The organism is Streptomyces sp. LARHCF249 (assembly GCF_052871255.1).
The window spans coordinates 1-115,096 of record NZ_JBIXJQ010000013.1 but is presented as its reverse complement, the minus strand read 5'-3'; the positions used below and the strand labels follow the sequence as shown (position 1 = coordinate 115,096).

Annotated in this window: 96 protein-coding genes, 1 tRNA gene and 1 pseudogene (1 of these 98 cut by a window edge); 50 read left to right on the top strand and 48 right to left on the bottom strand. The window is 71.6% G+C overall.

What is annotated here, in order from left to right:
- Window positions 1-483 carry the end of a hypothetical protein gene (locus tag ACIPUC_RS30995; RefSeq protein ID WP_446593702.1) on the top strand. The gene continues 651 nt to the left of window position 1, outside the view, so 483 of the gene's 1,134 nt are visible here — the last part of the coding sequence; the start codon falls outside the window, past its left edge; the stop codon is at window positions 481-483.
- A 4-nt stretch (window positions 484-487) separates the two neighbouring features.
- The gene (locus ACIPUC_RS30990) at window positions 488-1,477 is read left to right on the top strand and encodes a COX15/CtaA family protein (RefSeq protein ID WP_446593701.1); all 990 of its coding nucleotides are present in this window, start codon (window positions 488-490) and stop codon (window positions 1,475-1,477) included.
- Window positions 1,478-1,487: 10 nt separating this feature from the next.
- Here ACIPUC_RS30990 and ACIPUC_RS30985 read toward each other — a convergent pair whose 3' ends face one another.
- The 3 genes from ACIPUC_RS30985 to ACIPUC_RS30975 all read right to left on the bottom strand — a co-directional run bounded on the left by ACIPUC_RS30985 (window position 1,488) and on the right by ACIPUC_RS30975 (window position 4,007).
- The gene (locus ACIPUC_RS30985; protein WP_446593700.1) at window positions 1,488-2,582 is read right to left on the bottom strand and encodes an amidohydrolase family protein; all 1,095 of its coding nucleotides are present in this window, start codon (window positions 2,580-2,582) and stop codon (window positions 1,488-1,490) included.
- A 106-nt stretch (window positions 2,583-2,688) separates the two neighbouring features.
- Window positions 2,689-3,042 carry a hypothetical protein gene (locus ACIPUC_RS30980; RefSeq protein ID WP_446593699.1) on the bottom strand — a complete coding sequence of 118 codons (354 nt, stop codon included), beginning with the start codon at window positions 3,040-3,042 and terminating at the stop codon, window positions 2,689-2,691.
- Window positions 3,043-3,065: 23 nt separating this feature from the next.
- Window positions 3,066-4,007: a heme o synthase gene (locus ACIPUC_RS30975; RefSeq protein ID WP_446593698.1), complete on the bottom strand. Its 942-nt coding sequence runs from the start codon at window positions 4,005-4,007 to the stop codon at window positions 3,066-3,068.
- 257 nt (window positions 4,008-4,264) lie between these two features.
- On the opposite strand from ACIPUC_RS30975, the gene tkt reads away from it, so the two are divergent.
- The 5 genes from tkt (at window position 4,265) to pgl (ending at window position 10,962) form a co-directional block, all read left to right on the top strand.
- Entirely contained in the window at window positions 4,265-6,352 is a 2,088-nt protein-coding gene (gene tkt / locus ACIPUC_RS30970; protein WP_446593697.1) for a transketolase, read from the top strand.
- A 34-nt stretch (window positions 6,353-6,386) separates the two neighbouring features.
- Entirely contained in the window at window positions 6,387-7,505 is a 1,119-nt protein-coding gene (gene tal, locus ACIPUC_RS30965) for a transaldolase (protein WP_446593696.1), read from the top strand.
- A gap of 5 nt (window positions 7,506-7,510) precedes the next feature.
- The gene (gene zwf / locus ACIPUC_RS30960) at window positions 7,511-9,037 is read left to right on the top strand and encodes a glucose-6-phosphate dehydrogenase (RefSeq protein ID WP_446593695.1); all 1,527 of its coding nucleotides are present in this window, start codon (window positions 7,511-7,513) and stop codon (window positions 9,035-9,037) included.
- Window positions 9,034-10,050 carry a glucose-6-phosphate dehydrogenase assembly protein OpcA gene (gene opcA / locus ACIPUC_RS30955; protein ID WP_446593694.1) on the top strand — a complete coding sequence of 339 codons (1,017 nt, stop codon included), beginning with the start codon at window positions 9,034-9,036 and terminating at the stop codon, window positions 10,048-10,050. The genes zwf and opcA overlap by 4 nt, the downstream gene beginning before the upstream one ends.
- Before the next feature lie 129 nt (window positions 10,051-10,179).
- Window positions 10,180-10,962 carry a 6-phosphogluconolactonase gene (gene pgl, locus ACIPUC_RS30950; protein ID WP_446593693.1) on the top strand — a complete coding sequence of 261 codons (783 nt, stop codon included), beginning with the start codon at window positions 10,180-10,182 and terminating at the stop codon, window positions 10,960-10,962.
- Between the two features lie 86 nt (window positions 10,963-11,048).
- On the opposite strand, the gene pgi is transcribed toward pgl, so the two are convergent.
- The 13 genes from pgi to ACIPUC_RS30885 form a co-directional block, all read right to left on the bottom strand.
- On the bottom strand, window positions 11,049-12,704 hold the full coding sequence (pgi, locus tag ACIPUC_RS30945; RefSeq protein WP_446593795.1) for a glucose-6-phosphate isomerase: 1,656 nt from the start codon (window positions 12,702-12,704) through the stop codon (window positions 11,049-11,051).
- 151 nt (window positions 12,705-12,855) lie between these two features.
- Entirely contained in the window at window positions 12,856-13,191 is a 336-nt protein-coding gene (locus ACIPUC_RS30940; RefSeq protein WP_007263454.1) for an RNA polymerase-binding protein RbpA, read from the bottom strand.
- A 183-nt stretch (window positions 13,192-13,374) separates the two neighbouring features.
- Window positions 13,375-13,605, bottom strand: a complete 231-nt coding sequence (gene secG / locus ACIPUC_RS30935) for a preprotein translocase subunit SecG (protein WP_374778246.1) — start codon at window positions 13,603-13,605, stop codon at window positions 13,375-13,377.
- Window positions 13,606-13,743: 138 nt separating this feature from the next.
- A complete protein-coding gene (tpiA, locus tag ACIPUC_RS30930) occupies window positions 13,744-14,532 on the bottom strand; it encodes a triose-phosphate isomerase (protein WP_446593692.1) in 789 nt (262 codons plus the stop codon).
- A gap of 6 nt (window positions 14,533-14,538) precedes the next feature.
- The gene (locus tag ACIPUC_RS30925; RefSeq protein ID WP_446593691.1) at window positions 14,539-15,750 is read right to left on the bottom strand and encodes a phosphoglycerate kinase; all 1,212 of its coding nucleotides are present in this window, start codon (window positions 15,748-15,750) and stop codon (window positions 14,539-14,541) included.
- A gap of 139 nt (window positions 15,751-15,889) precedes the next feature.
- A complete protein-coding gene (gene gap, locus ACIPUC_RS30920; protein ID WP_446593690.1) occupies window positions 15,890-16,894 on the bottom strand; it encodes a type I glyceraldehyde-3-phosphate dehydrogenase in 1,005 nt (334 codons plus the stop codon).
- Window positions 16,895-17,102: 208 nt separating this feature from the next.
- Window positions 17,103-20,072 carry a M14 family zinc carboxypeptidase gene (locus tag ACIPUC_RS30915; RefSeq protein ID WP_446593689.1) on the bottom strand — a complete coding sequence of 990 codons (2,970 nt, stop codon included), beginning with the start codon at window positions 20,070-20,072 and terminating at the stop codon, window positions 17,103-17,105.
- 157 nt (window positions 20,073-20,229) lie between these two features.
- Window positions 20,230-21,225: a DNA-binding protein WhiA gene (gene whiA, locus ACIPUC_RS30910; protein WP_030009075.1), complete on the bottom strand. Its 996-nt coding sequence runs from the start codon at window positions 21,223-21,225 to the stop codon at window positions 20,230-20,232.
- Window positions 21,216-22,271 (bottom strand): gluconeogenesis factor YvcK family protein, encoded by a 1,056-nt coding sequence (locus tag ACIPUC_RS30905; protein ID WP_446593688.1) that lies wholly within the window; start codon window positions 22,269-22,271, stop codon window positions 21,216-21,218. The genes whiA and ACIPUC_RS30905 overlap by 10 nt, the downstream gene beginning before the upstream one ends.
- On the bottom strand, window positions 22,268-23,215 hold the full coding sequence (gene rapZ, locus ACIPUC_RS30900; protein ID WP_446593687.1) for an RNase adapter RapZ: 948 nt from the start codon (window positions 23,213-23,215) through the stop codon (window positions 22,268-22,270). The genes ACIPUC_RS30905 and rapZ overlap by 4 nt, the downstream gene beginning before the upstream one ends.
- On the bottom strand, window positions 23,212-25,251 hold the full coding sequence (gene uvrC, locus ACIPUC_RS30895) for an excinuclease ABC subunit UvrC (RefSeq protein WP_446593686.1): 2,040 nt from the start codon (window positions 25,249-25,251) through the stop codon (window positions 23,212-23,214). Before uvrC ends, rapZ begins: the two co-directional genes overlap by 4 nt.
- A 217-nt stretch (window positions 25,252-25,468) precedes the next feature.
- A complete protein-coding gene (locus tag ACIPUC_RS30890) occupies window positions 25,469-26,248 on the bottom strand; it encodes a hypothetical protein (protein WP_446593794.1) in 780 nt (259 codons plus the stop codon).
- Window positions 26,249-26,253: 5 nt separating this feature from the next.
- Complete coding sequence (locus ACIPUC_RS30885) at window positions 26,254-26,859, bottom strand: papain-like cysteine protease family protein (protein WP_446593685.1); 606 nt, start codon at window positions 26,857-26,859, stop codon at window positions 26,254-26,256.
- Between the two features lie 228 nt (window positions 26,860-27,087).
- Here ACIPUC_RS30885 and ACIPUC_RS30880 point away from each other — a divergent pair, with 228 nt between their 5' ends.
- Window positions 27,088-28,029 carry a hypothetical protein gene (locus tag ACIPUC_RS30880; RefSeq protein WP_446593684.1) on the top strand — a complete coding sequence of 314 codons (942 nt, stop codon included), beginning with the start codon at window positions 27,088-27,090 and terminating at the stop codon, window positions 28,027-28,029.
- 22 nt (window positions 28,030-28,051) lie between these two features.
- Here the strand turns inward: ACIPUC_RS30880 and ACIPUC_RS30875 are convergent, their stop codons facing one another.
- Window positions 28,052-28,483 carry a Rieske (2Fe-2S) protein gene (locus tag ACIPUC_RS30875; protein WP_446593683.1) on the bottom strand — a complete coding sequence of 144 codons (432 nt, stop codon included), beginning with the start codon at window positions 28,481-28,483 and terminating at the stop codon, window positions 28,052-28,054.
- A 75-nt stretch (window positions 28,484-28,558) separates the two neighbouring features.
- Between ACIPUC_RS30875 and ACIPUC_RS30870 the strand changes: the two genes are divergently transcribed.
- Window positions 28,559-29,440, top strand: coding sequence for a carbohydrate kinase family protein (locus tag ACIPUC_RS30870; protein ID WP_446593682.1), 882 nt, complete (start codon window positions 28,559-28,561; stop codon window positions 29,438-29,440).
- A gap of 93 nt (window positions 29,441-29,533) precedes the next feature.
- On the opposite strand, the gene uvrA is transcribed toward ACIPUC_RS30870, so the two are convergent.
- Window positions 29,534-32,512 (bottom strand): excinuclease ABC subunit UvrA, encoded by a 2,979-nt coding sequence (gene uvrA, locus ACIPUC_RS30865; RefSeq protein ID WP_446593681.1) that lies wholly within the window; start codon window positions 32,510-32,512, stop codon window positions 29,534-29,536.
- Between the two features lie 184 nt (window positions 32,513-32,696).
- On the opposite strand from uvrA, the gene ACIPUC_RS30860 reads away from it, so the two are divergent.
- The 3 genes from ACIPUC_RS30860 (at window position 32,697) to ACIPUC_RS30850 (ending at window position 35,551) form a co-directional block, all read left to right on the top strand.
- Window positions 32,697-33,389, top strand: coding sequence for a maleylpyruvate isomerase family mycothiol-dependent enzyme (locus tag ACIPUC_RS30860; protein ID WP_446593680.1), 693 nt, complete (start codon window positions 32,697-32,699; stop codon window positions 33,387-33,389).
- 27 nt (window positions 33,390-33,416) lie between these two features.
- Window positions 33,417-34,073 carry an MBL fold metallo-hydrolase gene (locus ACIPUC_RS30855; protein ID WP_446593679.1) on the top strand — a complete coding sequence of 219 codons (657 nt, stop codon included), beginning with the start codon at window positions 33,417-33,419 and terminating at the stop codon, window positions 34,071-34,073.
- 155 nt (window positions 34,074-34,228) lie between these two features.
- Window positions 34,229-35,551 (top strand): MFS transporter, encoded by a 1,323-nt coding sequence (locus tag ACIPUC_RS30850; protein WP_446593793.1) that lies wholly within the window; start codon window positions 34,229-34,231, stop codon window positions 35,549-35,551.
- A gap of 14 nt (window positions 35,552-35,565) precedes the next feature.
- Here the strand turns inward: ACIPUC_RS30850 and ACIPUC_RS30845 are convergent, their stop codons facing one another.
- The 4 genes from ACIPUC_RS30845 to uvrB form a co-directional block, all read right to left on the bottom strand.
- Window positions 35,566-36,549: a TerC family protein gene (locus ACIPUC_RS30845; RefSeq protein ID WP_446593678.1), complete on the bottom strand. Its 984-nt coding sequence runs from the start codon at window positions 36,547-36,549 to the stop codon at window positions 35,566-35,568.
- 269 nt (window positions 36,550-36,818) lie between these two features.
- On the bottom strand, window positions 36,819-38,735 hold the full coding sequence (locus tag ACIPUC_RS30840; RefSeq protein WP_446593677.1) for a TerD family protein: 1,917 nt from the start codon (window positions 38,733-38,735) through the stop codon (window positions 36,819-36,821).
- Between the two features lie 28 nt (window positions 38,736-38,763).
- Window positions 38,764-39,342 carry a TerD family protein gene (locus tag ACIPUC_RS30835; RefSeq protein WP_446593676.1) on the bottom strand — a complete coding sequence of 193 codons (579 nt, stop codon included), beginning with the start codon at window positions 39,340-39,342 and terminating at the stop codon, window positions 38,764-38,766.
- Window positions 39,343-39,430: 88 nt separating this feature from the next.
- On the bottom strand, window positions 39,431-41,575 hold the full coding sequence (gene uvrB / locus ACIPUC_RS30830; RefSeq protein ID WP_446593675.1) for an excinuclease ABC subunit UvrB: 2,145 nt from the start codon (window positions 41,573-41,575) through the stop codon (window positions 39,431-39,433).
- Between the two features lie 234 nt (window positions 41,576-41,809).
- On the opposite strand from uvrB, the gene ACIPUC_RS30825 reads away from it, so the two are divergent.
- From ACIPUC_RS30825 to ACIPUC_RS30815, 3 genes are all read left to right on the top strand, one after another.
- Complete coding sequence (locus ACIPUC_RS30825; RefSeq protein WP_446593674.1) at window positions 41,810-42,715, top strand: glycerophosphodiester phosphodiesterase; 906 nt, start codon at window positions 41,810-41,812, stop codon at window positions 42,713-42,715.
- Window positions 42,716-42,765: 50 nt separating this feature from the next.
- Entirely contained in the window at window positions 42,766-43,329 is a 564-nt protein-coding gene (locus ACIPUC_RS30820; RefSeq protein WP_446593673.1) for a methylated-DNA--[protein]-cysteine S-methyltransferase, read from the top strand.
- Window positions 43,330-43,462: 133 nt separating this feature from the next.
- Window positions 43,463-44,770, top strand: coding sequence for an MFS transporter (locus ACIPUC_RS30815; RefSeq protein WP_446593672.1), 1,308 nt, complete (start codon window positions 43,463-43,465; stop codon window positions 44,768-44,770).
- Here ACIPUC_RS30815 and ACIPUC_RS30810 read toward each other — a convergent pair.
- On the bottom strand, window positions 44,760-45,134 hold the full coding sequence (locus ACIPUC_RS30810) for a cupin domain-containing protein (RefSeq protein WP_446593671.1): 375 nt from the start codon (window positions 45,132-45,134) through the stop codon (window positions 44,760-44,762). The two genes, ACIPUC_RS30815 and ACIPUC_RS30810, sit on opposite strands and share 11 nt — an antisense overlap.
- Before the next feature lie 197 nt (window positions 45,135-45,331).
- Here ACIPUC_RS30810 and ACIPUC_RS30805 point away from each other — a divergent pair, with 197 nt between their 5' ends.
- Window positions 45,332-46,276, top strand: coding sequence for a pseudouridine-5'-phosphate glycosidase (locus ACIPUC_RS30805; RefSeq protein ID WP_446593670.1), 945 nt, complete (start codon window positions 45,332-45,334; stop codon window positions 46,274-46,276).
- Window positions 46,273-47,187: a carbohydrate kinase family protein gene (locus tag ACIPUC_RS30800; protein ID WP_446593669.1), complete on the top strand. Its 915-nt coding sequence runs from the start codon at window positions 46,273-46,275 to the stop codon at window positions 47,185-47,187. The genes ACIPUC_RS30805 and ACIPUC_RS30800 overlap by 4 nt, the downstream gene beginning before the upstream one ends.
- Before the next feature lie 22 nt (window positions 47,188-47,209).
- Here ACIPUC_RS30800 and ACIPUC_RS30795 read toward each other — a convergent pair whose 3' ends face one another.
- The gene (locus tag ACIPUC_RS30795) at window positions 47,210-47,869 is read right to left on the bottom strand and encodes a uridine kinase (protein WP_446593668.1); all 660 of its coding nucleotides are present in this window, start codon (window positions 47,867-47,869) and stop codon (window positions 47,210-47,212) included.
- A 93-nt stretch (window positions 47,870-47,962) separates the two neighbouring features.
- Between ACIPUC_RS30795 and ACIPUC_RS30790 the strand changes: the two genes are divergently transcribed.
- Window positions 47,963-49,408, top strand: coding sequence for a WGR domain-containing protein (locus ACIPUC_RS30790; RefSeq protein WP_446593667.1), 1,446 nt, complete (start codon window positions 47,963-47,965; stop codon window positions 49,406-49,408).
- 22 nt (window positions 49,409-49,430) lie between these two features.
- Here ACIPUC_RS30790 and ACIPUC_RS30785 read toward each other — a convergent pair whose 3' ends face one another.
- Window positions 49,431-49,799 carry a cupin domain-containing protein gene (locus ACIPUC_RS30785; protein ID WP_446593666.1) on the bottom strand — a complete coding sequence of 123 codons (369 nt, stop codon included), beginning with the start codon at window positions 49,797-49,799 and terminating at the stop codon, window positions 49,431-49,433.
- 138 nt (window positions 49,800-49,937) lie between these two features.
- Between ACIPUC_RS30785 and ACIPUC_RS30780 the strand changes: the two genes are divergently transcribed.
- Window positions 49,938-50,600, top strand: coding sequence for a DUF2293 domain-containing protein (locus ACIPUC_RS30780; protein WP_446593665.1), 663 nt, complete (start codon window positions 49,938-49,940; stop codon window positions 50,598-50,600).
- Here the strand turns inward: ACIPUC_RS30780 and ACIPUC_RS30775 are convergent.
- Window positions 50,597-51,214 carry a chaplin gene (locus tag ACIPUC_RS30775; protein WP_446593664.1) on the bottom strand — a complete coding sequence of 206 codons (618 nt, stop codon included), beginning with the start codon at window positions 51,212-51,214 and terminating at the stop codon, window positions 50,597-50,599. The genes ACIPUC_RS30780 and ACIPUC_RS30775 overlap by 4 nt on opposite strands.
- A 163-nt stretch (window positions 51,215-51,377) precedes the next feature.
- On the opposite strand from ACIPUC_RS30775, the gene ACIPUC_RS30770 reads away from it, so the two are divergent.
- A complete protein-coding gene (locus ACIPUC_RS30770) occupies window positions 51,378-51,917 on the top strand; it encodes a hypothetical protein (protein WP_446593663.1) in 540 nt (179 codons plus the stop codon).
- Here the strand turns inward: ACIPUC_RS30770 and ACIPUC_RS30765 are convergent.
- From ACIPUC_RS30765 to ACIPUC_RS30745, 5 genes are all read right to left on the bottom strand, one after another.
- Window positions 51,886-52,335, bottom strand: coding sequence for a DUF3320 domain-containing protein (locus tag ACIPUC_RS30765; RefSeq protein ID WP_446593662.1), 450 nt, complete (start codon window positions 52,333-52,335; stop codon window positions 51,886-51,888). The two genes, ACIPUC_RS30770 and ACIPUC_RS30765, sit on opposite strands and share 32 nt — an antisense overlap.
- On the bottom strand, window positions 52,289-56,764 hold the full coding sequence (locus ACIPUC_RS30760; protein ID WP_446593661.1) for a DUF4011 domain-containing protein: 4,476 nt from the start codon (window positions 56,762-56,764) through the stop codon (window positions 52,289-52,291). Before ACIPUC_RS30760 ends, ACIPUC_RS30765 begins: the two co-directional genes overlap by 47 nt.
- A 155-nt stretch (window positions 56,765-56,919) precedes the next feature.
- The gene (locus ACIPUC_RS30755; RefSeq protein ID WP_446593660.1) at window positions 56,920-58,134 is read right to left on the bottom strand and encodes an SWIM zinc finger family protein; all 1,215 of its coding nucleotides are present in this window, start codon (window positions 58,132-58,134) and stop codon (window positions 56,920-56,922) included.
- Entirely contained in the window at window positions 58,131-60,938 is a 2,808-nt protein-coding gene (locus ACIPUC_RS30750) for an SNF2-related protein (protein WP_446593659.1), read from the bottom strand. Before ACIPUC_RS30750 ends, ACIPUC_RS30755 begins: the two co-directional genes overlap by 4 nt.
- Window positions 60,939-61,037: 99 nt before the next feature.
- The gene (locus tag ACIPUC_RS30745) at window positions 61,038-62,237 is read right to left on the bottom strand and encodes a helix-turn-helix domain-containing protein (RefSeq protein WP_446593658.1); all 1,200 of its coding nucleotides are present in this window, start codon (window positions 62,235-62,237) and stop codon (window positions 61,038-61,040) included.
- Window positions 62,238-62,434: 197 nt separating this feature from the next.
- Here ACIPUC_RS30745 and ACIPUC_RS30740 point away from each other — a divergent pair, with 197 nt between their 5' ends.
- Both ACIPUC_RS30740 and ACIPUC_RS30735 read left to right on the top strand, forming a co-directional pair.
- A complete protein-coding gene (locus tag ACIPUC_RS30740; RefSeq protein ID WP_446593657.1) occupies window positions 62,435-63,046 on the top strand; it encodes a hypothetical protein in 612 nt (203 codons plus the stop codon).
- A gap of 61 nt (window positions 63,047-63,107) precedes the next feature.
- Window positions 63,108-63,371, top strand: a complete 264-nt coding sequence (locus ACIPUC_RS30735; protein ID WP_446593792.1) for a DUF6343 family protein — start codon at window positions 63,108-63,110, stop codon at window positions 63,369-63,371.
- Window positions 63,372-63,383: 12 nt separating this feature from the next.
- Here ACIPUC_RS30735 and ACIPUC_RS30730 read toward each other — a convergent pair whose 3' ends face one another.
- The 4 genes from ACIPUC_RS30730 to rpsA all read right to left on the bottom strand — a co-directional run bounded on the left by ACIPUC_RS30730 (window position 63,384) and on the right by rpsA (window position 67,155).
- On the bottom strand, window positions 63,384-63,785 hold the full coding sequence (locus tag ACIPUC_RS30730) for a tetratricopeptide repeat protein (RefSeq protein ID WP_446593656.1): 402 nt from the start codon (window positions 63,783-63,785) through the stop codon (window positions 63,384-63,386).
- A 50-nt stretch (window positions 63,786-63,835) separates the two neighbouring features.
- On the bottom strand, window positions 63,836-64,453 hold the full coding sequence (coaE, locus tag ACIPUC_RS30725) for a dephospho-CoA kinase (protein ID WP_446593655.1): 618 nt from the start codon (window positions 64,451-64,453) through the stop codon (window positions 63,836-63,838).
- 38 nt (window positions 64,454-64,491) lie between these two features.
- Window positions 64,492-65,430: a PAC2 family protein gene (locus tag ACIPUC_RS30720; protein WP_446593654.1), complete on the bottom strand. Its 939-nt coding sequence runs from the start codon at window positions 65,428-65,430 to the stop codon at window positions 64,492-64,494.
- A 216-nt stretch (window positions 65,431-65,646) separates the two neighbouring features.
- The gene (gene rpsA / locus ACIPUC_RS30715; RefSeq protein WP_030707101.1) at window positions 65,647-67,155 is read right to left on the bottom strand and encodes a 30S ribosomal protein S1; all 1,509 of its coding nucleotides are present in this window, start codon (window positions 67,153-67,155) and stop codon (window positions 65,647-65,649) included.
- Window positions 67,156-67,572: 417 nt separating this feature from the next.
- On the opposite strand from rpsA, the gene ACIPUC_RS30710 reads away from it, so the two are divergent.
- Together ACIPUC_RS30710 and ACIPUC_RS30705 are read left to right on the top strand one after the other, a co-directional pair.
- Window positions 67,573-68,430 (top strand): class I SAM-dependent methyltransferase, encoded by an 858-nt coding sequence (locus tag ACIPUC_RS30710; protein ID WP_446593653.1) that lies wholly within the window; start codon window positions 67,573-67,575, stop codon window positions 68,428-68,430.
- A 5-nt stretch (window positions 68,431-68,435) separates the two neighbouring features.
- The gene (locus ACIPUC_RS30705; protein ID WP_446593652.1) at window positions 68,436-71,075 is read left to right on the top strand and encodes an ATP-dependent RNA helicase; all 2,640 of its coding nucleotides are present in this window, start codon (window positions 68,436-68,438) and stop codon (window positions 71,073-71,075) included.
- On the opposite strand, the gene ACIPUC_RS30700 is transcribed toward ACIPUC_RS30705, so the two are convergent.
- The 3 genes from ACIPUC_RS30700 to ACIPUC_RS30690 all read right to left on the bottom strand — a co-directional run bounded on the left by ACIPUC_RS30700 (window position 71,065) and on the right by ACIPUC_RS30690 (window position 73,492).
- A complete protein-coding gene (locus tag ACIPUC_RS30700) occupies window positions 71,065-72,039 on the bottom strand; it encodes a DUF3068 domain-containing protein (RefSeq protein WP_446593651.1) in 975 nt (324 codons plus the stop codon). The genes ACIPUC_RS30705 and ACIPUC_RS30700 overlap by 11 nt on opposite strands.
- Before the next feature lie 14 nt (window positions 72,040-72,053).
- Window positions 72,054-72,194, bottom strand: a complete 141-nt coding sequence (locus tag ACIPUC_RS30695) for an SPW_0924 family protein (protein ID WP_215149930.1) — start codon at window positions 72,192-72,194, stop codon at window positions 72,054-72,056.
- A gap of 77 nt (window positions 72,195-72,271) precedes the next feature.
- Entirely contained in the window at window positions 72,272-73,492 is a 1,221-nt protein-coding gene (locus ACIPUC_RS30690) for a lytic murein transglycosylase (protein WP_446593650.1), read from the bottom strand.
- A 147-nt stretch (window positions 73,493-73,639) separates the two neighbouring features.
- Here ACIPUC_RS30690 and ACIPUC_RS30685 point away from each other — a divergent pair, with 147 nt between their 5' ends.
- Window positions 73,640-74,491: a DUF4184 family protein gene (locus ACIPUC_RS30685; protein WP_446593649.1), complete on the top strand. Its 852-nt coding sequence runs from the start codon at window positions 73,640-73,642 to the stop codon at window positions 74,489-74,491.
- A gap of 37 nt (window positions 74,492-74,528) precedes the next feature.
- Here the strand turns inward: ACIPUC_RS30685 and polA are convergent, their stop codons facing one another.
- On the bottom strand, window positions 74,529-77,252 hold the full coding sequence (gene polA, locus ACIPUC_RS30680) for a DNA polymerase I (protein WP_446593648.1): 2,724 nt from the start codon (window positions 77,250-77,252) through the stop codon (window positions 74,529-74,531).
- Window positions 77,253-77,395: 143 nt separating this feature from the next.
- Between polA and ACIPUC_RS30675 the strand changes: the two genes are divergently transcribed.
- From ACIPUC_RS30675 to ACIPUC_RS30640, 8 genes are all read left to right on the top strand, one after another.
- The gene (locus ACIPUC_RS30675; RefSeq protein ID WP_446593647.1) at window positions 77,396-79,666 is read left to right on the top strand and encodes an FdhF/YdeP family oxidoreductase; all 2,271 of its coding nucleotides are present in this window, start codon (window positions 77,396-77,398) and stop codon (window positions 79,664-79,666) included.
- A gap of 54 nt (window positions 79,667-79,720) precedes the next feature.
- Window positions 79,721-80,206: a PaaI family thioesterase gene (locus ACIPUC_RS30670; RefSeq protein WP_446593646.1), complete on the top strand. Its 486-nt coding sequence runs from the start codon at window positions 79,721-79,723 to the stop codon at window positions 80,204-80,206.
- 253 nt (window positions 80,207-80,459) lie between these two features.
- Window positions 80,460-80,873, top strand: a complete 414-nt coding sequence (locus tag ACIPUC_RS30665; RefSeq protein WP_446593645.1) for a hypothetical protein — start codon at window positions 80,460-80,462, stop codon at window positions 80,871-80,873.
- Between the two features lie 541 nt (window positions 80,874-81,414).
- Window positions 81,415-82,647 carry a branched-chain amino acid ABC transporter substrate-binding protein gene (locus ACIPUC_RS30660; protein WP_446593644.1) on the top strand — a complete coding sequence of 411 codons (1,233 nt, stop codon included), beginning with the start codon at window positions 81,415-81,417 and terminating at the stop codon, window positions 82,645-82,647.
- A gap of 139 nt (window positions 82,648-82,786) precedes the next feature.
- Window positions 82,787-83,719 carry a branched-chain amino acid ABC transporter permease gene (locus tag ACIPUC_RS30655; RefSeq protein ID WP_362583512.1) on the top strand — a complete coding sequence of 311 codons (933 nt, stop codon included), beginning with the start codon at window positions 82,787-82,789 and terminating at the stop codon, window positions 83,717-83,719.
- Window positions 83,720-83,724: 5 nt separating this feature from the next.
- Window positions 83,725-85,446 carry a branched-chain amino acid ABC transporter permease gene (locus ACIPUC_RS30650; RefSeq protein WP_446593791.1) on the top strand — a complete coding sequence of 574 codons (1,722 nt, stop codon included), beginning with the start codon at window positions 83,725-83,727 and terminating at the stop codon, window positions 85,444-85,446.
- Window positions 85,447-85,451: 5 nt separating this feature from the next.
- A complete protein-coding gene (locus tag ACIPUC_RS30645) occupies window positions 85,452-86,429 on the top strand; it encodes an ABC transporter ATP-binding protein (RefSeq protein WP_446593643.1) in 978 nt (325 codons plus the stop codon).
- The gene (locus tag ACIPUC_RS30640; protein ID WP_446593642.1) at window positions 86,426-87,142 is read left to right on the top strand and encodes an ABC transporter ATP-binding protein; all 717 of its coding nucleotides are present in this window, start codon (window positions 86,426-86,428) and stop codon (window positions 87,140-87,142) included. The genes ACIPUC_RS30645 and ACIPUC_RS30640 overlap by 4 nt, the downstream gene beginning before the upstream one ends.
- Before the next feature lie 59 nt (window positions 87,143-87,201).
- On the opposite strand, the gene ACIPUC_RS30635 is transcribed toward ACIPUC_RS30640, so the two are convergent.
- Complete coding sequence (locus tag ACIPUC_RS30635; protein ID WP_446593641.1) at window positions 87,202-88,374, bottom strand: GDSL-type esterase/lipase family protein; 1,173 nt, start codon at window positions 88,372-88,374, stop codon at window positions 87,202-87,204.
- 52 nt (window positions 88,375-88,426) lie between these two features.
- Complete coding sequence (locus ACIPUC_RS30630; RefSeq protein ID WP_446593640.1) at window positions 88,427-89,083, bottom strand: ANTAR domain-containing response regulator; 657 nt, start codon at window positions 89,081-89,083, stop codon at window positions 88,427-88,429.
- Between the two features lie 101 nt (window positions 89,084-89,184).
- Here ACIPUC_RS30630 and ACIPUC_RS30625 point away from each other — a divergent pair.
- Both ACIPUC_RS30625 and ACIPUC_RS30620 read left to right on the top strand, forming a co-directional pair.
- A tRNA-Leu gene (locus tag ACIPUC_RS30625) sits at window positions 89,185-89,257 on the top strand.
- A 153-nt stretch (window positions 89,258-89,410) separates the two neighbouring features.
- Window positions 89,411-90,145: a helix-turn-helix domain-containing protein gene (locus ACIPUC_RS30620; RefSeq protein ID WP_446593639.1), complete on the top strand. Its 735-nt coding sequence runs from the start codon at window positions 89,411-89,413 to the stop codon at window positions 90,143-90,145.
- A gap of 39 nt (window positions 90,146-90,184) precedes the next feature.
- Here the strand turns inward: ACIPUC_RS30620 and ACIPUC_RS30615 are convergent, their stop codons facing one another.
- The 3 genes from ACIPUC_RS30615 to ACIPUC_RS30605 form a co-directional block, all read right to left on the bottom strand.
- Window positions 90,185-92,476, bottom strand: a complete 2,292-nt coding sequence (locus tag ACIPUC_RS30615) for a WD40 repeat domain-containing protein (RefSeq protein ID WP_446593638.1) — start codon at window positions 92,474-92,476, stop codon at window positions 90,185-90,187.
- A 214-nt stretch (window positions 92,477-92,690) separates the two neighbouring features.
- Entirely contained in the window at window positions 92,691-93,209 is a 519-nt protein-coding gene (locus ACIPUC_RS30610; RefSeq protein ID WP_446593637.1) for an anthrone oxygenase family protein, read from the bottom strand.
- Window positions 93,210-93,268: 59 nt separating this feature from the next.
- Window positions 93,269-93,679, bottom strand: coding sequence for a nuclear transport factor 2 family protein (locus ACIPUC_RS30605; protein ID WP_446593636.1), 411 nt, complete (start codon window positions 93,677-93,679; stop codon window positions 93,269-93,271).
- A gap of 115 nt (window positions 93,680-93,794) precedes the next feature.
- Here ACIPUC_RS30605 and ACIPUC_RS30600 point away from each other — a divergent pair, with 115 nt between their 5' ends.
- Together ACIPUC_RS30600 and ACIPUC_RS30595 are read left to right on the top strand one after the other, a co-directional pair.
- The gene (locus ACIPUC_RS30600; RefSeq protein ID WP_446593635.1) at window positions 93,795-94,439 is read left to right on the top strand and encodes a TetR/AcrR family transcriptional regulator; all 645 of its coding nucleotides are present in this window, start codon (window positions 93,795-93,797) and stop codon (window positions 94,437-94,439) included.
- A 29-nt stretch (window positions 94,440-94,468) separates the two neighbouring features.
- Window positions 94,469-94,720: an EF-hand domain-containing protein gene (locus tag ACIPUC_RS30595; RefSeq protein WP_446593634.1), complete on the top strand. Its 252-nt coding sequence runs from the start codon at window positions 94,469-94,471 to the stop codon at window positions 94,718-94,720.
- A gap of 99 nt (window positions 94,721-94,819) precedes the next feature.
- Here the strand turns inward: ACIPUC_RS30595 and pyk are convergent, their stop codons facing one another.
- Window positions 94,820-96,247 carry a pyruvate kinase gene (gene pyk / locus ACIPUC_RS30590; protein WP_446593633.1) on the bottom strand — a complete coding sequence of 476 codons (1,428 nt, stop codon included), beginning with the start codon at window positions 96,245-96,247 and terminating at the stop codon, window positions 94,820-94,822.
- A gap of 147 nt (window positions 96,248-96,394) precedes the next feature.
- Complete coding sequence (locus ACIPUC_RS30585; RefSeq protein ID WP_446593632.1) at window positions 96,395-97,105, bottom strand: SIMPL domain-containing protein; 711 nt, start codon at window positions 97,103-97,105, stop codon at window positions 96,395-96,397.
- 65 nt (window positions 97,106-97,170) lie between these two features.
- On the opposite strand from ACIPUC_RS30585, the gene ACIPUC_RS30580 reads away from it, so the two are divergent.
- Both ACIPUC_RS30580 and ACIPUC_RS30575 read left to right on the top strand, forming a co-directional pair.
- Window positions 97,171-98,982, top strand: a complete 1,812-nt coding sequence (locus ACIPUC_RS30580; RefSeq protein ID WP_446593631.1) for a bifunctional metallophosphatase/5'-nucleotidase — start codon at window positions 97,171-97,173, stop codon at window positions 98,980-98,982.
- Between the two features lie 815 nt (window positions 98,983-99,797).
- Window positions 99,798-100,412, top strand: a complete 615-nt coding sequence (locus tag ACIPUC_RS30575; RefSeq protein ID WP_446593630.1) for a hypothetical protein — start codon at window positions 99,798-99,800, stop codon at window positions 100,410-100,412.
- A 28-nt stretch (window positions 100,413-100,440) separates the two neighbouring features.
- Here ACIPUC_RS30575 and ACIPUC_RS30570 read toward each other — a convergent pair whose 3' ends face one another.
- A complete protein-coding gene (locus tag ACIPUC_RS30570) occupies window positions 100,441-101,058 on the bottom strand; it encodes a helix-turn-helix transcriptional regulator (RefSeq protein ID WP_446593802.1) in 618 nt (205 codons plus the stop codon).
- 63 nt (window positions 101,059-101,121) lie between these two features.
- Window positions 101,122-101,304: pseudogene (locus ACIPUC_RS30565) on the bottom strand (helix-turn-helix domain-containing protein); the annotation flags it as partial.
- A 693-nt stretch (window positions 101,305-101,997) separates the two neighbouring features.
- Between ACIPUC_RS30565 and ACIPUC_RS30560 the strand changes: the two are divergent.
- From ACIPUC_RS30560 to metF, 11 genes are all read left to right on the top strand, one after another.
- On the top strand, window positions 101,998-102,777 hold the full coding sequence (locus ACIPUC_RS30560; RefSeq protein WP_446593629.1) for an alpha/beta fold hydrolase: 780 nt from the start codon (window positions 101,998-102,000) through the stop codon (window positions 102,775-102,777).
- A 136-nt stretch (window positions 102,778-102,913) separates the two neighbouring features.
- A complete protein-coding gene (locus tag ACIPUC_RS30555) occupies window positions 102,914-103,606 on the top strand; it encodes a type 1 glutamine amidotransferase domain-containing protein (protein ID WP_446593628.1) in 693 nt (230 codons plus the stop codon).
- An 88-nt stretch (window positions 103,607-103,694) separates the two neighbouring features.
- The gene (locus ACIPUC_RS30550) at window positions 103,695-104,396 is read left to right on the top strand and encodes a phosphoribosylanthranilate isomerase (protein ID WP_446593627.1); all 702 of its coding nucleotides are present in this window, start codon (window positions 103,695-103,697) and stop codon (window positions 104,394-104,396) included.
- Window positions 104,396-105,067, top strand: a complete 672-nt coding sequence (gene upp, locus ACIPUC_RS30545; RefSeq protein WP_446593626.1) for a uracil phosphoribosyltransferase — start codon at window positions 104,396-104,398, stop codon at window positions 105,065-105,067. Before ACIPUC_RS30550 ends, upp begins: the two co-directional genes overlap by 1 nt.
- Window positions 105,068-105,155: 88 nt before the next feature.
- Entirely contained in the window at window positions 105,156-105,839 is a 684-nt protein-coding gene (locus ACIPUC_RS30540) for an NAD(P)H-dependent oxidoreductase (protein ID WP_446593625.1), read from the top strand.
- Between the two features lie 133 nt (window positions 105,840-105,972).
- Window positions 105,973-110,052 (top strand): amino acid adenylation domain-containing protein, encoded by a 4,080-nt coding sequence (locus ACIPUC_RS30535; RefSeq protein WP_446593624.1) that lies wholly within the window; start codon window positions 105,973-105,975, stop codon window positions 110,050-110,052.
- A 19-nt stretch (window positions 110,053-110,071) separates the two neighbouring features.
- Window positions 110,072-111,022 carry a pseudouridine-5'-phosphate glycosidase gene (locus ACIPUC_RS30530; RefSeq protein WP_446593790.1) on the top strand — a complete coding sequence of 317 codons (951 nt, stop codon included), beginning with the start codon at window positions 110,072-110,074 and terminating at the stop codon, window positions 111,020-111,022.
- A gap of 70 nt (window positions 111,023-111,092) precedes the next feature.
- Window positions 111,093-111,815: a HemK2/MTQ2 family protein methyltransferase gene (locus tag ACIPUC_RS30525; protein ID WP_446593623.1), complete on the top strand. Its 723-nt coding sequence runs from the start codon at window positions 111,093-111,095 to the stop codon at window positions 111,813-111,815.
- A 104-nt stretch (window positions 111,816-111,919) separates the two neighbouring features.
- Window positions 111,920-113,143: a methionine adenosyltransferase gene (gene metK, locus ACIPUC_RS30520; protein ID WP_446593622.1), complete on the top strand. Its 1,224-nt coding sequence runs from the start codon at window positions 111,920-111,922 to the stop codon at window positions 113,141-113,143.
- Between the two features lie 2 nt (window positions 113,144-113,145).
- Entirely contained in the window at window positions 113,146-114,129 is a 984-nt protein-coding gene (locus ACIPUC_RS30515) for a carbohydrate kinase family protein (RefSeq protein WP_446593621.1), read from the top strand.
- A complete protein-coding gene (gene metF, locus ACIPUC_RS30510; RefSeq protein ID WP_446593789.1) occupies window positions 114,126-115,028 on the top strand; it encodes a methylenetetrahydrofolate reductase [NAD(P)H] in 903 nt (300 codons plus the stop codon). The genes ACIPUC_RS30515 and metF overlap by 4 nt, the downstream gene beginning before the upstream one ends.
- Window positions 115,029-115,096 lie beyond the last annotated feature (68 nt).

Genomic DNA, 115,096 nt, shown 5'->3' with positions numbered 1-115,096 from the left:
GCCCTCGACCACATCGGCCGCCAGCTGGAACTGCGCCTGCGCTTCCTGGCCTTCGACTCCCTGGCCGGTCTGCGCGCGAAGGGGCTGCTGCCCGAACGGCTGCTGCCCCAGGCCGTGGTGGCCGCCCGCGTCCAGGGGGTGGCCGAGCCCGAGATCGCGGCCCGGCTGGGTCTGGGCGCCGAACAGGTCCGCACGATGCTGGAGGTCACGCCCTGGCTCGCGGTGTGGCGCGTCGAGGTGCGCGGTCCTGACGGACTGTGGAACGCACTCGACCATCCTTGGCACAGCGCCACGGAAGTGCGAAACCGGACGGCTGGGGACATAGGGGCCGAACTGGTACGGGGATTCACGGCGTCGGCGGACCACCCCGGTGACGGCGTCCCCTGGCGGGTCCACGTGTGGTGGCACGAGGAGGGCGACCCGGCGGGCGCCCGATACCGGCTGGTCGCCGGTCCCGAGGCACCACCGGCCACCCCCTCGTGAAACTTTGCACAAGGCTCCGCCTACGATAGGGGCCGTGTTGAACCCATTCGCCTTCATCGCCGGCCGCTGGACTCCGTCGCCCCGGATCGTCCGGCGCGCCGCGCTCGCCGCGCTCGTCATGAGCGTGGCCATCGTCGTCACCGGCGGCGCGGTGCGGCTCACCGGCTCCGGTCTCGGCTGCGACACCTGGCCCAAGTGCACGGACGACAGCCTGATCGCGACGCAGGAGCAGGGCTTCCACGGCGCCATCGAGTTCGGCAACCGGATGCTCACGTACGTGCTCTCCGCGGCCGTCGGCTGGTACATCCTCGCGGCCCGCTCGGCCAAGCCGTGGCGGCGCTCGCTGACCAAGCTCGGCTGGATCCAGTTCGTCATCGTGATGGCCAACGCCGTACTCGGCGGGATCACCGTCAGGACGGGCCTCAACCCGTACAGCGTCGCCGGGCACTTCCTGCTCGCCACCGCGCTGATCGCGGTGACCACCGTCAGCCTGCAGCGCACCGGCGAGGGCGACACCGCCTCCCGCCCGCGCGTGCCCGGCCCGGTGCGCAAGCTGTCGTGGGTGCTGACCGCGACGACCTTCGTACTGATCGCGGCGGGCACGATCGTCACGGGTTCCGGACCGCACGCGGGCGACAGCAGCGAGATCCGGCGGATGCCGTTCGACTGGGCGGCCACCGCCCATGTGCACGCCGTCGCCGCCTGGCTGGTGTGCGCGCTGGCCGTGGCGATGTGGCTGGTGCTGCGCGTGGTCGACGCCCCCGCGGACACCCGGGCACGCGCCCGGGACCTGCTGATCGTGCTCCTGGCGCAGGGCGGCATCGGCTACGTGCAGTTCTTCTCCGAGCTGCCCGAGCTGCTCGTCGCCGCCCACATGCTCGGCTCCTGCCTGGTGTGGATCGCGGTGCTCCGGGTCGCGCTGAGCCTGCGCGAACGCCCGGTGGCGCAGGTGGAGATCCCGGCCCAGGGCGACCCCCAGCTCTCCTCCGTCTGAACGGGGCGGCTCACCCCCGCTCGTCCAGCCGGTAGACGCGGCGGGCATTGCCCGCCGCGACCATGGCGGCGACCCTCCCCGCGTCCTTCCAGGACCAGGACCCGTCCGCGACCCAGCCGCCCAGCACCCGGCCCAGCGCCTCCCGGAACACCAGGGCGCCCACCGCGTGCAGCTCGGGCAGGTGCCGCCCGCCGCTGGAGAACAGCAGCTTCCCGAAGGGAGCGAGCTCCAACAGCTCGGCCAGGACCGCCGCGGCCCGCGCCCCGGTCTGCCCGAGCGCCGCGCCGGCGTCGGCGTAGACGTGCGGGTGGGCCGCGGCCAGCTGCGCCGTCTGCCGGTGGTACGGGTATCCGCCGAGCAGGACCAGTCGCGTACCGAGCCCCGCGGTGGCCCGTACGAACCCGGTCAGCGGCGCCGGGTCCCCCGGCCCGGTGTGCAGCTGCAGCGGCAGCCCGGACGCGACCGCGCTCCACACCAGGTGCCGCAGCAGTACGGGGTCGCGCACGGCCCCGCCCCTGGTCCGCCGGTCCAGCCACCGCCCGGCCGCCCCGCGCACCTCGCCGGGATCGGGCGGCTCGGGCGCCGCGGCCAGGAGGGACGCGTGGTCGACGACGGCGCCGCAGGTGAAGGCCACGGCCCCGGTGGCGGCGTGGTGCACGGCCTCGGCGAGATTGGCGAGGAAGGCGGCCACGGTCCCGGAGGTGTCGGCGACCTGCTCGGCCAGCAGTTCCAGCCGGACCGTCTCGAAGGCCTCGGCGTCCCCGGCGAGGGCCAGCTCCTTGGGGCCGGTCAGGTCCCCGGCCACGCCGGTGTCGACCACGTGGGCGGCGATCCCGGAGCCCCGCAGCAGCAGCCGCGCGGTCTCGGCCGCGCCGAGCTCGCGCCGGCGGGCCAGATAGCGGGCGGGGGCGGCGTACGGCTCCAGCCCGATCAGCGGCGGGCACCAGCGGCGCACCGCGAAACCGGTCTGCGTGTCGAAGAAGGTGGTGCCCGCGGCGGGCGGGCCGGCGGAGCGGATCAGCTGGGCCTCGAAGGTGCCCAGGCCCAGCTCCGTACGGAGTACTCCGTGGCAGTACTGGTCCACCAGGGGCGGCGTTTCGATCATCCGGGCATCCCGTTGCGGACGTGAGGAAGGGGCTTCCACACGTCCTAACGGGTGCGCGGGGTGTGAGGTGTTGCTCGCGCTGTTGACCGAGCGGCCACCGTCGGCTTCAGGCCGCCGGGTTCGCGGGTCCGCCGAGCTGGATGCCGGCCATCCGCGACCACTCGTACGGGCCGGTGCGCACGCTCGCGGCGAACTCCCCGTCGAACTCCTCGTGGAGGGTCAGCTCGGCCTTCTCGGCGGCCAGCCGGGCCACCGCGAAGGCGGGGGCCACCAGGTCGCCCCACTCGCCGTCCTTGCCGACGAGCACGATCCGGGTGCCGGCCTGGCCGATGTGGGCGAGGTGGCCCTCGGCGCCGCCGTGCTGCTTGGCGAACGCGCCGATCTGCTTGGCGAGCTTCGCCGCCGTACGGTCCTGCTTCTTGTCCGCGGTCGCTGCGGTGGTGTCTGCGGTGTCTGCCATAAGGGCATGCTACCGGTGAGTAATCAGCGGAGGAAGGGATCCACGGCCACCGCCACGAACAGCAGCGACACGTAGGTGATCGACCAGTGGAACAGGCGCATCTCCTTGAGCTTCGCGCCCGTCACCCCGGCCTTGGCCCGCGCGTGCAGCGCGTGCGCCTCCCACAGCCACCAGCCGCCCGCCACCAGCGCGACCGCCGTGTAGAACCACCCGGTGTACCCCAGCGGGGTCAGCAGCAGCGAGACCGCCACCATCACCCAGCTGTAGAGGACGATCTGCCGCGCGACGGCCTTGTTGCCCGCCACGACGGGCAGCATCGGCACGCCGACGCGCGCGTAGTCGTCCTTCACCTTCATCGACAGCGGCCAGTAGTGCGGCGGCGTCCAGAAGAAGATGACGAGGAAGAGGATGACCGCGGCCCAGGAGACCTCGTTCTTGACGGCGGACCAGCCGATGAGCACCGGCATGCAGCCCGCGATGCCGCCCCAGACGATGTTCTGGGCGGTGCGCCGCTTCAGCAGCATCGTGTAGACCACGACGTAGAAGAGGAGCGCGCCGAGCGCGAGGGCGGCCGACAGCCAGTTGACCAGCAGGCCGAAGAACAGCGTGGAGACCACTGCGAGGCTGATGCCGAAGACCAGGCACTCGCGCGGGCTGACCATGCCGGTCACCAGCGGGCGCTGCGAAGTGCGGTCCATCAGCGCGTCGATGTCGCGGTCGATGTACATGTTCAGCGCGTTGGCGCCGCCCGCGGACAGATAGCCGCCGAAGCAGGTCGCGAGGACCAGCCACAGCGAGGGCACGCCCTGCTCGGCGAGGAACATGACCGGCACTGTGGTGATCAGCAGAAGTTCGATGATCCGCGGCTTGGTCAATGCCACGAAAGCCATGGCCCGGGCCCCGAACGGCCGGTGACCGGCGCTCGTCGCGAGCACCCCCGCTGGACGGGATTCGACGGCCGTCACGCACACCCCTGAGAGAGAAACCAGCAAGCACCACAAGGGCTTGCACGTACCACGCCACTGTAGACGTTGGTCATACGTCGCCCCGCGCGGGGGTCGCGTCGTGTTGGTCCGATCGGAGCTGACATCCCGGTGACGGCACGGTGACCGTCTGCGGACACTCGAATAGCTGCACGCCGTTGCGGGGGTAGGCTCGGAATCGCGCCGGTGCGACCGTCCGTCACCGGGAACAGACATGTGGAGAGGAGCCCTGACCCACGGTGAGCACCAAGCCGACCACCACAGAGCTCGAGTGGACCGAACTGGACCAGCGGGCCGTCGACACCGCCCGCGTTCTGGCCGCTGACGCGGTCCAGAAGGTCGGAAACGGCCACCCCGGTACGGCGATGAGCCTGGCCCCCGCCGCCTACACCCTCTTCCAGAAGGTGATGCGGCACGACCCGGCGGACCCCGAGTGGGTGGGCCGCGACCGCTTCGTGCTCTCCGCGGGGCACTCGTCCCTCACCCTGTACACGCAGCTGTACCTGGGCGGCTTCGGCCTGGAGCTGGACGACCTCAAGGCGTTCCGCACCTGGGGCTCCAAGACCCCGGGCCACCCGGAGTACGGCCACACGGCCGGCGTGGAGACCACCACCGGCCCGCTGGGCCAGGGCATCGCCAACGCGGTGGGCATGGCCATGGCCGCCCGCTACGAGCGCGGCCTGTTCGACCCGGAGGCCGCCCAGGGCGCCTCCCCGTTCGACCACATGATCTACGCGATCGCGGGCGACGGCTGCCTCCAGGAGGGCATCTCCCACGAGGCGTCCGCGCTGGCCGGCCACCAGAAGCTCGGCAACCTGGTGCTGCTGTGGGACGACAACCACATCTCCATCGAGGGCGACACGGAGACGGCCGTCTCCGAGGACACCCTCAAGCGTTACGAGGCGTACGGCTGGCACGTCCAGCGCGTCGCGCAGCAGGAGAACGGCGACCTCGACCCGAAGGCGCTGTACGCGGCGCTGCAGGCGGCCAAGGCCGAGACCGGGCGCCCGTCCTTCATCGCGGCCCGCTCCATCATCGCCTGGCCCGCCCCGCACGCCCAGAACACCGAGGCCGCGCACGGCTCGGCCCTCGGCGACGACGAGGTCGCGGCCACCAAGCGCGTCCTCGGCTTCGACCCGGAGCAGACCTTCGAGGTCTCCGACGAGGTCATCGCGCACACCCGCAAGGCGCTGGACCGCGGCCGCGAGGCCAAGGCCGCGTGGGAGAAGGACTTCTCCGCCTGGCGCACGGCCAACCCGGAGCGCGCCGCCGAGTTCGACCGCATCAACGCCAACGAGCTGCCCGCGGGCTGGGAGGACGAGATCCCGTCCTTCGAGGCCGGCAAGGGTGTCGCCACCCGCGCCGCCTCCGGCAAGGTGCTCCAGGCCCTCGGCGCGGTCATCCCGGAGCTGTGGGGCGGCTCGGCCGACCTGGCCGGCTCCAACAACACCACCATCGACAAGGAATCCTCGTTCCTGCCGGTGGGCAACCCGCTGCCGGAGGCCGACCCGTACGGCCGCACCATCCACTTCGGCATCCGCGAGCACGCCATGGCCGCGGCCATGAACGGCATCGCCCTGCACGGCCACACCCGCATCTACGGCGGCACCTTCCTGGTGTTCTCCGACTACATGCGCAACGCCGTCCGCCTCTCCGCGCTGATGCACGTGCCGGTCACCTACGTGTGGACGCACGACTCCGTCGGTCTCGGCGAGGACGGCCCGACCCACCAGCCGGTCGAGCACCTCGCCTCGCTGCGCGCCATCCCGGGCCTGAACGTCGTCCGCCCGGCCGACGCCAACGAGACCGCGATCGCCTGGCGCGAGATCCTGAGGCGCCACACCAAGGTGTTCGGCAAGGGCGCCCCGCACGGCCTGGCGCTCACCCGCCAGGGCGTGCCGACCTACGAGCGCAACGAGGACGCCGCCAAGGGCGGTTACGTGATGTTCGAGGCCGAGGGCGGTCCGGCCGAGGTCGTCCTCATCGGCACCGGCTCCGAGGTGCACCTGGCCGTCGAGGCCCGCGAGCAGCTCCAGGCCGAGGGCATCCCCGCCCGGGTCGTCTCGATGCCGTCCGTCGAGTGGTTCGAGGAGCAGGACCAGGCGTACAAGGACAGCGTCCTGCCGCCCTCCGTCACGGCGCGCGTCGCGGTCGAGGCGGGCATCGGCCTGACCTGGCACCGCTACGTCGGCGACGCGGGCCGGATCGTGTCCCTGGAGCACTTCGGTGCCTCGGCCGACGCGAAGGTGCTCTTCCGCGAGTTCGGCTTCACCCCCGAGGCCGTGACCGCCGCCGCCAAGGCCTCCCTCGCCGCCGCCGCGCGCTGACGACCGTACAAGACCAGTAGGAGATGCAATTCCCATGACAGACGCACTCAAGCGCCTCTCCGACGAAGGCGTGGCGATCTGGCTGGACGACCTGTCCCGCAAGCGCATCACGTCCGGCAACCTGGCCGAGCTCATCGACGAGTCGCACGTGGTCGGTGTCACCACCAACCCGGCGATCTTCCAGAAGGCCATCAGCGGCGGCGAGGGCTACGAGCAGCAGCTCACCGACCTCGCGACCCGCAAGGTCACCGTCGACGAGGCCCTGCGCATGATCACGACGGCGGACGTCCGCGACGCCGCCGACATCCTGCGCCCGGTCTACGACCGCACCGACGGCCAGGACGGCCGCGTGTCCATCGAGGTCGACCCCCGTCTGGCCCACCAGACCGAGGCGACCATCGCCGAGGCCAAGCAGCTCGCCTGGCTGGTGGACCGCCCCAACACGCTCATCAAGATCCCGGCGACCAAGGCCGGCCTGCCGGCGATCACCGAGGTCATCGGCAGGGGCATCAGCGTCAACGTCACGCTGATCTTCTCGCTGGAGCGCTACCGCGAGGTCATGGACGCGTACCTGGCGGGTCTGGAGAAGGCGAAGGCCGCGGGCCTGGACCTCTCCCTGATCCACTCGGTCGCCTCCTTCTTCGTGTCCCGCGTGGACAGCGAGATCGACAAGCGCCTGGACGCCATCGGCACCGACGAGGCCAAGGCCCTGAAGGGCAAGGCGGCGCTCGCCAACGCCCGTCTGGCCTACGAGGCCTACGAGGAGGTCTTCTCCTCGGACCGCTGGACCGCCCTGGAGCGGGTCGGCGCCAACAAGCAGCGCGCGCTGTGGGCCTCTACGGGCGTCAAGGACCCGGCGTACAAGGACACCCTGTACGTGGACGACCTGGTCGCCCCGAACACGGTGAACACCATGCCGGAGGCCACCCTGGAGGCCACCGCCGACCACGGTCGGATCACCGGTGACACCGTGCGCGGCAGCTACGCGCAGGCCCGCGCCGAGCTCGACGCGGTCGCGAAGCTGGGCATCTCGTACGACGATGTGGTGCAGCTGCTCGAGGACGAGGGCGTCGAGAAGTTCGAGGCGTCCTGGAACGACCTGCTGAAGTCGACCGAGGCGGAGCTTGAGCGCCTCGCCCCCACGGAGGCCTGAACACCTTGTCTGTGAACGGAGCGAACCCGCTTCGTGACGCACAGGACCGGCGGCTCCCGCGCATCGCGGGGCCGTCCGGCCTGGTCATTTTCGGCGTTACGGGTGACCTGTCGCGCAAGAAGCTGATGCCTGCCGTCTACGACCTGGCCAACCGCGGCCTGCTCCCGCCGGGCTTCTCGCTGATCGGCTTCGCCCGCCGCGAGTGGGAGCACGAGGACTTCGCCACGGAGGTGTACGAGGCCGTCAAGCAGCACGCGCGCACGCCCTTCCGCGAGGAGGTCTGGCAGCAGCTGGTGCAGGGCTGCCGGTTCGTGCAGGGCGACTTCGACGACGACGCTGCCTTCGAGACCCTGAAGGCGACGATCGAGGACCTCGACAAGGCGCAGGGCACGGGCGGCAACTTCGCCTTCTACCTGTCCGTCCCGCCGAAGTTCTTCCCCAAGGTGGTCCAGCAGCTCAAGGACCACGGGCTGGCGCAGAAGGAGGGCTCCTGGCGGCGTGCCGTCATCGAGAAGCCCTTCGGACACAACCTGAAGAGCGCCGAGGAACTCAACAAGGTCGTCCACGAGGTCTTCCCGCGCGACGAGGTCTTCCGGATCGACCACTACCTCGGCAAGGAGACCGTCCAGAACATCCTGGCGCTCCGCTTCGCCAACACCATGTTCGAGCCGATCTGGAACCGGTCGTACGTCGACCACGTCCAGATCACCATGGCCGAGGACATCGGCATCGGCGGCCGTGCCGGGTACTACGACGGCATCGGCGCGGCCCGTGACGTCATCCAGAACCACCTGCTCCAGCTGCTCGCGCTGACCGCGATGGAGGAGCCCGGCTCCTTCCACCCCAAGGCGCTGGTGGCGGAGAAGCTCAAGGTCCTCACCGCGGTGCAGCTGCCCGAGGACCTCGGCAAGCACACCGTGCGCGGCCAGTACGCGGCCGCCTGGCAGGGCGGCGAGAAGGTCGTCGGGTACCTCGAAGAGGACGGCATCGACCCGAAGTCGAAGACCGACACCTACGCGGCCATCCGCCTGGAGATCAACAACCGCCGCTGGGCGGGCGTCCCGTTCTACCTGCGGACCGGCAAGCGCCTGGGCCGCCGGGTGACCGAGATCGCGGTGGTCTTCAAGCGGGCCCCGTACCTGCCGTTCGAATCGGGCGCGACCGAGGAGCTGGGGCAGAACGCCCTGGTCATCCGGGTCCAGCCGGACGAGGGCGTGACGGTCCGGTTCGGCTCCAAGGTCCCGGGCACCTCCATGGAGGTCCGGGACGTCACGATGGACTTCGCGTACGGCGAGTCCTTCACGGAGTCGAGCCCCGAGGCCTACGAGCGGCTCATCCTGGACGTCCTGCTGGGCGACGCGAACCTCTTCCCGCGTCACCAGGAGGTCGAACTGTCCTGGAACATCCTCGACCCGATCGAGGAGTACTGGGACAAGCACGGCAAGCCCGCGCAGTACCCGGCGGGCACCTGGGGGCCGGTCGAGGCGGACGAGATGCTCGCACGAGACGGACGGAGCTGGCGCCGGCCATGAAGATCGACCTCACGGAGACCAACTCCAGCAAGATCAACGCCGCACTGGTGAAGGCGCGCCGGGACATCGGCACGCCGGCCATCGGCATGGTCCTCACGCTGGTGATCGTGACCGACGAGGAGAACGCGTACGACGCGCTCAAGTCGGCGAACGACGCGTCCCACGAACACCCCTCGCGGATCGTCGTCGTCATCCGGCGGGTCAGCCGCTCCCCGCGCAGCCGCCAGGGCGCCCGTCTCGACGCGGAAGTCCGTGTCGGGGCGGACTCCGGCACCGGTGAGACGGTCGTGCTCCGCCTTCACGGCGAACTGGTCGACCACGCCCAGTCGGTGGTTCTCCCCCTTCTGCTGCCGGACGCCCCCGTGGTCGTCTGGTGGCCGGACGGTGCTCCCTCGGACCTGGCGGGCGACCCGCTGGGTGCGCTGGGCCAGCGCCGGATCACGGACACGTACTCCTGCGAGGACCCGATCGGGGCGCTCGCCGCCCGGGCCGCGGCCTACGCACCCGGGGACACGGACCTCTCGTGGACCCGGATCACCCCGTGGCGCTCGATGCTGGCGGCAGCGCTGGACCAGCAGATCCTGTCGGTCTCCTCGGCGACCGTCGAGGGCGAGTCGGAGAACCCGAGCTGCGAGCTGCTGGCCATGTGGCTGGCGGACCGGCTCCAGGTCCCCGTCCGGCGTACGTCGTCGGCGGGTCCGGGCCTGACGGCCGTACGTCTGGAGACCAAGGACGGCGCGATCGTCCTGGACCGGGCGGACGGGTCGCTGGCCACGCTGTGCATGCCGGGGCAGCCGGACCGTGCGGTGGCGCTGAAGCGCCGCGACACGGCCGAGCTCCTGGCGGAGGAGCTCCGCCGCCTGGACCCGGACAACACGTACGAGGCCTCGCTGAAGTTCGGCGTGGCGAAGCTGCAGTCGTCGGCGCCGGCCGAACCCGAGGTTCCCGCCAAGGCGGAAGCTCCGGCTCCGAAGCCGGCGGCCAAGCCGGCGAAGAAGCCCGCAGCCAAGTAACCCCAGACTCCGCGCCCCAAACGCCGGCGAGGCTGAATCCTTCAGCCCGTCCGGCGTTTGGGGCCCGGGTCCGGGGCTGAGCCCCGGGAAACGGACCCGCACTACCAAGAAGGCGGCAGCATCATGGGTATGACGACTCCCCAGGTCGTCGTCCACCGGGACAAGGAGCTGATGGCGCAGGCCACGGCCGCCCGGCTCATCACGAAGATCGTGGACGCGCAGACGGCCCGCGGCACCGCGTCCGTGGTCCTCACCGGCGGCCGCAACGGCAACGGCCTCCTCGCGGCCCTGTCCGCCGCCCCGGCCAAGGACGCCGTCGACTGGTCCCGGCTCGACCTGTGGTGGGGCGACGAGCGCTACGTCCCCGCCGACGACCCCGAGCGCAACCACACCCAGGCCCGCGAGGCCCTGCTGGACTCCGTACCGGTGGACCCCGCCCGCGTGCACGTCATGCCCGCCTCGGACGGCCCGTACGGGACCGACGTGGACGCGGCGGCCGCCTCGTACGCGGCCGAGCTGGCGAAGGCGGCCGGCCCGGAGGACCACGGTCCGGTCCCCCGCTTCGACGTGCTGATGCTGGGCGTCGGCCCGGACACCCACGTGGCCTCGCTCTTCCCGGAGCACCCGGCGACCCGCGAGACCGAGCGCACCGTGGTCGGCGTGCACGGCGCCCCGAAGCCCCCGCCCACCCGGATCTCGCTCACCCTCCCGGCGATCCGGGCGGCCCGCGAGGTCTGGCTCCTGGCTGCGGGCGAGGACAAGGCCGGCGCGGTGTCCATCGCCCTCGGCGGCGCGGGCGGGGTCCAGGCCCCGGCAGCGGCGGCCTACGGCCTCTTCCGCACCCTGTGGCTCCTGGACCGGGCGGCCGCCGCCAAGCTCCCGAGCGGGATGTACCCCCCGGCCGCCTCCTGACTCCGCGCCTCCCGGCACCCCGAAGGGCCCGCCCTCCCCAGGAGAGCGGGCCCTTCGTGCGGAGCGACGAGTGACGAGCGCCGAGGTCAGCCGCGGCCGCGCAGCTCCCGGTACGTGGCCACCAGCGCCTTCGTCGACGCGTCCAGCCCCGGTACGTCCGCGCCCTGGGACAGCGCGGGCTCGACCCGCTTCGCGAGGACCTTGCCGAGCTCCACGCCCCACTGGTCGAAGGAGTCGATGTTCCACACCGCGCCCTGGACGAACACCTTGTGCTCGTACAGGGCGATCAGCTGCCCCAGCACCGCCGGGGTGAGCTCGGGGGCCAGGATGGTGGTCGTCGGGTGGTTCCCCCGGAACGTCTTGTGCGGGACCAGCGATGCGGGCGTGCCCTCCGCCCGCACCTCCTGCGCCGTCTTGCCGAAGGCCAGCGCCTGGGTCTGCGCGAAGAAGTTCGCCATCAGCAGGTCGTGCTGGGCCGCGAACGAGGGCTCCAGCTCGGCCACCGGGCGCGCGAAGCCGATGAAGTCCGCGGGGATCACCTTCGTCCCCTGGTGGATCAGCTGGTAGTAGGCGTGCTGCCCGTTGGTTCCGGGGGTGCCCCACACCACCGGACCCGTCTGCCACTCCACCGGATTGCCCTCGCGGTCCACCGACTTGCCGTTGGACTCCATGTCCAGCTGCTGCAGGTAGGCGGTGAACCGGGAGAGGTAGTGGCTGTACGGGAGGACCGCGTGCGCCTGTGCGTCGAAGAAGGCTCCGTACCAGATGCCCAACAGGCCGAGCAGCAGCGGGGCGTTCTCCTCCGGCGGCGCGGTGCGGAAGTGCCGGTCCATGGTGTGGAAGCCGCCCAGCATCTCCCGGAAGGCGTCCGGGCCGATCGCGATCATCAGCGAGAGCCCGATGGCCGAGTCGAAGGAGTAGCGGCCGCCGACCCAGTCCCAGAACTCGAACATGTTGGCCGGATCGATGCCGAAGTCGGTGACCTTCTCGGCGTTGGTGGACAGCGCCACGAAGTGCCGTGCGACGGCCGCCCGGTCACCGCCCAGCCCCGCGAGCAGCCACTCGCGCGCCGACGTGGCGTTGGTGATGGTCTCGATGGTGGTGAAGGTCTTGGAGGCGATGATGAACAGCGTCTCGGCGGGGTCGAGGTCGCGCACGGCCTCGTGCAGGTCGGCGCCGTCCACGTTGGACACGAAACGCACCGTCAGTGCGCGGTCGGTGAAGGCCCGCAGGGCCTCGTAGGCCATCGCGGGACCCAGGTCGGAGCCGCCGATACCGATGTTGACGACGTTCCTGATGCGCTTGCCGGTGGAGCCGGTCCACTCCCCCGACCTGACGCGGCCGGAGAAGGACGCCATCTTGTCCAGGACGGCGTGCACCGCGGGGACGACGTCCTCCCCGTCGACCTCGACGACGGCGTCCGCGGGCGCGCGCAGGGCGGTGTGCAGCACCGCGCGGCCCTCGGTCGTGTTGATCTTCTCGCCGCGGAACATCGCCTCGCGCAGCTCGGCCACGCCCGCCGCCGCGGCCAGTTCGCGCAGCAGCGTCAGCGTCTCGTCGGTCACGAGGTGCTTCGAGTAGTCGATGTGCAGGTCCCCGACCCGCAGGGTATAGCCGGCGCCCCGGCCCGGATTCTCCTCGAACAGCTCCCGCAGATGCGTCTGGCCGAACTCTTCCCGGTGCTTGCCGAGTGCCAGCCACTCCGGCATCCGGTTGAGCTTCGTACGGCTGTCTGCGTTCATCTCGGACATCAACCCACTTCTTCCGTCCTGTCGTGCCCCGCCGATCACCAACTTAAGGGATCCGATGCGGACCAACGCACACAAAGAGGCCCGGTCCGTCGGAGATGTCTCCAACGGGACCGGGCCTCAGGGCACATGACTTCGAAGTCGTTCAGATCTCGCCGCGGAGCTTGGCGAGGGCCTCGGCGAGGATCGCCTCGCCGTCGGCGTCCGTGCGCCGCTCCCGTACGTACGCCAGGTGCGTCTTGTACGGCTCCGTACGCGGCGGCGCGGGCGGGTTGTCCCGGTCCTGGCCGGCCGGGAACCCGCAGCGCGGGCAGTCCCAGGTGTCCGGCACCTGCGCGTCGCTGGCGAAGCTCGGCTGCGTCTCGTGCCCGTTCGAGCACCAGAAGGAGATGCGCAGGCGGGGCGCGGACTCGCCGCGCTCGGCCTCGCCCATCGGCCCCGCTCCGACCCGGCTACCACGGATCGCGTTGCCACTTGCCACGGTCGTAACTCCCTGCGTGATGGTGCCGCGGAGCGTGAGTGGAATTTCCGCCGCGGGCGCCCAAGTCTACGTAAGGCCCAACGCACGTCCAGTGACCGGAGTTACTGATTCCAGATCCCTGGACGCCGGAGGCTCAATGATAGGCCGGGCGGAGCCGACCGGACTGCCGGATGGCCAGAACGGTCAGCTGCTCGACTTCATCAGGAGGCCGAGCGCGAGGATGCAGGCGAACCACAGCAGACCGACCACGACGGTGATGCGGTCCAGGTTCCGCTCCGCGACGGAAGAACCGCCGACGGACGACTGCATGCCGCCGCCGAACATGTCGGAAAGGCCGCCGCCCTTGCCCTTGTGCATCAGCACGAGCAGCATCAGCAGGGCGCTGAAGACGATCAGGGCGATCGAGAACCCCATAATCACGGCTGATTCCTACTTTCTGGCTTTTCTGGGCTTTCCGGCTTTGCTGGGATGTGCGCGGGGGCCAGTGGCTGCTGTCCAGCCTCCTGGCCCCCGCAAGGGTACGACGGATCCGCCCTACCGCATACTCGCCGTCTACTGGTCGCGGAAGCGGACGATCTTGACGAACTCGTCCGCGTCCAGCGCCGCGCCGCCGATCAGGGCGCCGTCGACGTCGGGCTGGGCCATGATCGCCGCGATGTTCCCGGACTTCACCGAGCCGCCGTACTGGATGCGGACCTTGTCGGCCAGCTCCTGCGAGTACAGCTCCGCGAGACGGCCGCGGATCGCCCCGCAGACCTCCTGGGCGTCCTCGGGGGTGGCGACCTCGCCGGTACCGATGGCCCAGACGGGCTCGTACGCGATCACGATGGACTCGACCTGCTCGGCGGGGACGTCCTTGAGGCCGCCGTCGACCTGCTTCAGCGTGTACTGGACCTGCTGGCCGGCCTTGCGGATGTCCAGGCCCTCGCCGACGCACAGGATCGGGGTGAGCCCGTGCCGGTAGGCGGCCTTGACCTTGGCGTTGCAGAGCTCGTCGCTCTCCTCGTGGTACTGACGGCGCTCGCTGTGGCCGACGGCCACGTACGTGCACTTCAGCTTCGCCAGCATCGAGCCGGAGATCTCGCCGGTGTAGGCGCCGGCGTCCTGCGCGGAGATGTCCTGGGCGCCGTACTTGATCTTCAGCTTGTCGCCGTCGACCAGGGTCTGGACCGAGCGGAGGTCGACGAAGGGCGGCAGGACCGCGACCTCGACGGCGTCGTAGTCCTTGTCGGTGAGGGCGAAGGCGAGCTTCTGGACGTGGGCGATGGCCTCGAGGTGGTTGAGGTTCATCTTCCAGTTGCCCGCCATCAGCGGGGTGCGGCCGTTTTCAACTGCGGTCATTACGGGTCAGCCCTCCAGGGCGGCGAGGCCGGGGAGCGTCTTGCCCTCGAGGTATTCGAGGGAGGCGCCGCCACCGGTGGAAATGTGGCCGAAAGCCTTCTCGTCGAAGCCCAGCGTACGCACGGCCGCGGCCGAGTCGCCGCCGCCGACGACGGTGAAGGCGTTGCTGTCGACCAGGGCCTGCGCGATGGCGGTGGTGCCGCCCGCGTAGTCCGGGTGCTCGAAGACGCCGACCGGGCCGTTCCAGAACACGGTCTCGGCATCGGCGATCTTGGACGCGTAGAGCTCGCGCGTCTTGGGGCCGATGTCCAGGCCCTCCTTGTCGGACGGGATGCCGTCCGCGTCGACCGTCTCGAAGACGGCCGGGGTCTTGCCCTTGAGGTCGGGGAAGTCCGCCGAGACGAGCACGTCGACCGGGAGGACCAGCTCGACGCCGGTGTCCTTCGCGCGCTGCATGTACTCGGTCACCTTCGGGATCTGGTCCTCCTGGAGGAGGGAGATGCCGACCTCGTGGCCCAGGGCCTTGAGGAAGGTGTACGCCATGCCGCCGCCGATGAGGATGCGGTCGGCCTTGCCGAGCAGCTGGTCGATGACGGCGAGCTTGTCGGAGACCTTGGCGCCGCCGAGGACGACCACGTAGGGGCGCTTGACCTCGTCGGTCAGCTTCTTCAGGACGCCGACCTCGGTGGCGATGAGGTAGCCGGCCGCGTGCGGGAGGCGGGCGGGGAGGTCGAACACCGAGGCGTGCTTGCGGTGGACGGCGCCGAAGCCGTCGCCGACGTAGACGTCGGCGAGCTCCGCGAGCTGGTCGGCGAAGGCGCCGCGCTCGGCGTCGTCCTTCGCCGTCTCACCGGGGTTGAAGCGCAGGTTCTCGATGACGGCCACCTGGCCGTCGGTGAGGGCCTCGACGGTCTCCTTGGCGGAGGCGCCGACGGTGTCGGTGGCGAACGCGACGTCCGCACCGAGCAGTTCGCCGAGGCGCTTGGCGGCCGGGGCGAGCGAGAAGGCCGGGTCCGGGGCACCCTTGGGGCGGCCCAGGTGCGAGGCCACGATGACGCGGGCGCCGGAGGCGGCGAGCTTCGCGATCGTGGGCTGGACGGCGCGGATGCGGCCGTCGTCGGTGATGCTGCCCTGGGCCAGCGGGACGTTGAGGTCGGCGCGGACGAAGACCCGCTTGCCCTTGACGCCCTCGGCGAGCAGTTCGTCGATCGTCTTCATGTGTTTCTACTCCTTTGAACCCTTCTCGCGAAGGGCGAGGAAGGGAGAACGAGACAAGCGACAGGGCCCGTGCGGCGCTTCGTCGCGCAGCCCGGACCCTGTACTCACATCGTGGTGCCTACCTTAGAACCAGGTGACCTTAGAGCTGGCCACCGACGAAGACCGTGAGGTCCACGAGACGGTTGGAGTAGCCCCACTCGTTGTCGTACCAGCCGACGATCTTGACGCTCTTGCCCTGGACCATGGTCAGGGAGGAGTCGAAGGTGCAGGACGCGGGCCAGTTCACGATGTCGGAAGAGACGATCGCGTCCTCGGTGTAGTCGAGGATGCCCTTCAGCTGGCCCTCGGCGGCCTTCTGGAACGCGGAGTTGACCTCGTCCTTGGTCACCTCGCGCTCCAGCTCGATGACCAGGTCGGTCACGGAGCCGGTGGGGACCGGGACGCGCATCGCGATGCCGTCGAGCTTGCCCGCCAGCTCCGGGATCACCAGCGCGGTGGCCTTGGCGGCACCGGTGGTGGTCGGGATGATGTTCTCGGCGGCGGCGCGGGCGCGGCGCAGGTCCGAGTGCGGGAAGTCCAGGATGCGCTGGTCGTTCGTGTAGGCGTGGACCGTCGTCATCATGCCCTTGACGATGCCGAAGTTCTCCAGGAGGACCTTGGCCATCGGCGCCACGCAGTTGGTGGTGCAGGAGGCGTTGGAGATGACGTGGTGGTTGGCCGCGTCGTACTTGTCCTGGTTGACGCCCATCACGATCGTGATGTCCTCGTCCTTGGCCGGAGCCGAGATGAGGACCTTCTTCGCGCCGGCGGCGATGTGCTTGGCGGCGTCGGCCTTCTTCGTGAAGATGCCGGTCGACTCGATGACGATGTCGGCGCCCAGCTCACCCCAGGGGAGGTTCGCGGGGTCGCGCTCGGCGAAGGTCTTGAAGGTGTTGCCGCCGACGGTGATGGTGTCGTCGGTGTGGGAGACCTCGGCCTTGAGGCGGCCCAGGATGGTGTCGTACTTGAGCAGGTGCACCAGGGTGGCGTTGTCAGTCAGGTCGTTGACACCGACGATCTCGATGTCCGCTCCCTGCTCAAGGAGCGCCCGGAAGTAGTTGCGGCCAATTCGGCCAAAACCGTTGATGCCTACGCGGATCGTCACGAACCGATCTCCTCGTTGGTGCGCCGGTAAGTGCGCCGGCGAGCTGTATGGGATGTCCCCGACCGCTTACGACCCTACCTCTCCGTGAGCTTTTGAGTGACATCGGCCGGAGCCTGACACGCCCCGAGGCCCCCTGCCGATTGCTCGGCACGGGACCTCGGGGGACTTTCTCCCCGTCACTCAGGGTGAGCCCGGTGAGGGCCCCTGATCAGCGGTTCAGCGCCCGAAGCGCCTTACCGACGAGTACGGCACGGTCAGCCGCCGCCGGCACGTGCTCCAGGCCGAAGCCCAGCAGGACGGTGTCACGCGTAGTCACCGCCGCATAGGACTTGAACAACTCCCCTGAGCGGGACCAGTCGCCCGGAACTTCGGGGCTTCCGGCGGGTGCGCCCTGGGCGGTCCAGTCGCCGAGCGAGGTCTCGAACCCCTCGACGGGCTGGTCGGTGCCGCCCACGTTCAGGCGTGCCTCGTCCGCGAAGACGCCGCGGCCGCCCGAGCCCCCGTCGGTGATGTAGGAGAGCGAGACCTCGACGGTCTTGCCCGCGTACGCGCTCAGGTCGAAGGAGACCTGCTTCCAGCCGCCCGAGGACGCCGTGAAGCTGTTCCACGCCCCGCTGGTGCCCTTCGGGGCGCAGGCGCCGGCCTCGAGGGTGAGGTAGCGGCGCAGGAACGGGTGGCCGTTCACGAAGAACCCCGCCCCGCAGTCCTGGGGAACGGCGGTGCTGCTCAGGCCGCCCGCGTCGGGCAGGGTGGTCCAGTCGTCGCCGCCGGCGGTACGCGCCTCCAGCGCGGCGTGGTCGTAGCCCTCCTCGACGTTCCAGCTCAGCGCGAGCTTCAACTGCGGCTTGTCCGCGGCGGAGACCTTGGTGAGGTCGATCGTGCGGGTCAGCCGCTTCCAGTCGTCGTCCTCGTGGAGGGCGGAGGCCATCTGGCTGCCGGCGTAGGGGGCGTACGGGTTGACGACCCCGCCGAACTGGCCGGCCTGCGCGCTCTTGAACTGCGGGAACTGCGCGGGGGCCAGGGTCTCGGAGGTCACCGTGTACGAGCCGGGGGCGTCGAGCGGGTTGCCCGCGGCGTCGCCGAGGCCGCCCTTGGCCCCGTTCAGGAACCCGGCGCCGGTGAAGCCGGTGGCGCCGCTGACGCTCGTACGGCCGTAGGCGCCGAGCCAGTACTGGCTGAAGTCGTCGGTCACGGCGCGGCCGACCTGGGCGTTGCCGCCCGCCAGCTCACCGGCCTCGATCAGCTTGCCGCCCTCGTTGAGGAAGTCGCGGACCGCCAGCTGGGTGTCTCCGCCCGGGGTGACGGCCCCGGTGTAGTGGAGGGCCGTGCGGAAGTGGGAGAGCACCCCGAGGTGGTGCGGCGCCCCCTGGGTGGCGACGTCCCAGACCGCCGCCGACCTGCCGTTGGCGCGCAGAGCGTCGACGTAGCTCTGCGCGTGCTGCGCCTTGGCGCCCTCCTCCGCGATCACCAGCACCTCCGCGCGCGGCCGCTCGGCCACCGTGTACGTGAAGTGCTCGCTGGAGACCTGCTTGCCGGAGCCGTCGCGGCCGGTGAACCAGACCTCGACCTTGTCGCCGGGCTTCGCGCCGTCCACCTCGGCCCGGTACTCGTCGAACCAGTTGTTGTCCTCGCCGCCGTAGACGTCGCCGCCCTTCCAGGCCTTGAGGTCCTCGTCGTGCGTACGGCCGCCGTTGATCCGGAAGTTCAGCTCCTTGTCCTTCAGCGCCTTGCGCGCCGTGACGGAGACCTTCTGGTCCTCGCCGCGGGCCGCGTAGGAGGTGGTGAAGGGGTCCAGGGTGAAGTCGGCGGCGCTCAGGCCGACGACGGACGCCGGACGGTCCGGGTGCGCGGCGCTCTCGCCGACGGACAGGGCGAAGGGGACGTTCTTGGCGAACTCCGCCTGGATGAGCTTCTCGTCGTCAGGGAAGTTGAAGCCGGAGGCGCAGTCCTCGGGCTTCCACCGGTCGTTCGGGTCGATCTCGGAGGCCGTCTGGCAGGTGGTCATCTCCGGCGTGAACATCATGATGCCGTTGACGTTGGAGGCGTGGCCGTCGGCCTCGCCGTTGGTGGTGTAGAGCTCGGAGGACACCTGCGGGTAGTAGCCCGGGACGGCGGGGTTCTCCGGGGTGCCCGCGAGCGCCTTGTAGGCGACGTCGTCCGGCGTGTCGGTGGCCACCTGCCAGCCCACGCCGTAGAGCAGCAGCTCGGCGGCGGAGTGGTAGTTGATGGCGTACGCGAAGCCGATGCGCTTCTGGAAGGCGTCGAGGGCGGCGGTCTCGGGCTCGGAGCCGGCCTTGGGGCCGCGGTAGGTCTCGCTCGCCTGGCTGGGCGAGGAACCCTCGTTGTCGTAGCCCCACTTGTAGGCGAAGTTGCGGTTGAGGTCGACGCCGTCGACGGCGGTGTGCTTGCCGTCGCCGTTGTTGTCGCGCATGTTCTTGCGCCACAGCCGCTCGCCGTCGGGGGCGTGCGTGAAGTCGTACCCGTCGGGGTTGGCCGTGAGCAGGAACCACAGCTCGGTGGAGTCCACCAGCTTGGTGATCTGCGGGTCCTTGCCGTAGTTGTCGACGGTGTGGTGCATCAGCCGCCGGGTCATCTCCGGGGTGATCCACTCGCGGGCGTGCTGGTTGGACATGTAGAGCACGGCCGGCTTGTCGCCGTCCTTGGTCTTCCTGGCGTTCTTGGTGACCTTGAGGGCGAGGATGTCCTTGCCCTGGACGGTCTTGCCGATGGAGACGACCTTGGTGAGCGCCGGGTTCTGCCGGGCGGTCCGCAGGATCTCCTCCTGGAGTCCGCCCTTGCCGCTGTACGGGCGGAACACCCCGTCCCCGGCGGCCTTGGCACGGGCGAGTCCCTCGCCGGGGACCTCGCGTTCGGCGAGCTTGACGCCCTGCGCGGCGAGCTTCTCGGCCTGGTCGCCGGTGAGGAAGAGCTCGACCTTGGCGGTACCGCTCTCCGGCGCGCGTTCGCTCAGCTCGTGAGCGTCCTGGCCGGCGGCGAGGACCAGCGGGACCTGCTCCTTGGTGATGTCGGCGTCGTAGACGCGCACTTCGGCATCGGATGCGGCGCCGGGTGCGGCGCCGGAGCCGGGCTGGGCCTGCGCTGCCACGGGCAGCGCGGCGAGTGCGGTGCCGAAGACCAGTGCGCTTGCGGCGAGGATCGATCTCGCTCGGTGCCTCATATGCCCCCCTGGGCGTCGTCTGCCACGAAAGTGTCCGGACGAAAGGCTCACGACCAGTCCATGCCCATGTCAATGGGGCCTGGTGCGGGAAGGGGGCCCGCACGAGTGATCGTGCAGACCCCCTCCAGCGCGGGTACGGCCAGGTCAGCGGACCCGGTCAGCCGGCCATGTTGTCGGCCATCTCCTCGCTGAGATCGAGGTTCGACTCGGTGCCCGGGATTCCGAGGTCTTGGGCCCGCTTGTCGGCCATCGCCAGCAGACGGCGGATCCGGCCCGCGACCGCGTCCTTGGTGAGCGGCGGGTCGGCGAGCGCGCCGAGCTCCTCGAGGGAGGCCTGCTTGTGCTCCATGCGCAGCCGGCCCGCCGCGGCGAGGTGCTCGGGGACCTCCTCGCCGAGGATCTCCAGCGCGCGCTGCACCCGGGCACCGGCGGCCACGGCGGCCCGCGCCGAGCGGCGCAGGTTGGCGTCGTCGAAGTTGGCCAGGCGGTTGGCGGTGGCGCGCACCTCGCGCCGCATCCGCCGCTCCTCCCAGGCCAGCACCGACTCATGGGCGCCGAGACGGGTCAGCAGGGCGCCGATCGCGTCGCCGTCGCGGACCACGACCCGGTCGACCCCGCGCACCTCGCGCGCCTTGGCGGCGATCGAGAGCCTGCGGGCGGCGCCCACCAGGGCCAGGGCGGCCTCCGGACCGGGGCAGGTGACCTCCAGGGAGGAGGACCGGCCCGGCTCGGTGAGCGAGCCGTGGGCCAGGAAGGCGCCGCGCCAGGCCGCCTCCGCGTCGCAGGTGGCCCCGGAGACGACCTGCGGGGGCAGACCCCGGATCGGGCGGCCGCGGCCGTCCACGAGGCCGGTCTGGCGTGCCAGCTGGTCTCCCCCGGCCACGACCCGGACCACGTAGCGGCTGCCGCGGCGCAGACCGCCGGGAGCCATGACCACCAGGTCCGAGGAGTGGCCGAAGATCTCGAGGATGTCCTTGCGCAGCCGTCTGGCCGCGATCCCGGTGTCGAGCTCCGCCTCGATGACGATGCGGCCGCTCACCAGGTGGAGGCCGCCCGCGAACCGAAGGATCGCCGAGACCTCCGCCTTCCTGCAGCAGGTCCGGGTGACCGGGAGGCGGGAGATCTCATCCTTCACCGCGGGCGTCATCGCCATGGGCCGATCCTTCCATGCATCCGAAAAATACGGTCGTACGCGGCGGCGAGCAGCTCCGGATCGTGCTTCGGAGACCCGTCTTCCCTGGCCACGGGCGCCAGCTCGACCGCGGCACCGAACCGTTTTGCGGCATCGGCGAGGGACTCGCGGTCGGGCACGGCGGCCTCGTCGGCCAGCACCACGTCCAGGGCGAGTTTAGGGGCGTGTCGGGCCAAAACCTCCAAATGACGCTGCGGAGAGAAGCCCTCTGTTTCGCCGGGCTGCGGCGCGAGGTTCAGCGAGAGCACCCGGCGGGCCTTCGTCTCGACCAGCGCGTCCAGCAGTTCCGGCACCAGCAGGTGCGGGATGACGGAGGAGAACCAGGACCCCGGACCGAGCACCACCCAGTCGGCGTCCAGGACCGCCGCGACGGCCTCCGGCACGGCCGGCGGGTCGGCGGGCACGACCTGTACGGAGTGCACCTCGCCCGGCGTCAGGGCCACGGTGGCCTGTCCGCGGACGGTGTCCACCTCCTCGGGCCGGGCCGGATCGTGCCCCTTGACCAGGGCCTGGAGCTCCAGCGGCACCGCCGACATCGGCAGCACCCGGCCTTGGGCGCCGAGCAGCCTGCCCACCAGGTCGAGGGCCTGGACGGGGTCGCCGAGCTGTTCCCACAGGGCGACGATCAGCAGGTTGCCGACGGCGTGCCCGTGCAGGTCGCCCTGGGACTGGAAGCGGTGCTGGATGACCCGGGCCCAGGTCTGGCCCCAGTCGTCGTCTCCGCACAGCGCGGCCAGCGCCTTGCGCAGGTCGCCGGGCGGCAGCACGCCGAGCTCCTCGCGGAGCCGGCCGCTGGAGCCGCCGTCGTCGGCGACTGTGACCACGGCGGTGAGGTCACCGGTGATGCGGCGCAGGGCGGCGAGGGAGGCCGACAGGCCCTGGCCGCCGCCGAGTGCGACCACCTTGGGCGTGGCGCCGCGCCGGCGGCCGGAGCGGCCCGCGCCGTCCTCGCCCCGTCCCGGGGTGAGGCGGCGCAGGCGGCTCAGCCGCGGGGTCCGTGCGATCACTCGCGCCCCATGTCCCGGTGGACGACGACGGTCTCGACTCCCTCGGAGGCGAGGCGGGCGGCGAGCTTCTCGGACACGGCCACGCTGCGGTGCTTGCCGCCCGTGCAGCCGACCGCGATGGTCACGTACCGCTTGCCCTCGCGGCGGTAGCCGGTGGCGATGAGCTGGAGCAGCTCGGTGTAGCGGTCGAGGAACTCCTTCACGCCCGGCTGGCTGAAGACGTACCCCGACACCTCCTCGTTGAGCCCGGTGAAGGGGCGCAGCTCCGGCACCCAGTGCGGGTTGGGGATGAAGCGGCAGTCGACGACGAGGTCGGCGTCGACGGGCAGGCCGTACTTGTAGCCGAAGGACATGACGGTGGCCCGCAGCTCGGGCTCCTCGTCCCCGGCGAACTGGGCGTCCATCTTGGCGCGCAGCTCGTGCACGTTCAGGCTGGAGGTGTCGATCACCAGGTCGGCGTCGCCGCGCAGCTCGCGCAGCAGGTCGCGCTCGGCGGCGATGCCGTCGGTGATGCGCCCGTCGCCCTGGAGCGGGTGCGGGCGGCGGACCGACTCGAAGCGGCGGACCAGCGCGTCGTCGGAGGACTCCAGGAAGACGATGCGGCGGGTGACGCCACGGCTGTCGAGGTCGGCGAGGGACTCGCGCAGGGCGTCGAAGAACTGGCGGCCGCGGACGTCGACGACGACGGCGATGCGCGCCACGTTGCCCTGGGAGCGGGCGCCGAGCTCCACCATGGTGGGGATCAGCGCCGGGGGCAGGTTGTCGACGACGAACCAGCCGAGGTCCTCCAGACACTTGGCCGCCGTGCTGCGGCCGGCCCCGGACATCCCGGAGATGATCACCAGCTCGGGGATGGCCGCCTCGGCGGTCTCGCCGGGCTCCGCTGTCGTGCCCGTACTCACCTGTGCTCCGTCTCGGTCGTGCGCGGTCTCGTGCTCGGTCATTGCTCGGTCCCCCGTTCGGACGATGTCTCCCAGCCACCGCTGGGAGGTGCCCCCACCCGCTGGGCGGGGTTCTCATCCTCAATGATCTCTCCTGTGGCCGTGTTGACGGCAGGACCGGCGGGAACCGACCGGGCGAGGGCCACGGCCACGGCCTCGGCCGTCTTGCGGCCTATGCCCGGGACCTCGCAGATCTGGTCGATTGTCGCCTGTCGGAGCTTCTTCACCGAACCGAAGTGCTTGACCAGGGCCTGCCTGCGACTCTCGCCGAGGCCGGGCACCTCGTCCAGCGCGCCCGCCTTCAGGCGCTTTCCGCGCTTGTTGCGCTGGTACCGGATGGCGAAGCGGTGGGCTTCGTCACGCACCCGCTGGAGCAGGTAGAGGCCCTCGCTGGTCCGGGGCAGCACGACCGGGTCGTCCTCTCCCGGCAGCCAGACCTCCTCCAGCCTCTTGGCCAGACCGCACACGGCCACGTCGTCGACCCCGAGCTCCTCCAGGGCCCGTTTGGCGGCGGCGACCTGCGGCTGCCCGCCGTCGACGACGACGAGCTGCGGCGGGTAGGCGAAGCGCTTGGCCCGCCCGTCGTCCTCGGGCGCCTCGGGTGCCTCGCCCTCCTGCGCCTCCCACTCTCCGGTCTTCAGCTTCTCCTGGAGGTAGCGGCGGAAGCGGCGGGAGACCACCTCGTGCATGGAGCGGACATCGTCCTGCCCCTCGAAGGTCTTGATCTGGAAGCGCCGGTACTCGCTCTTGCGGGCGAGCCCGTCCTCGAAGACGACCATGGAGGCCACCACGTCGTCGCCCTGCAGGTGCGAGATGTCGAAGCACTCGATGCGCAGCGGGGCGCTGTCCAGCTCCAGGGCCTCGGCGATCTCCTCCAGGGCCCGGGAGCGGGTGGTGAGGTCGCTGGCGCGCTTGGTCTTGTGCAGGGCGAGGGACTGCTGCGCGTTGCGGTGGACGGTCTCCATGAGGGCCTTCTTGTCGCCGCGCTGCGGGATGCGCAGGCTGACGCCCGACCCCCGGCGCTCGGCGAGCCACTGGCTCAGCGCGGGCGTGTCCTCGGGCAGCGCGGGGACCAGCACCTCCTTGGGGACGGACTCGCCGGTCTCCTCCCCGTAGAGCTGCTGGAGGGCGTGCTCGACCAGCCCGGCGGTGTCGACGGCCTCGACCTTGTCGGTGACCCAGCCGCGCTGGCCTCGGACCCGGCCGCCGCGCACGTGGAAGATCTGCACTGCGGCCTCGAGCTCGTCCTCGGCGACGGCGACGAGGTCGGCGTCGGTGGCGTCGGCGAGCACCACGGCGTTCTTCTCCATGGCCCGGCGCAGCGCCCCGATGTCGTCGCGCAGCCGGGCGGCCTTCTCGTACTCCATCTCCTCGGCCGCCTCGTGCATCTCCTTCTCCAGCCGGGAGAGGTAGGTGCCGGTGCGGCCGGCCATGAAGTCGCAGAAGTCCTCGGCCAGTTCGCGGTGCTCCTCGGGGGTGACCCGGCCGACGCAGGGCGCGGAGCACTTGCCGATGTAGCCGAGCAGGCAGGGCCGGCCGATCTGCGCGGACCGCTTGAACACCCCGGCGGAGCAGGTGCGCACGGGGAAGACCCGCAGCATCAGGTCGACGGTCTCGCGGATGGCCCAGGCGTGCCCGTACGGGCCGAAGTAGCGCACGCCCTTCTTCTTGGGCCCGCGCATGACCTGGACGCGCGGATACTGCTCGTTCATCGTCACGGCGAGGGAGGGGTAGCTCTTGTCGTCGCGGTACTTGACGTTGAACCGCGGGTCGTACTCCTTGATCCAGGTGTACTCGAGCTGGAGCGCCTCGACCTCGGTGGACACCACGGTCCACTCGACGGAGGCGGCCGTCGTCACCATGGTGGCGGTACGGGGATGCAGGCCGGCGATGTCCTGGAAGTAGCTCGCCAGGCGCTGGCGCAGGCTCTTGGCCTTCCCGACGTAGATCACCCGACGGTGCTCGTCGCGGAACCTGTACACCCCCGGGGAGTCGGGGACCTGTCCCGGCTTGGGTCGGTAACTGGAAGGGTCGGCCATGCCAACCACCCTACTGGCGCGCACCGACAACGGAGCGTGCCGTCAGCGCCCCGCCCGTCCCGCCTCACACGCCGGCGGGGCCGGATGTGGCCGAGCCGGCCGTCTGCCTGCCTGCCGAAATCCAGCCCGCCGCGTGTGGGGCGCGGGGTCTGGGGCGGAGCGCCAGGGGCGGGCCGCAGGGCCCGGCCCGGCGGAGCCGGGCCGGGCCCTGCGGTGGTCAGGCCTCGGCGGATCGGCGGGCCCGGCGTACGCCCAGGACGCCGAGCGCCCCGAGAGCAACCGCACCGGCCCCGCCGACCACCGCCGTCACCGGGGCATCACGCTCGGAGGCGCCCTCCGCGTACCCCCCGGCCACCCCGCCCTTGGCATAGGCAGAGCCGGGGAGCTTGTCCCCGTAGGCCTTCGTGACCCGCGCACGGTACGCGCCCAGCGTCGTCCCCCCGGCGCCCACGGCAGCAACGGCGTCCTCGTCCAGCGGCAGCACCCGTCCCCCCTCGGCCACGTACCACGCGTCGATCTGCGGCTCCCGGAACACGGTGCCGCCCGGCAGCTTCGCGGCGCCCAGCCGCGCGTAGCGGAATTCGTCGTCGCCGGTGGCGATGTTCACGACCTGCCAGCCGGCCTCGGTTTGCGCGGTCCACAGCGCGGCCCGCTGCCCGTCGGAGGAGACGGCCTCACTCGCGAGGAACTCCAGTCGCGCGACGGGCGCGCCCGCCTTGCCCGCGACGAAGTCCGGGGAGAGGTAGTGCACCGCGACGGCCTCCCCCGCTATGCGGGGCTGAGCGGCCGTGACCGAGACCTTCCCCTCCCGGGCGAAGAACCGCGAGACCGTGGCCAGGGTCTCCGGCGCGGCGGCCGTCCGCGCGGCGGCGGCCCGGGTCTCGGCGGTGGCGGCCTGCGGCTGCGGCACGGGCGCCGCGACGGCCTGCGGGGCGAGTGCGAGGAGGGCGGCGGAGGCGGCGAGGACCGCGGCGGCGGCAGTGGCGCGCAGGGTCATGGCGGTCACGCCCCGATCCGGTAGAGGGAGTGGGTCCAGGAGAAGGTGTTGTTGTCCACGTACCAGGCGTGCGAGGCCCAGTTGTAGCGGTCGCTGGAGGGCCACGGGTCGCCCCAGTAGACCCAGCTGTTGGCGGTGTCGTAGCCGTAGACGACGTGCATGTGGCCGCCGCCGTTGGACCACTGGATCCGGGTCTCGATCGGGCGGTTGGCGTTGATCTCGGTCTGGACGGTGGAGTACTGGAGCCAGCCGTTCACGTACGAGCCGGCGTTGATGCCCGCCCAGCGCAGGCCGGTCTGGACGTTGCCGAGGGTGGCCTGGTTGTTCGGGCAGTCGTAACCCTGCTGGCGGTTGAAGGCGGCGTTGCAGAACTGGTTCTGGGTGTGGTTCCGGCCGAACCAGGCGGCGATGGTGTTGCCGCCGGCGGCCCAGCACCAGTTGGTCTTCTGCTGTGCCTGCATGGTGATGTTCAGGCGCTTGGAGGCCAGGGCTGTGCTGTCGGTGTCCGAGCCGGTCCCGGCGGCGGTGGCGGTACCGGCGCCGAGGGGCAGGGCCAGGAGCAGGGCGGTGACGAGGGCGGCCGGGGAATGCCGCCCGTTTCTGTTGCGCATCGCGTTCCTCCCGCAGTGGGGATGTGGGGGTGGAGGAGCGCGTCCGGACGCTGTGGAGGAGCATCGGGGAGTTGTCGCGATCAGGTCAACACGCTTCAATACGCGGTGACATTGCAGTGTGAACGGTGGGACTGCGGTGTGAACAGCGACTGTCGTGTCACCTGCTCCCCCCGCACCACCGGCCCGGCCCCCACGCCGGCGTGCGTGAATGTTCACAGAGGAGTCGCGATGCGGCGGACCGGGAACACGGCGGACACGGCAGAACTCGGCCGCTTACTGCGCGGCGGCCCCTTCCACCTCGCCCTGCGCGCCGCCCTCGCCGCCCGCGGACTGCCCCTGCACCGGGTGCAGCACCGGCTCGCGGCACGCGGCATCAAGGTCGGAGTCACCAGCCTCAGCTACTGGCAGCAGGGCGCCCGGCGGCCGAGGCACCCGGAGTCCCTGCGAGCCGTCACCGCGCTGGAACAGATCCTGGACCTGCCGGACGGCGCCCTGCTCCGCCTGCTGTCCTCCCCTGAACCGGACCCCGGGCCGGCCCGCCCGGCCGCCCGCTCCTACCGGGCCCTGTTCAGCGGGGGCGACACCGTGGAGAGGCTGCTGGACGGGATGGAGCTCCCGTCCGACGGCGGGCTGCACTCGCTCGGACACCACGAGCGGGTCCGCATAGGGCCGGCGGGCGAGATGCGGGCCCGCGAGTCGCAGCAGATCGTCCGGGCACACCGCGACGGCGTCGACCGCTACCTGGCCATCCACCACGGCGACCCGGGCTGCGACGTGTCCCGGATGCGCGTGACGGCGTACGAGAACTGCCGCACGGGCCGGGTGCGCTGCCACCCGGAGGCCGGGGTGGTGGTCGCGGAGCTGCTCTTCGACGCCCGGCTCCGGCGCGGGGACACGTACGTCTTCGGCTACGGCATCGAGGACGGTACGGGCGCGCGCAGCGGCGAGTACGTGCGCGGGTTCAGCTACGCGGGCGGCCAGTACATGCTCCAGGTCCGCTTCGACGAGGCGGCCCTGCCGGTGCGCTGCCGCCGCTTCGCCCGTACCGGGCCGCAGGCCCCGCGCACCGGCCTCGCGGACCTCACGCCGAGCGGCCGCCACCGGGCGGTGCACCTGGTGGAGCAGTCGGTGCGGCGCGGGATCCTCGGGATCGCCTGGGACTGGGACTGAGCCCGGCGGGGCCCGGCGCGGGTCAGCCCGCGATGAGCTTGCCGTTCTCCGCCCTGACGGGGACGGCCGGCAGCGGGTCGGTGGCCGGGCCCTTCAGGACCTTGCCGGTGGACACGTCGAAGCGGCTGCCGTGGCAGGGGCAGTTGCCCTCGCCCTCGACGATCTTGTCCAGTACGCAGCCGGCGTGCGTGCACTGGGCGCTGAACGCCTTGTACTCGCCCGCCGCCGGGCAGCTGACGACCAGCTTCCGCTCCCGGTACAGCTTGGCCCCGCCCACCGGCACCTCGGCCGCGGCCCCCAGCTCCACCGGGGCGGTGGGGGTCGCCGGGGTGTTCCCGCCGCTGTTGGTCTCGGTCGAGCAGGCCGCGAGAGCCGCGCCCGCGCCGGCTGCCCCCGCGAGCGCGGCGGCGCCCCTGAGCACGGTTCGGCGGGCGGGGGACGGCGACGCGGACATGGAACTCTCCTGGTGGAACGGGCGGGGCACGGTGCACCCGACGATACCGCCGCCCGATGGGGTAGCTTCCCCCGCGTGATCGTCGTCGGCGGAGAAGCCCTCATCGACCTGGTCCCCGTCGCGCGGCCGCCGGGCGCGCTGCTGCCCCGGCCGGGCGGCGGACCGTACAACACCGCGCTCGCGCTCGGGCGCCTGGGCGCCGAGGCGGCCTTCTGCTCGCGGGTCTCGGCGGACGGCTTCGGCGAGAGCCTGCTGGCCGGGCTCCGCGCGGCCGGGGTGAACCTGTCGCTGGTGCAGCGCGGTCCTGAGCCGACCACCCTCGCCGTGCCCGCGCTGGCCCCGGACGGCTCGGCCTCGTACGGCTTCTACGTCGAGGGCACGGCCGATCGCCTGTTCACCCTGCCACCCGCCTTCCCCCGGTCCGTACGGGCCCTCGCGCTCGGGACCTGCTCGCTGGTCCTGGAACCGGGTGCGAGCGCGTACGAGGCCCTGCTGCGCCGGGAGTCGCGGCGCGGGCTGCTGACCCTGCTGGACCCCAACATCCGGCCGGCGCTGATCGCGGACCCGGCGGCCTACCGCGCCCGGTTCCTGACGCGGCTGCTGCCGTACGCCTCCGTCCTCAAGCTGTCGGAGGAGGACGCGGCGTGGTTGGGCGGCCGGGTCGGCGACTGGCTCGCGGCAGGGCCGTCGGCGGTGGTGCTGACCCGGGGTGCGGCGGGGCTGACGGTCTGGACCCGGGAGGGCGCGGAGCACTCGGTGGCGGCCCGCGCGGTCGCCGTGGCGGACACCATCGGGGCGGGTGACACCGTCAACGCCGCCCTGCTGCACCGGCTCTCGGGCGTGCGGGACGGCCCGGTGGACTGGCCCGACGTGCTGGGGTACGCGGCGCACGCGGCGGCCCTGACCTGCACCCGGGCGGGCGCGGAGCCGCCGTACGCGGCGGAGCTCAGCGGATAGCCGCCTGGTGAGGAGGGAGCAGGGCCCCCGAAACGGCGGAGGGGCCCGGCCACCCGGCCGGGCCCCTCCTGCCCTGCTGCGCTCAGCGCAGCGCTAGGCCTTGCGCGCCCGCGCCGTCGCCTTCTTGGCCGGAGCCGCCTTCTTGGCGGCAGCGGCGGCCACGGCCTTCTTGGCGGCCGGAGCCTTCTTCGCCGCGACCCGCGCCGGAGGCGACCCGGCGTCGGAGATCCGGTCCGCGCCCAGGATGTCCCGCAGGAACTTGCCCGTGTGGCTCGCCCCCACCGACGCGACCTCCTCCGGCGTGCCCTCGGCCACCACCAGGCCGCCGCCGTAGCCGCCCTCGGGACCCATGTCGATGACCCAGTCCGCGGTCTTGATGACGTCCAGGTTGTGCTCGATGACGATCACCGAGTTCCCCTTGTCCACCAGCCCCGACAGGACCTTGATCAACTTCGAGATGTCCTCGAAGTGCAGACCCGTCGTCGGCTCGTCCAGCACGTACACCGTCCGCCCCGTCGACCGCTTCTGCAGCTCCGACGCCAGCTTCACGCGCTGCGCCTCACCGCCCGACAGCGTCGGCGCGGACTGGCCGAGCCGGACGTAGCCCAGCCCCACCTCGTTCAGCGTCCGCAGGTGCCGCGCGATCGTCGGCACCGCCTCGAAGAAGTCCAGCGCCTCCTCGATCGGCATGTTCAGGACTTCCGCGATGGACTTGCCCTTGTAGTGGACCTCCAGCGTCTCCCGGTTGTACCGGTCGCCGTGGCAGACCTCGCACGGGACGTAGACGTCCGGCAGGAAGTTCATCTCGATCTTGATCGTGCCGTCGCCGGAGCAGTTCTCGCAGCGGCCGCCCTTCACGTTGAAGGAGAAGCGGCCCGGCAGGTAGCCGCGCACCTTCGCCTCCATGGTCTCCGCGAACAGCTTGCGCACGTGGTCGAAGACACCGGTGTACGTGGCCGGGTTCGACCTCGGGGTCCGGCCGATCGGCGACTGGTCGACATGCACGACCTTGTCGACGAGGTCGTCGCCGGCCACCCGGGTGTGCCGCCCCGGCACCGAGCGGGCGCCGTTCAGCTCGCGCGCCAGGTGCGTGTAGAGGATGTCGTTGACCAGCGTCGACTTGCCGGAACCGGACACACCGGTCACAGCCGTGAGCACGCCCAGCGGGAAGGCGACGTCGATGTCCCGGAGGTTGTTCTCCTTGGCGCCGTGGACGGTCAGCTTCCGCTCGCCGTTCACGGGCCGCCGTACGTCCGGGATCGCGATGGACCGCTTGCCCGACAGGTACTGGCCGGTCATCGACTCGGAGTTCTTCAGCAGCTCCTTCAGCGAACCGCTGTGCACCACCTTGCCGCCGTGCTCGCCCGCACCGGGGCCGATGTCCACGACCCAGTCGGCCACCTTGATGGTGTCCTCGTCGTGCTCGACCACGATCAGCGTGTTGCCCATGTCCCGCAGCCGCACCAGCGTCTCGATGAGGCGGTGGTTGTCCCGCTGGTGCAGGCCGATGGAGGGCTCGTCCAGTACGTACAGCACGCCGACGAGGCCGGAACCGATCTGCGTGGCGAGACGGATGCGCTGGGCCTCGCCGCCCGACAGGGTACCGGCGGCGCGGTTCAGCGAGAGGTAGTCCAGGCCGACGTCGACGAGGAAGCGGAGCCGCTCGTTGACCTCCTTGAGGACGCGCTCGGCGATCTTCTTGTCGCGGGCGTCGAGCCGCATCCGGCCGAGGAAGTCCGCGCACTCGCTGATCGACATGGCGGCGACCTCGGCGATGGACTTCTCCATCACCGTCACCGCGAGCACGATCGGCTTGAGGCGGGTGCCCTCGCAGGTCGGGCACGGCACCTCGCGCATGTAGCCCTCGAAGCGCTCGCGGCTGGCGTCGCTCTCGGACTCCGCGTGCCGCCGCTTGACGAAGGGCACCGCGCCCTCGAAGGCCGTGGTGTACGCCCGCTCCCGCCCGTAGCGGTTGCGGTAGCGGACCTCGATCTGCGTCTTGTGACCGTACAGCAGGGCCTTCTTCGCGCGCTGCGGCAGCCCGGCCCACGGGATGTCGGTGCGGAAGCCCAGCTCCCCGGCCAGGGCGCCGATCAGCCGCTGGAAGTAGTCCTTGGTGTGACCGAGCGACCACGGCGAGACCGCACCCTCGTCCAGGGACTTCTCCTCGTCCGGAATGATCAGATCCGGGTCCACCTCCATGCGCGTGCCGATGCCCGTGCACTCCGGGCAGGCGCCGAACGGCGAGTTGAAGGAGAAGGAGCGCGGCTCCAGCTCCTCGAAGGAGAGGTCGTCGTACGGGCAGTAGAGGTGCTCGGAGAACATCCGCTCACGCTCGGGGTCGTCCTCGGCGAGGTCGACGAAGTCCAGGATGACCATGCCGCCGGAGAGGCCGAGGGCGGTCTCCACCGAGTCGGTGAGCCGGCGCTTGGCGCTGTCCTTGACGGTGAGGCGGTCGATGACCACCTCGATGGTGTGCTTCTCCTGCTTCTTCAGGGTGGGCGGCTCGGAGAGCTGGATCGTCTCCCCGTCCACCCGCGCCCGGCTGTAGCCCTTGGTCTGCAGGTCGGCGAAGAGGTCGACGAACTCGCCCTTGCGCTCGCGCACCAGCGGCGAGAGCACCTGGAAGCGGCTGCCCTCGGGGAGCGCGAGCACCTTGTCGACGATCGCCTGCGGCGACTGGCGCGAGATGGGGCGCCGGCACTCGGGACAGTGCGGCTTGCCGATGCGGGCGAACAGGAGGCGGAGGTAGTCGTAGACCTCGGTGATGGTGCCCACGGTCGAGCGCGGATTGCGCGAGGTCGACTTCTGGTCGATCGAGACGGCCGGCGAGAGCCCCTCGATGAAGTCGACGTCGGGCTTGTCCATCTGCCCGAGGAACTGGCGGGCGTACGACGAGAGCGACTCGACGTAGCGGCGCTGGCCCTCGGCGAAGATCGTGTCGAAGGCCAGGGAGGACTTGCCCGACCCGGAGAGTCCGGTGAAGACGATGAGTGAGTCGCGGGGCAGGTCGAGCGAGACGTTCTTGAGGTTGTGCTCGCGAGCGCCACGAACGATGAGACGGTCGGTCACGCCGGTCCGCACCTTTCTTGAGAGAGCGGGGGCACGGGGCCCCGTCCCAGGGTATGGGGGGCGCCTCTGCGGTGGAGTGGAGTCTGACTTCCGAGCGTATAGCACGCGCATTCGATTTACGGCACTGCGCAGACCGCTTCACCCGATCGTGTGCCCGGGGGGCGGAGAGCACTAGGCTCGCCTCATGACTGATCATGTGCACGACCTGCGATCTGTACGTGAAGCGACGGACCGACTGCTGACCGCGGTCGCGAAGCTGGACAACGCCGCGCTCGCCGAGGAGTCACACCTCCCCGGCTGGAGCAGGGGCCACATCCTGGCCCACCTCGCGCGCAACGCCGACGCCCTCGTCAACGTCTTCGAGGGGCGCCCCATGTACGCGAGCGCCGAAGCGCGCGACGCGGACATCGAACGCGACGCCGGCCGGCCTCTGGAAGAACACCTGGCGGACCTCCGTGATTCCGGGGCCCGCTTCCTGGCCACCGCCGAGCGCGACCAGGACTGGTCCCGGACCGTCGAGCTGCGGGGCGGCGTCACGGACCTCGCCGCCAACGTGCCCTTCCGCCGCTGGGTCGAGGTCGCGCTGCACCACGTCGACCTGAACATCGGCTACGAGCTCTCCGACCTCCCGGAGGAGTTCACCGACCGCGAGATCGCCTTCCTCGCCGACCGCTGGTCCGGGCGTCCGGAGGTTCCCCCGGTCACGCTGCGCGCCCTGCCCGGCGAGGTGTGGCACACCGGCGGCACCGAAGGCACCCCGGTGGTCCTCGAGGGCCCCAAGGACGAGCTGCTCGGCTGGCTGGCCGGACGCGGTCTGCGGGGCGCCCGCCTCGCCGTCACGGCCGGCGACGGCCTCCCCGAACTCCCGCCGCTCTAGGATCGAAACACCTCTAGGATCAAAAACATGACGTACACCGGAGAGGTCAAGGTCGGCGGTCCGGCCGACGTGCACGAACTCGCGGACCTGATGATTTCCAAGGTCGCGGTGGGCTCGATGAACAACAACGCCTACCTGCTGCGCTGCCGGGCGACGGACGAGCAGCTGCTGATCGACGCGGCCGCGGACGCGGACACGCTGCTGAGCCTGATCGGGGACGACGGCATCGCGTCCGTCGTCACCACCCACCAGCACGGCGACCACTGGGGCGCGCTCCAGGCCGTGGTCGAGGCCACGGGGGCGACCACGTACGCCGGCGCCTACGACGCCGAGGGCATCCCGGTGGCGACCGACGTCCCGGTGGCGGACGGGGACACCGTCCGCGTCGGACGGGTCGAGCTCACCGCGCGCCACCTGGTCGGACACACTCCCGGTTCGATCGCCCTGATCTACGACGACCCGCACGGGCACCCGCACGTATTCACCGGCGACTGCCTCTTCCCGGGCGGCGTCGGGAACACGTGGGGCGACCCCGAGGCCTTCGCGAGCCTGATCGACGACGTCCAGCACAAGATCTTCGACCGGCTGCCGGACGAGACCTGGATCTACCCCGGCCACGGCAACGACACCACGCTGGGCGCCGAGCGGCCGCACCTGACCGAGTGGCGCGAACGCGGCTGGTAGGTCCGCAACCCGTCAACTTCGCAGTGCGGGGGACTCCTTCCGGTCGATGATGGCCGAACGCACGTCCTGAGGGCCGGGGAGGGGGTATCTGCTGCACCATGCACCAAGAGCCCTCCCCGTCGCCCTCACCCGCCGCGTCCCGACCCGCCCCCTCGATGCTGCGCCTGGCCTCGGCCTCCCTCGCCGGAACCGCCATCGAGTTCTACGACTTCTTCGTGTACGGAACGGCCGCCGCCCTCGTGCTCGGCCCGCTCTTCTTCCCCTCCTTCTCCCCGCTCGCCGGCACCCTCGCCGCGTTCGGCACCTTCGGCGTCGGCTTCCTCGCCCGCCCGCTCGGCTCGGCGGTCTTCGGCCACATCGGCGACCGCTACGGGCGGCGCCCGGTGCTCCTGGCCTCCCTGCTGCTCACCGGGCTCGCCACCGTCGCCGTCGGCTGCGTGCCGACGTACGACTCGATCGGCGTGGCCGCACCGGCGCTGCTGCTCCTGCTGCGCTTCCTGCAGGGCCTCGGGCTCGGCGGCGAATGGGGCGGCGCGGTCCTGCTGACCGCGGAGCACGCCCCCGAGCGGCAGCGCGGCCTGTGGTCGAGCTTCCCCCAGATCGGTCCGCCGGTGGGCTTCCTGCTGGCCAACGGCATCGTCCTCGCCCTGTCGGCGACCCTGACGAACGCCCAGTTCACCTCCTGGGGCTGGCGGGTCCCGTTCTGGGCGGCCGGGCTGCTGGCCCTGGCGGGGCTGTGGCTGCGCCGCTCGGTGGAGGAGACCCCGCAGTTCAAGGCGCTGGCCGAGAGCGGCCGCCGGGCGGACGCGCCGCTGGCCGAGGTGGTCCGCGGCCACTGGCGGCTGCTCCTGCTGACCGGCGGGGCGCTGGCCGTGGGGTACGCCGTCTTCTACGCGGTCACCACCTGGTCCCTCGCGTACGCGACCGAGCGGCTGGGCCTGGGCCGCACGACGGTGCTGGCGTGCATCATGGGCGCCGTCGCGCTGATGGGCCTGATGACCCCGCCGGTCGCGGTGCTCGGCGACCGGTACGGCCGCCGGCCGCTGTGCCTGGCCGGGTCGGCGGCCTGTGTGCTGTGGATGTTCCCGCTGGTGGCCCTGCTGGGCACGGCCGATCCGCTGCTGATGACGCTGGGCTTCGTCGGGGCGCTGCTGGGCATGGTGACGATGTTCGCGGTGGTGGGCGCGTACCTGCCGGAGCTGTACGCCCCGCGGATCCGCTGCACGGGCGCGGCCGTGGGCTACAACCTGGGCGGCGTACTGGGCGGGGCGCTGACCCCGATCGTGGCGACGGCGCTGGCGGACGGCTCCGGTCCGCCGTGGGGTGTGGCCGTGTACCTGAGCGCGATCGCCCTGGTCAGCCTGGCCTGCTTCGCGCTGCTGCCGGAGACCGGCCCGGCCGTCGTACGGCCGCGGCCGGGCGCCGGGGCGGCCGCGGGCACGGAAACGGGGGCGGCCGAAGCGGCCGCCCCCGCGTAGTCCCGCGGGACCGGTCAGGCGTCGATGCTCTCCGGGCGGGCGGCGGCCTCGGCCGCGGCCTGCTTCTTCGAGGCCATCAGGCTGGTGATCGTGGTGATGACCAGGACACCGCAGATGACGCCCAGGGAGACCGGGATCGAGATGACCGGGACGTGCACCCCGGACTCGTGGAGGGCGTGCAGTACCAGCTTGACGCCGATGAAGCCGAGGATGACCGACAGGCCGTAGCTGAGGTGGACCAGCTTCTTGAGCAGGCCGCCGATGAGGAAGTACAGCTGGCGCAGACCCATCAGGGCGAAGGCGTTGGCCGTGAAGACGATGTACGGGTCCTGGGTGAGGCCGAAGATCGCCGGGATGGAGTCCAGGGCGAACAGCACGTCGGTGGTGCCGATGGCGAGCATGACCACCATCAGCGGGGTCAGGACGCGCTTGCCGTTGTTCTGGATGAAGAGCTTGGTGCCGTGGTAGCGGTCGGCGACGCCGAACTTCTTCTCGACGGACTTGAGCAGGCGGTTCTCCTCGAACTCGTCCTCCTCCTCGTCCTTGCGGGCTTCCTGGATCAGCTTCCACGCGGTGTAGATCAGGAACGCGCCGAAGATGTAGAAGACCCAGGAGAAGCTGGCGATGATCGCCGCGCCGGCCGCGATGAAGATCGCGCGGAGCACCAGGGCGATCAGCACGCCCACGAGCAGGACGCGCTGCTGGAGGTGCGAGGGCACCGCGAACTTCGCCATGATCAGGACGAAGACGAAGAGGTTGTCCACGCTCAGGGACTTCTCGGTGATGAAGCCCGCGAAGAACTCCTGGGAGGCCTGGCCGTTCCCGAAGAACCACAGGCCGAGGCCGAAGAGTGCGGCGAGGACGATCCAGACGACCGTCCAGGTGCCCGCTTCCTTGATCGATACGTCGTGGGGTTTGCGGCCGATGAAGAAATCGGCGCCGATGAGGAGGGACAGACCGAGAATGGTCAGGGCCCACAGGGTCCAGGAAACTTCCACGTGAAACACGCCTCCGGCGGATGGCTCAGCACTTCGTCAGCGTCATCGCTGCCGGAGGTCTCTTCCACCCGGGCGGCCTGGAGGCCGTGGGCCGACGCCCCGGGACGACTGCGCACATATGGCCGCAGTGGTCCGTATTGACGGGTACGCCGTAGCAGGAAAGCAGGAATACTCCCCTCCGCGCTCACCAGGGTACCCGCCGCAACCCGCAAAGGTAAAGGGAATCCCAAGAGGTGGTCAGCGGCAGGTCATCGACCTGCCGCCGCCCGTCACGGGCGGGCGCGCCGCCGGGCCTCCGCCACCCGGTCCAGTGCCTGGTCGAGGACCTGGCTGCCCTGCGGGGGCAGGTCCGGTTCGAAGGTCCAGGCGTGGTGCACCCACGGGTCGGCGAGATGGTTGTCCGGTACCGGCGACAGCCGCATGAGCGAGCGCCACAGCGGGTCCAGCAGCGGCCCGTAGGCCGAAGCCTCGTCACGGTCCGCGACCATCAGCAGGTGCACGCCGACCGCCGGACCCTCGTCGGCGAGGTACCGCAGCTGGGTGACGGCCCGGTCGTCGAAGCCGTGCGGGAAGTCGTGTACGAGGACGAGCTGGTCGGCCGTGTCCACGTCCGGCGGCAGGTCCTCGGGGGCGCCGGCCCGCAGCGCCATCTGTACGAGGTCCACCCGCTTGGTCAGCCGCGCCAGCGTCTGCGTGACCCCGGCGGCCCCGGCGGCGGGCGGTCCGGCCAGCACCCCGGCACGTACGAGGGGCGCCAGGGAGGCCGCTCCGGCGCCGGCGGCGTCGATGACGTGGACGGAGAACCGGTCGGCGGGGTGGACGGCCAGCAGCCGCACCGCGTGGGCGACGGCCATGTCCATGGCGGCGCGGCGCAGCCGGTCGGTGTCCATGGCCATCGCGGCCTCGGACCCGGTGCGGCCGTTGTCGATCCAGATGCCGCGCTCCAGCGGGAGCCTCATCAGCATGGGGACCCGCAGGTCGGGGCGCTCGGGCAGGTACAGGTCGCCCAGGCGCAGGGCCAGCGGGTTCTCCTCGGGCAGCTCTGCGGACCGGCCGCCGTGCCAGACCGGGTTGTCCCAGCGGGCGTACGCGGCCGGCAGTGCGGGCTCGACCACCTCCGCTTCGGCGATCAGCTGGGCGAGGTCCCGGTCGAGGACGGCCTGGGCCTGGGCGACGAGCTCCTCCCGGCGCGCCCGGGCGGTGTCGCGGGCGGCGTTTCCGGAGCCCCCGAGGCGGTGGCGCGGGTCCGACAGGGCCTCGTCGAGCTCGCGGTCCATGCGGGAGTCGGCGAACTCGACGGCGCTGCGGTAGGCGGCGACCGTGCGGGCCAGGTCCTCGAACATGCCCCAGACCTGGTTGTAGAGCCGCTCCTCCATGGACCAGCCGCCGGCGTCCCCGGCGACGGGCCGCGGGGGCTGTCCGGGCTCCTGCGCCGGCGCGGTGCGCGGCGCGGGCTCGGGCGGCTCGGTGGCGGCGGGACGGCGCCGCGGGTGGGAGTAGCTGATCGTGCTGTCGCCCGAGGACGAGGGCGAGGGCGTCGGCGCGGGCGTCGGCGCGGGGCCGGGCGTGCCCGCGTACGGGCTTCCGGACACCGGGACCACCGGGTCGGGCGCGACGGGGACCGGGTCGGGCGCCACCGGCGCCGCGACACCGGCGTGCACGCGTGCGGCCAGCTCGGCGGCCGCGGGGGCGCTGAGCCCCTGGTCGGCGAACAGGTCGGCGAGCCCGCCGGCGTAGCCCTGGCCGACGGCGCGGACCTTCCAGGCCCCCTGGCGGCGGTAGAGCTCCAGGGCGACGACGGCGGTCTCGGCCTCGAGCCCGGTCAGGGTGTACTCGGCCAGCCCGGTGCCGTCCATGTCCGTGACGGCGATGTGCGAGGCCGCGACGGCACCGAAGCGGGCCGGGCCGCCCGGGGGCAGGGAGAGCAGGACGCCGACGCGGTGCACCTCGGCGGCCACCGCGTCGAGGTCGACGGCGAACCGGTGCCGGTCCGCGGACCCGCCCGGTGCCTCGACCCCCGGAAGGTCGCCCGCACCGGGGTGCGCGATCCCTTCCGGGCCGGTCACGGCGCCCCGCTCGTCTCCGAGCGAGGCCAGGGCGAGCACCGGTGTGCCCGCCGAGACCGTGATCCGCACCCGGTGTTCGGACAGGGCATGGTTCTGCCCCCGGACCAGTTCGGCCGCCATCGTCCCGTCTCCCCCCGTTCTTCTTCGCTTACAGGTGCGGCAGGATCGCCGGCATCAGGTCCTGGAACGTACGGCCGTTGGCCGGGTTGCCGATGGCCGTCATCTGCCAGCCCGCACCCGACCGGGACACCTTCGCCATGATCTGCGCGGTGTACTGGCCGCCGCCGTCGAGGGTGTAGCGGGCCAGCTCCTGGCCGTTTGTCTCGTCGACGATGCGGCAGAACGCGTTCTGCACCTCCTGGAACGTCTGGCCGGTGAAGGAGTTCACCGTGAAGACGATCTGGTCGATGTGCACCGGCACGCGCTGCAGGTCGACGAGGATGGCCTCGTCGTCCCCGCCCTGGCCGACGCCGCCGACCAGGTTGTCACCGGTGTGCCGGACCGAGCCGTCGTCGCTCTGCAGGTGCCGGAAGAAAACGACGTCCACCGGCTGCTTGTCGGCGAAGAGCACCGCCGACGCGTCCAGGTCGATCTCCCGGGTCCGCGAGCCGAAGAGCCCGCGGCGCTTGGCCGCCTGCCAGCCGAGGCCCATCCGGACCGCGGTCAGGGTGCCCCCGTCCGCCTTCTGCAGACTGATGGCCTGACCCTTGGTCATGTTGACCGTCACGCGCTGTCCCCTCTCCATAGCCCGCCCCAACAACGGGAGCGCAGCGTGTACCTGCGGCTGAGACCCAACCCTACTGACAGGCCCCGGGTCAGGCGAGGCCCGCTTCCTTCATCTGTCGCAGCTCCTTCTTCAGCTCGCCCACCTCGTCCCGGATCCGGGCCGCGACCTCGAACTGCAGCTCGGCGGCCGCCGCCCGCATGCGATCGGTCATCTCCTCGATGATCCCGGCCAGTTCGGCGGCCGGCCGGTCGGTGACCACCGCGCCCGCCTTGGCCCCCTTCGCGCCCTTGCCGGCCTTGGCCGGGGCCGCCCTGCCGCCCAGCGCGGGGACCGGCGCCTTGGCGCCCTTGCCGTCCTTCGCCTGCCGGTACCCGGTGCCGAGGAGCTCCTCGGTGTCCAGTTCCTCACGGGCGATGGTGGCGACGATATCGTTGATCTTCTTGCGCAGCGGCTGCGGGTCGATGCCGTTGGCCGTGTTGTAGGCGACCTGCTTCTCCCGGCGGCGGTTCGTCTCGTCGATCGCCTGCGCCATGGCCGGGGTGATGCTGTCCGCGTACATGTGGACCTGGCCGGAGACGTTGCGCGCCGCGCGGCCGATGGTCTGGATCAGCGAGGTGCCGGAGCGCAGGAAGCCCTGCTTGTCGGCGTCGAGGATCGCCACGAGCGACACCTCGGGCAGGTCGAGCCCCTCGCGCAGCAGGTTGATGCCGACCAGGACGTCGAACTCGCCGGAGCGCAGTTCGCGCAGCAGCTCGATGCGGCGCAGGGTGTCCACGTCGCTGTGCAGGTAGCGGACCTGGATGCCGAGCTCCAGGAAGTAGTCCGTGAGGTCCTCGGCCATCTTCTTGGTGAGGGTGGTGACCAGGACCCGCTCGTCCTTCTCGACCCGCTGACGGATCTCGTGCACCAGGTCGTCGATCTGGCCCTCGGTGGGCTTGACCACGACCTCGGGGTCGATGAGGCCGGTGGGGCGGATGATCTGCTCGACGAAGCCGTCGCCGCGCGAGAGCTCGTACTTGCCGGGGGTGGCCGACAGGTAGACCGTCTGGCCGATCCGCTCCTGGAACTCCTCCCACTTCAGCGGCCGGTTGTCGAGGGCCGACGGCAGCCGGAAGCCGTGGTCGACCAGGGTCCGCTTGCGCGAGGCGTCGCCCTCGTACATGGCGCCGATCTGCGGCACGGTGACGTGCGACTCGTCGATGACCAGGAGGAAGTCCTCCGGGAAGTAGTCGATGAGGGTGTTGGGCGCGGAGCCGGGCTCGCGGTCGTCCATGTGCAGCGAGTAGTTCTCGATGCCGGAGCAGGACCCGATCTGCCGCATCATCTCCAGGTCGTACGTGGTGCGCATGCGCAGCCGCTGCGCCTCCAGCATCTTGTTCTGCTTCTCCAGCTCGGCGAGGCGCGTGGCCAGCTCGGCCTCGATGCCGCGGACCGCCTTCTCCATGCGCTCGGGGCCCGCGACGTAGTGGCTGGCGGGGAAGACGTACAGCTCGCGGTCCTCGCTGATGACCTCGCCGGTCAGCGGGTGCAGGGTGGAGAGGGCCTCGATCTCGTCGCCGAACATCTCGATGCGGACGGCCAGTTCCTCGTACACCGGGAAGATCTCGATGGTGTCGCCGCGGACCCGGAAGGTGCCGCGGGTGAAGGCCACGTCGTTGCGCGTGTACTGGATGTCGACGAAGCGGCGCAGCAGCTGGTCCCGGTCGATCTCCTCGCCCACCTTGAGGGAGACCATCCGGTCGACGTACTCCTGCGGGGTACCGAGGCCGTAGATGCAGGACACGGACGCGACGACGATGACGTCGCGCCGGGTCAGCAGCGAGTTGGTCGCGGAGTGGCGCAGCCGCTCCACCTCCTCGTTGATCGAGGAGTCCTTCTCGATGTACGTGTCCGACTGCGGAACGTAGGCCTCGGGCTGGTAGTAGTCGTAGTACGAGACGAAGTACTCGACGGCGTTGTTCGGCAGGAGCTCGCGGAACTCGTTCGCCAGCTGGGCGGCGAGGGTCTTGTTCGGCGCCATCACCAGGGTGGGGCGCTGGAGCCTTTCGATCATCCACGCGGTGGTCGCCGACTTGCCGGTGCCGGTCGCGCCCAGCAGGACGACATCCTTCTCACCTGCACGGATGCGCTTCTCCAGCTCGGCGATGGCCGTCGGCTGGTCGCCGCTGGGCTGGTAGGAGCTGACGACCTCGAAAGGCGCCACCGTGCGTTCGATCTTCGATACGGGCCGCATGAGTCAACCGTACGACCCCCCACTGACACTCACGTATCCGCGCGCGGCAGCGCGGCGCGCCCGGCCGGGCCGGCCTCACACGTTCTGGTCCGTTTGTCGTAGTTCGGTGGCGGCTCGGTGATCTTCAACCGCATGATCGCGTGAAGGCCCCGCCGTGAAGTGCACCGCCACAACGTCTGCCGCTCCGCACCCGTCTGACGCAGGAACAGGGCTCACGACCCGAGGAGAACGCACATGTACGTCCGACCCGCCGCCGCGGCAGCCGCCGCGTTCCTGGGCTTCACCCTCACCCTGCTGGGCGGGACGGCCTCGTACGCCGCCACCGGCCCCGGCCCAGCCCCCGGACCGGCCGGGCTGCTGGGGAACCCCGTCGTGTACGCCCACCGGGGGGCTTCGGCGTACGCCCCGGAGAACACCCTGGACGCGATCGACCTGGCCATGCGGCTGGGCTTCGACTGGGTGGAGAACGACGTGCAGCGCACCAAGGACGGCGAGCTGGTGGTCGTCCACGACGACACCCTGTCCCGGACCACGGACGTCGAGCAGCTGTTCCCGGACCGCAAGCCGTGGAGGGTCAAGGACTTCACGGCGGCGGAGATCGCCCTGCTCGACGCGGGCAGCTGGTTCGGCCAGGAGTACACCGGCGCCCGGGTGCCCACCCTGCGGGAATACCTCGACCGGGTGCAGCGCAACCAGCAGCGGCTGCTCCTGGAGATCAAGAAGCCCGAGCTCTACCCCGGGATCGAGCAGCAGACCCTGAAGGTGCTGGAGGAGGCGGGCTGGCTCGACGAGCGCCACGTGGAGCAGCGCCTGGTGGTGCAGAGCTTCAGCTCCGACTGCGTACGCATCGTGCACGAGCTGCGCCCGGACCTCGTGACGGCCTTCCTGGGCACCCCGCCGGTGGCGGACCTGCCGCGGTACGCGCAGTTCACCGACCGGATCAACCCGTGGCACACCACGATCTCGGCCGAGTGGGTCGCGGCGGTGCACGGGCTGCTCGGAGCCCACGGCACGGCCATGGAGGTGGACACCTGGATCGTGGACGACGCCACGACCGCCCGGAAGGTCCGGGCCATGGGCGTGGACGGCATCATCACCAACGCCCCGGACGTCGTACGGGAGGCCGTCGGCGGCTTCTGACGCCGGCCTGAAACGCGGTCGCTGTCAGCGGTGCGCCGTACCGTGGACGCGTGGACAGCACCGAGCGGCCCCGCGGGCCGCACCTCGAATGGACCGTCGTCGCGAGCGGCGTCGGCCCCCTGCTCCTGGCCGCGACCCCGGAGGGTCTGGTCCGGGTCGAGTTCCATGCCGGGCCCGACCGGGTCGACGCGATGATCGGCACGCTCGTCTCCCGGCTCGGCGCCGACGCCTGGCGGCCCGCGCCGGGCGGGGAAGTGCTGCTGGCCGAGCCCATACGCCAGCTGGCCGCGTACTTCTCCGGCGCGCTGCGGCGCTTCGAGCTGCCGCTGGACTGGCGCCTCAGCTCCGGTTTCAACCGGCAGGTGCTCCAGGAACTGGACCGTTCCGTGCCGTACGGAGCGGTCGTCGGGTACGGGGAGCTGGCGGCCCGCGCCGGGCAGCCGGGGGCCGCCCAGGCCGTGGGCAACGCGATGGGGTCGAACCCGCTGCCGCTGGTGGTGGCCTGCCACCGGGTGGTGGAGAACGACGGGGGCATCGGCGGCTTCGGCGGCGGGGTCGAGACCAAGCGCCGGCTGCTCGCACTGGAGGGCGTCCTCCCGGAGCCGCTGTTCTGAACGGGACGGATGCCGTGTTCCGCCCGCACGGTAAGGGGTGGCACACTGCCGCGGTGACTACTCGAGCCGCCGCACCCGGCCGCAGCGCGTCCTGCCGCGCCCCGCACCCCCACCCGGGCGGGGGGTCCCGGGCATGACCGCCTCCCCCGGCACGGACCGGCCCACCGCGACGGCCGGCCTCCCGGATGCGGCCCGGCTGCGGCGGCGCACCACCGGGGTGCTCATCGCGAGCCAGATGCTCGGCGGGCTCGGCGTGCCCATCAGCATCGCCCTGGCCCCCGTACTCGCCAGCGAGGTCAGCGGCACCGAGGCCCTGTCCGGCCTCGCCTCCACCGCCGCCGTGATCGGCACCGCCCTGGTCTCCCTGCCGCTCGCCGCCCTGATGACCGCGCGCGGCCGCCGCCCCGGGCTGGTCCTGGCCTACCTCATCGGCGCCGCCGGTGCGGGCCTCGTGGTCCTCGCCGCGACGATCGAGAGCTTCCCGCTGCTGATGCTCGGCATGGCCGCCTTCGGCGCCGCCTCCTCGGCCAACCTCCAGGCCCGGTTCGCCGCCGCCGACCTCGCCGCACCGGACCGCCGGGCCCGCTCGATCTCCGTCGTCGTGTGGGCGTCCACCATCGGCGCGGTGCTCGGCCCCAACCTGTCCGCCCCCGCCAGCCGCAGCTTCGCCGGGACCTCCATACCCGAGACGGCGGGGCCCTTCGTGTGGGCCGCCGCCGTCTTCCTCCTCACCGCCGCGCTGATCGGGATACTCCTGCGCCCGGATCCGCTGCTGACGGCCCGGGCGCTGGCCGCACCCGAGGAGCAGACCCGCGAGGGCCGCTCGCTGCGCGCCGGGTTCGCCGCCGTCAAGGCCTCCCCGCGGGCCCGGCTCGCGCTGGTCACCGTGGCCGTGTCGCACACCACCATGGTCTCGATCATGGTGATGACCCCGATGGACCTGGGCCACCACGGCGCGGGCCTGGAGCTCATCGGGCTGGTGATCAGCGGTCACATCGCCGGCATGTTCGCCTTCTCGCCCCTGATGGGCTGGCTCGCGGACCGCCTCGGCCGGCTGTCCGGGATCGGCCTGGCGGCCGGGCTGCTGTCGGTCGCCGCGCTGCTCGCCGGCACGGCCGGGCCGCACCACGGCCAGAGCGCGGCGGGCCTCTTCCTGCTCGGCCTCGGCTGGTCCGCCGGGATGGTGTCCGGATCGGCGCTGCTGACCGACTCGGTGCCGCAGCCCGCGCGGGCCGCCGTACAGGGGCTGAGCGACCTGACGATGAACACGGCCGCGGGCGTGGGCGGCGCGGCCGCCGGGTTGGTCATGGCCCAGGCGGGCTACGGCTGGCTGAACGCCGTCGGTGCCTGCCTGCTGCTGCCGATGGCGGCGCTCGCGCTGTTCACCGCGCGCCGCCACCCCGCTTCCGCGACGTCCGCGAAGGGCGGCGTCAGCAGCTGATGTGGTAGGCCTTGCGGAGCGTCTCGTGCACGGTCCAGGTCGTCCGGTCGCCCTCCCGGAGCACGCAGGCGGAACCGGGGCCCACCTCCAGGGTCGCGCCGCCCTCCACCTCGATGGTGGCCCGGCCGCCGACCACGACGAACAGCTCGTCGGCCTCGGTGTCGGTGACGACGCCCGGGGTGATCTGCCAGATCCCGCGCACCTGCCGGCCGTCGGGCGACTCCCAGAGCACCTTGCCGCTCACCACCGGCTCGCCGGAGACGATCTGCCCGGGGTCGAGGGCCTCGGCCTCCAGTTCGGAGTCCGGGACGTCCGGAACGCAGACGGCGAAGGAGGCGGGGGCACGGTGCTCACTGCTGCTCATGGCCCGCGAGCCTAATCCCGCCGGGCGGCCCCGCGGGGTGACCAGAGCGTCCAGCGGGGGCGGGGCCGACGAGTCACCCTGTCCAGCGGCCGGCGGCGCTGCCGGCGCCGTCCGCGCAGGAGCGTTACTCGGACAGGTTGTGACGGGTGGGGCGGGAGCGCGTTTGGGGGCGCGAATCCGGTGCCATGGATGGGGACATGTCACAGCACACAGCAACTGCAGCCCTGTCCGGCGGACCCGTCCTGTCGGAAGAGGTACGCGAGGCGCTCGCCCGGCACAGGCCCGTCGTGGCGCTGGAGTCGACGATCCTCGCCCACGGGCTGCCGCGGCCCCGCAATCTGGCGGTGGGTCTCGAACTGGAGGCGCTGGTCCGCTCGGAAGGCGCGGTTCCGGCGACGATCGCCGTCATCGACGGCGTGGCCCGCGCGGGTCTGGACAAGGCCCAGCTGGAGCGGATCGCCGGCGGCGAGGGGGTGCGCAAGCTCGGCCACCGGGATCTGGCGCCCGCGCTGGCGGCGGGGGCCACCGGGGCGACGACGGTGTCCGGTACGGCCTTCCTGGCCGCGCGGGCGGGCCTGCGGGTGTTCGCCACGGGCGGGCTGGGCGGCGTACACCGCGAGTGGGCGCGGGCGCAGGACGAGTCGGCGGACCTGTCGCTGCTGGCCCGGACGCGGATCACGGTGGTGTGCGCGGGGGTGAAGTCGATCCTGGACGTGCCGGCCACGCTGCAGCGGCTGGAGACGCTGGGAGTGGGGGTGCTCGGGTACCGGACGCAGCGGTTCCCCGGCTTCTACCTGGCCGATTCCGGCGAACCGGTCGACTGGACGGTGGACGGGCCGGAGGAGGTCGCCGCGGTGATGGCCGCGCAGGACGCCCTGGGCGGCCCGGAGGCGGGCCTGCTGGTGGCCAATCCGGTGGCGGAGGCGGAGCAGCTGGATCCGCAGCTGCACGACCGGGTGCTGGCCGAGGCGCTCGCCGAGTGCCGTGAGCGGGGGATCACGGGGCAGGCGGTGACACCGTTCCTGCTGGGGTTCCTGGTACGGGCGACGGGCGGGGCCTCGCTGGAGGCGAACCTGGCGGCGGTACGGGGCAACGTGCGGCTCGGCGCCAGGATCGCGGGGGCTTGGGCGGCCCGGGCATGACACGGGCGGAACCGGCAGGTCCGGGGGCGCTGCTGGTGGTCGGGGACGTGGTCACCGATGTGGTGGCGGTCCATCCGGAGCCGCTCGCTCCGGCCACCGACACGGCCGCCCGGATCCGGACCCTGCCGGGCGGCGCCGGGGCCAACGCGGCCTGCTGGGCGGCCCGTACGGGGGCCGCGGAGGTACGGCTCCTCGCGCGGGTGGGTACCGAGTCGGCGCGGTGGCACGAGCGGGCGCTGCTGGACGCGGGGGTGCTGCCGCGGCTGGTGGTCGACCGGGAGGAGCCGACCGGGACGGTGGTCGCGCTGGTCGGCAAGGACGCGGAGCGGACCTTCCTGACCGACAGCGGGGCCGCGCTGCGGCTGTGCCCCGCCGACTGGACGCCGTCCCTGCTGGACGGGGTGGCCCATCTCCACCTGTCCGGGTACCTGTTCTTCGCCGACAGCAGCCGGGAGCTGGCCCTGGTCGCGCTGCGGGCGGCCCGGGCCCGGGGTGTGCCGGTGAGCGTGGACCCCGCCTCGGCCGGGTTCCTGGCCGTGCTGGGCCCGCAGCGGTTCCTCGATGCCGTGGCGGGGGCGGGGGTGCTGCTGCCCAACGAGGACGAGGCCCGGCTGCTGGCCGGCCTGCCGGAGCCGGCCGGAGTGGCCCGGGCGGCGGCGCGGCTGAGCCGCCGGATACCGCTGGTGGTGGTGACCCGGGGCGCGGCCGGGGCGCTGGTGGCCGAGGGGGGCCGGATCACCGCCGAGGTCACGGCGGAGCCGGCCCGGGCGGTGGACTCCACGGGCGCGGGGGACGCCTTCACCGGCGGTTTCCTCGCGGCCCGGCTGGCCGGCGCGGACCCTGCGGAAGCCGCCCGGGCGGGCTGCCGGGCGGCCGCGCTGGCGGTGACCCGGCTGGGCGGCCGGCCCTGAGGCCCTTGCGGCTCCCGCGCTCCTACCGCGCACGGATGCCCGTCCAGGCGGGATGGCGGGGGTCGTCGGCCCGGACCACCGCGTCGGCGGCCGAGGCCGGGTCCGTGTCGGCCTCGTAGCGCGCGAAGGCCGGCAGCGTCCAGCGCGCGGACTCCTCGGTGCGGCGGGCGAGCGCGCCCGGGGAGAGCCGGATGTGGACGCTCAGGTCGAAGGGGAACCAGTGGCCCAGCAGCAGCGGGCCGTGCACGATCAGCACACCGCCGGGCGGGAGTTCGGCGTACGGGCTGCGGGTCGCCCGGTCGCTCACCGGGTCCCAGAGGTCCGGCAGCACCCGGCCGGTGCCGCCCGGGTCGGTCGGGCCGAAGACCTCCCGCCAGAGCGCGGCCGTGTCGTACCAGCCGCCGAGGTAGGAGTCCACGTCCTGGCGGCCGAACTCGAAGCGCAGGGAGGCCGGCCGCAGGAAGCCCTCGGCCGCCACCACCAGGACCGGCCGTCCGCGCAGGCGCAGCGCGTCGGCGAGGTGCCCGGCCAGGACACCGGTCTCGGCGGCCGGGGCTCCGTCGATGCCCACGCGCTGCCGACCGGCCTGTCCGGAGGGCGTGTCGGGGACGGCGTCGGGGTCGTCGAGGTGGCCGGCGAGCCGCTCGGCCATCCGCTGCCACGTGATCGCTTCCAGCTGCACCAGCCCATTGTCAGTGGTGGGCCGTAGCGTTTTTGACGAGGGATCACCGGCGGAGAAGAAGCCGGTGGCCCGGCTTTCGGGGAGGGGTCTGTCATGGCTCGGGAGACGACGTATCTGGAGCTGTCGCAGGAAGACGGCGCTGCGCACAAGTTCTACGAGGTCACGGTGGACGGCACCGCCGTCACCGTGCGGTACGGGCGCATCGGCGCGGACGGCCAGCTGCAGAGCTCCTCGTTCCCGACGGCGGACAAGGCCCGGGCGGCGGCCGCCAAGAAGATCGGGGAGAAGGTCCGCAAGGGGTACGCGCCGGCGGTGCGCGGACAGCGCGCCGCCCGGTCGGTGACCCGCCGCCAGGTCACGTCGGCGCCGTCGACGGCGCGGGCCGTGGCCCCGGTGCTGTGGCGGTTCCGCACGGGCTCCTCGGCCTTCGGGATCCACGTGGACGAGGACCGCTGCTGGGTCGGCAACCAGGCGGGGGACGTCTACACCCTGAGCCACGGCGGGGAGGTGCTGGCCCGCTACTCCCTGCCGGACGGGGTGAAGTGCCTGGTGGCGGACGAGTTCTGGATCTACGCGGGCTGTGACGACGGCACGGTGTACGACCTGTCGTCGAAGGTGCCGTTCGGGGCCTACGACATAGCCGCCGATGTGGACATCTTCTGGCTCGACATCCGGGAGGGCGTGCTGAACGTGTCCGACCGCGCCGGCGGGCTGACGGTCATCGACCACGAGGACGAGTTCCAGTGGTCGCGGCGCTCGGACGGCTCCAACGCCTGGATGGTCCGGGCGGACGCGGACGCGGTCTACCACGGGCACAGCACGGGGGTCACCGCGTACGCCCCGGACGGGGGGCGGCAGTTGTGGCACACCGCCACGAACGGCTCGGTGCTGTTCGGCTGGCAGGAGGACCACGCGGTGTATGCGGGCACCGGGCGCAACACCGTGCAGCGGCTGTCGAAGGCGACCGGCGCGGTGGAGGCCTCCTACCCGTGCGACGCGGCGGTGTACTCGTGCGCGACCTCCCCCGACGGCAAGCACGTCTTCGCCGGCGACCTGGCCTCCTCGGTGTACTGCTTCGACGCCGACGGACGGCGGCTGTGGAAGCTGGGCACGGGCAGCGGGTCCGCGCTGTCGATGCAGTACCGGGACGAGCGGCTGTACCTGGTCACCACGGACGGCTCGCTGGTCTGTGTGGACGCGAGCGAGCAGGCGATAGCGGCGGCCCAGCAGGGCTCCGTGCCGGCGCCGGTGGACGTGAAGTCGGCGGCCGCGCTGCCCGTGTACACCCCGGCCGCGTCGGCGGCGGCGGTCGCCACCGTCTCGGTGGCGGCGGCTCCGGCGGGCGGTGTGGTGGTGGAGTGCGTCCAGCAGGGCGGCCGGATGCGGGTGCAGGTGGTCTCGGGAGGCTTCGAGCCCTCCTGGAACGTGCAGTTCCCCCGCGGGATACGGGAGCCCGGCGCCCGGTACGTGGTGGACGGGCTGCACGCGGCCTCGGGCGGGTTCTACCGGGTGCGCGGGGAGATACGCCGGCTGGTGTGAGGCCCGCCGGGGCGGGGCCGGTTCACGCGGCGTGCTCCCGGCAGACGGCCGGTGTGACACCGGGCGGGGGCGGGGTGGGTATGGCGAAGGGGGTTCCCGCGGGGAGCGAGGGCGTCACGTGGAGTACGACCGGCTCGGTGCCCAGGTTGTGGCCCAGATGGATGTGCCCGATGCCCGCGGGCTCCACGAAGGTGGTTCCGGCCCGGTGCACCTCGACCGTGCGGTCGTGCAGGACCCGGGTCAGGGTCCCGGCGAGGACGACGGCGTTCAGCCGCACCCGGTGGTAGTGCCAGCCGGTGCAGCCGCCCGGCGGTATGACGATCTCGCGGCCTGCCGGGACCGCGGAAATGCGTGCCCTTGCCGGCCGAACCGTCGCCTGCTGTCCCGTCATGTGCCCTCCTCGGTGGACCGGCCGCCGTCCACGGGCTCACCGTAGAAGGGCGGCGCGGCATCAAGGAAGAGTTGGTGAAACATCAACCGCCCCTTCCCAGCAGGTGATATGAGGCCCCTGAAGCGGTATCACCCCTGTATGAGCCTGGTGGTGTTCGAGTCCGGTAAGCAGATCCACTGCGCCGAGTGCCGACAGGGGCCGCTGCGGCACCTCGTGCGCGAGGCGGGCGTGCCGCGCTGCCTGGACTGCGCCGACCTCGGGCACCTGGTCTACCTCCCGCGCGGGGACGCGGCGCTCACCCGGCGCTCCCGCGAGGGCAGTTCGCTGTCCGCCGTCGTCGTCCGCTTCAACCGGCGCCGCCGCCGCTACGAGCGCCAGGGCATCCTCGTCGAGGACGCCGCCCTGGCCCGCGCCGAGCGTGCGTGCCTCGCGGACGCCGAGGCGCGGGCCAGGCGCCGGGAGCGCGACCGGCTGCGCCGCGCCGCCGAGGACACCCGGTTCACGGCAGCCTTCGCCGCCGAGATAGTACGGCTGTTCCCCGGCTGCCCGGCCGACCGGGCCGTGGCCATAGCCACGCACGCCTCGGTGCGCGGCAGCGGCCGGGTGGGCCGCAGCGCCGCCGGCCGGGCCCTGGACGAGCTCGCCGTCTCGTACGCGGTGCGCGCGGCCGTGCGGCACACCGACACCGAGTACGACGCCCTGCTGATGGCAGGGGTCCCGCGCTTCGCGGCCCGGACCCGGCTGGCCGCACGGATCGACGCCGTCCTGGACGGCTGGCGCCCCGTACCGCCCGGCCCCTAGCGGCTCATGCCGAAGCGGCGGTAGAGGAGCACCCCGCCGAGGAGGAGCGCTCCGCCGCCCGGCAGCAGGTAGCCGACGGCGTCGGTTCCGGTGTGGGCCAGGGCCTCGGTCTGCCGCGGCGGCGCGGGCGGGGTCACCGGCCGGTCGACGGCGGGCGGCTGGACCGGCGGCTTGCCGCCAGTGGGCACCTCGCCGTTGACCGAGGTGTTGCCGGTGGAGCCGTTGCCGACGCCGACGATGCTCACCGCGTTGCCGCTGACGTTCACGGGCAGGTCGACCGGGAGCTGGAGTCCGTTGCCGGAGAGCACCCCTGGCGAATCCTTTCCCCGTCCATCGGCGACTGCTCCGCCGCCGTTGCCCGCGCCCTGTTTCGACGGGTGCGAGGGCCTCGGCTCGGGATGCTCCCCGTTGACGCAGCGGTTCCCGGCGGCCGAGTTGAGCACGCCGACCACGCTCACCGTGTTCCCGCACACGTTCACCGGAACGTGCACCGGCAGCTGCACCAGGTTCCCGGAGAGCAGCCCCGGCGAGCGCTCGGCCCGCCCACCGGCGTCCGCGTCGGCGTAGGCGAATCCGCCCGCACCCGCGACCGCCAGCCCACCTCCCGCAACCATCGCCGCGATCAAGCCATTCCGACGACTGTGACGCATCAGTTTCCCTGCCTTCCGGAGGAGTCCGCGGGCATTCGTCCCGCACCGGAGACAACGCTCTGAACCCATTCGGGTTATAGAGCCGGTAGGCATTTCACTCCATCGTGTACTGGGTAGTGCGTACTTCATGACTGATCGCCCGCTGCTCCTCCTCGACGTGGACGGCCCGCTCAACCCCTTCCGGTCCCCCTTCGCCGGCCTGCGCGGGTACCGGAGCCACCGGATGCGACCCGATGTCTGGCTCTCCTACCAGGACCCGGCATCCCGCAGCGCCCGGCGCGGCGCCCGGGTCCGCCTGCACCCCTCCCACGGCGGCCGGCTGCTGGCCCTGCCCTTCGAACTCACCTGGGCCACGGCCTGGACGCACCAGGCCAACACGATGATCTCCCCGCACATAGGACTTCCCGGTGATCTTCCTGTCATCGAATGGCCGGAACTTTTCGCCAAGGACCCCGACGGCCTCTCGTGGAAGACGCGCCCCCTCGTCGACTGGGCGGCGGGCCGCCCCTTCGCCTGGGTCGACGACATGATCACCCCCCGCGACCGCGCCTGGGTCGCCGCCCACCACCCGACCCCGGCCCTCCTGCTGCGCATCCACCCCCGCCACGGCCTGCGGGACCGCGACTTCACCACCCTCAGCCGTTGGGCCCGCCACGTGACGCGCTGATCCGTCCGTCCACGTGCCGCATCCGCCCCAGCGCCACCAGGGCGGCGACATCCGACTCCAGCGCACCGCGGATGTCGTCGCCCATCCGCTTCCAGCCGAAGAACTCGCGCCCCTGCCTCATGAGTTCGTCGAGGGACATGCCCGGACACTCGGCGGCCAGCTCGGCCAGAACCGCCTGCCGCTCCACGGGTGCCACGTGGGTGACCTTCCGGTTGCAGCCGTCCACCGCCGTCCGCGCCCCGACGAGGCTCCGGCCGCGCACATCGGCGAAGCCGTCGGTGTACACCAGGACCCCCTGCCGGACCAGGCCGCGCAGCACGAGCAGCACGTTGTCCCGGATACGGCTGCCGGCCCTCTTCACCCCCCACACCTCACGCGCCCGCTGCACCAACAGGTCCTCGTGGATCGGCCCTTCCACCTCGACGATCCGGGCCAGCGCCGTGCGCAGCGCCGGCCTCCGGGGTGTGGAGTTCCGCCGCCGTGGGCACGTGCACGACCGCCACCTCGTACGGGCGGCTCCAGCCGCGCTCGGGCACCTCGTCCCCCCGGACCCGAACCCGTTCCGGTTCCGGGCGGCGCGGTGCCGGAACCGGAACCGGAACCGGCGGCGGTACGGGCGCGGCCGCCCGCGCGAAGGGGTCGCGTGCGGTCGCGGCCTCCACCGCCGCCTTCAGCCGGCCCTCCGCCTCGGCACGGTTGCGGTACCAGTCGGTCCCCCAGATCCGGTACAGGGTCCATCCGAGTCCTTCCAGGACCTGCTGGCGCAGCCGGTCCCGGTCCCTCGCCGCCCGCGAGGAGTGGTACATCGCGCCGTCGCACTCGATGCCGAGTGCGTACGATCCCGGCGCCGCCGGATGCCGCAGCCCCAGGTCGATGCGGTAGCCCGACACCCCGACCTGCGGCTGGACCTCGTAACCCCACCCGCGCAGCACCTCCAGCACGGACTCCTCGAACGGGCTGTCCGGTTCCGCGTCGGCGGCCACGGCGTCCCGGGCCAGGACCGCGGGCCCGTTCTCCGCGTACTCCAGATAGCGCTTGAGGTACTGGACGCTCGGGTTCGCACTGTCCTTGAGCTGCCCGCCGTGGAAGGAGGCGACCAGTTCGACCCGGTAGCGCGCACGGGTCACGGCCACGTTCAGCCGCCGCCAGCCGCCTTCCCTGTTGAGGGGGCCGAAGCCCAGACCGAGGATCCCGCGCTCGTCCGGGCCGTAGCCGAGCGACATGATCATGACGTCGCGCTCGTCGCCCTGGACCGATTCCAGGTTCTTGACGAAGAACCCGTCGAGCCGGTCCTCGGTGAAGCAGTGGTCGAGGTCCGGACGGGCCAGCCTGGCCTGCTGCACGCACTCGTCGATCGTGCCCGCCTGGGCCTGCGACAGGGCCACCACGCCGAGGCTGCGGCCCGGCCGGGTGTCGAAGTGGTGCAGTACGCGCCGTGCCACCTCCTCCGCCTCGCGCCGGTTGTCGCGGCGGCCGCCCTTGTCGTAGACGCCGTCGGCCTTGAAGAACGCGACGCCGATGTCCGAACCGCTCTCCACCGCTCCGGGGAAGGTCACCATGCCGTTCTTGTAGAACTCCCGGTTGCTGAAGGTGATCAGGTCCTCGTGGCGGCTGCGGTAGTGCCAGCGCAGGGGCAGCTCGCGCATGGCGCCGGCCTTGCAGGCGTGCAGCAGGGATTCGAAGGAGTCGGGGACGTCCTCGTCGTACTCGTCTGCCTCGTCCCCGACCGCCGAGTCGAAGAAGGCCGTCGGCGGGAGCTGCTTCTCATCGCCGGCGACGACCAGCGAACGGCCCCGGTAGACGCAGTTGACCGCGTCGCCGGGCCGGACCTGCGAGGCCTCGTCGAAGATCACCACGTCGAAGCGGTAGTCAGCCGGCAGGTACTGGCTGACGGACAGCGGGTTCATCATGAAACAGGGCTTGACCGCTTGGACGACCTCCCGCGCCCGCCCCAGGAGGTCCCGTACGGACATGTGCCGCGCCTTCTTCTCGGCCTCGCGCCGGATGACGGCCGCGCCGCCCCCGCCGAACGCCCTCGGCCTGCGGCTGTTGCAGGCCGCGACCACCGCGCCGGCCGCGGCGGCCACCAGTATGCGGTCGGCGTCGCGGAAGCTGCCCGCCCGCGCGTCCAGTTCGGCCGCGCCCGCCGTCCGCAGCCGTGCGTCGGAGGCGAGCAGGGTGTCGGCCCACAGCTGGAGCACCGCGCGTTCGACCACCGCCGGGAAGACCTCTGCGGGGATGTTCCGCTCCGCGGCGCGTGAGACGAGGTCGTCGAGTCGGCGGGCCGCCAGGATCGAGACCCCGCTCCGGTACGCCTGCCACTGCGCCGGTCCGGACGCGTCGCGCGCCAGTACCGCGAGGGCCTCGGCCGCATCGGCCGTCGTGCCGCTCAGCGCGGGAAGCAGCTTGAGCCGGCGCGCGTCGTCGAACATCGCCGCGAAGGCCGTCGAGGCCGCGCTCCACCGCTCGGTACGCAGTTCCACCGCGTCGCACCAGTCGGCGACGGCCGCCCGGATCACCTTGGCCCGAAGGACGCAGTGGTGCGGCTCCGCGTCGTGCGCGAGCAGCTCCGGCAGCCGGTGCGGACGAGGGGCGTCCCGCGTGAGCCCGGCGATCCGGTCCGCGTTCGCCAAGGCTCCGTCGACCGGCCCGAACCCGCTGTCCCGGCCCGGTACGTACGGCCCGAGCAGCGCACCGTGCTCAGCGATGAGCCCCCGCACGCGCTCGTGTGCCCGCTGCCAGGCGAGCGCCTCGCCGAGCCGCGCCCTGACCGCCCTGCTCCATGCCCCGCCCACCGTCAGCGCGGTGACCGCGGCCCGGTCCGCCCGGTACGGCCCGGTCAGCCGGGCCGTCAGCTTCTGGTGGTCCTCCCCGAACCGGCGGACCAGCTCGGACAGTTCGGCGCACTCCAGGACCTGCGGCCCGAACATGTCCTGCGCCGCCGCGCGGGCCGCGTGCGCCACTGCGACGGCGGCCCGGATCTCGTCGACCGCCGCGTGGGCCTTCCGCAGCTGCCGCGCGTCGAACCAGTGGGCCGGCGGCCGGTGCACCGCCTCGCTCAGGTCGGCGAGCTCGAGCAAGGCCAGGACGGCCGCGATGTCCCGCGGCTCGTCCAGCCCGAAGTCCTGCGCGAGCTGCGCGGCGAGGCCGGACTGGTCCTCCAGCGGCGTGCCGCTCCCCGTGCCCGGACTCCGGTCCGGGAGCGCCGCGGACAGCTCGTCCGCGAGCCGCCTGATCTCCCGTACGGTCTGTGCGACCGGCATGGCGGACACCAGGGGCCTGCGCTCCGCCACCGTACGCAGCGACTGCACGGCGTCGACCGCTTCGGCCAGGGCCGTGGCGGCCGAGCCTCCCCCCGCGCGCTCGGGGTCTTGCAGGCCCCGCCAGGCGAAGGCCTCGCCCTCCGCCAGCGGGCGCCACGACCTGGCCACCGAGCGGGCGGCGGCCAGGACCTCCGCGAGGGCGGCAGCACTGAGCGTTCCGGTGACGTCGCCGGCCCCCGGGGTGAGGGTCAGGTGCGGGACCGCCTCCTGGTCGAGCCGTGCGAGGCGCCCGAGCACACGGTGCAGTGAGCGGCCGAGCGGGTGCCGCTCCTCGTTCATGGCCGCCGCGTGGGCGGACAGCTGTTCGCGCAGGCGGCGCGCCTGGTCGAGTTCGTGCTCGGCCGCGCCCGAGGCCCGTACCTCGGTGGTCAGGGCCCGGTCCAGCTCCTGGGCGACCGCCTTCTTGCCGGTGTCGCCGCTGTGCAGGGCGAGCACGAAGTCGCCGAGTCCGACGTCCGTCAGCCGGTTGCGTACGACGTCCAGGGCGGCTGCCTTCTCGCTGACGAACAGGACGGTGCGGCCGGAGTGCATCAGGGCCGCGATCATGTTGGTGATCGTCTGGCTCTTTCCGGTGCCGGGCGGGCCGCTCATGACGAACGACCTGTGCGCCATGGCCGCCGCGATGCACTGGCGCTGCGAGGCGTCCGCGTCCAGCACCAGCGGCGTCAGCTCCGGCAGCTGGATCTCGTCGATGCGGTCCAGTGCGGGCGGTTCGAAGCCGACGAGGTCGTCGGGGAGGCCGGAGTCCGGGCCGAGACCGATCGCCCTGATCAGCGGGTTGGCGAGGATCGCCGCCTCGTTCTCCTTGAGGTCCTGGTACATCGCCTCCTTGTGCGCGGCGAAAGTGGCCAGTACGACGCTCTCGCGGACCTCCCAGCCGGCCTGTCCCGCTGCCGCGGACCGCGCCCTGGCGAGCACCCGGTCCGGATCCAGGCAGTCGGTGTCCGCGACGGCCGTCCAGTCGACGCCGAGCTGGGCGAGTTTCACCGCGAGGGCGGGGTTGTGCAGGGCGTCCTGCTCTTCCGCCTTGTGCAGCCGGATCCTGCCGGTGCGGTCGCGTACGAGCTCCACCGGGACCAGCACCAGCGGCGCCGAGCTGGTCTCGTGCGCCCCCTCCTCGCGCCACTGGAGCATGCCGACTCCGAGCCAGAGCACCCAGAGGCCGAAGTCGTTGTAGGTCTGGTTCGCCTTCTGCCTCAGCTGCCGCAGGGCACTGTCGAGTGCCGCCTGCGTCGGCTTCTGGGTGACGAGGCCGTCGGCCCCGCCCTCGTCCTCGTCCTCGCCGGCTTCGTCCCGGACGGGCGCGAAGTCCCAGCCCCGGCCCAGCCCGCCGAGCAGTGGCGCGAACCCGGGCTCCGTGATCTCCAGGGTGAGGGACCGCGTGTGCCTGAAGTTCAGCAGGCGGTTGCGGCCGCCGAGGTCGATCAGGGACTCCCGCCAGCCACCCAGGACGGCCCGCAGCTTCTCGAGGCCGGTGTCGGTGCTTCCGTGGGTGGCGTCGGCATGCGCCGTGCGGGCGTGCATCTGGGGGCTACCTCCGCGGCAGGGGTCGGAAGAGGCCGTCCCCGGCACGGGGGCGGCCTCTTCCGACGCTTCTACCAGCTACCGCCGGCGGACACGCGGCGATTGATCATTTTCCGGATCCGGCACGACCGGTCCGAGTCCGTTCCTCGAACCGCTCAGGGGCCCGCCGGCCGCGTGAGCGCCGTGACCGGGTCCCGGGAGGGGCGGCCCGTGGGCCACCAGTCGGTGTCGTCCGGGCGGGACTCGTAGGCGTACCAGAGGGCGTCGCGGCCGAGGCGGAGCTGGCGGGTGCCGGACGTGAGGCGGTTGCGGTCGGGGCGGAAGGAGCCCTGGGCGGCGGCGAGGAGCGCCGGGCGGGCGCGGTCGAAGGGGCCGGCCGGCGGGTCCCAGGGCTCTTCGAGGGCGGCGAGGGCGGGGCGGCCGCCCTGCCGCCAGGCCGCGGCGGCCCGGGCGAGGTCGGTGGTGGTGCGGCCGGTTGCGCGGGCGAGCTCGCGGTAGAGGGTACGGGCGGCTCCGGTGAGCCCGGCCGTGGGGTGCGCGGAGGCCAGCCGGACGGCGTCCTGCCACAGGCCGAGCCCGGCGATGGGGTCCTCGGTGGTGGTGAGGAGGGCGAGGGCGCGGGCCGCGGCGTCGGAGGCGAGCTGGTCCAGGGCGAGCGGGTCCGGGGCCGCCGGGTCGGCCGGGTAAGCGGGCGGGTGGCCGGCGGCGGGTGCGGCGAGCGGTGCGGGCAGCAGCGGCAGGCTGGTGCGGGCGAGCGCCGCCTTGGCGGGGACGCCGGGGAAGCCGGGTGAGGCGTCGGGCTGTTCGCGCGCGGCGTGGGCGGCGTTGCGCCGGGTCAGCTCGTCGAGGAGTTCCCGCTCGCCGCGGCCGCGCAGGAGCAGCAGGACGAACGGGTCCTCGTCGAGCAGCCGGGCCGCCCGGTAGCACAGGGCCGCCGCGTGCTTGCACGGCGGACGCGCGACGTCCGGGCAGGAGCAGCGGGGAAGGAGCTCGCCCGCGCCGGGCAGCACCGTCCCCGCGAGCGACTGCGGAACCTCCCGCTCCAGCAGGGCGGCGAGCGCCGCCGGATCGGCCGCGACCGCCTCGAGCTGCTCGTCCCACTCCGTGTCCGTGAAGGCGGGCAGCATCAGCTCGGTGCGGTACGGGCGCGGCCGGCTGCCCCGTACGTACGCCACGATCCGGCCGGGCGTGATGGTGACGGCGTCGACGTGGCCCTCGGCGGCGTAGGCACGGCCCCGGGCCAGCCGGGCCGGGTCGCGGGAGACCTCCTCCAGTGCCGACACCCAGGCCCGGCCCCACCAGCTGACCGCCTCGGCCCCGGCGGGCACGGTCTCGAAGGTGCGGCGGCGGTCGTCCCGTGCGGTGATCACGCGGGCCTCCGCAGGGAGACGAGGTCGGCCAGCTCCCGGTCGGTCAGCTCGGTCAGCGCCGACTCGCCGGAGCCGAGGACGGCATCGGCCAAAGCCCGCTTGGCCTCCAGCATTTCGGCGATCCGGTCCTCCACGGTGCCCTCGGCGATGATCCGGTGCACCTGAACGGGCTGGGTCTGCCCGATCCGGTAGGCCCGGTCGGTGGCCTGCTCCTCGACGGCCGGGTTCCACCAGCGGTCGTAGTGGATGACGTGGCCCGCCCGGGTGAGGTTCAGGCCGGTGCCCGCCGCCTTCAAGGAGAGCAGGAAGACGGGGACTTCGCCCGCCTGGAAGCGGTCGACGAGCTCCTCGCGGCGCGGCACGGGCGTCCCGCCGTGCAGCAGCTGGTGGGAGATCCCCCGGGCCGCGAGGTGCCGCTCGATGAGCCGGGCCATCGTCACGTACTGGGTGAAGACCAGCACCGATCCGCCCTCGGCCAGGATCGTGTCCAGCAGCTCGTCCAGCAGCGCCAGCTTGCCCGAGCGGTGCGGGATCCGGGGCTCCGCCTCCTTCAAGTACTGCGCCGGGTGGTTGCAGATCTGCTTGAGCGAGGCCAGCAGCTTCATGATCATGCCGCGCCGCTCCATGCCCTCGCTCGACTCGATGACGGCCATCGCCTCCTGAACCGCGGCCTGGTACAGCGAGGCCTGTTCACGCGTCAGGGAGACGGGGTGGTCGGTCTCCGTCTTCGGCGGCAGCTCGGGCGCGATGCCGGGGTCGGACTTCTTGCGGCGCAGCAGGAACGGGCGGACGAGCGCCGCGAGCCGGGCCACCGCCGCCTCGTTGCCCCCGTCCTCCTCCTGCTGGTGCTCCACCGGGCGGGCATGGCGGGCCCGGAAGGCGGTGAGCGGGCCCAGCAGCCCAGGCGTCGTCCAGTCGAGCAGCGCCCACAGCTCGGAGAGGTTGTTCTCCACCGGGGTGCCCGTCAGCGCCACCCGGGCGGGCGCCGGGATCGTCCGCAGTGCCCTGGCGGTCGCCGAACGCGGGTTCTTGACGTGCTGGGCCTCGTCGGCGACGACCATGCCCCAGCTCTGCTCGGCGAGCAGGGCGGCGCTGGCGCGCATCGTCCCGTACGTGGTGAGGACGAAGCCCCCGGCGAGGTCCGTGAGGTGGCGGCTGCCGCCGTGGAAGCGGCGCACGGGCGTCCCGGGGGCGAACTTCTCGATCTCCCGCTGCCAGTTGCCCAGCAGCGACGCGGGACAGATGACGAGGGTCGGCTCGGGGCGGTCGCGGTGCAGGTGCAGCGCGATCAGGGTGACGGTCTTGCCCAGGCCCATGTCGTCGGCGAGGCAGCCGCCGAGGCCGAGGGAGGTCATCAGGTCCAGCCAGGCCAGGCCGCGGGCCTGGTAGTCGCGCAGGGTGGCCTTGAGCGCGGCCGGCTGGGGCAGCGGGGCCAACTCCTCCGTCAGCCGCTCCCGCAGGGCGGCCAGCGCCCCGACCGGAACCGCCTCGACCGGCTCCCCGTCGACCTCGGCCGTCCCCGACAGAACGGCCGCCAGCGCGTCGACCGGGTCCAGCAGGCCGAGTTCCCGCTTGCGCGCCTTGCGCACCAGCTCCGGATCCACCCGCACCCACTGGTCCCGCAGCCGCACCACCGGCCGGTGGGCCTGCGCGAGGGCGTCCATCTCCCCCGGGGTGAGCCGGTCGCCGCCCAGCGCCAGCTCCCAGGAGAAGGCGAAGAGGTGCTCGGCGTCGAAGAAGGCGGTGCCGTCGGTGGCGGAGCCGGGTGCGGTGGACCGTACGACGGCGGTCGCGGACAGCGTACGGGCCAGCTCGCGGGGCCAGTGGACCAGGACTCCCGCGGCCGCCAGCCGGTTCGCGGCGATGCCCAGCAGGTCTTCGAGCTCCGGGTCCGACAGGGCCAGCGCGTCGGGCACCGGCTGGTCGAGCAGGCGCAGCAGCGGCGGCCACACCCGCGCGGCCCGGCGCAGCGCGAGCACGGCGTCGATCCGCGCCCGGGGACCGAATCCGGCGGCGGCCGTGCCCGCCCACAGGTGGCCGGCGTCGGTGACCAGGGTCGGGTCGGCGAGGCTGTGCACCTGGACCACGGCGGCTCCGGCGCGCCGCACGTCCTCGGGTTCGGCCTCGTCGAACAGGCGGAAGGAGGACAGGTCCAGGCGGAGCGAGATCCCGACGCCGGTGTCCGCTCCGGCCGCGATCTGCGCGGCCCAGTCCCGTATCCCGGGCACGTGCTGCGGCTCCCTGGCGGCGAACGGCCGTCCGGCGGCCACGGCCGCGGCCGGGGTGCGGGGCAGGCTGTCGGCGACGGCGTCGAGGAAGGCGCGGACCAGCGCTTCCGGTTCGGGCAGATGCAGCGGGCGGCGGCCTGCGAGGGGCGTCGCGTACCCCTCGTACGGCAGCGCGGCGGCGACCGCGCGCAGGTGGTCGACATCGGCGGCTTCGAGCGGCCCGGCGCGCCAGGCGTCGACGCCCTCGGGGGTGAGCCCGGGGAGCAGCCGGCCGCGGGCGGCCAGCGTGAGCGCCTGCGTGGCGGCGGTGCCCCAGGCGCGGGTGGCGGGGTGTGCGGCGGGGCTGCGCGGTGCCTGGGCGAGCAGCGGCAGGGCGGCGGTGACGGAGAGGGCCACGGCGGGCACGGTCCGGCTGCGGACCCCGTCGCCGTGCGGGCGGACCACGCTGAGCGTCGTGGCCGTACCCGCCTCCGGCAGGGCGTCCCCGTCGGGCGCCCAGAACACGACGCGCCCCTCGCGGGGAACCGGGGCGGGCAGGAAGACGGCCGCGTGGCGCAGCAGTGCGAGCGATGTCATCGGCGTGGCCCCCTCTCCCCGGTCGGTACGGACGTGCTGTCCACCGAGTCTAGGTGCGGCCACTGACAACCCCGCCGACCTGGGCATACGCCCCACTGCTCAGCGTGCCCAGCGGCCCTGTTCCGCGGCGTAGCCGTATACGGGCCGGCCCGTGGCCGCGCTGGTGCGCAGGGGGCGGCCGTTGTCGTCGATGCGCAGGGTGCCGGAGCCGGAGGGCGCGGTCCAGCGCAGGTCCAGGGACCAGTCGCAGTCGCACCCCGTGGTGGCGGCCTCCACGCGCAGGACGACCGGCTCGGACGCCGAGACGCGCAGCGGGAAGGCCGGGGCGGGGAGGGCGGTCCCGGTGTCGCCGCCGGAGTCGTTGCCGGCGACGGGCCGCAGCACCGGGCGCGGCGCGTCCAGGTTCACCGCGAACGCCGCCGGGGTGAGCGCGCCGCCGCAGCCCTGGGACATCTGGTAGACGTTCCAGGCCGGCGGGGTGCGCCGCGCTGCCACCCGTACCTCGAGGTCCTCCAGGACCACGCTGCCGGTGCCCGTGCCGTGCAGGGTGACCTCCACGATCTGCGTCCCGGCGTGCACGGCGCGCTGGGCCGAGGCCCAGGCGGGCGCGTCCGCCTCCACGGGCGGCGGGGGCACCGACCCGGGGCCCGGCTCGGCCAGGTAGGCGTGATCACAGCCGTGGGCCCACACGTGCGACCGCACCGCCGCGGTGAGCGGAGCCGCCGCCGGCGTCGGCGGGAGCACCGCGGAGGGGGCGGAGGCGGAGGCCGGGGCGGAGGTCCCGGCGGCCCCCGTGCCCGTGCCCGGCGGCGCCGCGCGGTCCGGCAGGGACGCCGCCAGCACGGCGACGGCCACGGCACCCGCCGTCACCCCGGCGGCCAGCACGGCGGCCGCCCGCCGCCGATACCACGGCAGCCGCACGGGAACGGGCTCTGCCGACGCAGGCATAGGCGTAGGCGTCGGCGTCGGCGTCGGCGTCGGCGTCGGCGTCGGCGTAGCCATCGGTTCCCGCTCCGGCCCCGCGCTGCGGGCCGCCTCCCGCCTGCGCGCGTCCGCCAGCAGCCAGGCCCGGTGCAGGTCCACCGCCTCCCCGGGCGAGGCCCCGCAGGCCCGGGCGAAGCGGTCCACCGCCGCGAACTCCGCCGGCACGGCCTCCCCGTTGCAGTAGCGGTGCAGGGTCGACGTACTCGTGTGCAGCGTGCGCGCCAGCGCCCCGTAACTCAGCCCGGCGCGCTCCTTCAGCTCCCGCATCAGCCGCGCGAACGCCTCCGCCTCGCCCGACCGCTCCGCCTCGCCCACGGCGTTCCCCCGTCCCGCGACCCCGTTCCATGCAGGGGGTGTTCCCCCAGGTGACAGCACGTACGGCCATTCCAGTGTCCCGAATGTGCCGCAATCCGTCGCCCGACACCCCGGCTCCGGGGAACGCTGTTCACGCACGGCAGCGCACCACGTCACGCACCGCACCGCCACACCGAAGGAAACGGGGAGAACCGACCATGTTCCGACGCACCGCCACCAGCACCGCCTTCGCAGCCCTCGCGGCAGCCGCAGTCCTCGCCCTGACCGCATCGACCACTGCCACGGCCGCCACCGCGCCCGGGTTCATCAACGGCACCGACCTGCCGCCGCACCCCACCTCGCCCTGGTATGCCGGCCAGGTCACCCCGGGGCTGCCCGAGTTCGCGCCGCTGTGTCTGGACGGTGTGCTTCCGGCTCAGGGCAGCTGGCACCGCTCGTTCGGCACGGAGCTCGACACCGGCGCCCTGCAGATCTCCGTACGGGCCGCCTCCGCCACGGCCGCCGCGAAGCTGGCCGCCACCCTGGAACGCAAGGTCGCCGCCTGCGCCGCCGACTGGCTGCGGACGACGCCGGGCGGCACCGCCTCCTGGGAGGACTACGGAAAGCTCTCCGTCGAGGAGGGCGCGCACGTCTACGGGGTGCACACCTCGATCCCGGAATCCGAGCCGGGCGTGCACCTCTACGGCATCGGACGGGACGGTTCCACGGTGACCGTCGTGCAGTGGGGCCAGATGGGCCACCTGTCCGACGCCCCCGTCGCCGACTTCAAGAAGACCACCACCAGGGCCGTGAACAAGCTCAACCCGTAGCCGGCACACGGACCCGCCCGCCCGTCCACCGGAGTGGGACCATGGACATGAGGCGATGACCATGCGTTCAGGGAACGAGCCGGTGACCGCTCGCAGTCCGCTGCGGCTGCGGTTCTGGCTGAGCCTGTGGGGGCTGATCTGGGCCGCCGCCGGGACGGCCGCGTTCTCACTGGCCGGCCGTGCCGGGTGGGCGGCGGCCTGCGGGGTGGTCGCGCTGCTGGCGGCCGTGGACCTGGCGGTGGTCCTGCGCCGCATCCACCAGGGCCCGCACTACCAGCCCGGCCCCGACATCCCCCCGTACGAGCCGCCGCGGCACGAGCCGTGAGGGGGCGGGCGGCTACTGCTCGAAGCGGGCCGCTTCCAGGTACTCGGGCTGCGGGTCGAGGGCGGCGGCCAGCCGGAAGTGCTTGCGCGCCTGCTCGGGCCGGCCGGAGCGCTCGTGGGTGCGGGCCAGCGCGAAGTGGGCGAAGGCGTTGTCCGGCTCCCGCTCCAGGACCAGCTCGAACTCCAGCTCCGCCGGACGCAGTTGGGCCGCGGCGAAGAAGGCCCGGGCGCGCAGCAGCCGGGCCGCCGTGTTCTCGGGGTGGGCGGCTATGACCGAGTCGAGCAGCTTGACCGCGCCCCGCGGGTCGCGCGCGGCCAGCAGCTGCTCGGCGGCCCGGTAGTCGATGACGTGCGTCTCCGGGCTCGCCGACGAGGGCGAGGAGGAAGACGAGGACTGCGGCGTGGTGTCGGACACGATCGGTTCCTTCCCTCTACGGGCGCATTCAACGCCCCGCCCCGCGCCCGCTATTCCGCCGCTCGAGCCGGCTGCGCCGCACGCGCGGTGAGCTCCGCCCACACCTTGCGCACCTGCGGCTCCAGCGCCTCCAGCGGCCCGTCGTTGTCGATCACCAGGTTCGCCACCGCGAGCCGCTGCTCCCGCGAGGCCTGCGCTGCCATCCTGGCCCGCGCCTCCTCCTCGGCCATGCCGCGCAGCGCGGTCAGCCGCGCCAGCTGCGTCTGCGGCGCCGCGTCCACCACGACGACCAGGTCGTACAGCGGTGCCAGGCCGTTCTCCGCGAGCAGCGGTACGTCGTGCACGACGATCGCGTCGGCCCCCGCGGCGGCCTCCAGCTCGGCCGACCGGGCCCCGACCAGCGGGTGCACGATCGCGTTCAGGGTCTGGAGCTTCACCGGGTCGGCGAACACGATCGAGCCCAGCTTCGGCCGGTCCAGCGCCCCCTCAGGGGTCAGTACCGCCTCCCCGAAGGCCGCGACGACGGCCGCGAGCCCCGGCGTACCGGGTGCGACGACTTCCCGCGCGATCCGGTCGGCATCCACGATGACCGCTCCGTACCCCGCCAGCAGCCGCGAGACCTCGCTCTTGCCGGCACCTATTCCGCCCGTCAGGCCCACTTTCAGCATGTTCCTCAGCCTAGTGCCGCGGCCCGGCCCCCCGCGGGTCAGTTCTCGCCCTCGCGCTCAGCGAGGAACCGCTCGAACTCGCGCCCGATCTCGTCCGCCGACGGGATCTCCGCAGGCTCGGCGATCATGTTGCCCCGGGTCTCGGCTCCGGCGGCCGCGTCGTACTGGTGCTCCAGCCCCTGCACCAGGCTGACGAGCTCCTCGTCGCCCTCGCGGATCTGCCGGTCGATCTCCGTCTGCGTGCGGTGCGCCTCCGTACGCAGGGCGTGCGCCACGGCGGGCAGGACCAGTCCGGTGGCCGCCGTGATCGCCTCCAGCACCGTCAGCGCCGCGTCCGGGTACGGGGAGCGGGCGACGTAGTGCGGTACGTGCGCGGCGACGCCCAGCACGTCGTGCCCGGCCTGGGCCAGGCGGAACTCCACCAGCGACTCCGCGCTGCCCGGCACCTGCGCCTCGTCGAAGGGGCTGCGGTGGCCCGGCATGAGGTCGGTGCGGTTGCCGTGGGGGGTGATGCCGACGGGCCGCGTGTGCGGGACGCCCATGGGGATGCCGTGGAAGTTGACCGACAGCCGCACGCCGAGGCGCTCGACGATCTGCCGCACGGCCACGGTGAAGCGCTCCCACTCGACGTCCGGCTCCGGGCCGGAGAGCAGCAGGAAGGGGGCTCCGGTGGCGTCCTGGACGAGCCGGACCTCCAGCCGGGGCTCCTCGAACTCCGCCCAGTGGTCGCGCTGGAAGGTCAGCAGCGGGCGGCGGGCCCGGTAGTCCACCAGCCGGTCCGCGTCGAAGCGCGCCACCACCTGGTGGGGCAGGGTGTCCAGGAGCCGCTCGACGATCTGCTCCCCCGCCTCACCCGCGTCGATGTATCCCTCGAAGTGGTACAGCATGACCAGCCCGGCCGAGTCCTGGGCGAGCGCCAGGTCGGCCACCGCCAGGCCCTTGGCGTCCCATTCGTACAGCCCCTGTGGATCAAGCACCGTCACCACTCCTCCCTCGCAGCGTTCTCTGCAAGAACGTGCAAGGAGGCCGCACCATTCCCCAGTTGGCCGCTTTCACACGAACGCAACGGATCAGCCGATCGCCGGACGCCGGACCGCCGGGAACGCGACACGGCCCGCCCCCCGAAGGGGACGGGCCGTGTCGTTCAGCTCAACCAGCTCGGCTCACGCCCGGAGGCGTGGTGCGCGCTGCGATCAGCTCTGGCCGCCGGCCAGCTTCTCGCGGAGCGCGGCCAGGGCCTCGTCCGAGGCCAGGGCGCCGGAGGTCTCGTCCGACTCCGAGGAGTACGAACCACCCGAGATGCCCGCACCGGCGTTGCCACCGGCGGCCGGGGCGGCAGCGCCCTCGGCAGCGGCGGCCTCGTCGGCCTCGCGGCTCTTGATGACCTGGGCCTGGTGCTGCTCGAAGCGCTGCTGCGCCTCGGCGTACTGGGTCTCCCAGGCCTCGCGCTGCTTCTCGTAGCCCTCGAGCCAGTCGTTGGTCTCGGGGTCGAAGCCCTCGGGGTAGATGTAGTTGCCCTGGTCGTCGTACGACGCGGCCATGCCATACAGGGTCGGGTCGAACTCGACCGACGCCGGGTCGGCACCGAAGGACTCGTTGGCCTGCTTCAGGGACAGCGAGATCCGGCGACGCTCGAGGTCGATGTCGATGACCTTGACGAAGATCTCGTCGTTGACCTGGACGACCTGCTCCGGGATCTCCACGTGACGCTCGGCCAGCTCGGAGATGTGGACCAGGCCCTCGATGCCCTCGTCCACGCGGACGAACGCACCGAACGGAACCAGCTTGGTGACCTTACCCGGGACGACCTGACCGATCTGGTGGGTCCGGGCGAACTGCTGCCACGGGTCCTCCTGCGTCGCCTTCAGCGACAGGGAGACGCGCTCGCGGTCCATGTCCACGTCGAGGACCTCGACGGTGACTTCCTGGCCGACCTCGACAACCTCGGACGGGTGGTCGATGTGCTTCCAGGACAGCTCGGAGACGTGCACGAGACCGTCGACGCCACCCAGGTCCACGAAGGCACCGAAGTTGACGATCGAGGAGACGACGCCGGAGCGGACCTGACCCTTCTGCAGGGTGGTGAGGAACGTCTGGCGAACCTCGGACTGGGTCTGCTCGAGCCAGGCGCGGCGGGACAGGACCACGTTGTTGCGGTTCTTGTCCAGCTCGATGATCTTCGCCTCGAGCTCCTTGCCCACGTAGGGCTGGAGGTCGCGGACGCGACGCATCTCGACGAGAGAGGCCGGCAGGAAGCCGCGGAGGCCGATGTCGAGGATGAGACCACCCTTGACGACCTCGATGACGGTACCGGTGACGATGCCGTCTTCTTCCTTGATCTTCTCGATGGTGCCCCAGGCACGCTCGTACTGAGCGCGCTTCTTCGAGAGGATCAGGCGGCCTTCCTTGTCCTCCTTCTGGAGAACCAGGGCCTCGATCTCGTCGCCGACCTTGACGACCTCGTTCGGGTCGACGTCGTGCTTGATCGAGAGCTCGCGGCTCGGGATGACGCCTTCGGTCTTGTAACCGATGTCGAGGAGAACCTCGTCCCGGTCAACCTTGACGATGACGCCGTCGACGATGTCGCCATCGTTGAAGTACTTGATCGTCTCGTCGATCGCCGCGAGGAACGCGTCCGCGTCGCCGATGTCGTTGACCGCAACCTGCGGAGTGGTGGCGGTGGTCTCGGTGCTGCTCGTCATGTGGGAAAGGGCTCCGGTTACGGACAGAAAGTCGTAGGTACTGCTACGCCGGGAGCCCTTATCGGCATCCACCGAAGACCGGACAGCCAAGGAGACCCCCATTTCCGCGAAGAGCGGCGGGGCCTCGAAAACCGAGGGGACATCAACAGATGCAAGCGCAGCCTGCTAGGTCTGAGGAGCACAGGCTCGCAGCGCAACTTGTAGCATACGGGGGCAGCCGGACACGGTCAATGCGCGAAGGCGGACACCCCCGGCGGATCGCCGTATAACCGGCACAATTCGTGGGCGGGGAGGCCGGGATGACACTTCCCTGCCACTTTCCGCGGCGAGCCACGGACGGCCGCGGGCACCCGCGGACACCCGCGCACGTCCTACAGACACGTCCACAGACATTCGCAGACTACGACGACGGGCCCCATGAACCAAGAGGACTACGCCCCCGAAGACGGGTACGACGCCGATCCGCGGTTCGGTGACGCATCCGACGACGCCGAGGCCACCCGGCGTGAGGCGGGGGAAGCGGAGAGCAGCCGGGCCAGCCGCGGCTGGTGGGACCGCAACGCCGACGAGTACCAGAGCGAGCACGGCGCGTTCCTCGGTGACGACCGCTTCGTGTGGGGGCCCGAAGGGCTCGACGAGGCGGACGCGGCCCTCCTCGGCCCCGTCTCCTCCTTGAAGGGAAAGGACGTCCTGGAGATCGGCGCCGGCGCCGCCCAGTGCTCGCGCTGGCTCGCCGCCCAGGGCGCCCGCCCGGTCGCCCTCGACCTCTCCCACCGCCAGCTCCAGCACGCCCTGCGCATCGGCGACGACGTTCCGCTGGTCGAGGCCGACGCCGGGCGGCTCCCCTTCCGCGACGCCTCCTTCGACCTGGCCTGCTCCGCCTACGGGGCCGTCCCCTTCGTCGCCGACCCGGTGACCGTGATGCGCGAGGTGCGCCGCGTCCTGCGCCCCGGCGGCCGCTGGGTCTTCTCGGTCACCCACCCCATCCGCTGGGCCTTCCCCGACGAGCCCGGCCCCGAGGGGCTGTCCGTCGCCGCCTCCTACTTCGACCGCACCCCGTACGTGGAACAGGACGAGCGGGGCCGCGCCGTGTACGTGGAGCACCACCGCACGATCGGCGACCGGGTCCGCGACGTGGTGGCGGGCGGCTTCCGCCTGGTCGACCTGGTCGAGCCGGAGTGGCCCGAGTGGAACAGCCAGGAGTGGGGCGGCTGGTCCCCGCTGCGCGGCAACCTGATCCCGGGTACGGCGATCTTCGTCTGCGAGAGGGACTGACCCCGGTGACCCGCCCGTTCCGCCACGCCGCCCTCGACGCCCTTCCCGTGCGCGCGGCCGTGCCCGCGCTCGTCTCGGCGCTGGACGCCCACGGCACCGCCGTGCTCTGCGCGCCGCCCGGCACCGGCAAGACCACGCTGGTTCCGCTGGTACTGGCGGGGCTGGTGGGTGGCGGGCCCCGGCGGCGGGTCGTGGTCGCCGAACCGCGGCGGATCGCGGCCCGGGCGGCGGCCCGGCGGATGGCGTGGCTGCTGGGCGAGGCAGTCGGCGGCTCGGTGGGCTTCACGGTCCGCGGGGAGCGGGTCGTGGGCCCCGGCACCGTGGTGGAGGTGGTGACCACCGGCGTGCTCTTGCAGCGGCTCCAGCGGGACCAGGAGCTGTCCGGCGTGGACGTGGTGGTCCTGGACGAGTGCCACGAGCGCCACCTGGACGCCGACACGGTCGCCGCCTTCCTCCTGGACGTACGGGAAACCCTGCGCCCGGAGCTCCGGCTGGTGGCGGCTTCGGCGACGACCGACGCGGCGGGCTGGTCGCGCGTCCTCGGCCGGGGCGGCCCGGGCGGTGCGCCGGTGGTGGAGGCCGCCGGGGTCTCGTACCCGGTGGAGACGGTCTGGGCGCCTCCGGCCCGGCCGGTGAAGCCGCCGCACGGCATGCGGGTGGATCCGGCGCAGCTGGCGCACGTGGCCTCGGTGGTGCGGCGGGCGCTGGCGGAACGTTCCGGCGACGTGCTGTGCTTCCTGCCCGGCGTCGGGGAGATCGCCCGGGTGGCCGGGCAGCTGGGCGGTGTGGACGCGGAGGTGCTGCAGGTCCACGGGCGGGCCCCGGCCGCGGTGCAGGACGCGGCGCTGACCGCCTCGGACCACCGCCGGGTGATCCTGGCGACGTCCGTCGCCGAGTCCAGCCTGACCGTGCCCGGGGTGAGGGTGGTGGTCGACTCCGGGCTGGCCCGCGAACCCCGGGTGGACCATGCGCGCGGGCTGGGTGCGCTGGCGACCGTACGGGCCTCGCGCGCGGCCGGGCGCCAGCGGGCGGGCCGGGCCGGGCGTGAGGCGCCGGGTGCGGTGTACCGCTGCTGGACGGAGGCGGAGGACAACCGCCTCCCCGCCTTTCCCGCACCGGAGATCCGCATCGCGGACCTGGCGCAGTTCGCCTTGCAGGCGGCGTGCTGGGGCGACCCGGACGCGGCCGGGCTGGCCCTGCTGGATCCGCCGCCCGCGGGAGCGATGGCCGCCGCGCGGGAGGTGCTGGTCGCGGTCGGCGCGGTGGACGCGGCCGGGCGGCCGACCTCTCGGGGGCTGCGGATGGCCCGGCTCGGGCTGCACCCGCGGCTGGCGCGCGCACTGCTGGACGGGTCCGCGGCGCTCGGCCCCCGGCGGGCGGCGGAGGTCGTGGCGCTGCTGAGCGAGGAGCCGCCGCGGGAGTACGGCGACGACCTGGCCGCCGCCTGGCGCACGGCCCGCCGGGGCGGCGACGCGTACGCCTCCCGCTGGCGCGCGGAGGCCCGACGGCTGGAGTCCGCCGCGCAGGGCCATTCCCGGGGCTCCGCCCCGGACCCCCGCGTCTCAGGCGCCGGCACCTCTCACGCGCCGCCCAGCCAACATCCGGCCCCGCCCGCGTTTGAGGCGCGGGGTCCGGAGCGGAGCCCCGGCAGCGGCGCTGCACACGACGACGGGGATGCCGGGCTGGTGGCCGCCCTGGCCTTCCCGGAGCGGGTCGCCAGGGCCAAGGGCGAGGGGGCCTTCCTCATGGCCTCCGGGACCGGGGCGGCGCTCGGTGACGGGTCATCGCTGCGCCGCGCGCCCTGGCTGGCCGTGGCCGTCGCCGACAGGCCCCCGCACTCCGCCTCCGCCCGCGTCCGACTCGCCGCCGTCATCGACGAGGACACCGCACTGGCCGCGGCCGCCCATCTGCGGGCCGACGGCGAAGAGGTGCACTGGGAGGAGGGGGACGTCGTGGCCCGCTCGGCGCAGCGGCTCGGGGCGATCGAGCTCGCCGCACGGCCGCTGCGGAACCCCGACCCGGGACTCGTACGGGCCGCGCTGCTCAACGGGCTCCGCACCGAGGGCCTCGGCCTGCTCCGGTGGTCCGCGGACGCGGAAGGGCTGCGGGCCCGGCTGGGCTTCCTGCACCGGACCCTCGGCGGCGCCTGGCCCGACGTGGCGGACGACGGCGCCCTGCTGGACCGCGCCGACGACTGGCTGGAGCCGGAGCTGTCGCGGGCCCGGCGCCGCGCGGACCTCGGGCGGATCGACGCGGGCCAGGCCCTGAACCGGCTCCTCCCCTGGGCCACCGGCGAGGCCTCCCGGCTGGACGAGCTGGCTCCGGAACGCCTCGAGGTGCCCAGCGGCTCCCGGATCCGGCTGGACTACTCCGCGGAGCACGGGCAGCCGGTGCTCGCCGTCAAACTCCAGGAGCTCTTCGGGCTGGCCGAGACCCCCGAGGTCGCGGGGGTTCCCGTACTCGTGCACCTGCTGTCGCCGGCCGGACGCCCCGCCGCGGTCACCGCCGACCTCGCCTCCTTCTGGCAGGGCGGCTACCGGGCCGTCCGCGCCGAGCTGCGCGGCCGCTACCCCAAGCACCCGTGGCCGGAGGACCCGTCCACCGCCGAACCCACCCGCCACACCAACGCCCGGCTCAGGCGCTGAGCTCCTCCCGCGGACCGCGCCGGCTCCTCGCCTCCAGCCACAGCGCGAGCGCGAGGAGCACCAGCCCGCCGGCCGCCAGGCCGATCGGGGCGTAGGTGTGGAGCGCGAGGACCTTCGTGCGGTTCGAGGCGACCAGGTCGAGGGTGTACTTCGCGTAGTCCTCGCGCATCTTCACGTGCCCGGCGAAGGCGGTGAGCTTGCCGTCGGGGCCGCCCGCCGCGATCCCGCCGCGCATCTCCTGCTTGATCTCCTGCTCGGCGTTGACGGGGGCCCCGGTCACCGGGTCGACCCAGAACATCGCCTTCGTCGTGTACCAGAGGGTGGTGCCGGTGGTCGCCTCGATCGTCGCCGGGTCGATGCCCTCGATCGGCATCTTCTTCGGCATGGCGACCTTGGTCCACGGGACGGTCTGCTCGAAGTAGTAGACGTCCATGCCGCGGTACGTGCGCGGGCCGACGTAGTGGATGGGCGAGGAGGTGCGGGTCTGCGCGTCGAAGTACAGGTAGTCGCGCGGCTCCGTGAAGAACGGCCACTTGAACTCGATGCCCTCGCGGGTGACCGGGTCGCCGTCGACCATCTCGCCGGTGGCGTGCACCGGGTCCTGGGTGTGGGCGTCGAAGATGTAGCGCTCGGGGATCTGGGAGACCGTCTTGCCCTCCGGGTCGATGATGTGCGTCAGCGTGTCCCAGACGACGACGTCCTTGCCCGCGCTGGCCTCTATCTCCCTCGACGCCTCGACGTTGCCCTTGAGGGTCTGGACGATGGTGACCTTGTCGACCTTCTTGGGCTGCATGCCGTTGAAGTAGTCGAGGAGGGTCGCGTCCTTCGCCTCCAGGACCATCTCCTGGTACTGGTTCGGCGGGATCTTGGCGAGCCGCGGGTACGCGTACCAGCGCAGCAGCGGCGCGAGGGCCGCGCAGAACACGGCTAGGGCCAGCAGGAAAAGGCTCGCTCTGCGTCGCATGGCCGGGCCCTCCTCTACTTTCCGGGCGCGGGGGGCGCGGTGGTGAGCAGGGGCTTGGGGGAGGTCTTGCCTTCGGGCGCCCCGAGCGCCGTGATGGCGAGGACGAGGAGCACCGCGAGGACGAGCCCGCTGGCGGCGGCGATGAATGCGCGCATGCCGGGCCTCCGGAATCTGATAGGGCGTCAGGGCGGAGGCACCGTAGCAATGCGGACGCGAGATGAGAACCGTTCGACTACGGGGTTTCCCCCGGGCCGGTCGCCTCCGGCGTGGGAGACGGGGAGGCGGAGGGGGACGCGGACGGCGTGGGCGCGGGCTTCGCCGTCGGCGTGGCCGTCGGCGTCGGCGTCCGTGTGGGAGACGGGGTCGGAGTCCGGGTGGGCGTGGGCGTGGGCGTGGGGCTCGGCGTCGGCGTGGGGGTGGGCGTAGGAGTCGGGGTCGGGGTGGGGGTCGGCGTCGGGGTGGGGGTCGGCGTGGGCGTCGGCTTCGGACCGGGCGTGGGAGTCGGCTTCGGGTCCGGTGAGGGGGTGGGCGTGGGACTCGGCGTCGGCTTCGGGTCCGGCTTCGGCGGTGTCACCGCGGGTGCGGGCGCGCCCCCCGCGTCCGGGACCTCGTGCGTGCCCTTGAGGTAGTACGCGAACCAGGACCGCACCGTCCGCAGGTACTCCGCGGAGTGGTTGTACGAGAGCACCGCCCGGTCCAGGTCGGCCTCCACCCGCAGGTCCCGGCTGCCCGCGCACAGGTACCGGCCGGCCGCGAGAGCCGCGTCGTACACGTTGTTCGGGTTGCGCCGCCCGTCGCCGTCCGCGTCCCGGCCCCAGGCCGCCCACGTGGAGGGGATGAACTGCATCGGCCCGACCGCCCGGTCGTACCGGGCGTCCCCGTCGTACGCCCCGCCGTCCGTGTCCGGGATGTTCGCGAAGCCGTTGCCGTCGAGCACGGGGCCCAGGATCGGCCGCAGCGTGGTCCCGGAGGCGTCCACCCGGCCGCCGCGCGCCTGCCCGGACTCGACCTTGCCGATCGCCGCGAGCAGCTGCCAGCGCAGTCCGCAGCGGGCGTCGTCCTGCGCCACCGTCTTCTCCGCCCGCAGGTACGCGGCGAGCACGCTCGCGGGGATCCCCTGCGCACCCGCACCCGCATCCGCCACCGCGGGAACGGGCACGGGAGCGGTCTCGGCCGCCGTCTGCCCGGCGGGGGCGGAAGGCTGCCCGTCGGGCAGTACGACGGCCGGCGGCTCGGGGCTCACCAGCGGCGGGAGTGCGGTGAAGTAGGAGCTGTCCCCTCCGGCCGCGGCGTCCGGGAGGGGCGCTGCGCCCTGCTCCCCCGCCGCGGAGATCCGTTCCGGCCGACCGCCGGCCGGGCCCTGAGAGGCGGTCACCGCGGCGACCACCAGCGCGCAGACCAGGGCTGCCGCCGCGCCCCTGCGCAGCCTGCGTCCGCATATTCGAGTCGACATGAGCCGGACCCCTCCCCCTCGACGTCGGCGTGACCCTACGTCAACTCCCTGCACGGGGCACGCACGGCGGGGTGGAATTCACCGCATCCCCACGTCCTGTGCAGGTCGCGCATACTGGCCGGACCGACAAGATCCAGGAGAAGTGCCATGCCGTTCACCCTCAGCCACGCGGCCGCCGTCCTTCCGGCCGTCCGCCGGACCGGGCGGGCGCGCGGGCCGTTGGTCGCCTCGGCGCTGGTCCTCGGATCGTTCGCGCCGGACACGTTCTACTTCGCCGACGCGGTCGTCGAAGGGGTCATGTCGTACGGCGCCTTCACGCACTCCCTGGTCGGCGTGCTCACCGCGGATGCCGTGCTCACCGCCGCCCTCGTCGCGTGCTGGCTGCTGCTGCGCGAGCCGCTGATCGCGCTGCTGCCGCGCGCCTGGCGGGGCCGCGTCCACGCCTTCGTGCGCGGCGAGCACTGGCAGGGGCGCCAACTGCTGTCGCTCGGCCTCTGGTTCTACCTCTCGGCGGTCGTCGGCTCCCTCACGCACGTCGTGTGGGACAGCTTCACGCACCTGGACCGCTGGGGCACGAACGCCCTGCCCGCGCTCGGTGAGCCGATCGCCTTCGGGCTGCCCCTCTACTCCTACCTCCAGTACGGGACTTCGGCGGTCGCCGCCTGCGCCCTCGGCTGGTTCGCGGCGACCGCCCTGCGCCGGCTGCCGCCCTCCCCGGTCCCCGCGTCGGTGCCGGTGCTGACACGCGTCGAGGTCTGCGGTGCGCTGGCCCTGCTCGTGCTGTGCGTGGCGGCCGGGGTCACGATGCGGGTGATCCGCTTCTTCACCTTCTTCGACCGGATCCGCACGCCGCTCGACATCATCCCGACCGTCTGCTTCGGCGCGGGCGGCGGCCTCGCCGTGGCCCTGCTGCTGTACGGGGTCCTCGTACGGGTCCGCCACCGCGGCGACCGCGCCCCTGCGCCGGACGAGACGCGAACGCCCGTCCCCACCGCGTAGCGGGGACGGGCGTCCGGTGCCGCGTTTCGCGGGCGGGTCAGTGCGCGGCGGACTCCCAGTCGGTGCCGACGCCCACGGACACGTCCAGCGCGGCCCGGAGCTCGACGGCGGCGCCCATCTCGCGGCGCACCAGCTCCTCCACCCGCTCGCGCTCGCCCGGGGCGATCTCCAGCACGATTTCGTCGTGGACCTGGAGCAGCATCCGCGACTTCAGCCCGGCCGCGGCGATCGCCTGGTCCACGCGCAGCATCGCGACCTTGACGATGTCGGCGGCGGTGCCCTGGATCGGGGCGTTGAGCGCCATCCGCTCGGCGGCCTCGCGGCGCTGGCGGTTGTCGCTGTTGAGGTCGGGCAGGTAGCGGCGGCGGCCGAAGACGGTCGCCGTGTAGCCGGTGGCGCGGGCCTCGTCCACGACGCGCTGGAGGTAGTCGCGGACGCCGCCGAAGCGCTCGAAGAAGGTCTCCATCAGGCCGCGCGCCTCGGCGGGCTCGATGTTCAGCTGCTGGGCGAGCCCGAACGCGGACAGCCCGTACGCGAGCCCGTACGACATGGCCTTGATCTTGCGGCGCATCTCGGCGTCGACCTGCGACCGCTCCACGCCGAACACCTGGGAGGCGACGGTGGTGTGCAGGTCCTCGCCGGTCGCGAAGGCCTCGATCAGGCCCTCGTCCTCGGAGAGGTGGGCCATCACGCGCAGCTCGATCTGGCTGTAGTCGGCGGTCATGAGGGACTCGAAGCCCTCGCCGACGACGAAGCCGCGGCGGATCGCGCGGCCCTCGTCGGTGCGCACCGGCACGTTCTGCAGGTTGGGGTCGGTGGAGGACAGCCGGCCGGTCGCGGCGACGGTCTGGCTGAAGCTGGTGTGCACCCGGCCGTCGGCGGCGATGGTCTTGACCAGGCCCTCGACGGTGACGCGGAGCTTGGCCTGCTCCCGGTGCCGCAGCATGATCACGGGCAGTTCGTGGTCGGTCTGCGTGGCCAGCCAGGCCAGCGCGTCCGCGTCCGTGGTGTAGCCGGTCTTGGTCTTCTTGGTCTTCGGCAGGTCCAGCTCGCCGAAGAAGACCTCCTGAAGCTGCTTGGGCGAGCCGAGGTTGAACTCGTGGCCGACCGCCGCGTGCGCCTCCTTTATGGCCTGCTGCACCGCTCCCGCGAACTGCTGCTCCATGGCCTCCAGGTGGTCGCGGTCGGCGGCGATGCCGGAGCGCTCCATCCGGGCCAGCAGCTCGGACGTCGGCAGCTCCATGTCGTGGAGCAGCTCTACGGCGCCGACCTCGGCGAGCTTGCCGGTGAAGGCCTCGCCCAGGTCCAGGACGGCGCGGGCCTGCGCCATCAGCGCCTCCGCCTCGGCCGTCTCGTCGGCGCCGAAGGCCAGCTGCCCGTCGGCGGCGGCCGGGGCCAGCTCGCGGTGCAGGTACTCGTTGGACAGCACGTCCAGGGCGAAGGAGCGGCGGCCCGGCTTGACCAGGTAGGCGGCGAGCGCGGTGTCCATGGTGACGCCCGCGAGGGTCCAGCCGTGCTCGGGGAAGACCCGCATCAGGCCCTTGGCGTTGTGCACCACCTTCGGCTGCGCCGCATCGGCGGCCCAGGCCGCGAAGGCCCGCTCGTCGGCCTCGTCCAGCTCGGACGGCTCGAACCAGGCGGCCGGCCCGTCGGCGGCGGCCAGCGCGATCTCGCTGATGTTGCCCTGGCCCAGCGCCCAGCTGTCGACGGTGGAGATGCCGAGCGGCGTGCCCGCGCGGGCCTCGAGCCACGGCGCGAGCTCGCCCGCGCCCAGCACGCTCCCGTCCAGTTCCACACCGGCCGCCGGGGCCGGAGCGGCCTCCTGCTCGGCCGCGCCCGGGTCCACCGCCAGCAGCCGCTCGCGCAGCGAGGCGTTGCGGATCTCCAGCACGTCCAGCACCCCGGTCAGCGCGGACCGGTCGTACGGGAGGCGGCCCAGGTCGGCCGGGGTCTTGGGCAGCTCCACGTCCTTGACCATCTCGGTCAGGACGCGGTTGAGCTTGACCGCCTCCAGGTGGTCCCGGAAGTTCTGCCCGGCCTTGCCCTTGACCTCCTCGGCCCGCTCGACGAGCTCCGCGAAGGACCCGAACTGGGTGATCCACTTGGCGGCGGTCTTCTCACCGACGCCCGGGATGCCGGGCAGGTTGTCGGACGGGTCGCCGCGCAGCGCCGCGAAGTCCGGGTACTGCTGGGGGGTGAGTCCGTACTTCTCCTCGACCTTCTCCGGGGTGAACCGCGTCAGCTCGGAGACGCCCTTGGTCGGGTACAGCACGGTGGTGTGCTCGGAGACGAGCTGGAAGGAGTCGCGGTCGCCGGTGACGATCAGCACGTCGAAACCGAGGGCCTCCGCCTGCGTCGCCAGCGTCGCGATCACGTCGTCGGCCTCGTAGCCGTCGATCGCGAACCGCGGCACGTGCATCGCGTCGAGCAGCTCGCCGATCAGCTCGACCTGCCCCTTGAACTCGTCGGGGGTCTTGGAGCGGTTCGCCTTGTACTCGGGGAACTCCGTCGAGCGCCACGTCTTGCGCGACACGTCGAACGCCACCGCGAAGTGCGTGGGCGCCTCGTCGCGCAGGGTGTTCGCCAGCATCGACGCGAAGCCGTAGATGGCGTTCGTCGGCTGGCCGGTCGCGGTCGTGAAGTTCTCCGCGGGCAGCGCGAAGAACGCCCGGTACGCCAGGGAGTGCCCGTCCATGAGCATCAGGCGGGGGCGGTCCGCTGCGGTCGTCTGGTCGGTCTTCTTCGATGCTGTCTCTGCCACGCCCCCGATCCTAGGCGCCCCCACCGACAAATCCGGACGGGCTGCGGGGGGCCGGCAAATCCGGCGTCGGCGATGTCGGCGGGGCGTGACAGGATCGGATGTGTACGACATCAGTACGCGAAGACTGCTCAAAGGGGAGCGCCATGGCCACCAAGCCGCCCGCAGGTGATCCGGTACAGGACGCACCGCAGGTCGCACCGCCGAAGCACGCGGCCGCCGGGCTCCCCGCGATCGGGCACACCCTGAAGATCGCGCAGCAGCAGATGGGGCTGGCCCGTACCGCCCGCACCCTGCTCAAGGTCAACCAGAAGGACGGCTTCGACTGTCCCGGCTGCGCCTGGCCCGAGGGCGACAAGCGGCACACCGCCGAGTTCTGCGAGAACGGCGCCAAGGCCGTCGCCGAGGAGGCCACCCTGCGCCGGGTGACTCCGGAGTTCTTCGCCGCGCACCCGCTCGCCGACCTGGCCGCGCGCTCCGGGTACTGGCTTGGCCAGCAGGGCCGGATCACGCAGCCGATGTACCTGCCCGAGGGCGGCGACCGGTACGAGGCGGTCAGCTGGGAGCGGGCCTTCGTGATCATCGCGGAGGAGCTGGGCGCCCTCGCCTCCCCCGACGAGGCCCTCTTCTACACCTCGGGCCGCACCAGCAACGAGGCCGCGTTCCTCTTCCAGCTCTTCGCCCGCGAGTTCGGCACCAACAACCTGCCCGACTGCTCCAACATGTGCCACGAGTCCTCGGGCTCCGCGCTGAACGAGACCATCGGCATCGGCAAGGGCAGCGTCTCCCTCGAAGACCTCCACCAGGCCGAACTGATCATCGTGGCGGGGCAGAACCCGGGCACCAACCATCCGCGCATGCTCTCCGCCCTGGAGCAGGCCAAGGCCTCCGGCGCGAAGATCATCTCGGTGAACCCGCTGCCCGAGGCCGGCATGGAGCGGTTCAAGAACCCCCAGACCCCCCTCGGCATGCTCAAGGGCACCGCCCTCAACGACCTCTTCCTGCAGATCCGCATCGGCGGCGACCAGGCCCTCTTCCGCCTCCTCAACAAGCTGGTCATCGAGGCGGGCGGAGCCACCGACGAGGCGTTCATCCGCGAACACACCCACGGCTACGAGGAGTTCGCGGCCGCCGCGAAGGAAGCCGACTGGGACGAGACCCTCACGGCCACCGGCCTGACCCGGCCCGAGATCGAGCGCGCCCTCGCCATGATCCTGGCCTCGAAGCGCACCATCGTCTGCTGGGCCATGGGCCTCACCCAGCACAAGCACGCCGTCGCCACCATCCGCGAGGTCGTCAACCTCCTCCTGCTGCGCGGCGACATCGGCCGCCCCGGCGCGGGCGTCTGCCCGGTCCGCGGCCACTCCAACGTGCAGGGCGACCGCACCATGGGGATCTTCGAGCGGCCCGCGCCCGCCTTCCTCGACGCCCTGGACCGCGAGTTCGCGATCACCTCGCCCCGCCACCACGGCTTCGACGTGGTCCGCTCCATCCAAGCGCTGCGCGACGGCGAGGCCAAGGTCCTCTTCGCCATGGGCGGCAACTTCGTCGGCGCCACCCCCGACACCGAGGTCACCGAGGCCGCGATCCGCAAGGCCTCCCTGACCGTGCACGTCTCCACCAAGCTCAACCGCTCCCACGCCGTCACCGGCAGGCGCGCCCTGATCCTGCCCACCCTCGGCCGGACCGACAAGGACGTGCAGGAGGGCGGCAAGCAGTTCGTGACCGTCGAGGACTCCATGGGCCTGGTCCACTCCTCCCGCGGCAACCTCACCCCCGCGAGCCCGCACCTGCTCTCCGAGCCGGCCATCGTCGCCCGCATGGCCCGCGCCGTCCTCGGCGAGGCCTCGAAGACCCCGTGGGAGGAGTTCGAGCGGGACTACGCCGCCATCCGCGACCGGATCTCCCGCGTCGTCCCCGGCTTCGAGGACTTCAACGCCAAGGCGGCCCGCCCGGGCGGCTTCCGGCTGCCGCACGCCCCGCGCGACGAGCGCCGCTTCCCCACGAAGACCGGCAGGGCCAATTTCACCGCCGCGCCCGTGGAGTACCCCAAGGTCCCCGAGGGCCGGCTGCTCCTGCAGACCCTGCGCAGCCACGACCAGTACAACACCACCATCTACGGGCTCGACGACCGCTACCGCGGGATCACCGGCGGCCGCCGCGTGGTGATGGTCAACCCCGAGGACGCCGCCGAGCTGGGGCTGGCCGACGGCGCGTACACGGACCTGGTCAGCGAGTGGAAGGACGGCGTGGAGCGGCGGGCCCCCGGCTTCCGCGTCGTGCACTACCCGACCGCCCGCGGCTGCGCGGCCGCGTACTACCCCGAGACGAACGTGCTGGTCCCGCTCGGCTCCACCGCGGACACCAGCAATACCCCGGCGAGCAAGTCCGTCGTCATCCGCTTCGAACCGGCCTGATAGAACGACCTCAGGACAAGATGGTTAACGAGCGTTGACGAACGGAGCCGGCCCATGGGCGAGCAGCACGCAGTGAAGTTCCCGCAAGAGGTGCTCGACGAGTACGCGGCCCTGGGCATCGACCTGCCCTCGCTCTTCTCGGCGGGCCACCTCGGCGAGCGCATGGACATCAAGATCCTGGAGGCCTCGGCCGAGCGGGTCGTCGCCACCATGCCCGTCGAGGGCAACACCCAGCCGTACGGGCTGCTGCACGGCGGGGCCTCCGCCGTGCTCGCCGAGACCCTCGGCTCCGTCGGCGCCATGATGCACGGCGGCATCACCAAGATCGCCGTCGGCGTGGACCTGAACTGCACCCACCACCGGGGCGTGCGCTCAGGCGTGGTCACGGGCGTCGCCACCCCCGTCCACCGCGGCCGCTCCACCACCACCTACGAGGTCGTCATCAGCGACGAGCAGGAGCGGCGCGTCTGCACCGCCCGCCTGACCTGCCTGCTGCGCGACGCCGACCCGGCGGCCGGCCAGGCCGGCGCCGGGGCCTGAAACCGGCCGCGCCCGGCCGCGCAAGCAGGGCCCGCCCGGCCCCGCCCGGCCGCATCACCCGCAGGCCCGCCGCACGCCCGCCGCAGGCCCGGACCCCGCCCCCACGGTCGGCGTGTCCGGGCCTGCGCCCGCTTTCCCCCCGCTCCCCCTCATGCCTCCGCGCTCGTTCCCGCACCCACCCGGAATCCGCCACTCCGCACGCGGTCCGCCCCCATCTGTTGTGTCACCGATGGTGACCGCCTACCTTCCCCTCATGGGGACACCGCCGCGCTCCACGGTCCGCTACGCCGCCACCACCCTGCTCGCGGCGCTCACCGTGACCGGCACGCTGACCGGATGCTCGCCTTCCGCTCCACCTCCCGCAGCGGGCTCGCACAGCCCCGCCCCCAGCCCCTCCCCGCCCGCACAGATCTGCACCAGCCTCGTGTCCTACTGGGCGAAGGAGACCCTCCTGGGCACCAAATGGTCCGGTCTGGACTGGGAGCAGAAGGGGCTGTCCAACGACCAGTACGCGATCCACGAGGACGCGGTCGCCGCAGGGCGCGCCGAGGAGCGAACAGCCGGGCGCGACAAGGCACTTGAGCTGATCGACCGGTTCGTGGCGGAGCGCTGCGCCGAGCAGGACGGCGCGACGGGGAGCTCCGAGGCCCGACAGCCCCCGACGTGACCCGGGTCACCGGATTCCCGAGTGCGCTGTCCGGCTTCCGGGCACCTGCCGCCGTATCGCCGAACCGCAGGTGAGGGGCCCTTTCGACTCCGGAGCAAGATCCACCCGGACCAAGTGGATCAGGCCAGTTGATCACGTTGCGTAATGACCATGCCATACGGAATCCCCCTTTTCCCCTAGGAATGGCCACCCGGTGAATTCTTTCGGACACACACGGCCACATTCGGCCGAATTCGATCTAAGACAGGTGCATGAAGGCCTCAAGCCCCTTAGGGGAACAGGTATTTCTCAGGATGCGGACAATCACCGACGTAACTAAATGCCCGTTTTGTCCACACTCCAAGCACGCATTCTTGGCCTTGGCATAACAAGAGCGTCACATCCTCCTTTCTCTGCTCCCCGTGTTCACCACCTCGGGCCTAGAGTCACGGCCAGTCACCGCGCCGCTGGGCGCGACCAGCACGGCCGCTGTACATCCCAGTGCGGCCCGGCGACCGAACGGCACCTCACAGAGGGAGCCGCGCCAGGGAAAGGAAGAATCGTGCGACACCGTTCTTTGCTCGTCCTCACCACCGTGATCACCACGGGAGCACTGACCCTCACCGCCTGCGGATCGCGCGATGAGGCGAAGGGCGGGGACACCTCCGGCGGCAAGACCGTCGTCGTCATCGGCGTGGACGCTCCCCTCACCGGCTCGCTCTCCGCCCTCGGCCAGGGCATCAAGAACTCGGTCGACCTCGCGGCCAAGACGGCCAACAAGAACAACGAGGTCCCCGGCATCGAGTTCAAGGTCGAGGCCCTCGACGACCAGGCGGTCCCCGCCTCCGGTCAGGCCAACGCCACCAAGCTCGTCGGCAACAAGGACGTCGTCGGCGTCGTCGGCCCGCTGAACTCCGGCGTGGCCCAGCAGATGCAGGGCGTCTTCGCCTCGGCGAACCTGGCCCAGGTCTCCCCCGCCAACACCAACCCCTCGCTCAGCCAGGGCGACAACTGGGGCAAGGGCGAGTTCAAGCGCCCCTTCCCGACCTACTTCCGCACCGCCGCCACCGACGTGGTCCAGGGCAAGTTCGCCGCCCAGTACCTCTTCAAGGACGCCGGCAAGAAGAAGGTCTTCGTCGTCGACGACAAGCAGACCTACGGCGCCGGCCTGGCCGCGATCTTCTCCGACGAGTTCAAGAAGCTCGGCGGCGAGGTCGTCGGCACCGACCACGTCACCGTGAAGGAGACCGACTTCTCCTCCACCGCCGACAAGGTCAAGACCTCCGGCGCCGACTCCGTCTACTTCGGCGGCCAGTACCCCGAGGGCGGCCTGCTCGCCGACCAGATCAAGAAGACCGGCGCCAACATCCCGCTCATGGGCGGCGACGGCATCCAGGACCCCGCCTTCATCACCGCCTCCGGCGAGGCCAACGAGGGCGACCTCTCCACCTCCATCGGCTACCCGGTCGAGAAGCTCCCCACCGCCAAGCAGTTCATCGAGGACTACAAGGCGGCCGGCTACAAGGACCCGTACGCCGCCTACGGCGGCTACTCCTACGACGCCGGCTGGGCCGTCATCCAGGCCGTCAAGGCCGCTGTCGCCGCCAACAACGGCAAGCTGCCCACCGACGCCCGCGCCAAGGTCGTCGAGGCCCTCGGCAAGGTCTCCTTCGAGGGCGTGACCGGCAAGGTCGCCTTCGACCAGTACGGCGACACCACCAACAAGCAGCTCACGGTCTACAAGGTCGAGGGCGGCAAGTGGATCGACGTCAAGAGCGACACCTTCAACCAGTAATCCCCACCTCCCGCTAGCCGGGACCCCGGTCCGGCCCGTCCCGACGGCCTGACCCCCCTCAAAAAGAACCAGCCGCGCGAGGGCGCAAACCGCGCCCTCGCGCGGAGTCTTATCCGACACGCTCATCGGAGGCCCTGCGGTGCACGAACTGCCGCAACAGCTGGCCAACGGCCTTGCCCTCGGTGCCCTTTATGGCCTCATCGCCATCGGGTACACCATGGTCTACGGCATCGTCCAGCTCATCAACTTCGCCCACGGCGAGATCTTCATGATCGGCGGCTTCGGCGCGCTCACCGCCTACGCCATCCTCCCGACCGGCACCTCCCTGCTGATCGCGATACCCGTCATGATCGTCGGAGGCGCACTCGCCTCGGTCCTCGTCGCCACCGCAGCCGAACGCTTCGCCTACCGCCCCCTGCGCAGCGCCCCACGGCTCGCCCCGCTCATCACCGCAATCGGCCTCTCGATCGCGCTCCAGCAGCTTGTCTGGCAGTTCTACCCGGACGCCAAGAAGGCCGTCAGCTTCCCTGAGTTCAAGGGCGCCGCCTTCAAGATCACCGACAGCCTGGCCATCCAGCGCGCGGACCTCTTCGTCCTCATCCTCGCCCCGCTCTGCATGCTCGCCCTCGGCGTCTTCGTCTCCAAGAGCCGCAGCGGCCGCGCCATGCAGGCCACCGCACAGGACCCCGACACCGCGAAGCTGATGGGCATCAACACCGACCGCATCATCGTCATGGCCTTCGCCATCGGTGCCGCGTTCGCCGCCGTCGCCGCCGTCGCCTACGGCCTCGACAAGGGCCAGATCAACTTCGAGATGGGCTTCATCCTCGGACTGAAGGCCTTCACCGCCGCCGTCCTCGGCGGCATCGGCAACATCTACGGCGCCATGGTCGGCGGCGTCGTCCTCGGCCTCGCCGAAGCCCTCTCGATCGCCTACATCGAAGAGATCCCCGGCATGCAGCAGCTCGGCGGTGGAGCCTGGTCCAACGTCTGGGCGTTCGTACTCCTCATCGTCGTCCTCCTCGTGCGGCCCCAAGGCCTGCTCGGCGAGCGCGTCGCGGATCGGGCGTGAGAACCATGACCACCAACACCACCCCGCAGACCGCCGTCGCCAAGCAGGGCCCCGCCCCCGCCGCGCTCCTCTACGCGGTCATCGGCGGCAGCCTCCTGACCGTCGTCAGCGCCTTCCTCGCCTGGACCTGGACCTCCGAGTTCCCCGGCGACCTGACCTACTACGGCAGCCCGGCGCCCATCCAGTTCCTCAGCCTCCTCGCCGGACTCCTCACCGCCGCCTTCGCGCTCTCCGCGCTCGGCGTCAAGGGCCTGCACTGGCTCACCCCCACCGGCGCCCGCAAGCCCGTCTGGATCCTCGCGCTCGGCACCCTCGCCGGCACCTGGTTCACGGTCATCTCCATCGCCGTGGTCCTCGGCGGCTTCGCCCACCTGGAACCCGGCGCCTACGTCGCCCTCGCCGGCTCGCTCGTCCCGGCCCTCGCCGCGCACAAGCTCCCCGACGACAGCCACAAGGCGGCCGCCGCCAAGCAGCTGCCCGCCTGGGCCGAAATCCTCATCATCACCGGCGTCTTCGCGCTCGGCCTCTACGTCGTCACCTTCGGCATCGACACCGACGACAAGGAACCGCAGCTCTTCGTCACGTACCTGATCACCGTCGGCTTCGCGGGCTTCGCCCTCCTCAAGGCCGGCCTCTTCGACCGGCTCGGCAACCTCACCGCGAAGCACCGCCAGGTCACGCTTCTCGGCACCGCAGCCGCCGCGATCGCGTTCCCGTTCATCCAGCAGAGCGGCGACACGTACACGCTCATCGCGGTCAACATCCTCATCTTCGCGACCGTCGCCCTCGGCCTCAACGTCGTCGTCGGCCTCGCCGGCCTCCTCGACCTCGGCTACGTCGCCTTCCTCGGCGTCGGCGCCTACGCCGCGGCCCTGGTCTCCGGAAGCACCGCCTCCGCCTTCGGCATCCACCTGCCCTTCTGGGCAGCGGTCATCGTCGGCGCCCTCGCCTCGCTCATCTTCGGCGTGGTCATCGGCGCACCGACCCTGCGCCTGCGCGGCGACTACCTCGCCATCGTCACCCTCGGCTTCGGAGAAATCTTCCGCATCGCCATGGGCAACCTCGACGGCGACTCCGGCCCCGACATCACCAACGGCCCCAACGGCATCCCCAACATCCCCCACCTCGACCTCTTCGGGTGGAACTTCGGGGAGTCCCACACCGTCGGCGGCATCGTCCTGGGCGCCTACGCCAACTACTACTTCCTCATGCTGCTGGTCATGGCCCTGGTGGTGCTGGTCTTCGCCCGCGCCGGCAACAGCCGCATCGGCCGCGCCTGGGTCGCCATCCGCGAAGACGAGACCGCCGCCGAAGCCATGGGCATCAACGGCTTCAAGGTCAAGCTCATCGCCTTCGCCCTCGGCGCCACCCTCGCCGGCCTCGCCGGCACCGTCCAGGCACACGTCAACAGCACGGTCGTCCCCGAGAACTACGTCTTCGCCGGCCCCGTACCGCCGAACTCCGCGTTCCTCCTCGCCGCCGTCATCCTCGGCGGCATGGGCACCATCCGCGGCCCCATCCTCGGCGCCGCACTCCTCTTCCTGATCCCGGCGAAGCTGGCCTTCCTCCAGGACTACCAGCTCCTCGCCTTCGGCATCGCCCTCATCCTGCTCATGCGCTTCCGCCCCGAAGGCCTCATCGCCAACAAGCGGGCGCAGCTCGAGTACCACGACGACACCGCTGACCAGGCCCCCACGGACCTGGCCACCGCCAAGGCGGGGGCGTGAACGACATGACCACCACAGACACCACCACCACGACCACCGTGCTCGAAGCCAGCGGCGTCACCATGCGCTTCGGCGGCCTCACCGCCGTCAAGGGCGTCGACCTCAAGGTCAACGCCGGCGAGATCGTCGGCCTCATCGGCCCCAACGGCGCCGGCAAGACCACCTTCTTCAACTGCCTCACCGGGCTGTACGTCCCCACCGAGGGAAGCGTCAGCTACAAGGGCACCGTCCTGCCGCCCACGCCCCACAAGGTCACCGCGGCCGGCATCGCCCGCACCTTCCAGAACATCCGGCTCTTCCACAACATGACCGTGCTGGAGAACGTCCTCGTCGGACGCCACACCCGCACCAAGGAAGGCCTCTGGTCCGCCCTCCTGCGCGGCCCCGGCTTCAAGAAGGCCGAAGCCGCCAGCGAAGCACGCGCCATGGAACTCCTCGAGTTCATCGGCCTCCAGCACAAGGCCGGCCACCTCGCCAAGAACCTCCCCTACGGCGAACAGCGCAAGCTCGAGATCGCCCGCGCCCTCGCCAGCGACCCCGGCCTCATCCTCCTGGACGAGCCCACCGCCGGCATGAACCCGCAGGAGACGCGAGCGGCCGAAGAGCTCATCTTCGCCATCCGCGACAAGGGCATCGCCGTCCTCGTCATCGAGCACGACATGCGCTTCATCTTCAACCTCTGCGACCGCGTCGCCTGCCTCGTCCAGGGCGAAAAGCTCATCGAAGGCACGGCGGCAGAGGTCCAGGGCGACGAGCGCGTCATCGCCGCCTACCTCGGCACCCCCTTCGAGGGCGCACCGGGCGACGAAGAAGTCGCCGAGGTCGAAGCCGCCGAAGCCCACGCCGAAGCCGAAGCCGAGGCAGAAGCCGCCGAGGCCGAAGCCGAGGTCGCAGAGGCCGAAGCGGACGCCGAGGCCGACGCGGACGCGGACTCGGACTCCGACGCGGACAGCACCACCAGCACGGAAGGAGAGGCCAAGTGACCGCACTGCTCAAGGTCGAAGACCTCAAAGTCGCCTACGGCAAGATCGAAGCCGTCAAGGGAATCTCCTTCGAAGTCAACGAAGGCGAAATCGTCTGCCTCGTCGGCACCAACGGCGCCGGCAAGACGACCACCCTGCGCACCCTCTCCGGGCTCCTCAAGCCCACCGCGGGCAGCGTCACCTTCGACGGCAAACCCCTCGTCGGCGTCCCCGCCCACCAGATCGTCTCCATGAAGCTGGCCCACTCCCCCGAGGGACGCCACATCTTCCCCCGGCTGACGATCGCCGAAAACCTCCAGCTCGGCGCCTTCCTGCGCACCGACAAGGAAGGCATCGAGAAGGACATCCAGCGCGCCTACGACCTCTTCCCCATCCTGGGAGAGCGCCGCAAGCAGGCCGCCGGCACCCTCTCGGGCGGCGAACAGCAGATGCTCGCCATGGGCCGCGCCCTGATGTGCCAGCCCAAACTGCTCATGCTGGACGAGCCCTCCATGGGCCTCTCCCCCCTCATGATGCAGAAGATCATGGCCACCATCGCCGAACTCAAGGCGACCGGCACCACCATCCTGCTCGTCGAGCAGAACGCCCAGGCCGCGCTCTCGCTGGCCGACCAGGCGCACGTGATGGAAATCGGCAAGATCGTGCTCTCCGGCACCGGCCAGGACCTCCTCCACAACGAGGACGTCCGCAAGGCCTACCTCGGCGAGGACTGACACACACGTGTGAGGCCCGCCTCCCCTCGGGGGGAGGCGGGCCTCACGCACGTCCTGGATCAGGCACGGACCTCGAACGGACCCCCCGTACCGAAGACCTGCTCCGCGAACCGCTCACCGATCAGACGGTGACCCGCCGCATCCGGGTGCAGCCGGTCCGCCAGCGGAAGCTCCGCGAACTCCTTCTCGCCGTACAGCGAAAGACCGTCCACGTAGTACAGGTTCGGATCATCGGCCGCCCGCTCCTTCGTGATCCGGGCCAGCTCCTCCCGGATCACGCTCAGCGTCAGCTTCCCGGCAGCCACCTCCGCCTTGTCACCCGTCGCCCGGTAGCGCATCACCGTGCCGTCAGGATCCGGCGCGGTCGGGCCCGGCGTGTCCTCGTGCATCGGACACAGCACCGGAGAGATCACCAGCAACGGCGCGTCCGGATGCCCCTCCCGGATCGTGTCCAGGAAACCGTGGACAGCCGGCGCGAAGGCACGCAGCCGCATCACATCGGTATTGACCAGGGCGATGCCGATCTTGACGCTGATCACGTCCGCCGGGGCATCCCGCATCGCACGCGCCGTGAACGGATCGAGCAGCGCATTGCCGCCCAGCCCCAGATTGACCAGCTCCACACCACCCGCAGCCGCCGCCACCGCCGGCCAAGTCCCCGAAGGACTCGTCGCGTTGGAACCCTGACTGAGCGAGCTGCCGTGATGCAGCCACACCCGGCGGCCACTGTCCGGCGCAACCTCCACCGGAGCATCCGTCCGCAGAGCGATCAGCTCCGTGCGCTCGTTGTGCGGCAGCCAGATCTCGACGTCCTTCATCCCCGCCGACAACCCGGCGAACCGGGCCGTACCCGGCTCACCGGACCGGGACTCCGACGACAGGGTCCGCATGTCGAAGCGGAACTCGTGGCCACCGGCCACCGTCGCCTGGTCCACCAGCCGACCGTCCACCACCAGGTCGTACACCCCGTCGGGACTGTCCTGACCACCCAAGAACACGATCTTCGTCGGCATCGTGTCCAGCTCGATGGCGGTCGCCCGGGTACGGAACACCAACCGCACACCGGACGGCTGCGCCTCCACCGTGGCCAGCTGCGCCGCCGGGTGCTGCTTCCGCGCCCGGGCCGGCATCCGGTGCGGCAGCAGGCCGTGCTCGGTACGCTCCACCTCGAGGGCGCCGCGCAGCAGCGGCTCGATGGGCGTGGTGATCCATTCCGTCACGTCAGAGGTCATGGTCCCAGGCTGCCCACCCGCACTCGAGGCCCGCCGGTGCGGGCCTCGACCGTCAGCTGTTCGCGGCGTTCTGCTTCTTCTCCTCGGCGTCCTCGATGACCGCCTCGGCGACCTGCTGCATGGACATGCGACGGTCCATGGAGGTCTTCTGGATCCACCGGAACGCGGCCGGCTCGGTCAGCCCGTACTGCGTCTGCAGGATGCTCTTGGCCCGGTCGACGAGCTTGCGCGTCTCCAGCCGGAGCGAGAGGTCGGCGACCTCCTTCTCCAGCGCCCTCAGCTCGGCGAAGCGGGACACGGCCATCTCGATGGCCGGCACGACGTCGCTCTTGCTGAACGGCTTCACCAGGTACGCCATCGCCCCGGCGTCACGGGCCCGCTCGACGAGGTCGCGCTGCGAGAACGCGGTGAGCATCAGCACGGGGGCGATGGACTCCTCCGCGATCTTCTCGGCGGCGGAGATCCCGTCCAGGACCGGCATCTTCACGTCCAGGATGACCAGGTCCGGGCGGTGCTCCCGGGCCAGTTCCACGGCCGTCTGCCCGTCCCCGGCCTCGCCGACGACGGCGTACCCCTCCTCCTCGAGCATCTCCTTCAGGTCGAGACGGATGAGCGCCTCGTCCTCGGCGATGACGACGCGGGTCGTCAGCGGCGGAACGTGCGACTGGTCGGCGTCGGGCGTGGGCGTCGACTCGTGCGAGGCGGTCACTTGAGGGCTCCTTGATACGGGGCGTTACTGCTCCCCCGAGCCTACCTAGCTCCTGTATGTTTGTGACACGGAGGGTCTTCGGTATCCTTCGTTTCGAAGGAGCCCCGGTAGCCCAGCGGTAGAGGCCATGGATTCAAAACCCATTCAGCGTCGGTTCGAATCCGACCCGGGGCACTTCTCCTTCAATTTCAAGGTCACAAAGCAAATTATGCGATCTTCACTCGTCACGGTGAACGCGCCTTCGAATTGCGGCCAACCGGGCTATTAGCGGCGAAGCTCCTGAGTGTGGAGCACAATCCTTCGATACGCGAACAAGCGGTTCTACTGTTGCGCCGAGGCGTAGCCAACCGGACGGTGGCCGAACATTTCGGCGTCCCCCGGGGCACCGTCGGCTGGTGGCGGCATCAGGACCGTAAGCACCGGGGCGAAACCTACGAGCGGCCAACCGACTGCCCGAGGTGCACTGGCCGGGAGATCGATGAGCGGGCGTACGCCTATCTGCTGGGCCTCTACCTCGGCGACGGCCACATCATCTCGAAGTACAAGCAGCACCACCTGTCCGTCTTCTGCGATGCCTCGCGACCAGGCCTCATCAACGCCGCCGAGGCGGCCATGCGTCAGGTCATGCCCCAACCCAAGGTGGGGCGACGCCAGAAGAAGGGGTGCGTTGAGGTCAAGTCGTACACACTGCACTGGACGTGCCTGTTCCCGCAGCACGGGCCCGGCAAGAAGCATGACCGGCGCATCGCCCTCGAGGACTGGCAGCAGGAGATCGTCGACGCGCACCCCTGGGAGTTCATCCGGGGGCTGATCCACTCCGACGGGTGCCGGATCACCAACTGGACGACTCGGATGGTCGGCGGGGAGCGCAAGCGCTACGAGTACCCCCGATACTTCTTCACCAACAAGTCCGACGACATCCGCAGGCTCTGTACCGACACGCTCACCAAGGTCGGTGTCCGGTGGACGGTCCTGGCGCGGGGCAGCGACCCCTTCAACGTCTCCATCGCCCGGAAGGAATCCGTGGCGCTGATGGACACTCATATCGGGCCCAAGCACTAGTGTCCCGAGACCTCTGGTAGATCCGGCGGTCTCCGCGAACTAGGGGGCATCCAGGACGGCGACCTCCCAGCCGAAGCACACGATGATCCTGCCGTCGGGGTGCCGGGCCAGGTCGGCGACCGGCTGCGGGAAGGGCAGGGGGGCGCCGAGCGGCTTGCCGGATCGCAGGTCCCAGGCCCGTACCGTCGCTTCGTCGGGGAGGGCGGCGATGACGGCCGGGCTGCCGGCCACCACCGCGGTGGTCATCGCGCTCACCCATCCGGAGCCGACCACTGCGGCGTCTCCGGTTCTGACGGGCGGACCGAGCTGCTCGCCGGTGAGCAGGTCCCAGACCCGCAGGGTGCCGTCCCGGCCGCCGGTGGCGGCCACCGGCCTGCCGTCCAGTGTTCCGGGCGCCACGGCCCGCACCCAGGCGCTGTGGCCGCGGAGCGACCGGTCCAGTTCCTCGCCGCTCTCCACGTCCCAGATCCGCACGACGCAGTCCTCGCCGCCCAACAGCACGGCCGGTCTGCCCGCCACCACCGTGGTTGCCAGGGCATCGGGTTCGCCTTCATGCCCCGGCAGCTCCCGGCCGTGCTGCCGGCCCGTGTCCAGGTCCCAGATCCGCACGAGGCCGTCGTCGCCGCCCGTGACGGCCATGGGTCGGCCGGTCACGAGGGCGGTTTCCACCGCCCTCACCGGGCCCTCGTGCCCCGGCCACGGCTCGGCCGCCTGCGTACCGGTACGCAGGTTCCAGATCCGCAGGACGCCTTCGGAGTCGCCCGTGACGGCCACGGCTTCGCCTTCCACAAGGGCTGTGGCCACCGATTCCACCGCTCCGTCATGTCCCGTCAGTGGCCGGCCGCGCTGCTGGCCCGTATCCAGGTCCCAGACGCGTACGGTGCGGTCGTGACCTCCGGTCACGGCGACGCGGCGGCCGTCCAGCACGGCGGCGGCGACGGATGTGACCTGTGCGGTGTGGCCCCTGACCGGGTCACCCAGGCGCCGGTCGGCGGCCAGGTCCCAGATGCGGGCCGTGCCGTCCTCGCCGCCGGTGACTGCCACCGGCCGGTCCTGCGCCACGGCGCTCGCCACCATGGTCACGGCTCCGGTGTGACCGATGAGGCGCGCGCCGGGCTGCGCACCGGTGCCGAGGTTCCAGATCCGTACCGCGCCGTCCTCACCTCCGGTGATGGCGACGGGCTGCTCGGCCAGTGCGGTGGTGGCGACGGCCCGCACCATGCCCTCGTGCCCGGTGCAGGCCGGACCCAACTGCCTGCCGGATTCCAGGTCGCGGACCTCGACTGCGCCGTTGCCGCTGCCGGTTACGGTGACGGGGCGGCCGTCGACCGTACTCACGGCGAGCGCGGTGACCCAGTCGCTGGGCGCTCCGCAGGCGGGGCGGTCGTGCTGGGTGCCCGTGGGCAGGTCCCAGACGCGGAGCGTTTCGTCGCTGTTGATGACGGCGAGCGGTCGGCCTTGTAGTTCCGCGATCGCCATCCAGTCCGTGGCCTCCACTCCGTCGTCCCAGATCGGGTTCTCCAGCGTCCGGCCGAGCCATCGGCCGCTGCGCAGGTCCCAGATCCGTACGGTGCCCTCTTCGTCGTCGCCGGTGAGGACGAAGGGCCGGCCTTCGATCTCGGTCGTGGCCACGGCCGTGACGGGGCCGCTGTGGCCGGTGAGCGGGGGCCCCAGGCTCTCTCCGCTGTTCAGGTCCCAGATCCGCGCTGTGCCGTCCAGGCCGCCGGTGACGGCGGTCGGCCGGTCGTCGAGCACGGCTGTGGCCATCGCGGCCACAGCGCCGTCGTGTGCATCGAGTGGTGGTCCCAGCGGGATACCGGTGCGCAGGTCCCACCGCCGTAGGGTGCCGTCGGCGTGTCCGGTGACGGCGAGCGGCTGGTGTTCGGTCGCTGATACGGCCACGGCTGTGACGGGGTTGGCGCGGCCGCCGAGAAGGCCTTGCAAGTGGGCGCTGACCTGGGATCCGGTGGCCCAGCGGATGCGCCATGGGAGGGCTGTTTCCGAGGTTTCCGCCGGGTCCGCGGTCAGGTCGGTGGCGAGCTGCCGGGCGCCCCAGCGGGCTGCATCGAGCGCGAGCAGCCATCGTCGGGCCTCGGGTGGGGCCTCGGCGTGCCGGTAGGAGGAGGTGTGCCAGACGGCTGCGGCGAGGCGGGCCGGCGTGCTGCGGGCTCGGGCGAGGAGGGGCAGCAGCAGGGGCGGATCGGCGCGGACGAGGAAGTCGGCCCGGGTCAGCAGGTCGTCGAGCGTGTCGGTGTCGGTGGCCTTGCGGGCGATCTGTGCCCACTGGTCGGCTTCCGGCCGCGACGGTGGTGGCGAAGCCTGCGTGTTCACCTCGGCCTCCCGACGTGAGCCCCTGGGCGCGGGCCGCTCGCCGGCGGCCATGGTGTTGGACCAGAACTTCATTATGTGGCGGCGGCCGGATCGGGGCGCGAGCCCGGCGGGATCCGGAAGGGCGGCCTGGTTTAGCTGATGTCCCGGGTCGGGGTGGGTCGGTCGCAGCGGTGGGCCGGAGGTCGAGGAACCGGCAAGGAGTCTCTGGTTCGGGTCAGTGGGTGTTTCTTCGGGATTGCCTCTGATCCGGTGTCCGGCTGCGGGCGGCGGCCTCGGTCGGACCGTTTCGGAGGGCGAGCGCGACGAGCAGTGTGAAGGCGGCGGCGGCGGTGATCGTGCGGGCGTCGTTGAAGAGCTCCCAGCGCTGTAGGAGCTTGGCGGTGTCGGGCTCGGGTCCGTTGACCGCCCATTGCTTGATCCTGCCGTTGATCGGGACGTTGCCGAAGCGGGTGATGAGGAAGGACGCGAGGGTGAGCGCGCTCGCCGTCGCGGCTAGGGCGCGGGTCCGGCCGTGGGTGAGGAGGGCGAGGGTGAGCGCGCTGAGGGTGGAGATGACCATGGCGCTCTGGACGGTGATGCCGTTGATCTTCATCAGCTCGGTGTGGAAGTCGAATCGCATGTCCTGCGGTACGGCGTTGAAGGTGGGGACGAGGTTGGCGGCGCCGTAGCCGAAGGCGCCGGCGAGCAAGCCGGTGGCGAGCAGGGAGATTCCGTGGACGAGTCGGATGCGCATGCGCCGGGTCTCCTTGGGTGGGCGGGTGGCGGGCGGGCGCGGTGTGGTGAGGGGTCGGGTCATGGGGTTTCGTGTCCGTCGGCGGGTGGGGGGAGGGTGCGTGTGAGCTGGTGCGCGCGGCGCATGCGGCCGTCGTTGGTGAACTCTCCGAAGAGGTGTACGTCGGTGGTGGTGGGGCCGCCCTTGCGGGTTCGGGCGTGGATGGTGAGGCGGGCGGCGATGTGGGTGCCGTGGGCGATGGCTTGGTGTACGTCGAACCGCCAGTCGGTCACGTTCTTGTGGACTGGTCGCAGGTGGGCGAGGAGGCGGTCGTGGTCGAGGCGGGTGCCGTCGCTGATCTGGACGATGTCGGGGGTGAAGTGACGCTCCATGATTTCTTGCGGTGGGTCGCCGCGGACGGTGGAGGCGGTGAGGGAGTTGAAGAAGGCGGCGATGAACTGTGCGGGGGTGGTGTCGGTTGAGGGCGGCATGGCTCTCCCTGGGGTTCGGGTGGGGTGGCGGCTCGGTGGGGGCCGGACCCGGCTAGGATTTCTTACATGCCTGTAAAGGTATGCGCGTCCATTAATTCTGACAAGGGTGTAAGAGATGATGTCCTCGGGGGAACTCGGCCGCCGGCGCCGGGCGGATGCCGAGCGCAGCAGGGTCCTCGTCCTGGACGCCGCGGTCCGCTTGCTGCGGCAGCGTCCCGACGCGGGCATGGAGGCCATTGCGAAGGCGGCGGGGGTGACCCGGCAGACCGTCTACGCCCATTTCGCCTCGCGTGAGCGCCTCTTGGCGGCCGCCGTCGACCGGATCACCGCGGATGCCGTCGCCGCCCTGGATGCTGCCGTGCTCGACGAGGGGTCGGCGACGGCCGCGTTGCTGAGGTTCCTCGACGTGTCGTGGCGGTCGTTCGAGGACAACGCACCGCTCCTGCAGGCCGCCGCCGGCGCCCCGGCGCCGGAGGCCCGCGACCGCGACGGCTTGGCCCCGGATCCCCACGGGCCCGTCATCGAACGTCTCACCCGGTTGGTCGAACGGGGACAGCGGGCGCGTGAGTTCAGCTCGGGCCTGTCGCCGCACTGGCTGGTGTGCGCGATGGTGGCCCTCGGCCACGCCGCGGGTGAAGAGGCGGCATCCGGTCGCATGACGCATGCCGACGCGGAGGCCGCTGCCCGCGTCAGCGTCCTCGATCTCCTCGGCGCCCGGCCTGGTCCGGCGGAAGCGCAGGAGCGGCGGCCGCTAGGTTGAGGTCAAGGCTGGACGAGAAGGGGACTGTGATGAGCGAGAAGGCTCGCAAGCTGTTCGACGCGCTGGATCTCAACCACGACGGGGAGCTGACCCGTGCGGAGGTGATTTCGGCTCTGCGGTCGAAGGGGCCGACGCTCGCTGCGCGGGGGGATCTGCCGTTCTGGGCGTTGGGGGACGCGGATGTCTCGTCGGCTCTCTTCGATGCGGCCGATGCGAACGGGGACGCGGTGTTGAGCTTCGAGGAGTTCGCGGCTGTGGTGGACCGGCGTTTCGGCTGGTAGTGGGGTGTGGGTGACCGCGTCGGGCGGGTGCTGCGCGGGCTGCCCGACGCGGTGCGTGTGTGCGTGAGGTGCCGTGGCCGCGGCTGCCGCGGCGGGCGGTCAGCGGACGGGGTCGCCGATGTGGTGGATGCGGACGAGGTTGGTGGATCCGGTGACGCCGGGGGGTGAGCCCGCGGTGATGACGACGACGTCGCCTGGGATGCAGCGGCCGATGCGCAGGAGTTCTTCTTCGACTTGGGCGACCATGGCGTCGGTGGAGTCGACGTGGGGGCCGAGGAAGGTTTCGACGCCCCAGGTGAGGTTGAGCTGGGAGCGGGTGGCGGGGTCGGGGGTGAAGGCGAGGAGGGGGATGGGGGAGCGGTAGCGGGAGAGCCGGCGGACGGTGTCGCCGCTTTGGGTGAAGGCGACGAGGAACTTGGCGTCGAGGAAGTCGCCCATTTCGGCGGCGGCGCGGGCGACGGCTCCGCCTTGGGTGCGGGGTTTGTTGCGTTCGGTGAGGGGTGGGAGTCCCTTGGCGAGGATGTCTTCTTCGGCGGCTTCGACGATGCGGGCCATGGTGCGGACGGTTTCGACGGGGTATTTGCCGACGCTGGTTTCGCCGGAGAGCATGACGGCGTCGGTGCCGTCGATGACGGCGTTGGCGACGTCGGAGGCTTCGGCGCGGGTGGGGCGGGAGTTTTCGATCATCGAGTCGAGCATCTGGGTGGCGACGATGACCGGCTTGGCGTTGCGCTTGGCGAGTTTGACGGCGCGCTTTTGAACGATGGGGACCTGTTCGAGGGGCATTTCGACGCCGAGGTCGCCGCGGGCGACCATGATGCCGTCGAAGGCGGCGACGATTTCGTCGATGTTGTCGACGGCCTGGGGTTTTTCGATCTTCGCGATGACGGGGAGGCGTCGGCCTTCTTCGTCCATGATGCGGTGGACGTCTTCGATGTCGCGGCCGCTGCGGACGAAGGAGAGGGCGATGACGTCGGCGCCGGTGCGCAGGGCCCAGCGGAGGTCGTCGATGTCTTTTTCGGAGAGGGCGGGGACGGAGACGGCGACGCCGGGGAGGTTGAGTCCCTTGTGGTCGGAGACCATGCCGCCTTCGATGACGAGGGTGCGGACGCGGGGGCCGTCGACGGCGGTGACTTGGAGGGTGACGCGGCCGTCGTCGACGAGGATGCGTTCGCCGGGGGTGACGTCGGTGGCGAGTCCCTTGTAGGTGGTGCCGCAGGTGTGGCGGTCGCCTTCGTGGTCTTCGACGGTGATGGTGAACTCGTCGCCGCGTTCAAGGAGTACGGGGCCTTCGCGGAATCGGCCGAGGCGGATCTTCGGGCCTTGAAGGTCTGCGAGGACGCCGACGCTGTGTCCGGTTTCGTCGGAGGCTTTGCGTACGCGCTGGTAGCGCTCCTCGTGTTCGGCGTAGGTGCCGTGGCTGAGGTTGAGGCGGGCGATGTCCATTCCGGCGTCGACCAGGGCTTTGATCTGGTCGTATGAGTCGGTGGCGGGGCCCAGGGTACATACGATTTTCGCTCGGCGCATGAGGCGAGCGTATTCCCCTACCAGGGAGTAGGAAATTGGTTCCGGGTGTCCGCTCAACAACCTTTGAGCAAAAGCTTGTTGACAATTGTTGAATGTGCATGGGGGTGCTCTGATGAGCACCCCCGGGGTGCGCTTCGGGGCCTGCTTTCAGAGCTGGGGAGGGGTCATCGTGAAGCGGGCGTTCACCTGGGCGTAGACGGTCTGGCGTTGGGGTTCGAGGTCGAGCGGCGGGGGGCCGGCGTCTTCGGCGGCGCTGAAGGCCATGGTGCGCATGCCGCCGGAGGGGGCGGGGAAGGGCGTGGCGTTCTCGGCGCCGAGGTCGGCGAGTTCGACGAGGGCGGCGAGTCGGGCGCCGAGGGCTTCGGCGTATTCGCGGGCGCGTTGGACGGCTTCGAGGACGGCTTGGCGGCGGGCTTGGCCGTGGGCGGGCGAGGTGGGGCGCAGGGCCCACCAGGGGCCGTCGAGCTGGGTGAGTTCGAGGTCGGCGAGGCGGGTGGTGAGTTCGCCGAGTGCGGTGAAGTCGTTGAGTTCGGCGGTGATGTGGACGCGGCCGTGGTAGGCGCGGATGCGTTCGCCGCGGCCGTGGCGGGTGAGTTCGGGGGTGATGGAGAAGGCGCCGGTCTCGAGTTTTTCGACGGGGTCGCCGTAGCTCTTGATGAGGTCGAGGACGGCGGTGTTGCGGCGGGTGAGGTCTTCGAGGGCGGTGCGCCGGTCGGTGCCGCGGGCGCTGACGGTGATGCCGATGCGGGCGATCTCGGGGTCGACTTCGAGGCGGGCTTCGCCGCGGACGGCGACGCGGGGTACTTCGGGGGTTCCGTAGGGCTGGTGGGTTGCGTCGTGTGATGCGTCCTGGGTCATGGCTTCACTGTCGCATCGTGGGTGAGAATCTACGCGCGTTGTTCACGCCTCAAAAGGGAGATGGCATGGCGTTCGACCGTAGGACTTTTCTGGGCACGACGGCTGCGACGGGTGCGGCCGTGGCGTTGGCGGGGGCCGCGAGCGCCCCGGCCGCTGCCCAGCCGGCCGCTGCCCAGCCGGCGGCTGGAGCGGGGCCGCGGACGTACTCGTTCACGGTGATGGGGACGACCGACCTGCACGGGAACGTCTTCAACTGGGACTACTTCACGGACAAGGAGTTCGACGACAAGGCGCACAACGACGTCGGCCTGGCGAAGATCTCGACGCTCGTGAACCGGGTGCGGGCGGAGAAGGGGCGGGGCAACACGCTGCTGATCGACGCGGGTGACACGATCCAGGGCACCCAGCTGTCGTACTACTACGCGAAGGTGGATCCGATCACGGCGCGGCGGGGGCCGGTGCACCCGATGGCGCAGGCGATGAACGCGATCGGCTATGACGCGGCGGCGCTGGGCAACCACGAGTTCAATTACGGGATTCCGGTGCTGCGGAAGTTCGAGGAGCAGTGTGATTTCCCGCTGCTGGGGGCGAACGCGCTGGACGCGAAGACGCTGCGGCCGGCGTTCGCGCCCTACAGCATGCACCGGTTGCGCACTCCGCAGGGGCGGGATGTGAAGGTGGCGGTGCTGGGGCTGACGAACCCGGGGATCGCGTTGTGGGACAAGGCGCACGTGCAGGGGAAGATGACGTTCCCGGGGTTGGAGGAGCAGGCGGCGAAGTACGTGCCGAAGCTGCGGTCGATGGGCGCGGACGTAGTGATCGTGTCGGCGCATTCGGGGTCGAGCGGGACGTCTTCGTACGGGGATCAGCTGCCGTACGTGGAGAACGCGGCGGCGTTGGTGGCGGAGCAGGTGCCGGGGATCGACGCGATCCTGGTGGGGCACGCGCACACGGAGATTCCCGAGTACCGGGTGAGGAATGCGGCGACCGGTAAGGACGTGGTGCTGTCGGAGCCGTTGAAGTGGGGGCAGCGTCTGACGTTGTTCGATTTCGAGCTGTCGTGGGCGAAGGGCCGTTGGTCGGTGGCGAAGGTCGCGGCGCGGGTGCTGAATTCGAATGCGGTCGAGGAGGATCCGGAGATCACCGGGTTGCTGTCCGATGAGCACCGCAAGGTGGTGGCGTACGTGAATCAGGTGATCGGTACGTCGACGGAGGCGATGTCGGCGGCGGAGGGGCCGGTCAAGGACGTGGCGATCATCGATTTGATCAATCACGTGCAGGCGGAGACGGTGAAGGCGGCTCTTGCCGGTACCGAGTGGGCGGCGTTGCCGGTGGTGTCGCAGGCGTCGTGCTTCTCGCGTACGGCGGCGATACCGGCGGGGCAGGTGACGATCAGGGATGCGGCGGGCCTGTACCCGTTCGAGAACACGCTGGAGGCGCGGCTGCTGACGGGTGCGCAGCTGAAGGACTATCTGGAGTACTCGGCGCGGTACTTCGTGCGGACGGCGCCGGGTGAGGTGGTGGATCCGGCGAAGCTGACCAATTCCGAGTCGATTCCGGACTACAACTACGACGCCGTGTACGGGTTCACGTACGACATCGACGTGGCGCAGCCGGTGGGTTCGCGGATCGCGGGGTTGTCGTTCGCGGGGAAGCCGGTGGATCCGCAGGCGCGGTTCGTGCTGGCGGTGAACAACTATCGGGCGTCGGGTGGCGGGAACTTCCCGCATGTTCCGCAGGCCAGGCAGGTGTGGGCGAACTCGGACGAGATCCGCAACACGATCGTCCAGTGGGTGAAGGCGAAGGGGACGGTGGATCCGGCGCTGTTCGCTTCGGTGGGGTGGCGGTTGACGCGGGGCGGGGTGCCGGTGTTCTAGTCGGTTTGCGGTGGTGTGCGGCCGGGGTCCGCGGTGGCGGGTCCTGGCCGCTGGTCGTGGGGTGGCGGCCGGAGGAGTGCCGTTCGGCGGTCGGGGGGCGCGGGTGTGCGGGGCGGGTGGTGGTGCGGCGGGGACGGTCGGGGGCGACCTGTCGGATCTCGGCCATGTCTGCGGCCTCCGTGCCGGCGGGGGTTTGCCTGGAGGCGGGGGCAGGCCTGCTGTCGGGGCGTTGCCGGGCGCCGCCGCTCTGTACTGGTCAGTTTCGGCCAGATTTTCGAACATCTCACCACGGCGGATGTCTGACATTTATCGTGGCTGCGGCTCGGTAGCATGCACTGGGGTCAGCCGACACGCTCAGGGGGAGCAATATAAGGTCCGTATCAACGGGGTCACCACCACACCTTGCTCGCCATGTCGGTCTGAAACACCTCGCGCCCAGCAGGCGCGAGATTCGGGGGCTTCCGGACCAATAGCCTGGCCACAAGAGCGAACTTCGCAGCCCGAAGATTCGACGATGAGCAGCCGCGACGGGGAGTCTCAGCCGCGCTTATCACATGTCCGCGATCGAATTCGCGAGCCGGGCTCCGAACGTGTCCGCCTCGAGCAGGCGGGCCATTCGCATGCACCGTTTATCCGGAACCGGCCCGTGTTGCCGACACATTGGCGTTTCCAGCAGATCGACAACCTGGTGAAACCACGCTCGCGTGCCCATGCGACGCCGCGAGCAGCCTTGCACAGAAGGGGGAATGCACCATGCCGAGGGTAGGCCGCTCACAGAGACGGTGCCGGGAAGCGGAAAGAGGGATCGACGGTCGGTGGCAGCCCATCGGGACGGGATCCGCGGAATGAACCGGATCTCCCGTCGCAAGGATCCCGAATCCGGAATCCTCTCGGGGTTCTACCGCCCTCTCCGCGCCGGCCGGCTGCATTTTCGGGCGGAGCGGGAAAGTGAGCGCCTGATCGCCGGCATGCCCCTGCCGGACCCCTTCGACTTCGACCAGCTGGTCGGGAACATCGCGCAGGCCCGCGGCCGCCAGATCGTCATGAAGCCGATCCCGGACCACCTGACGGGACTCGACGGCGTGTGCGGCCTCCTCGTCAAGTACGGCGCACGTCCGGTCGACCTGGTCCTCCACCCCAAGGGCCGTTCGCCGTCGCACGAACTCGAGTTGAAGGTGCACCAGTTGGTGCATCTGTGGGCCGGGGACAACACGGGCATCGTCACATCGCCCGACGTCCTGCGGGCACGCGCGGTCACTCCGGAGGGCGGGCTCCCGGCGGCCGGGCTGCTGGACCACGACGCGTTCATCGAACTGCGCGCCGACAACGCGGCGCGGCTCATCGGCCAGAGGGGCGAGCACCGGGTCGCCGGTGGGGGCCGGCCGCCGCGCGTCGTGCCGTTCCGCAGCGGAGCCCTCGCCCTGCCGTGAATCCCGGCAGCTGCCGGCGGGAACCGGTTCAGGCCGGGCGGCCGTTCTCGCCGTCGGCCAGGATCTCTTCCATCGTCTCGCCGATGAAGTCGCGGAGCTGGTCCCAGGATTCCCTGGGCATCTCCTGGCCGGCGCCGCGTGCAACCATCACGGTGAACTTGTTGCGCACGGCCCGGGTCGAGAGGATCAGGGCGTCGACCTCCGGATCGTCCTGCCGGAAGTAGACCGGCGGCACGTCGAAGGCGAGTGCCAGGGCGTCGAGTGCCTCGTCCCGGGGGTCGGCGATCTCGCCGGCCCGCAGTGCGCGGACCATCGCCTCGGTGAGCGCCGCGGAGCCGCTCTTGCGGTTCCCCTCGGACGCGAGGTGCGCGTCCGAGGGCGCCGCTCCTGCGTAGACCTCGGTGCGCAGGGACTCCAGCTTGCGGGCCACGCGCGTGCCTTCGGCCGACGGCGGCTCCTGCTGGGGCTCTTCGGGCTGCCCGAAGGAGCGCCGCTGCGCGGCGAGCAGTTCGGCGCGGGTCACGTGGTAGGCGGCGGCCAGTGCGGTCACCGCCTGGTCGGACAGCGGCCGTTTGCCCTGTTCGGCGGCCCGTACCGGCATGGGGGACGTGGTGTTGGTGTAGCGCGCCGTGTCCGCCTGGGTCATTCCCGCGTCGCACCGGAGGTCGGCGAGATTGGGTGATTCGGTGCGGGGAAAGAGTTCATTCAGATCGGCGTCCAGGAATGCGGCGATCGCCGGCAATCGCTCCGGAGGAGGGGCCGCCAAGCCGTTCTCCCAGCGATAGACGGCGTTCACCTTAACGTGAAGTCCCTCGGCCAGAGTGGCCTGCGACAGGCGTTTGATGACACGGCGGTCACGCAACTTACAGCCGTCGAAGTCACGGTCGGGCATAGACATGCTCCACAAGGTGAGGGTTGGACGGATTCTAGTGCCCCGCCAGAGGAAGGTCTCGACATCCGAGATATCGGCATAACCTCGTGACCATCGCCGGGAGTCTTGCCCACCGTTAAGAACGCCGTCCGCATCGCGCCCTGGTTGTCACGATTTTTCCATGTTAGCCGATCTTTCTTTGGGATCGTCGCGCATCTCCCGAGAGGGGCGGCGGGGGCCTGGGGTACCAGAGCATCCTCGAGTGATCCTGGAGCGCTTGACGAGATCACTCGAAGTAGATAAATTCAGCTTCAGGTGATCGGGGGTGGCCGTCACATCGGACGACAGCCCCCGTCCCCTGGGATCGGGGAGGAGGCGCGGGCTCGGGGACGCCTCCTCGCGGGTCTCCTACACACCGTGCCCGTGGCACAAACCGCAGTGCGCTCCGCCCCGAAGACCGGTGCGACAACGCCGGATCCTCGGGTGTCACGGCCGACAGCCATCCGGTCCCCGCACCATCCGTCCGATTTCCTCCCGGCGAAGTCGTACGGCGTTGCCGGAATTCCCGTGCATCCGCATCCGGCGGAACACGGCGGCCCGCGTCCACTCGAATCCGGTGGGCCGCCTGAATTCGCCATGCACTCTTCCATCCAGTTTTTCCGATGTCGCGCACCCGCGCATTCACTTTCACGTCGTCACAGGAGGCGATCCGTCATGCCCACGATCTCCGTCGGTAACTCGCGTATCCACTACACCGTGACCGGCGAGGGTCCGGCCCTGCTGCTGGTGCACGGCGTGGGCAAGGGCGGCCAGGTCACCTTCGGCCACCTCGTCGAGGAGTTCGCCCGCCGCAACACCGTCATCGTTCCCGAGCTGTCCGGCAGCGAGACCGCTGAGGACGACGGCACGCCGCTGACCGTCGAGCAGCTCGCCGACGAGGTCGCCGCCGTGATCGAGCATGCCGGTCTCGGCCCCGTGGACCTGGTGGGCTTCTCGCTCGGCGGGGCGGTCGTCGCCGCCACCGCCGCCCTTCACCCGGAGCGCGTTCGCCGCCTGGTCCCCGTCGGCGGCCTGGTCAAGTCCGACCTCTACATCCAGAACCTGATCGGTCTGACCCTGAGCCAGAAGCACGACGCGAAGGCCTTCGGCCGCGTACTCAGCACCACCGCCTTCAGCCCGCGCTTCATCCGCAGCCAGCCCAGCCTGAGCGACGTGGAGAACCTCGGCTCCGAGCTGAGCCCCTCCAGCGGCCGCATCCGCCAGCTCGAGCTGCTCGTCCAGGTGGACATCCGCGACCTGGTCGAGAGGGTCCAGGCCGAGACCCTCGTCCTGGCCCCGTACCCGGACGCCGCGGTCCCCGCCGAGCACTCCCGCGAGCTGGCCGCCGCCATCCCGAACTCCTCTTACACCGAGATCGACAGCGGCCACATGGTGATCTTCGAGAAGCCCGTCGAGTTCGTGAAGCTCGTCCAGGACTTCATCCACCAGGCCTGACGGCCCCTCGAGCACGACCTGCCCCGGCGGGTTCACCACCATCCCGGGCGCGGCCCCGCAGCCGCCGGACTCGGCTCTCGCGCGGCCGCGCCCGACCACCACCCGCAAGCACTCCGCAGCGATTCCAGGAGGAACCATGGCCAAGATCCTGCTTGCCGTCAGCAGCCACGAGACCCTGGGGGACACCGGCAACCGGACGGGCTACAGCGTCTCCGAGGCGGCCCACCCCTACAACGTGTTCACCGGCGCGGGCCACGAGGTCGACTTCGTCTCCGTGCGCGGCGGCGAGCCGCCGGCCGTCGTCTTCGACGGCGAGGAGAACGACCCGCAGATCATCGGCTTCCTGGCCGACGAGACCGTCAAGGCCAAGCTCGTGGCGACCCGCCGGGCGGCCGACGTGGACCCCTCCGAGTACTCCGCGATCTTCTACGTCGGCGGCCACGGCGCCATGTGGGACTTCCCCCACTCCCCCGACCTGGCCCGCATCGCCATGGACATCCACGGCAGCGGCGGGGTCGTCTCCGCCGTCTGCCACGGCCCGGCCGCCCTCGTCGACCTTCGCCTGCCGGACGGCACCCACCTCGTGCGCGGCAAGCGCGTCGCCTCCTTCAGCAACGAGGAGGAGAACTCGCTGGGCCTCGTCGAGGTCATGCCCTTCCTCCTCGAGGACCGGCTGAAGGAGAGCGGGGCGCTGCACGCCAAGGCGCCCATGTGGGAGGCCCACACCGAGAGCGACGGCCGGGTCATCACGGGGCAGAACCCCGCCTCCGCCGCCCCCGTCGCGCGGCTCGTCGTCGCCGAGCTCGACCGGGCCGCCGGCGGCCGCTGAGGCTGCCGGTTCCACCGCCGTCGTCACCGGACGACATCCCATCGCAGATCGGCCCCGGCTCGAACCGCCGCGGCCCGAGGAGGCAGACATGTACGGCTTGATCCAGGTCGCGGGCGTCATCGACCAGTCCGAGGCCGACCTCATCATCGAGGAGGGCGCGGACTGGCTCGGCTTCGCCCTGCGCCTTCCCGCCAAGAACGAGGACCTGTCGGAGGCCGAGGCCGCCGCCATCGTCAAGGCGATCCAGCCCGACAACAAGGGCGTGATCATCACCTACCTGACCGATGCCGATGAAATCGCGGCGTTCTGCACCGAGATGGGCGTCGGCGCGATCCAGCTCCACGGCGACGTGACCCCCGCCGAGCTGCGCCGGCTGCGCACCCTGGCCCCGGACCTCTACGTCCTCAAGAGCCTCGTGGTGAAGACGGACAACATCGACGAGCTCCGCGAGGTCGTCGAGACCTCCGCCGAGTGGGTCGACATGTTCATCACCGACAGCTTCAACCCGGCCACCGGCGCCAAGGGGGCAACCGGGCTGACGCACGACTGGGCCGTCAGCGCCGAACTCGTCCGGATCTCCCCCAAGCCCCTGATGCTCGCCGGCGGGCTCACCCCGGAGAACGTCGCGGCGGCCATCGAGGCCGTCCGGCCCGCCGCCGTGGACTCGCACACCGGCCTGGAGGACCCCGCCACCCGGCGCAAGGACCGCCAGAAGGTGCGCACCTTCGTGCAGGAGGCACGCGCCGCCTTCGCCCGGGTCGCCGCGCAGGACGGGCGGAGCCGGTCCTGATGACCACGCGAACCGAGCCGCTCACCGGCGTGACCCACCTGCTGCCCCAGACCAACCGGCTGCGCGCCCTGCACTCGATCGTCCGCGACCACCAGGCCAAGCGGGAGGACTTCGTTCCTGCCGCCAACCGGATCATCCGCGGGCTCCTCGACGCCGCGCTCGACCTGCTCCCCTACGAGCCCCGCGACGTCCGCACCCCGGTCGGCCGGACCTACCGGGGCCTGTCCCTGGCCTCCCAGGTCTACGGCGTGTCCATCGCCCGGGCCGGCGACAGCATGGAGTCCGAGCTGCGCGTGATGGCGCCCGAGACCCGGCTGGGCAAGATCCTGATCCAGCGGGACAAGGTCACCAAGCTCCCGCACCTGCACTACGCGGCGCTGCCCGCCGGCATCGACCGGGGCCACGTGCTGCTCCTCGACCCCATGCTCGCCACCGGCGGCACCGCGCTGGCCGCGATCGGCGTGCTGCTCGACCACGGCGTGCCCGAGGAGCACATCGTCTTCGTGAACCTGCTCTCGGCCCCGGAGGGGATCAAGGTCGTCCACGACCGCCACCCCGCGGTGCGGATCGTGACCTCCTCCATCGAGGAGCGCCTCAACGAGCACGCGTTCATGCTTCCCGGCATCGGTGATTTCGGCGACCGCTACTTCGGGACCGACATCCCGGCGTGAGCGGCCTCCCCCTCGGAGCGGGCGGGGCTCCGCGCCTGTGGAATCCCGCCCCTCCGGCCCTTCGACCCTCGCACTAAGGAGCACTCCCGTGTCCAGCGCCGACACATCCTCGTCGACGACGAAGATCTCGATCGTCTACTACTCGGGCACCGGCAACATCCACAAGCTCGCCGTGGCCGCCGAGGAGGCCGCCGCGAAGACCGGCGCCGAGGTCCGGCTGCGCCGGGTCCCCGAGTACGTCGAGGCGTCCCTGGCCCCCGAGTTCACCGAGTGGACCGAGGCGTGGCGCGAGAACGCCGAGGCCGTCGCGGGCATTCCCACGGCCGGCGCCGACGACCTCGAGTGGGCCGACGCGATCCTGCTCGGCGGCCCGGGCCGGTTCGGCATGATCCCCGCGCCGCTCAAGCACTTCATCGACCTCGCCTGGCCCCTCAACGCGCGCGGCGGCCTGTCGGGCAAGGTCATGTCGTCGTTCACCTCGACGGGCGCCCCGCACGGCGGCCAGGAGGCGACGATCCTGTCGCTGAACACCGTCTTCTACCACTGGGGCGGGATCATCGTGCCGCCCGGCATCACCGACGACATCATGACGGCGCCCAGCAACGGCAACCCCTACGGCGTCAGCTCCGTCTCCGGCCGGCAGGCGATTCCGGGCCGGCTGGCGGAGAACGTCACCGAGGACAACCTCGCCGCGATCGCGTACCAGACCCGCCGCATGGTCGAGGTCGCCGACGCCCTGCGAAGGGGCCGGGCGGCCGTCGCGGACCGGTGACCACCCGGCAGCGCCTTGGCACGGCCCCGGAACACTCGGCCGGTCCCCACACCGGCCGAGTGTCCGTCACGGGCGGGTGACCGCCGGAACCCGCCCACTACACGGCACACACGCACACCCTGGGGGGACACACATGATCACCGACGCGTCTGACCGGACCCCGGCCACCCGCCCGTCGTTGCCCGAACTGCTCCTGCGCACGGCCGCCGCCCGCCCGGACGACACGGCGGTGATCAGCGGCGACGAGCACGTGACCTTCGCCGAACTGGTGGGGCGCAGCCGAGGACTGGCCGGACACCTACGGGGCCTCGGCGTGGGCGCCGACCAGTGCGTGGGGCTGTTCGTCGAGCCCTCGTCCGACCTGATGACCGGGGTGTGGGGCGTCCTGTTCGCGGGCGGCGCCTACCTGCCGCTCGCCCCGGAGTACCCCGAAGAGCGCCTGCGCTACATGATCGAGCACTCGGGCGCGAAGGTGATCGTCGCCCAGGGCCACCTCGTCGAGCGCCTGGCCGCGCTGGCTCCCGCGGGGACGGTGATCGTCCGGGTCGAGGACGCCCGCGAGGGCTCCCCCGGCGAGGACGTCGACATCGCCCCCGACTCGCTGGCCTACGTCATCTACACCTCGGGCAGCACCGGCCGGCCCAAGGGCGTCATGATCGAGCACCGGAGCATCGCGAACCAGATGTCCTGGCTGCAGGCTGCCCACGGCATCGACCGCGGCCGGGTCATCCTGCAGAAGACGCCGATCAGCTTCGACGCCGCCCAGTGGGAGATCCTCGCCCCGGCCGTCGGTTCCGTCGTCGTGGTGGGCGGCGCCGGCATCCACCGGGACGCCGAACGGCTGGTGCACGCGGTCAGGACCCACTCCGTGACCACGCTCCAGTGCGTCCCGACCCTGCTCCAAGCGCTTCTGGACACGGGGGAGTTCGACTCCTGCGTCTCGCTGGAGCAGGTCTTCACCGGCGGCGAGGCCCTCTCCAAGCCCTTGGCCCGCGCCTGCCTGGAATCCCTCCCCGGGTGCGATCTGATCAACCTCTACGGGCCGACCGAGTGCACGATCAACTCGTCGTCCTTCACCGTGGCCAAGTCCACCGTCGGCGAGGGCCCCAACTCGATCTCCATCGGCGCCCCGGTCGACGCCACCGAGTACCACATCCTCGGCCCCGACCTCACCGAGCTGGCAGTGGGAGAGATCGGCGAGCTGTACATCGGCGGCGTCCAGGTCGCGCGCGGCTACCTGCACCGGCCCGACCTGACCGAGCAGCGTTTCACGGACAACCCGTTCGGTCCCGGGCGGCTGTTCCGGACCGGCGACCTGGCCTACTGGAACGCGGACGGCACCGTCCAGTTCACCGGCCGCGCCGACAACCAGGTCAAGCTGCGCGGGTTCCGTGTGGAGCTCGACGAGATCAGGCTCGCCATCGAGACCCACGACTGGGTCCGGCACGCGGCCGTGCTGGTCAAGGACGACCCGCGGACGGGCTTCCAGAACCTGATCGCCTGCGTCGAACTCGATCCGAAGGAAGCCGCCCTGATGGACCAGGGCAGCCACGGCGCGCACCACCAGTCCAAGGAGAGCAAGCTCCAGGTCAAGGCCCAGCTGTCGAACCCGGGGATACGGTCCGGAGCCGAGCTCGCCGGCCTGCCCGTCCTCGACCTGCCCGGGCGGACGCCGACGCCGGCCCAGCGCAGCCTCGCCTTCGCCCGCAAGACCTACCGCTTCTACGAGGGCGACGCGCCGGTGGCGGAGGCCGACCTGCTGAAGCTGCTGGCCCGCCGCCCGGCCGCCGTGCGCGGGCGGGAGCTCGCGGAGCTGGACACCGACGGACTCGGCGCGATCCTGCGCAACCTCGGGCAGCACCTGAGCCCGGAGCGGCTGCTCCCCAAGTACGCCTACGCCTCTCCCGGTTCGCTCTACGCCACCCAGCTGTACCTGGAGATCACCGGCTTTCCCGAAATCCCGTCGGGCATCCACTACCACCATCCGATCAACCACCAGCTGGTGCTGGTCTCCGCGGCCCCCGAGGCGCGGGGCGCGGCCGCGGGCCCCCGGATCCGGGCCCACTTCCTGGGCCGGCGCGGCGCCATCGAGCCGGTCTACAAGAAGAACATCCGGGAGGTCCTGGAAATCGAGGCCGGCCACATGGTCGGACTCCTCGAGGAGGTCCTGCCGCAGTACGGCCTCGACATCGAAGCCGCCCCGTTCACCCCGCAGGCCAAGGCCGGGCTGCGGGTCGCCGACGAGGACCACTACCTCGGCGCTTTCGACTGGGTGCCCTACCGGGGGCCGCGCACCGACGAGGACATCGACCTGTACGTGCAGATCCACCCCGGCAAGGGGCTGGACCGGCCGGCCGGACAGTACGTCTACGAGGGCGACCGGCTGCGCCTGGTCTCCTCCGACCTGATCCTGCGCAAGCAGGTCATCGCGATCAACCAGGCGGTCTACGACCGGGCGGGCTTCGGCATCTCGGTGATCAGCCGCAGTCCGCAGGAGTGGCGGCGCTACATCGACCTCGGCCGCACGCTGCAGCGCCTGTCGATGAACGACCTCGACATCGGCTTCATGTCCTCGGGCTACAGCTCGCAGGGCGGTGACGACCTGCCCTCCGCCCGGCGGATCGACGGCATCCTGCGCGAGCTCGGCCGGCCCGGCGGCGCCTCGTACTTCTTCGTCGGCGGCCGGGTGAGCGGGGAGCAGCGGCGCCACGAGGGCATGCGGGAGGACGTGGTCCACATGCGGGGCCCCGCGGAGCTGATCCGCGACGACCTCGTCAACTACCTGCCGGACTACATGATTCCGAACAAGGTCGTCGTCCTCAACGCTCTGCCGACCACCGCCAACGGCAAGATCGACCTCAAGGCTCTCGCCGTCTCCGACGCGGTGGACGTGGGGGCGGCCGACCGTCCCTTCGTGGCGCCCCGGAACGAGACCGAACGCCGGCTGGCCGCGCTGTGGCGGCAGGCGATGAAGCGCGAGAGCGTCTCCGTGCAGGACGACTTCTTCGCCTGCGGCGGCAACTCGCTGCTCGCCGTCGGCCTGATCAACCGGATCAACCGGACGTTCGGGGCCGACCTGCCGCTCGAGGTCATCTTCACCTCGCCGACCGTGGAGGGGCTGGCCCGCCGGATCGCCGGCGGGTCGACGGCCGCCACCTCGCGCCTGGTGCCGTTGCGGCAGGAGGGCTCCGGACGCCCCATCCACTGCTGGCCGGGTCTGGGCGGCTATCCGATGAACCTGCGGCTCCTGGGCGAGCGGCTGGACGCGGACCGGCCGTTCCTGGGGGTGCAGGCGCACGGGATCAACCCGGGCGAGGCGCCGTACGAGACGATCCGGGAGATGGCGGCCGAGGACGTGAAGGCCATCACGAGCCGGCAGCCGGAGGGGCCCTACACGTTGTGGGGGTACTCCTTCGGAGCCCGGGTCGCCTTCGAGGCCGCGTACCAGCTGGAGCAGGCCGGCCACACCGTCGACCACGTCTTCCTGATCGCCCCCGGCTCGCCCAAGGTCCGCACGGACGGTGCGGCCGGCGAGGAGCGTGTCGCCACCTACGCCAACAAGGCCTACGTGACGATCCTGTTGTCGGTCTTCACGGGCACGATCAGCAGTCCGCTGCTGGAGAAGTGCCTCGCCGTGGCCGAGGACGAGGAGAGTTTCGCCGGGTTCATCAGCGAGAACCTCCCGGGCCTCGACATCGGCCTGGTGCGCCGGATCATCCGGGTCGTCGGGACGACGTTCGAGTTCAGCTACACCTTCCGCGAACTGCGGGAGCGACGGATCTCGGCGCCCATCACCATCTTCAAGGCCCAGGGGGACGAGTACTCGTTCCTCGACGGCAGCAGCGGCTACTCCTCCGCCCCTCCGACCGTCGTGGAGTTGGAGGCCGACCACTACTCCCTGCTCAGGGCGCCGGACATCGACGAGCTCGCGACGGCCATCCGCCGGCGCCTGAACATCCGGAAGGACACCGTCATGCCGCACGTCAACATCAAGCACTTTCCGATGGCACTCAGCGACGAGCAGCAGTCCGCGCTGGTGTCGGCGGTGACCAAGGCGGTCACCGACGCCTTCGGCTGCGACGAGGGGGTGGTGTCGATCGCGGTCGAGCCGATCGACAAGGAGCTCTGGAACGAGGAGGTCTACATCCCGGAGATCGTCAACCGCAGACACATTCTCGGCAAGGTACCGAACTACGGCCCCGACACCCACTGAAAAGACGGCTGTGACCACGATGACCTCTCTTCCCCATCAGGACATCCCCCTCGTCTTCAGTGCCGAGGTGGCCGACGCGCTCCACGACGGCCGCCCGGTGGTGGCGCTGGAGTCCAACGTCATCACCCACGGCCTGCCGTACCCGGACAACGCCGCGACCGCCCGGAAGGTCGAGGAGGCCGTCCGGGCGGGCGGCTCGGTCCCGGCCACGATCGCCGTGGAGAACGGCAAGATCGTGGTGGGCATGACCGATGCCGACATCGACCGGTTCGCCTCGACGCCGGGCATCCCCAAGGTCAGCAGCCGGGACATGCCCGTCGTCCTGGCACAGGGCCGGATGGGCGCGCTGACGGTCGCCTCCTCCGTGGTGGCGGCCGAACTCGCGGGTATCCCCTTCTTCTCCTCGGCCGGCATCGGCGGGGTGCACCGGGGCGCGGACAAGACCATGGACGTGTCCTCCGACCTGATCCAGTTCACGCGCTCCAAGGTCGCGGTGGTGTGCGCCGGCGGGAAGAAGATCCTGGACCTCGGCCTGACGCTGGAGTACCTGGAGACCCAGTGCGTACCGGTGGTCTCGTACCGGTCGGGCGATTTCCCCGCCTTCTACTGCGTGTCCAGCGGTTTCCCCAGCCCGATGCGGCTGGACGACGACGAGGTGATCGCCCGGTCGATCGAGAACCACTGGGCGCTGGGCAACAACAGCTCTTTCCTGATCACCACGCCGGTCCGGCCCGGGGAGGCGATCGACAGCGACGAGGTCGACGCCGCGATCACCGAGGCCATGGCCGCCGCCGACCGGGACGGCATCCGGGGCCAGGCGATCACGAAGTACCTGATGCGTGCGGTGGACGCGGCCACAGAGGGCCGCTCGTCCAAGGCCAACATGGCCGTGCTCATCAGCACGGCCGAGGTCGGCGGCCGGCTGGCCGCGGCGCACGCCCGGCTCCGGGCCGAGTCCCTGTCCCTCTGACCGACGCCCCTCTCCCCCCAATCGACCGAGCACGTTCCCTCGCGCACGACACACGAATGGATACGACACCATGACGAAGCTCGACCAGCAGTCCACGTCCGAAGCCGAGTCCTACCGCCCGCTCGTCTCCCCGGAGCGGGTGGAGGAGATCAAGGAACTGCGCCAGGCCATGGCCGCGTACGGCGGCGGTGAGGAGGGCGAGCAGACGCACCCGTTCCTGGGCCTGACCCTGCGGGTCCCCTCGCAGGTCATGACCCCCTGCCCCGTGTCCCCGGTGCTCGGCGGCGCGGTCTTCGCCGAGGTCGAACCGGGTGACCGGGTGCTGGACATGGGCACCGGCAGCGGGTCGCTGGCCCTGATCGCCGCCAAGAAGGGCGCCGATGTCCTGGCGGTGGACCTCAACCCGCACGCCGTGGCCGCCGTCCGCGTCAACGCGGAGCTGAACGGGGTCGCCGGCCTCGTCGAGGCGCGCGAGAGCGACGTCTTCAACTCGGTCGAGGGCCGCTTCGACCTGATCGTCTTCAACCCGCCGTTCCAGTGGTTCGCCGCCACCGACTACGCGGACGTCGCGGGCACCGACGCCGGCTACCAGGCACTGACCCGCTTCTTCCGCGAGGCCCGCGCCCACCTGACGGAGAAGGGGCGCATGATCCTCTTCTTCAGCACCATGGGTGACGTGGAGTACTTCGAGAAGCTGGTGGCCGACGAGGGCTTCACCCACGAGGTGGTCTTCTCCACCACCCGGCCCGTCTTCGACGTGCCGGTCGAGTTCACCGTGCACCGCCTGTCCTGATCCCGGACACCCGCCGGGGCCCCACCCCACGGGGAGGGGCCCCGGCCCGCCGCAGGGCCCGCCGGTCCCATCCACGCACGTCCGTACGACAGGAGCGCTACGCCGTGTCCCAACGTCTTTTCACCTCCGAATCGGTGACCGAGGGCCATCCCGACAAGATCGCCGACCGGATCAGCGACACCGTCCTCGACGCCCTGCTGGCCCAGGACCCGCGGTCCCGGGTGGCGGTGGAAACCCTGATCACCACCGGCCAGGTGCACGTGGCCGGCGAGGTGACCACCTCCGCCTGGGCCGACATCCCCGCGCTGGTGCGCGAGGCCGTCCTGGAGATCGGCTACGACTCGTCCGCGAAGGGCTTCGACGGCGCGTCCTGCGGCGTCTCGGTGTCCATCGGCGCGCAGTCCCCGGACATCGCGCAGGGTGTCGACACCGCCTACGAGAAGCGGGTCGAGGGTGCCGCCGCGGGTGGGGAGGGTGACGAGCTCGACCGGCAGGGCGCCGGCGACCAGGGCCTGATGTTCGGCTACGCCTGCGACGAGACCCCGAACCTGATGCCGCTGCCGATCGAGGTGGCGCACCGCCTGTCGCGCCGGCTGACCGAGGTCCGCAAGGACGGGACGGTCCCGTACCTGCGCCCGGACGGCAAGACCCAGGTGACCATCGAGTACGACGGTGACACCCCGGTCCGTCTGGACACGGTGGTGGTCTCCTCGCAGCACGCGGGCGACATCGACCTCGACACCCTGCTGACCCCCGACATCCGCGAGCACGTGGTGGCGTACGTGCTGGCAGGCCTGGTGGAGGACGGCATCAAGCTGGACACCGAGGGCTACCGGCTGCTGGTGAACCCGACCGGCCGCTTCGAGATCGGCGGCCCGATGGGCGACGCCGGCCTCACCGGCCGCAAGATCATCATCGACACGTACGGCGGCATGGCCCGCCACGGCGGCGGCGCCTTCTCGGGCAAGGACCCGTCGAAGGTGGACCGTTCGGCCGCGTACGCGATGCGCTGGGTCGCCAAGAACGTGGTCGCCGCCGGTCTCGCCTCGCGCTGCGAGGTCCAGGTCGCGTACGCGATCGGCAAGGCCGAGCCCGTCGGCCTGTTCGTCGAGACCTTCGGCACCGCCAAGACCGAGGTGTCCAGGATCCAGAACGCCATCACGGAGGTGTTCGACCTGCGCCCGGCCGCGATCATCCGCGACCTCGACCTGCTGCGCCCGATCTACGCACAGACCGCCGCCTACGGCCACTTCGGCCGCGAGCTGCCCGACTTCACCTGGGAGCGGACCGGCCGCGCCGAGGCCCTCCGCACGGCCGCTGGGATGTGATCATGGACATCGCCGTCACCGGTTCCATCGCCACCGACCACCTGGCGACCTTCCCGGGGCGTTTCGCCGAGCAGATCATCCCCGAGAGCCTGGCCACGATCTCCCTGTCGTTCCTCGTGGACGACCTCCAGGTGCGCCGGGGCGGTGTGGCCGCCAACATCTGTACGGGGCTGGGCCGGCTCGGGCTGACCCCGGTGCTGGTCGGCGCCGCCGGCACGGACTTCGCCGATTACGACGCCCGGCTGCGCGCCTGCGGCGTGGACACGGGGTCGGTCCGGCTCAGCACCACGCACCACACGGCCCGTTTCATGTGCACCACCGACGCCGACCACAACCAGATCGCCTCCTTCTACCCGGGCGCCATGGTGGAGGCCAAGGAGATCGACCTGGCCGAGGTCGTGGAGCGCGTCGGCGCCCTCGACCTCGTCCTGGTCGCCCCCGACGTGCCGGAGGCGATGGTCCGACACACCAGGGCGGCGCACGCCGCCGGCATCCCGGTCGCGGCCGACCCCTCGCAGCAACTGGCGCGGCTGGACGAGGAGTCGACCCGGCTGATCGTGGACGGGGCCCGGTTCCTCTTCACCAACGCCTACGAGAGCGCGCTGCTGCAGCAGCGGACCGGGTGGAGCGAGGCCGAGGTGCTGGCGCGCGTCGGCGTGTGGATCGTCACCCGGGGCGCCGACGGGGTCTCGATCCTGACCTCCGACGGGCCGGCCGAGCACGTGCCCGCCGTTCCGACGGACCAGCCCACCGACCCCACCGGCGTGGGCGACGCCTTCCGGGCCGGCTTCCTCGCGGGCCTGTCCCGGGGGCTGCCCCACCGCCGCGCGGCCCAACTGGGCTGCGCCGTGGCCACGATCGTCCTCGAGTCCTTCGGCACCCAGGAGTACAAGCTGCTTCCCTGGGACCTGTCGGAGCGGCTGCTGCGGGCCTACGGGGAGCAGGCCGCGCAGGAGATCGGCGCATGGCCCGGGGAGCCCGCGTGACGGGGCTGCGCGAACTCCTCGCCACCGGGACCCCCTCGTTCTCCTTCGAGTTCTTCCCGCCCCGGACGGAGGCGGGATCAGCCGCCCTGTGGGAGGCGATCCGCCGGATCGAGGCGTTCGCCCCGAGCTTCGTCTCGGTCACCTACGGGGCAGGGGGGTCCTCCCGGGACCGCACGGTCGAGCTGACGCAGCGGATCGCGGCGGAGACGACACTGCGCCCGGTGGCGCACCTGACGGCGGTGGCGCACTCGGTCGCCGAACTGCGGCGGGTGATCGGACAGTACGCGGACGCCGGCGTCCGGGACGTCCTGGCCCTGCGGGGGGACCCGCCGGGCGACCCGAACGCGCCCTGGATCCCGCACCCGCGCGGCTTCTCCCACGCCTGGGAGCTGGTCCGGCTGGTGCGGGAGTCGGGAGCGTTCAGCGTCGGCGTGGCCGCGTTCCCGGAGCGCCATCCCCGCTCCGCGGACTGGGAGTCCGACGTCCGGCACTTCGTGGCCAAGTGCCGCGCGGGCGCGGACTACGCGGTCACCCAGATGTTCTTCCGGGCCGAGGACTACCTGCGGCTCCGGGACCGGGTCGTGGCGGCGGGGTGCGACATCCCGATCATCCCCGCGATCATGCCCGCCACGGACGCCCGGCAGATCGCCCGGTTCGCCGAGCTGAGCGGGGCCGCGTTCCCGCAGGACCTGGCCCGGCGGCTGGAGGCGGCGGGCGGCGGGGCCGCGGGGCGGCGGATCGGCGTCGACTTCGCGGTGGCCATGGCCGAGCGGCTGCTCGCCGAGGGCGTTCCCGGCCTGCACTACATCACGCTCAACCGGTCCACGGCGACCTCGGAGATCCACCGCGCGCTGCTCGGCTCCGGCCTGGCCGAACGCCCCCTGGCGGCCCGGGTCTGAGCCACTGCCGCAACCGTCAGGGACGAGCCGGGGGGGGGGCCCCCCCCCCCCCGGGGGGGGGCGCCCCC

Coding starts and splice junctions, on each gene's coding strand:
- ACIPUC_RS30985 (WP_446593700.1), bottom strand. CDS start 2,582: ATGATCGAAACGCCGCCCCTGGTGGACCAGTACTGCCACGGAGTACTC.
- ACIPUC_RS30980 (WP_446593699.1), bottom strand. CDS start 3,042: ATGGCAGACACCGCAGACACCACCGCAGCGACCGCGGACAAGAAGCAG.
- tal (WP_446593696.1), top strand. CDS start 6,387: ATGACAGACGCACTCAAGCGCCTCTCCGACGAAGGCGTGGCGATCTGG.
- opcA (WP_446593694.1), top strand. CDS start 9,034: ATGAAGATCGACCTCACGGAGACCAACTCCAGCAAGATCAACGCCGCA.
- pgl (WP_446593693.1), top strand. CDS start 10,180: ATGACGACTCCCCAGGTCGTCGTCCACCGGGACAAGGAGCTGATGGCG.
- pgi (WP_446593795.1), bottom strand. CDS start 12,704: ATGAACGCAGACAGCCGTACGAAGCTCAACCGGATGCCGGAGTGGCTG.
- secG (WP_374778246.1), bottom strand. CDS start 13,605: ATGGGGTTCTCGATCGCCCTGATCGTCTTCAGCGCCCTGCTGATGCTG.
- tpiA (WP_446593692.1), bottom strand. CDS start 14,532: ATGACCGCAGTTGAAAACGGCCGCACCCCGCTGATGGCGGGCAACTGG.
- ACIPUC_RS30925 (WP_446593691.1), bottom strand. CDS start 15,750: ATGAAGACGATCGACGAACTGCTCGCCGAGGGCGTCAAGGGCAAGCGG.
- ACIPUC_RS30915 (WP_446593689.1), bottom strand. CDS start 20,072: ATGAGGCACCGAGCGAGATCGATCCTCGCCGCAAGCGCACTGGTCTTC.
- whiA (WP_030009075.1), bottom strand. CDS start 21,225: ATGGCGATGACGCCCGCGGTGAAGGATGAGATCTCCCGCCTCCCGGTC.
- rapZ (WP_446593687.1), bottom strand. CDS start 23,215: ATGACCGAGCACGAGACCGCGCACGACCGAGACGGAGCACAGGTGAGT.
- uvrC (WP_446593686.1), bottom strand. CDS start 25,251: ATGGCCGACCCTTCCAGTTACCGACCCAAGCCGGGACAGGTCCCCGAC.
- ACIPUC_RS30890 (WP_446593794.1), bottom strand. CDS start 26,248: ATGACCCTGCGCGCCACTGCCGCCGCCGCGGTCCTCGCCGCCTCCGCC.
- ACIPUC_RS30885 (WP_446593685.1), bottom strand. CDS start 26,859: ATGCGCAACAGAAACGGGCGGCATTCCCCGGCCGCCCTCGTCACCGCC.
- ACIPUC_RS30880 (WP_446593684.1), top strand. CDS start 27,088: ATGCGGCGGACCGGGAACACGGCGGACACGGCAGAACTCGGCCGCTTA.
- ACIPUC_RS30875 (WP_446593683.1), bottom strand. CDS start 28,483: ATGTCCGCGTCGCCGTCCCCCGCCCGCCGAACCGTGCTCAGGGGCGCC.
- ACIPUC_RS30860 (WP_446593680.1), top strand. CDS start 32,697: ATGACTGATCATGTGCACGACCTGCGATCTGTACGTGAAGCGACGGAC.
- ACIPUC_RS30855 (WP_446593679.1), top strand. CDS start 33,417: ATGACGTACACCGGAGAGGTCAAGGTCGGCGGTCCGGCCGACGTGCAC.
- ACIPUC_RS30850 (WP_446593793.1), top strand. CDS start 34,229: ATGCTGCGCCTGGCCTCGGCCTCCCTCGCCGGAACCGCCATCGAGTTC.
- ACIPUC_RS30840 (WP_446593677.1), bottom strand. CDS start 38,735: ATGGCGGCCGAACTGGTCCGGGGGCAGAACCATGCCCTGTCCGAACAC.
- uvrB (WP_446593675.1), bottom strand. CDS start 41,575: ATGCGGCCCGTATCGAAGATCGAACGCACGGTGGCGCCTTTCGAGGTC.
- ACIPUC_RS30825 (WP_446593674.1), top strand. CDS start 41,810: ATGTACGTCCGACCCGCCGCCGCGGCAGCCGCCGCGTTCCTGGGCTTC.
- ACIPUC_RS30815 (WP_446593672.1), top strand. CDS start 43,463: ATGACCGCCTCCCCCGGCACGGACCGGCCCACCGCGACGGCCGGCCTC.
- ACIPUC_RS30810 (WP_446593671.1), bottom strand. CDS start 45,134: ATGAGCAGCAGTGAGCACCGTGCCCCCGCCTCCTTCGCCGTCTGCGTT.
- ACIPUC_RS30805 (WP_446593670.1), top strand. CDS start 45,332: ATGTCACAGCACACAGCAACTGCAGCCCTGTCCGGCGGACCCGTCCTG.
- ACIPUC_RS30800 (WP_446593669.1), top strand. CDS start 46,273: ATGACACGGGCGGAACCGGCAGGTCCGGGGGCGCTGCTGGTGGTCGGG.
- ACIPUC_RS30790 (WP_446593667.1), top strand. CDS start 47,963: ATGGCTCGGGAGACGACGTATCTGGAGCTGTCGCAGGAAGACGGCGCT.
- ACIPUC_RS30785 (WP_446593666.1), bottom strand. CDS start 49,799: ATGACGGGACAGCAGGCGACGGTTCGGCCGGCAAGGGCACGCATTTCC.
- ACIPUC_RS30780 (WP_446593665.1), top strand. CDS start 49,938: ATGAGCCTGGTGGTGTTCGAGTCCGGTAAGCAGATCCACTGCGCCGAG.
- ACIPUC_RS30775 (WP_446593664.1), bottom strand. CDS start 51,214: ATGGTTGCGGGAGGTGGGCTGGCGGTCGCGGGTGCGGGCGGATTCGCC.
- ACIPUC_RS30770 (WP_446593663.1), top strand. CDS start 51,378: ATGACTGATCGCCCGCTGCTCCTCCTCGACGTGGACGGCCCGCTCAAC.
- ACIPUC_RS30760 (WP_446593661.1), bottom strand. CDS start 56,764: ATGCACGCCCGCACGGCGCATGCCGACGCCACCCACGGAAGCACCGAC.
- ACIPUC_RS30750 (WP_446593659.1), bottom strand. CDS start 60,938: ATGACATCGCTCGCACTGCTGCGCCACGCGGCCGTCTTCCTGCCCGCC.
- ACIPUC_RS30740 (WP_446593657.1), top strand. CDS start 62,435: ATGTTCCGACGCACCGCCACCAGCACCGCCTTCGCAGCCCTCGCGGCA.
- ACIPUC_RS30735 (WP_446593792.1), top strand. CDS start 63,108: ATGCGTTCAGGGAACGAGCCGGTGACCGCTCGCAGTCCGCTGCGGCTG.
- coaE (WP_446593655.1), bottom strand. CDS start 64,453: ATGCTGAAAGTGGGCCTGACGGGCGGAATAGGTGCCGGCAAGAGCGAG.
- rpsA (WP_030707101.1), bottom strand. CDS start 67,155: ATGACGAGCAGCACCGAGACCACCGCCACCACTCCGCAGGTTGCGGTC.
- ACIPUC_RS30710 (WP_446593653.1), top strand. CDS start 67,573: ATGAACCAAGAGGACTACGCCCCCGAAGACGGGTACGACGCCGATCCG.
- ACIPUC_RS30700 (WP_446593651.1), bottom strand. CDS start 72,039: ATGCGACGCAGAGCGAGCCTTTTCCTGCTGGCCCTAGCCGTGTTCTGC.
- ACIPUC_RS30695 (WP_215149930.1), bottom strand. CDS start 72,194: ATGCGCGCATTCATCGCCGCCGCCAGCGGGCTCGTCCTCGCGGTGCTC.
- ACIPUC_RS30690 (WP_446593650.1), bottom strand. CDS start 73,492: ATGTCGACTCGAATATGCGGACGCAGGCTGCGCAGGGGCGCGGCGGCA.
- ACIPUC_RS30685 (WP_446593649.1), top strand. CDS start 73,640: ATGCCGTTCACCCTCAGCCACGCGGCCGCCGTCCTTCCGGCCGTCCGC.
- ACIPUC_RS30675 (WP_446593647.1), top strand. CDS start 77,396: ATGGCCACCAAGCCGCCCGCAGGTGATCCGGTACAGGACGCACCGCAG.
- ACIPUC_RS30670 (WP_446593646.1), top strand. CDS start 79,721: ATGGGCGAGCAGCACGCAGTGAAGTTCCCGCAAGAGGTGCTCGACGAG.
- ACIPUC_RS30665 (WP_446593645.1), top strand. CDS start 80,460: ATGGGGACACCGCCGCGCTCCACGGTCCGCTACGCCGCCACCACCCTG.
- ACIPUC_RS30650 (WP_446593791.1), top strand. CDS start 83,725: ATGACCACCAACACCACCCCGCAGACCGCCGTCGCCAAGCAGGGCCCC.
- ACIPUC_RS30645 (WP_446593643.1), top strand. CDS start 85,452: ATGACCACCACAGACACCACCACCACGACCACCGTGCTCGAAGCCAGC.
- ACIPUC_RS30635 (WP_446593641.1), bottom strand. CDS start 88,374: ATGACCTCTGACGTGACGGAATGGATCACCACGCCCATCGAGCCGCTG.
- ACIPUC_RS30610 (WP_446593637.1), bottom strand. CDS start 93,209: ATGCGCATCCGACTCGTCCACGGAATCTCCCTGCTCGCCACCGGCTTG.
- ACIPUC_RS30605 (WP_446593636.1), bottom strand. CDS start 93,679: ATGCCGCCCTCAACCGACACCACCCCCGCACAGTTCATCGCCGCCTTC.
- ACIPUC_RS30600 (WP_446593635.1), top strand. CDS start 93,795: ATGATGTCCTCGGGGGAACTCGGCCGCCGGCGCCGGGCGGATGCCGAG.
- ACIPUC_RS30595 (WP_446593634.1), top strand. CDS start 94,469: ATGAGCGAGAAGGCTCGCAAGCTGTTCGACGCGCTGGATCTCAACCAC.
- pyk (WP_446593633.1), bottom strand. CDS start 96,247: ATGCGCCGAGCGAAAATCGTATGTACCCTGGGCCCCGCCACCGACTCA.
- ACIPUC_RS30585 (WP_446593632.1), bottom strand. CDS start 97,105: ATGACCCAGGACGCATCACACGACGCAACCCACCAGCCCTACGGAACC.
- ACIPUC_RS30580 (WP_446593631.1), top strand. CDS start 97,171: ATGGCGTTCGACCGTAGGACTTTTCTGGGCACGACGGCTGCGACGGGT.
- ACIPUC_RS30570 (WP_446593802.1), bottom strand. CDS start 101,058: ATGACCCAGGCGGACACGGCGCGCTACACCAACACCACGTCCCCCATG.
- ACIPUC_RS30560 (WP_446593629.1), top strand. CDS start 101,998: ATGCCCACGATCTCCGTCGGTAACTCGCGTATCCACTACACCGTGACC.
- ACIPUC_RS30555 (WP_446593628.1), top strand. CDS start 102,914: ATGGCCAAGATCCTGCTTGCCGTCAGCAGCCACGAGACCCTGGGGGAC.
- ACIPUC_RS30550 (WP_446593627.1), top strand. CDS start 103,695: ATGTACGGCTTGATCCAGGTCGCGGGCGTCATCGACCAGTCCGAGGCC.
- upp (WP_446593626.1), top strand. CDS start 104,396: ATGACCACGCGAACCGAGCCGCTCACCGGCGTGACCCACCTGCTGCCC.
- ACIPUC_RS30535 (WP_446593624.1), top strand. CDS start 105,973: ATGATCACCGACGCGTCTGACCGGACCCCGGCCACCCGCCCGTCGTTG.
- ACIPUC_RS30530 (WP_446593790.1), top strand. CDS start 110,072: ATGACCTCTCTTCCCCATCAGGACATCCCCCTCGTCTTCAGTGCCGAG.
- ACIPUC_RS30525 (WP_446593623.1), top strand. CDS start 111,093: ATGACGAAGCTCGACCAGCAGTCCACGTCCGAAGCCGAGTCCTACCGC.
- ACIPUC_RS30515 (WP_446593621.1), top strand. CDS start 113,146: ATGGACATCGCCGTCACCGGTTCCATCGCCACCGACCACCTGGCGACC.